Source organism: Polynucleobacter sinensis (assembly GCF_001595985.1).
Classification (GTDB): Bacteria; Pseudomonadota; Gammaproteobacteria; order Burkholderiales; family Burkholderiaceae; genus Polynucleobacter; species Polynucleobacter sinensis.
Genome location: NZ_LOJJ01000002.1, coordinates 1 through 115,343, shown reverse-complemented (window position 1 = coordinate 115,343; position 115,343 = coordinate 1). Strand labels below are relative to the sequence as shown.

Genomic DNA, 115,343 nt, shown 5'->3' with positions numbered 1-115,343 from the left:
GCCGGAGATTCCATGAGCGCCATGGCGGCCGCCATATGACCGCCATAAGCAATATTCAATTGACCTAAGTACTGAGTGGCAGTGATAAAGGTCACTGCACTGACTGAACCGTAGGTTGCGGCAATAGCTGCAGCATCGAATGCGTTGAGTTTGGTCCTCAGAATCCGATAACCAATAAGTGGGATGAGGACGGCTAAGAAGATTGCTAACCCTAGAGAGAATGCAATCTCTGTAGTGAATCCTGATTTATGTAAGGCAAATCCACCCTTGAGGCCAAGAGCCATTAAGAGATAAAGCGAGAGAAATCGTGAGATTGGTTGAGGGATTTCTAGATTCGATTTAACGGCACCGGCAAATACACCGAATATAAAAAAGAGAATTGCGGGATCTAGAAAGTTTGTCATGATGAGTTCAGTAGTTGCTCTGTAACGCCCTGGTGGACTAGCGTTTAATGATGGCCTCTATTAATGGGTGTTGAATTTTCTTTTCAGATCGAATCGCATAAAAGTATTCGTAAATATCCTCACTCTTTCCAATCATTTCAATTTGGTATGTGTCCTTCAAGTCTTTTTCAATAATATCTCCGGCAGGAAAGACGCCAAGGCCGCTTGCTGCGAAAGTTTTCAGCAGGGCGCTATCTTCAAATTCTCCGGCAATATTAGGGTGGATGCCGTTTTGTGCAAACCATTGATCAATAAGATGGCGCACTTTTGAATGCGAGGTGGGTAAAAGAATTGGTAATTCATTGAGGCATTGAGGAAATGGTTTCTTGGATCTTTTAAGTACCTTCTTGGGGCCAAACCAGGCAATCGATGATTTGATGAGTTCCTCGCTGTAGACATGAAGATTTTTATTGCTGGGTGCCGGCCTGTCCGCTAAAACAATATCTAATCTATGTAGGGCTAGGTCAGCTAGAAGATCTTCGAACTCACCTTCATGGGCAATTAATTGAACATCATTTTTCTCGAGAATGGGCTCAAGGAGTTGTCTGGTGACTAACTTGGGTAGGCCATCGGATACCCCAATCGTAATTTTTGTCTTTGGAGAACTGGCAGCTTCTCTAACCGCTTCTGGTAATTTTTCTCCCAGGAGGAAGATTTGATCGGCAATTTCCAGTGCGGCAAAGCCTGGTTCTGTCAGAGCAATTCCACGTCCGGCAGGCTTAAAAAGGAGATATCCCAGCGATTTTTCAAGCTCGTGAACCTGAGCGCTAATGGTCTGAATGGCGATATTGAGGCGCTCAGCGGCCTTTGACATGCTGCCTTCTTTGGCAACAACCCAGAAGTAGTAGAGGTGGCGATAGTTATAGAGCATTTTAATTGTCAGGTTTTTACGAAATTAGTATCAATATATCTCTGCTTTTTGTTTCATGCAGAACCGCCTACATTAACCCCATAGAAATCCATGGAATTCATGGGGTGTTTATTTAATGAGGAGATGAAATTGGAACTATTTAGCCCGGAATTTTTTTCGGCATTACTAGCGATTATTGTGATTGACTTGGTTTTGGCAGGGGATAACGCGATCGTGATTGCGATGGCCGCTAGAAACCTCCCGGCGTATTTGCAAAAGAAAGCCATTGTTTGGGGCGCTGTCGGCGCTATCGCAGTCAGAAGTGCGATGACTTTGCTGGTTGTCTACCTGCTCAAGATCCCTGGCTTGATGTTGATCGGTGGTTTGCTACTGGTTTGGATCGCTTACCGTTTGCTAAACCCTGCGCAAGACGGTGAAGAGCATGGTCAGGCCTCTACTACCTTTTGGGGTGCTATGAAAACCATTGTGATTGCTGATGCGGTGATGGGTCTGGATAACGTCCTTGCAGTCGCTGGCGCATCACATGGAAGTTATGTATTGGTTGTTCTGGGTCTGTTAATTAGCATCCCAGTTGTCATTTGGGGATCTACGCAAATACTCAAGCTCGTTGAGCGCTTCCCTTCAGTGACTTACTTGGGTGCTGGCGTATTGGCATGGACAGCAGCAAAAATGATGACTTCAGAGCCTATTTCCCAGGAATGGCTTGCATCTCAAAGTCCTGCTTTGGAGTACATCATTCAGGTGGCAGTTGTATTGGGTGTTTTGTCTGGCGGTTTTGTTAAAAGTAGGCGCGCGCTTGAGGGGGTCATTGCTCCTGCGGTTGTCACTCCTGAGCTCGCAAGTGTAGTTTCACCACAGCAGTCTCACAATCTTGGAGAGAACAAAATGAATAAAATTCTGATTCCCGTTGATGATTCAAAAAATTCAGATATGGCAGTAAAGCATGCCGTCAGAACTTACGGTCAAGATCCAAATGCTCATTTCTATTTATGCAATGTGCAGCCTACTCTGTATACGCACATTAGTAAGTTCTTAACTAAGCAAACTATTCACGAGTGGCAAGCTGATAGGGCTAAACTGGCTGCAGCCTCCGCATCCGCTCTCTTGGAAAAGCAAGGACTCAATTTTTCGTTTAGCTATGTCACTGGGGATAAAGGGGAGGCAATTTACGATGAGGCTATCCGTCTTGGATGCAACCGCATTGTCATTGGCACCTCAAAGAAAAATTCTTTAAGTAGATTATTTGAAAACTCTACAACGGCCAAGTTACTGGAGATAAGTGATATTCCAGTTGAGGTGGTTACTGGAAACTCCTTGCCTGTTCTCGAGCGTTGGGGTATCCCAGCTCTTGGTGCCGGCGCCGCTACAGCCTTAATGGCTGTGGTAATCGATTAATTTTCATCCTGCTGTTCTCTTTATGCCCTCCTTACGAGGGCATTTTTTTTGTTCACAAAATATTCAGTTAAATACTGAATTAAAATCAAATAAATTCTGCTTTATTAAGAATAAATTACACACTATTCTGAAGCTGTCTTCACTATAGGAGGGGTTTATATGAATGTGATTTTAGAAACGAAGGAAGTGGTAGAGCCAGAATTAAAAACATTCACTGAGAATCGGGTGAAGTTTTCCTTAAAGCGTCTTTTTTGGATGGTGCGAAAAATTAAGGTGCGATATTCCTTGATTCCTCAATCCAAAACTGCTTGTAATCAAAATTGCCAGATTAGTTTGGAGACATTTGATCATCAACAAATTGAAGTCAGTATTACAGCGCGAGATAAGCATACTGCCCTGAATATGGGTTTGAAGAAAATCTATAAGCATGTGCAAAAGGCGTTTCACAAGAGTCAAAAATACGGGCGCATGTCTAAGCATGTATATGTTTAGACAGATCGCCTATATTTAAGCGTCCCTCTGTAAATATGATCTAATGAAGCGTATGGGGAGTAGCCTGCCCAGTAATGGGTCTTGTATGCCGTCAATTCGACCATTTGGTCCGGTGTACAAGTGAATTCAGTTCAGGGCAAGACCATTTCAATTTTAATGAATGGTTATCTCTTGATTTTATTGCCCCCATTGCAGCGTAATCTGATCAAAACAGTGTCTACAGCCCTGATTTGGGGAATTTGTCCGACCCGCAAGTCAAGTCAGCGAGATAATGATGAATCTTATTTATTTTCTAAAATCGACTTGATGAATCACCTAAAAACCTGCTTAATTTTTGCCATTTGCGCTTTTTTGGCAACTGGAGTGCAGGCACAAGGTCAAAAGCCCTTCAGTGTTAATGAGTTAATTACTCTAGCGCTCGAGACAAGCCCACAGGTTTTGGCTGCAAGGGATCAATCAAAGGCGGTGAGGGGGCAACTCTCCACTGCACGCGCAATTCCAAACCCTGAGTTTGAGATCAATACGGGCCAGCAAAAATCGGTATCTGGCCCTTTGACGACTGGCAACGTTTCATCTTGGGCGGTTACACAGCCCTTAGACATGCCTTACACGAGATTTCCTAGGGTAAATGCTGCGCAAGCGAACGTTCGTGCGGCTGAGGCGGGTCGTATTGCTTTTGAGATTGAGCTTATTTCTAGGGTGCAGCAACGGTTTTATGAACTGATGCGTCGTGAGGCTGAGTTAAAGGCGGCTGATGAGGATATGAGCCTGACAAAACAAATTCGAGATCGCATGCAGGTTCGTTACGATGTTGGTGAAACAGCCCGTTTTGAATTGATTCGTGCTCAAACTGAATTTTTAAATGCTCAAATTAATTCTGAATCAAGCAGACTCAGGGTCGAGCAAGCTAAAGGTCAGCTGCGCCAAGTGGTTGGACATCAACTACCCGCAGACTTTGAAGTGGTTTCTCAAACGCCAAAAATAGAGCCTCTACCACCGTTGCCAGTGTTATTGAGTGAGCTACAAGCCCAGAGTCCCGAGCTTCAAAGAGCGAAAGCAGAGGTTGAGGCTACGGAGTCTAAATTGAGTTTTGAACAAAATTCACGCTTGCCTAAACTCTCCTTTAAGGCTCAGCAATATAACGATCCAAACTTCACGGATCGACTTTATGGATTAGTCGTGAGTATTCCAATTTGGGATTTCAAGGGCGGTCAAATTGCGGAGGCCGAGGCTAATGCTTCTAGGGCAAAGAATCAGCTCAATGCGCAGAGTCAAAGTTTGGAGCAACAGCTTGAGACTGCTTATAAGCTTTATCAGATGACGAGTTATCAAGTAAAAATATTAGATCAAGAGGTTGTGCAGTTGGCTTCGAGTGCAAGGCGCATTGCAGAGGTCTCCTATCGCTATGGAGAGCGTGGCATGTTGGAATACTTGGATGCACAAAGAACATTCAGAGTGGCTCGTAATGATTTGATTAAGGCTCGATTTGATTTGGCTTCAGTAGTAACAGAGATACAGCGTTTGAGAGCAACCCCAGAATGGATTGCAAAGATAGAGAGCGGAAAGCAATGAAGCAAAAATGGATGGCAGTTGTCGATAAGACAAAGGTTCTATATAGCCACTATATGGCAATGGCGAAAGTCTACTTAAAAGACTGCATCGCCTTCACTCTGAAGGCTCAGAATGATTTATACAACTATACCCATGAATGGTTTGTTTCTCATGCACCTGCTGTAGCGCGGCAATATGACAAAAGTCCGCAGTGGGCGCAAAAAGGTTTGTTCTATTTGCCATGGCTATGCTTATTCTTAATTGTCCTGAATTACTTCAATGTGTTTGATCGTAGTCCATCGATTAAGTCCGTTCAAGATCCTAACGTCGTGATTGTGAATGATGATTTGCGTAATATGATCACTGATGGGCGCATCTATACCGGCTCTTTTGTTGAGGAGTTGCGTGCATCAGGGCGTATTGATTTCAATGAGCAGTTCTTATCGCGCATTGGTGCCAATGTGACCGGTCGCGTTTCTGAAATCTTGGCTATCCCTGGCCAGCTTGTAAAGCAGGGTGATGTTTTAGCTAAGATTACTTCGACTGAGTTAACGCAATCTCAGCTCTCTTACTTAAAAGCAAAGAGCGCAAGTCAGCTGGCGGATCAGGCTGCTAATCGCGCAAGAATTTTGTATAAGGAAGATGTGATTGCCTTGGCAGAATTGCAAAAGCGTGAGGCGGAGGCCAGTAGTGCTAAGGCTGAATTTCGGGCTGCAAATGATCAGCTTCGAGTGCAGGGAATGGATCAGCCCAGTATTGATCGCCTGGCAAAGTCTGGCGTAATTGAATCGATTAACAACGTTATTGCCACAATCCCTGGTGAAATTGTTGAGAGAAAAATTAATAAAGGGCAGGTGGTTCAGCCTGCTGATGCCCTCTTTACAGTAGCTGACTTAGATTCTTTATGGGCTGTTTCAGAAATTCCAGAAAGTAATGCCTATTTGATACATAAGGGCCAGAAAATTAATTTGATTATTCCAGCCTTGAGGAATGCTGAAATTGAAGGGGTTGTCGCTCACGTATCTTCTATTGTGAATCCGCAAACACGCACGGTGGTTGTGCGCATGGACGTGCCTAATAAGGATGGCTTAATTAAGCCTGGGATGTTGGCCACCATGTTGATTGAGAGTCAGCCCACCGAAAGACTATTAGTCCCTGTGAGTGCCGTGATTCGTGAAGATAACCATGATCATGTATTTATCCGCGAAGATGGTGATACCTATCGCATGGTTGCCGTCAAGCTGGGACCCGAAGGGAAGGGGTATCGCCCGGTGATCTCTGGCCTTAAAGAGGACCAAGAAATTGCAGTCAATGGCGCATTTCATTTGAATGCGGAACGTAAACGACAGTTGAGCGGTGGATAGAGCTCATGATTGAGAAGATAGTTCGCCTCTCGCTGCAGCAGCGATTGCTAGTCGTCATCATTGCTCTTGTTTTGATGGTGGCGGGTTTGCTCGCAACAAAACGTTTATCTGTTGATGCGTTTCCTGATGTGACTAACGTTCAAGTGCAGATTGCATCGGAAGCGCCAGGAAGATCTCCTGAAGAGGTAGAGCGTTTTGTGACGGTACCGATTGAATTGGCGATGACGGGTTTGCCAGGGCTCACCGAGATGCGTTCACTGAATCGCAATGGTATTTCTATTATCACTTTAGTATTTACAGATAAAACAGAACTGTATTTTGCGAGACAGTTAGTGACCGAGCGTCTGATTGAGGTTGCTTCCAAAATGCCTATTGGTATTACTCCAGTCTTGGCACCGCCTTCAACAGGCCTGGGTGAAATTTATCAATACACCTTGGATCATCCTTCAGATGGCAATAAACAACTTACGGTTGAAGAGCTTGAGGATCGACGTGCTATTCAAGATTGGATTGTGCGACCTATGTTGCGCTCTATCCCAGGTGTGGCAGAAATTAACACTCAAGGGGGTTATGCGCGTGAGTATCAAGTGCTTGTCAACCCTGAACGCTTACGCCACTATCAAATCAGTTTGCGTGAAGTTTATGAAGCGCTAGCAAGAAATAATGCCAACTCGGGCGGCGGACAGTTGCCAACCTATTCTGAGCGTTATTTAATTAGAGGCGTAGGATTGATTACAAAGCCGGAAGATATTGAAAAAATTATTCTCAAAGAAGTAAAGGGGATTCCGGTTTATGTGAAGAATGTGGCTGAAGTCACTATCGGCAGTGAGATTAGACAAGGTGCTGCGATTAAAAACGGTTATACCGAGAGTGTGGCCGGCATCATTCAAATGATTCGTGGCGGTAATGCCCGCGAAGTTGTCAATCGAATTAAGCTCAAAGTTGCTGAAATTAACGAGGGCAAGCTACTCCCAGACGGCTTACAAATTGTCCCTTTCTATGATCGAACTGATCTCGTGAATGCCGCCATGTTTAATGTGGCCAAGGTATTAATCGAGGGTGTCATCTTAGTAGTCATTTTGCTTTTCCTATTCCTAGGTGATGTACGCTCATCACTCATTGTTGTCGCTACCTTAATTCTGACGCCGCTTCTCACTTTCCTGGTAATGAATCGTTATGGAATTTCTGCGAACTTAATGTCGTTGGGTGGTCTTGCGATTGCAATTGGCATTATGGTGGATGGATCAGTGGTGGTAGTCGAGAATACCTTTGCAAAGTTGGGCGAAAGACTAAAGTCTGGTGAATCCAAAAACCGGATTATTTTGGAGGCAGCTTCGGAAGTCGGTAAGCCAGTGCTATTTGGTGTTGGCATCATTATTTTGGTTTTCATGCCCCTGTTATCGCTTGAGGGTATGGAAGGGAAAATGTTCGCCCCAATGGCAATTACTATTGCGATTGCTCTGACGATTTCTCTAATACTTTCTTTTACTCTATCGCCGGTACTCTGCTCTTACATCCTCAAAGGCGGGAGTGAGGATGACACCAAGGTAGTGGCGCGTATGCGTGCCCCTTATGAGCGTTGGCTCAATTGGAGCTTGGCCAATCCTAAATTGGTAGTAAAAAGATCGCTTATAGCCTTGGTTGTGAGTTTGCTTGGGTTCGCACTATTGGGTAAAGCCTTTATTCCTGTGATGCAAGAAGGATCCATTACGCCGGTGATTGTGCGCGCTCCAAATATCTCATTAGATGAGTCTATTAAGCTAGAGTTTGAGGCAATTCGGCGCATTATGACGATTCCTGGCGTGCAGATGGCCGTCTCCCGCTTAGGCAAGGGGGAATCTCCTGCAGATCCTGGGCAGCCTAATGAGTCCGACCCAATCGTCACTCTCAAGCCTTTGGGTGATCGTAAATTTAGCCAGGAAGAGATTGCTCAAGAGATTCGGGATAAATTAAAAACCCTGCCTGGTATTGAGTTATCGATTTCCCAGCCAATCGCAGCACGCGTTGATGAAATGGTTTCAGGGGTTCGTTCTCAAGTGGCGATTAAGATTTTTGGAGATGACCTCGTTGTTTTGCAAAAACTTGGTGCACAGATCAGTCAGATTTTGACCAAGATGAAGGGCAGCAACGACTTGCGAATTGAGCAGGCCTCAGGACAGAACTATCTCAATATCAAAATTAATCGAGATGCCATCGCTCGTTATGGAATTAATGTTGCCGATGTGAATGAGGTCATTGAGACGGCTATTGGTGGCAAGCAGGCTAGCACGATTTATGAGGGAGAAAGACGTTTCCCGCTGGTTCTTCGATACCCTGCCTCTTATAGAAATAAGATTGACGCGATTGAAAATATCATTCTGCATTCACCAGATGGTGCGCAAGTATTGATGCGTGATTTGGCGGAAATTTCTTTAGTCGATGGTCCGGCACAGATTTCTCGAGAATCCGGTAAGCGCCGCTTAGTGGTAGGCGTTAATGTGGAGGGTCGAGACTTGGGCGGTTTTGTGAAGGAGGCTCAAACTCTAATCGCTAAGCAGGCTGAATTACCTCAAGGTTACACGTTGCAGTGGGGCGGTCAGTTTGAGAATATGGAAAGAGCGATGGCGCGCTTGATGATCATTATTCCTTTGACTATCTTGGCAATTTATTTCTTGTTATTCATGCTTTTTAGGTCAATGAAGCTAGCGGGACTCATTATTTTGGTCTTACCTTTTGCTTCGATTGGTGGTGTATTTGGTTTATTTCTAACAGGTGAATATCTATCCGTTCCTGCAGCGGTTGGTTTTATTAATCTTTGGGGAATCGCGGTATTAAATGGAGTGGTACTGATTTCCTTTATCAAGCAATTGCGTGAGGATGGGTACTCCATGGAGGATGCTTTATTGCATGGATGTGGTCATCGTTTTAGGCCTGTGATGATGACTGCTTCGGTAGCGATGTTGGCTCTAGTGCCGATGCTATTTTCTGGCGGTCCAGGGTCTGAAGTGACTAGACCGCTGGCGGCGGTTGTCATTGCTGGTTTGGTGACATCAACCGCATTAACGTTATTAGTACTCCCAATCCTATATAGATGGTTTGAAGATAAAGAGGTGGAAGCATGATGGAAGTGAAGGCGGTGATTCGCCCTAATAAGTTGGCCGCATTAAGAGCGGCCTTACTGGAGACTCCCGGGTTTCCTGGAATGACTGTTACTAAAGTCGAAGGCTGTAGCGCTCCAAGCCGTTCCGGCAAATCAAATATCAAGGATGAATTAACGGACTATTCCGCTAAGGTCAAGATAGAGATTGTCTGCAACGACGAGATCGCCGGGGTTTTTATGGACCGTATCGTTGCCATTTGCCAGACGGGTCAAGTGGGCGATGGTGTCGTTTGGTGCACTGAAGTACCCAAAGCCTTCTTTATTTCGAAGACGACAGCCTAAGCTCGATCTGAAGTCCTAGAAATCACAAAAGTCCATAAATTGTTAGAATGCTTAATGCCCTATTTGGGTAATCGCATATAGCAAGGATGAAATCATGGGCGGTATTTCTCAGTGGGAACAACTCAATATTGAATTAACGGCTGCTTTAGGTAGTTCCGTTCATTTTGATACTGCTCATCAAGCGGTTTATGCCTCAGAGGCCTCAAATTACCGCCAAATTCCAATTGGAGTCGTCACACCCAGAAACACTGAAGAATTTGTAAAGGGTATTGAGATCTGTCATCGCAATAAGGCGCCGGTATTAATGCGTGGCGCCGGCACCTCAATGAATGGTCAAACAGTCAATAACGCAGTGGTGTTTGATATTTCCAAGTATTGCAATCACATTCTCTCATTAGATCCAGCCGCTGGGGCTGCGATTGTCGAGCCAGGTGTTATTTGCGACTCACTGCGCGATGCTGCAGAGCTTCATGGTCTTACGTTCGCTCCAGACCCCTCGACTCATAGCCGTTGCACTTTGGGTGGTATGGTGGCAAATAATTCTTGTGGCGCGCATTCAGTGATGGCAGGTAAGACGCTTGAGAACACGGAAGCACTTGAAATCTTGACTTATGATGGCGAGCGTTTTTGGGTTGGTCCAACCTCGGATAACGAGTTAGAAAAAATCATTGCCGCTGGTGGTCGTAAGGGTCAGATTTATCAAGATTTATTGAATCTGCGTAACCGCTATGCCGATCTGATTAGAGCTAAATTCCCCAATATTAAGAGACGGGTTTCTGGATACAACCTTGACCAGCTCTTGCCGGAGAACGGTTTTAATGTTGCCCGTGCTTTGGTAGGAACCGAGGGAACTTGCGCCTTAACGCTTGCCGCAAAAGTTCGCTTGGTGAAGAGTCCGGCTAAGCGGGTTGTTTTAGTCTTAGGCTTTGAAGATATATATGTTGCCGGTGATGCCGTTCCTGAGTATCAGGCTTTTAATCCGATTGCGATTGAGGGTTTGGACTACAAAATTATTCGTGGCTTGCAAGCGCGCAATTTAGCAAAAGCGGAAATTGATTTATTGCCCCAAGGTAATGCATGGGTAGTCGTGGAATTTGGTGATGACACTATCGAGGGTGCTATTGCACAAGCAGAAAAGGCTGAGCAGTATTTCAAGACAAGAACTAAAGGCCCTCAACCTTCCACTTGGTTGGTGTCAGACTCGCAACTGCAAAAACGTATTTGGTCTATTCGTGAGAATGGCGCATCAGCAACCCACTTATCTATAGATCCAAATTCACCAGATCCTGTGGTGGGCTGGGAAGATGCTGCTGTTGATCCTACGCGTTTAGGTGAATACCTCCGCGCTTTCCAAGCTTTAGTCGATTCTTATGGCTATGAGACTTCTCTTTATGGTCACTTTGGCGATGGTTGTATTCATGCGCGGATTACATTTAATCTGCGAACGGCAGAAGGCGTTGCAACTTTTAGATCCTTTATTCGCGATGCCGCGGTTCTAGTTGTCGAGTTTGGTGGATCGCTCACTGGTGAACATGGTGACGGTCAAGCTAGAGCAGAGTTCTTACCAATCATGTTTGGTGAAGAGTTGATGGAGGCCATGCATGAGTTCAAGCGCATTTGGGATCCGCAAAATAAACTCAATCCTGGAAAGATTGTTCACCCTTATCGCGTTGATGAAAATCTGCGCATGGGTCCAGAATATAAAGTCGTCAATATTAAGACGCGACTCAATTTCTTAAGCCAAGAGGGTGATGGTTTTCAGAGGGCAGTAGAGCGTTGTGTTGGTATGGGCAAGTGCCGAAGCGAAAAGCTTGGAACAATGTGCCCAAGTTATCGCGCTACTAAAGAAGAGCGTTTTTCCACGCGCGGACGCTCAAGACTTTTTTGGGAAATGCTGCAAGGCGAGGTTATTACTGATGGTTGGGAGAGCAAAGAACTCAAGGATGCACTTGATACCTGCTTATCCTGCAAAGGTTGCAAGAGCGATTGTCCTGCTCACGTCGATATGGCTTCCTATAAAGCAGAATTCTTATCTCACTATCACGAGAAAAATAGCAGACCACGTCAGGCTTTAACAATGGGTCGCATTAGTGATTGGGCTCCATTAGCAAGCAAAATGTCTTGGCTAGTCAATGGCGTGATGCAAACTCCAATTCTGTCTACCATTGCAAAGTGGGTTGGTGGTGTTGCTCAAGAGCGTAGCCTGCCAAAATTTGCCAATCAGTCGTTTAGAAGTCAGTTTAAAAAAGCTAGCTCTGATGTTGGGCAAAAGAAAGTAATCCTCTGGGTAGATACCTTCTGTGAACACTTCCATCCAGAAGTTGCTAATGCTGCAGTAGAGGTTCTAGGACACGCTGGTTTTGAGGCGACTTTACCTAAGACGCCATTGTGCTGTGGCCGTCCTTTGTATGACTTTGGGTATCTTGATCTTGCCAAGCAAAAGCTAGAGAAAATTCTTGATGCCATTGGCGATCAGATTAATGCTGGAGATGGCGCACCTATTGCTGTAGTGGGTCTTGAGCCTGGCTGTATGTCAGTGTTTAAAGATGAGTTACTCAAATTCTTCCCGAATGATCCAAGAGCTCAATTACTTTCAGAGCGCACTTATTTGCTTGGCGACTTTTTGCATGATCATGGTTACAAACCTCCGCCACTAGATCGCAATATTTTGGTTCACTCCCATTGCCATCAGAAATCTTTATTTGGCACAAAAGGAGATGTAGCCCTGTTGAATGCTCTAGGAGCTAAAGCGAATTTCATTGATAGTGGTTGTTGCGGCATGGCAGGCTCTTTTGGATTTAATCCTGAGCATGTGGAAATATCCAAAGCGGTTGGTGAGTTGGTATTGTTGCCAGCGATTCGCTCCGCTAATGAGGACACCATCATTCTGACTAACGGGTTTAGTTGTCGAGAGCAGATTGAGCAAGAGACCGGCCGTAAGGTAAAGCACTTAGCGGAGATTTTGCAGATGGCGCATCAAGCTCAGTAGAAACCCTTATTACAACAGAGGCACCAGACCTTCGGATGAAAATTCGGAGGTCTTTTTTTATGAGTATCTAATTTTGTACTAATATCCTGAAAGCCCCTTTTTTAAGAAAGGGCAAGTGACAGTTAAAAACTATAAATAAGTGCCCATCTTTTTAGGGTGGGCGATGCAATTGGAGACAATGTGGAAAAAATTACCCTGCAGGTGAATGGCACGCTAAAGACCGTTGAGGTCGATCCGGAAACCCCTTTGCTGTATGTATTGCGAGATAACCTTGAGCTAAAGGGGCCTAAATTTGGCTGTGGAAAAGGTCAGTGCGGTACTTGCACCGTTTTAATTGGAGGGGAGGCATCTCGCTCTTGCCAAATTCCGATTGGTAGACTTTCTGGTGCCAATATTGTCACCTTGGAAGGCTTGGGAACGTCCGCTAAACCAAGTCCAGTTCAAGAGGCATTCATTATTGAGCAGGCCGCTCAATGTGGCTATTGTATTAACGGGATGGTGGTGACTGCTACTGCATTTCTCAAGCAAAACAAAAATCCTACTGATGAGCAAATTAAGGCGGCCTTGGCAGAGAATCTTTGCCGTTGTGGAACCCACTCACGCATTGTGAGTGCTGTAAAGCGTGCTGCAAAGATGATGGCTTAAGGGGGATAAGAAAATGCAAAGAAGAGATTTTTTAAAGAAAAGTTCAGCCCTCATTGTTGGTTTTAACTTTATGTCCTATGCCGGTTCTGGATTCGCATCACCAGATTCTATGAATAAAAAAGATGTCAACGCTTGGCTGCAGTTAGATAGCGATGGCTTTATTACTATCTATAGCGGTAAGGTAGATTTGGGCACGGGCGTAAAGACTGCCTTAATTCAAATGACTGCCGATGAGTTAGACGTCCCCATGAACAAAATCAATATGGTCATGGGTGATACCGGCACTACGATTGACCAGGGTCAAACCGCAGGTAGTCTGTCGATTAAAGATGGCGGCGTGCAAATTCGCGCGGCATGCGCAACTGCACGTAATGCTTTGATTGCCCAGGCTGCTCAGTATTGGGGGGTGAGTCCAAGCGAGGTAAGTACTACTGGGGATGGTTCCTTAGTGCTGAAATCTAAGAACATCACCATTACTTATAAGCAGTTACTGAAAGATAATTTTCAATCGCTGCAAGTAGCTGATAAGCCAGCATTGAAGAAGTATTCTGATTATCGTTTTGTTGGTAAGTCTGTACCTCGTGTAGATATTCCCGCAAAAGTCACCGGTGAATTTACTTATGTGCACGATGTCCGGATTCCTGGCATGTTGCACGCGCGGGTCATTTTTCCAAAGAATATCGGCTCTAAATTAATTTCTGTAGATGTCAGCTCGGTTTCTTCTTTGCCAGGCTTTGTGAAGATTGTCCGAAAGGATGATTACCTTGCTGTAGTCTCAAAAACAGAGTGGGGCGCGATCCAGGCGGCTAAAAATCTCAAGGTACAGTGGAGCGATTGGCAAGGACTTCCTTCGGATCAAAATGTCTATGCAGTCTGGCGTGGCCTTGAGGTTCTGAAGGTCGAAGAGCGTCAGAAGCGGGGTGATGTAGCTGCAGGTCTGCAGAATTCAGTCAAACAACTCAAAGCAAGCTATCAGTTTCCGATTCATTCGCATGCGTCTATGGGTCCTTCATGTGCTGTGGCAAGTTTCAAGGATGGCAAATGCGAAATCTGGTCACCATCCCAGGCAACGCACTCACTTCAAACTGAAATTTCTAGTGTTCTAGGAATCAATAAAGATAATGTGCGCCTCTACTATGTCGATGGGTCTGGTTGTTATGGCCGTAATGGCCATGAAGATTGTTCTGCTGACGCTGCCTTGATTTCAATGCTCGCTGGTGCGCCAATTCGTGTGCAGTGGATGCGTGAGGATGAGCTTGGTTGGGATCCGAAGAGTCCTCCAACCGTGGTTGATCTAGAAGGTGGCTTGGATAAGGATGGAAATGTCGTTGCCTGGAAATCGAATTTCATTCTGAGTGCGCAAAGTGGCACTTTGGCAGAGTATCCATTGTTGCCAGCTGTGCATTCTGGCCTGAAAAGAACAGGTGTGTATACCGGAAATATTGTTAATAACTCCGATGTAGAGTATGTCTTCCCGAATGCCTATACCAAGGTCAGTCGTGTAAATAATGTGTTCTTGCGGACCTCTCATTTACGCACTCCTGGTCGTATGCAAAATAACTTTGCCAACGAGTGCTTTGTAGATGAGTTAGCTGCAGCGGCCAAGAAGGATCCGATTCAATTTCGTTTGGCATACCTAAAGGATCCCCGTTCGATCGATGTGATTAAAACTGTGGCCAAGAGTGCTAACTGGGAAGATAGACCTTCACCGTCCAAGAAAGCCTCTGGAAATATCGCTAAGGGCAGAGGATTTGCCTATGTGCGCTATCAAAATAATGTCACCTATGTTGCGATGATCGCAGATGTCGAGGTGAATAAAAAGACGGGCCATGTGAAAGTCACGAAGATTTATTGCGCACATGATTGCGGCATGATTGTGAACCCAGATGGAGCAATTAATCAGATCGAGGGCGGCATTAATCAGACGGTCAGCCGTACTTTGATTGAGAACGTGACTTTTGATCGCTCAAAGGTCACTAGCGTTGATTGGAAGAGTTATCCAATCCTCAAGTTCCCTGAAGTTCCGGAGATTAAGACTATCTTGATTGATCGACCAGAAGCTCCGCCTTGGGGTGCTGGTGAGATGTCTGCAACTACGGTACCTGCGGCAATTTCAAATGCGATCTTTGATGCTGTTGGTGTCAGAATGCGCACTGTGCCATTTACCGACAAGAGTGTTTTAGAGGCTTTGAATCAAAAGTCGGCTTAATTGGGTCTACTAGCTCAATCTTCGGAAAATACCCCGGAGATTGAGCGCCGTTCATTGCAATTAATGAATCTCACTTAAACAAGCCACAATATTTTTGGCGGCACCCACGCCCATATTGATATAGGCATCATTAGTAACGCCTCCGATATGCGGAGTCAGAATGATGTTTTGATTGCCATGGAAAATGTGGGGTGTTTTCATTGGCTCTACCGCAAAGCTATCCAAACCAGCCATTGATACAGTCCCTGATGCAATGGCCTCTAGCAATGCAGATTCATCAATTAATCCACCTCTCGCGGTATTGATAATGATGACTCCGCGTTTGCATTTTGCAAAAAAATCCTTGTTGAGCATTTGTGAATTTTCTGGCGTGAGTGGGCAGTGCAATGAAATAACATCAGATTTTTCTTGGATACTCTCTAAATCTACTGAGGTCACGTAACTAGGAATATTTTTTGCGTACGGATCAAATCCCAGAACCTTCATATTCATGGCATCACATATTTTGGCAAAGCGCTGGCCGATAGCGCCTAAGCCCACTAAGCCAATAGTCCTACCGCTTAACTCTTGTGTTTTGAATGTCGCTTTGTCCCAGTGCCCCGCATGGGTTCTTTCGTTGAGGTGAACGATAGATTTTGCGCATGCTGTCATCAGTGCCAGTGCATGTTCTGCGACTGCTGCTGCATTAGCGCCAATCGCCGCCCGTACTGCAATACCTCTTTCAGTGGCGGCAGATTTATCAATCGAGTCAGTCCCACTCCCATGCTTAGAAATCACTCGCAGGTTTGGTGCGACATCCATCATTTCAGCAGTAATGCCACCATAACGAAGGATGATGCCAAGCGGATTGTGTTGCCGGCATAAAGCTAAGACATCAGATTCTTGAGGCGCTTTGCCGGCATAAATAATTTCATAGTTACCGAGAATCTCAATCGCTGCTTGTGCTAAATCAGCACCGGTCACTAGGATGACAGGTTTAGTCACAAGGTTTCACCAGGCTTGATAACGCCAGCATTGACTAAAGCGGAATTGAGCCAAGGAGCTGCAGTATTGCCAGTTTTGATTGAGGCAATACGCTTTTCTTCCGCCTCTACTTTTTCTTTCGCAAGCGGAATTAAAGAAGCAATCTTCTCCCGCTCAACTGCTACAACGCCATCAGCATCTCCGATGATGAAATCTCCGGGGGCAACAGCGACATCACCAACAGATATCGGGTGGCCAATGCGACCGCTAACCTGTTTGGTTGGGCCATTTGGATTGGCGCCGACAGAAAATACTGGAAAGTCGAGAGCTTCTAGTTCTAGGGTGTCACGAATAGCGCCGTCAATAACAACACCAGCGATACCCAGTTTTTTACAGGCATTAATCATGATGGCGCCCATGAGCGCTGCAGTTAAGTCGCCCTTGCCATCAATGACGAGAACGTCACCAGGTTTGGCAAGTGACATCGCGGCATGGATCATTAAATTGTCCCCAGCCCTCACTTCGACAGTTAAGGCGGGACCTGCTACTTTCATGTGTGGGCGAAGCGCTGAGATTCTGCCGTGGAGTGCGCCACGACGATCTGCAACGTCTGCCAAGATGGCAGGTTGAAACTGTGCAGCTTGAGCAATGATTTCTTTGCTAACGCGAGGAAAATCTTTAATGATGTTAGGTGTAGTCATATGGTTTTCGTTTTAAATGTGTAAGTTAATCAATCTTGACGTTAGCATCCTGAATAACGCGAGCCCAGCGAGCAGTGTCTTTATTTAGTAGGGCGGTAAATTGCTCTGGGGTGCCACCAAGAATTTCACCACCTTCGCCCATCAGTTTGGTACGGACTTCTGGCAATTTCAAAATCTGGTTGATGTTGGCATTTAATTCTTTGATGATGGGCGCTGGCGTCTTAGCTGGCGCCACAAATCCAAACCAGGTAATTGCCTCAAAACCAGGCCAGCCAGACTCTGCGATAGTAGGGGTTTCAGGTAGGCTGGCTGAACGTTTGAGTGAAGTCACAGCGATAGCGCGCAAACGGCCATCTTTGATTTGTCCCATCGCAGTTGGTACAGAAGATGCGTAAATTTGAATTTGTCCGCCAACAATATCGGTTAACGCTTGGGCAGATCCTTTGTATGGAATGTGCTGAAGATTGATGCCCGCTGTTTTTTGTAGCAACTCCATACCAAGGTGAGCAACTGTTCCATTGCCGGGAGATCCGTACGTCACTTGGTCGGGCTTCCCTTTAGCTGCCGCAACAATATCTGCAAATGTTTTAAAGGGTGAGTTGGCTGATACAACAATGACGAGAGGGGATGAGGCAACTAAAACAATGGGGCTTAAGTCTTTGGATGGTGCGTAGGGCAACTTAGGGTACAGGCTCGGATTAATCGCCAGGTTGCTGGTTTGTCCTAAGCCAATGGTGTAGCCATCCGGTGCGGAATTGGCAACTGCTTCAATTCCTAGGTTACCGCCAGCGCCAGGCCTATTTTCAGGAACTACAGTCCATTTGAAATTTTCATTTAACTTTTGCCCTACTGTTCTGGCAAAGATATCGGTGCCACCACCTGCTGGAAATGGAACAATCATCTTGATTGCTCTACTGGGGTACTGCTGCGCAAATACTGTACTACTAAGTGCTAACAGGAGTAGGGCGGTAAGAATGCGAAAAATGGATTTCATTGTCTGCCTGTGTTGTTGGGTTGCTTGGTCTTTTAAAACGTATTTAGACTGTATGATGATGTTTCAAATAACACAATATCGTTTCATCAGGTGAAACAAAATGATTGAATCAATGGCAAAAGACCCGGAAATTACTGCAGAAGCTGCTGATGAGTCAACCAATGGGGTTGCTGCTGTTTTGCGGGCACTCCATATTCTTGAGGCGTTTGGAGGTGATGACGTGCACTTATCTCTAGCAGAGCTAAGTAGGCGTACAGCTTTGAATAAAACTACCGTTCTTCGTATCGCAAGAACCTTGGCAAAAAAGCATTATTTAGTTCAACGGGATGACGGAGATTGGCGATTGGGACGAGCCACTGGCTGGTTGGGAGCATGCTACCAAGCGACATTTGATGTGCATGAGATTGTCGAACCAGTTCTTCGTGAGCTCACGATTGAGACAGGTGAGAGTGCGTCCTTTTATGTGCGCGAAGGTAATCAGCGTACATGCTTAGCCCGCGTGGATGGGCCGCAAACCATCCGTCATCATGTGCGAGTAGGGATTGGTTTGCCGCTGGAATTAGGGGCGCCCGGAAGGGTAATTTTGGCGTTTTCTGATGAGGCAGGTGAGCCCTATGAGGAGATACGTAAGCGCGGCTATCATTTATCAATGGGTGAGCGAGAGCCGGAGGTATCGAGTGTATCGGCGCCGATTTTTGGTTTGGATTGGAAGTTATTGGGCTCAATCTGTATCTCAGGGCCCACAGCTCGTTTGCCTAAGACACGCCTATTGGAATTAGCGCAAACCGTTATTCATGCGGCAAATCAACTGTCTTATTCTTTGGCTGGTAATGCGAAGTTAGCTAAAGTGAAATTGCCGGACTCGATTGCAACTTGGCATCCATAAGCCGTCATAAAAAATACGTTTAGTATCAAAATAATAAAAAGAAATTACCTCTTATTGGAGATATATGAGAAGTAAATTATTTGTTCCCGCATCAAGGCCTGAGCTTTTTAGCAAAGCGCTCCATAGTCAAGCGGATGGCCTATCCTTTGATTTGGAGGATTCAGTTCGCGCTGATAAAAAGAGTGAGGCTCGCAATCGGTTAGGGGAGTTTCTTAAAACCGACGAAGTCAGAGCAAGTCAAAAAATCATTATTGTTCGCGTCAATCCAATGGATACGCCGTATTACATGGATGATATGGCCACAGTGATCGCCAGTGGCGTCAAGATTATTAATATCCCAAAAGCCGAAAGTAGTGAGGCAGTAATCGCAGTAGCCAATACTGTTACCAATTTGGAGAAGCAATTTCAATCTAATCTCGATGGTAGCGGCCTCGTTCAACTTCTCATTAATATTGAGACTCCTAAATCACTTCGTTTAGCTTATGAATTAGCATCTGCTGATCCAAGAGTAATGGGGTTGCAATTGGGTCTAGGCGATTTATTTGAGCCTTACGCTATTCAAAGGACTCAGACTGTTGCGGTTGAGCAGGCCATGTTTTTGATGGCCATGGCAGCTCATGAGGCGGGGGTTGCAGCTTTTGATGGAGCTTATGCCAATATTGCTGATACGGCTGGGTACGAGCGAGAGGCTAAACTTTCGCATAGCCTTGGGTATTTGGGGAAAAGTTGCATTCATCCAAGCCAAATTGAAATTGCGAATACTGTATTTCGTCCTAGTGATGAAGAGATTGCTTTCTCTCTAAAGGTAATGGAGGCTGAACGTGAGGCGCAGGCTAACTCCATAGGTGCATTTGTTGTTGATGGAAAGATGATTGACCCTCCCTTTGCGAATCGTGCGAGATCTATTTTAAAAATGGCTCGGCAGTTTGGTTTAATTAAATAAAATATAAGTGAATCTTGATGAAAAAAATTCTTTTATCCATAGCATGTCTCTGCATGAGTGGTGTGCTGTTTGCGCAAACAGCCTATCCCAATAAGCCCATTACATTGGTAGTTCCTTATCCAGTGGGCGGCTCGAATGACGTATTTGCCAGACTGATTGCAAAAAATTTAGGTGATGCTTTGAAGGTCTCGGTAGTTGTCGATAACCGTCCTGGTGCCAGTGGCAGCACAGGTACCGCCCAGGTTTCGAAGGCCGCTCCAGATGGCTATACGCTACTGGCCGTTTCTTCGAGCATGACAACCAATGCGGCGATTCAAACGAAAGCAAGTTTTGATCCCGTTGCAGGATTGACCCCAATTGCCTTGCTAGCAAAGGGCCCATTTATTGTTGCTGTGAATAATGATTTTCCAGCAAAGAATCCTGCAGAGTTAATTGCACTTTTAAAAAAGAATCCAGGTAAATTCAATTACGCCTCTTCTGGCACGGGAAGTAGCAACCAGTTTGCTACCGAGTTGTTGAAGGTAATGTCTGGAACTTTTGCGCTTCATATTCCTTACAGGGGTATGGGTCCAGCGACTACTGACTTGATTGGTGGCCAAACACAAATTCTTTTGGCGAGCGGGCCATCACTATTGCCGCAAGTTCGTAATGGACGCATTCGCGCAATTGGTATTACGAGTCTCAAGCCAAGTCCTATCGCCCCCGAGTTAATTCCGATGGCAACCGTAGTACCAGGTTATGAATTTGAATTGTGGTGGGGTATCTTAGGGCCCGCTGGTATGCCGGCTGATATTGTCAATTTATTAAATCGCGAAATTAATAAGATCCTCAATACGCCAGAGATGAAGGCGGCACTATTGCGTGAGGGTGCGGAAGCTAGCCCAGAGTCTCCTGCGCAATTTGCGACAAGATTAAGTGGAGATATTGCACGCTGGAAGTCGGTGGCTAAACGTCAAAACATTACTGCTGAATAATGACTCACTTTTCTAATCAATCGCAATCTAGCTTAAATCGAGGGCCACTTCAGGGCGTTAAGGTGCTGGATCTGAGTGCTTATATCGCCGGTCCTTATGGGTGCTCTCTTTTGGCAGACCAGGGTGCGGAGGTGATTAAGGTTGAACCCCCGACGGGCGATAACTTGCGCAACTATCCTTCCACTTTGCCATCTGAGAGTAGGGCATTTCTAGGTGTAAATCGCAGTAAATATGGAATTGTCTTAGATCTTAAAACTGCTGAGGGTAAGGATGCCTTGATGAAGTTGATTCGAGAGGCTGATGTCTTAGTTCATAATTTTCGCCCCAATGTTCCGACTAGGCTTGGGATTGCTTATGAGCAATTAGAGCTGGTTAACCCCCGTTTAATTTACTGCGCTATTACTGGATTTGGTGAAAGTGGGCCGCTAAAAGATAAAGCGGGTTACGACCAAGTATTGCAATCTATGACAGGCATGTGTGCTTTACAGGGCAAGAAAGATGGCCCACCTGAAATTTTGTATGGTTCTATTGTCGATTATTACGCTGCATCTTTAATCTCAACTGGCGTAGCTTCTGCGCTATACGAACGAGAGAAAAGCGGCAAAGGTCAGTACGTCGGCGTTTCCTTATTGCGAACTGCATTGACGATGCAGTCTGCTCGTATGATTTGGGCGCAAGACGAACCAAGAGATGTGGGTCGTGATATGCGCTCTGGTGGAATCACCGGCATTCATCCTACTAAGGATGGGTATATTTATATCTCGGCTAATACCCCCCATTTTTGGAGAGCGCTGTGCGAGAAGGTGGGTTTGTTTACTCTAGTGGATGATGAGCGATTTGATTCCGTTAAAAAACGTGCCGCTCAAGAGGGTGTGATTGTTCCGATGTTGCGAGAAGCTCTAAGTAAAAAAGCTGCTTTAGAGTGGGAGCAAATTTTCGGCGAAGAAGTACCTTGTTCTGCGGTACGTCAAGTGGAGGATATGTTTGATTTTCCTCAGGTGCTTGCCGAAGACATGGTCGGTAATTTTGAGCATCCAGTAGCGGGAAGCTACCGGGGATTTAAGCACCCCATCAAATTTGGCCGAACTGCTGCGCCTGAACCTTTTGCTGCTCCAACCTTGGGTCAACATAACAAAGATATTTTGAATGATCGCTAGTTAGAACGGTAATTGCTTTTCAAGTCCAGATTCAATGGCGACTTGCTTGAGGCTTAGCAAGGTATCTTCTGGAAGTAGCAGACCTAATTTGCGATTTTCAGCATCCGCTTGCGCTTCCATTTCACCAGGAAAGTACACCTGCTTGTGCCCTTCCGCAAGGGGTACATCTTTCAAGGAGTGGATGTACTCTTCTATGCGTTTCTCAAATTCTTCCAGCGGTTGAAATGCTGCAACATTGAGGGATATAGCCAAATGGCCTGCGCCACTGCGATTGACGGGATCATAAGGTCCATGAACTTGGTCTAAAAAGGAGCTCCCAGATAGAACACCTGAGAGGATGTCAACCATGACGCCCATAACATACCCTTTGTGGCCTGCCATTGGCAGGATAAAACCTTCAATCGCCGCTTGTGGATCCGTAGTGGGTCTCCCATTGATATCAATTGCCCAGTCATTGGGTATGGGCTGATGACGCTTCTGTGCAAGATAGATCTTCCCTCTTGCTACACCAGAATTCGCCATATCCATGACCACTTCCCCATGCTTCCCTCCGGGTACTGCTATAGACCAAGGATTGGTACCAATTTTCTTTTGACGGCCGCCCCATGGCGCCATGTTCGGCCCTGCATTACTCATCAGGATCGAAATACAGCCATTTCTAGCGCCCATTCTCGTAAAGTACATACAGGTGCCAAAGTGATTTGAGTTTCTGACAGAGACAATCCCAACGCTATGTTGTTTGGCGCGCGCAATAGATTCTTCCAATGCCTTTTTAGCAATCACCTGACCGACACCATCGTGGCCATCTAGTACCGCAATCGCATTAGAGTCAACGGCCAAAGAGGTATTGGTATTAGATTTCATTGCACCAGAGCGTAAGCGTGCGTAGTACCAGGCTAATCGTAATAAACCATGAGACTGGTGGCCCCATAAATCTGCTTGAACTAAGGTATCAGCCGCTAAGTAGGCATCCTTAGTCGGGACTCCAGCACTCTCATAAACAGCTTGAGTAAATTGAATAAGGTCGGAGGCTTGAATGCGTGTTGTTGAGTTGGTCATATTCTGGGGGTAAATAATTACGATTGCATTACAGTATTTTGAGGATTAATTTTCGCTGTTGGTGTTTTTAATTTATAGTAAGCGAACAACAACAATGTTACTTGGCGTCAAGCCATAAGACAAGCAAACGAGACTGCTATGAGAATATTTTTTACAACCTTTTTGTCTTTGATCACCTTGTTCGTTTCGACCGGACAAGCTGCGGAATACCCTCATCGAACTATCAAGATGATTATCCCTTTTGCGCCAGGTGGCGGCTCCGATGTTTTAGGTCGTGTGTTGGCTGAAAAAATGTCTGGTGAGTTGGGTGTGTCTATTATTGTGGAAAACAAGCCTGGGGCCTCAAGCATTATTGGGACTGAAGCTGTGGCTAAGGCTGCGCCCGATGGATACACCATCTTGTTAACAAATAGCGCCATCACTAGTAACCCCACTTTTTTCAAGTTACCGTTTGATACGCAAAATTTAGTCGCTATCACTAAGGTTGCAAATGCCCCGCAACTATTAGTTGCCAATCCTGGAGTGCCTTTTAAAAATCTAAAAGAATTGCTAGCTTATGCCAAGGCAAATCCTGGCAAAGTCACCATTGGTACGGCTGGAGCAGGGCAGATATCGCATTTGGCGGCAGAGTTGCTGGAAAAATCAAGCGGTACTGAAATGACAATGGTCCATTACAAGGGGAGTGGCGGCGCATTGGCGGATCTAATTGGTGGCCAAATTAATATGTCCTTTGGGACGGCGCCTGGACTGATGCAGCATATCCGCAATGGCAAGGTGATTCCTATTGCCGTATCCAGCGCTCAGAGAATGTCTGCCTTGCCTAATACACCCAGTATTTCAGAGGTGCTGCCTGGTTACGACATCAATAATTGGTTTGGAATTTTTGCTCCCCCTCAAACACCAAAGCCAATTGTGGATCGTCTCTATCAATCAATTACTAAAGCATTAGCAAGTCCCGAGTTAAGTAAAAAATTTGGGGATGAAGGTTTTGATATCGTTGCCACTCCACCCGATCGATTTGAAAAATCATTCAAACAAGAAATTATTTATTGGCAAAAATTTGCAAAAGATAACAACTTAAAGATTGATTGATGAGCTCTCAAAAACAAATTTCTATTCGCGCTACCTACATGCGCGGCGGCACTAGCAAGGGCGTTTTCTTTAATCAAAAGGATTTACCCGCTGCTGCACAAGTAGCCGGAGTGGCTCGTGACAAAATCATGTTGCGAGTGATCGGTAGCCCAGATCCCTATGGCAAACAAATTGATGGCATGGGTAATGGCAGCTCAAGTACGAGCAAGGTTGTCATTATTGGTCCAAGCGATCGAGAAGATTGTGATGTTGATTATTTGTTTGGTGCTGTGGCGATTGATGCCCCTGTAGTTGATTGGAGTGGGAACTGCGGAAATCTCTCTTCCGCAGTTGGTCCTTATGCCATTCAAGAGGGCTTGGTGGATGCTGGGCCCGATGGTTTAAGAACGGTACGCATTTGGCAGGCTAACCTAGGAAAGAGGATTATTGCGCATGTGCCCGTAAAAGATGGTCAAGTAGTGGAGCTTGGAGACTTCGAGCTAGATGGTGTGACTTTCCCGGCGGCCGAGGTGCAGCTAGAGTTTTTAGATCCTGGCGCAGATGAAGATTCCGATGGAGGCGCCATGTTTCCGACTGGCAATTTTATCGATACCTTAGATATCCCAGGTTTTGGGGTCTTAGAGGCAACACTGATTAACGCAGGCAATCCTACTATTTTTGTAAATGCCAAAACGCTGGGCTTGTCCGGGGTTGAGCTTCAGGATGATGTGAATGCCAATACCGAATTATTAAAAACCTTAGAAAGTATCCGTGCTCATGCAACAGTAGCGATGGGCTTAGCATCCACCGCTCAAGAGGCTACAGAAAAGCGTCCCCATACCCCTAAACTTGCTTTTATTTCAGGGGCGCAGGCTTATACAGCCTCTAGTGGAAAAGCGCTAGCTAAGGAGGCGATTGATATCACCGCCAGAATCATGTCGATGGGTAAGTTGCACCATGCAATGACGGGTACAGGAGCTATCGCAATCGCGGTTGCGGGAGCGATACCTGGGACAGTTGTGAGTGCGGCGCTTGGTGGAAAATCACAAGCGAAAGTGAAGTTTGGGCATCCCTCGGGCATTCTTGCCGTAGGGGCAGAGGCTAATCAGGACTCTGGTGATTGGGTAATTACAAAAGCCTTAATGAGTAGGACTGCCCGCCGCTTGATGACGGGTGAAGTCTGGGTGCCTGAGCTCTAAGAATTTATTCCGCGGTGATGTTGGCGGTTTTAATCACTTTGGCCCACTTATCGCGCTCAGATTTAATGAATTTCCCAAAAGCCTCAGGAGAACCCCCTGCGGCCTGACTTGCCCCATCCGAAATTGCTTTGACCATATCAGGATCTTGCAAGATTTCATTGATAGCCTTGTTTAGACGCAAGACAATGCTGTTCGGTGTTTTTGCAGGTACAACAATGCCTTGCCAGTTGTATGCTTCAAAACCAGGAAGGCCAGCTTCATTCATTGTTGGCACATTGGGTAGAGCTGTTAAACGTTTTGGTGAGGTGACTGCGATAGGTCGTATCTTGTCAGCTTTAATAGAGGGTAACGCGGCGTAGCCCATCTCAAACATCATTGCTAGGTGGCCTGCCATTAAATCAGTGGCTGCGGGTGCGCCACCTTTATAGGGAACATGCGTTAATTCAATTTTCGCTTCGGCCTCCAGCATTTCTCCAGAGAGGTGATGCGCCCCTCCTTGGCCAGATGATCCATAGGTCAATTTATTTGGATCCTTTTTTGCGAGCGCAATCAATTCTGCTAAATTTTTAACGGGTAATTGAGAAGAGACGCTTAAGATGAGCGGACTAGTCTCCAACAAAATCACTGGCATTAAATCTGTTGCGGCATCGTAAGGGATGCTTTTCATGAGTGTTGGATTAATGGCGAGTGGAGCGAAGCTTCCGCAGCCAATGGTATATCCGTCGGGTGATGCTTTTGCAATGATATTGGTGCCGATAACGCCGCCTGCGCCAGCTTTGTTTTCAACCACCACGGGTTGCCCTAGTTTGTCTGTGAGTTTACGCGCTAGCAGACGCATGCGTGTATCAGAATAGCCCCCAGGAGCATAGGGAACGATTAGGGTAATTGGAGAGGAGGGCCAATTATTTTGAGCCATTGCAGGCACACATAGAATGAAAGAGCTCAAAACAAAAGTCAATATACGAAACATGTAGCGCATTCCTCGAGTGAATTTCTAGTAAAAATTAATAATATTGCCGTAATCATATGTCAAAAATGATGTGTATCAATTAAATGACATGCTCTTTATAAAGTGAGGCTATTTCAGCCTCGCTCAGACCAAGCGCTTTATAAAAAGTTTCATTATCTTCGCCAGTCTTCGGTCCTGTTTTAATGACTTGTTGTGCCACCCCCGGAATGCGTGGGACCACACAAGGTGCTGGAACGCTGCCTAATTCCGCATCACTGAGTTCAATGATTCCATTTCTAGATTGCACTTGAGGATCGGAGATGACATCGCGGATATCGTATACCTTGGTATAAGGTATACCCGCTTCATTAAAGAGTTTTTCAATATTGTCATACGTATTCTTTAGGAACCATGTGGCAATTTCAGCATCAAGTTCATTGACATTCAAACACCTCTTGGGGTTTGAGATAAAACGGCTATCGTCTTGCCACTCTGGTTTATCAATCACCTTACACAGTCTTTTGAAAATCGCATCTGAGGATGCGACCAGTGTGACCCACTTGCCATCTTGGGTTTGATACATATTCGAAGGTGCGGTGTAGCTCGCACGGTTTCCCGCATGAGTTCTATTAACCCCGAGCAGTTGGTATTCAACTGCTAGTGGATCAAGTAATCTGAAGACCGCTTCAGTAGCTGATAAGTCAATTTCAAAGCCACCCTGCTCTGGGTGATTTCGCAGAGAGGTCAAGGCGGATGCGATGCTGAAGGCTCCAAATAAACCAGCAATTAAATCTCCAATAGGTAGATTGGGATGCTGGGGTCCACTACTAGGGGTGCCAATTAAATTGGTAAGCCCGCTCATCGCCTCAAAAATTCTTGCGAATCCAGGACGCCCTGCATAAGGACCTGTTTGGCCAAATCCTGTTAAGCGTAAAACAATTAGATTTGGGTTTGCCTGTAATAGTGTTGGTAAATCCAGCCCCCATTTATCAAGAGTGCCGGTTCTAAAGTTTTCTACTAAGACATCAACCTGGGATAGTGCTTTGAGAAATAGTGCTTTGCCTTTAGGGGTGCGCACATCCAAAGAGACTCCGGCTTTTCCACGATTCACAACTTTCCAATACAAAGCATGTTCTGGAGTAGTTGGGGCGAGACCTCTTAGTGCATCTGACCCATCGGGTAGCTCAACTTTCGTAACCTGCGCTCCGAGATCGGCGCATAAGGTCGCCGCAAAGGGTGCTGCAATTACCGTAGATAAATCAAGGATGCGGACGCCTTGAAGCAAAGGAGGGTGGGTGGTCATATAGATACTCAGGGTAAAAAAGATATTGAATCAAATGCGCAGTTTATTGGGTAACTGTTTCGCTGTGCGAAACAGTGGGTAGAATGAATTGTATGTTTTGCCGGAATATAAGAGGATCTTGTCATGTCAAAAGAAGCTGTTCATCAAGCAGATAGGCAATTTGCCATCAACCTAAGCCGAGGGCTTGAGGTTTTGAGAGCATTTACTCCGGCAGATCAATTGCTGGGTAATCGTGAGTTGTGTGAGAGAACAGCATTACCCAAGGCAACAGTCTCTCGTTTAACGTACACCCTTGAGAAGCTTGGATATTTGTTGCGAATAGAGCGCTTACAAAAGTATCGACTAGGCCCAGGAGTATTGATGTTGGGTTATCCCATGTTGGCGGGGATGGACATACGGCATTTAGCAAGACCGCATTTGGAGAGGCTGGCAGCGAAAACTCAGTGGACTGTAAATTTGGGAATGTTGGGGCGTCTCGAGGTGGTGTATGTTGATGCTATGCGCCTTGATAAAGGTAATTTCTTAAAGCCTGATATTGGTAGCAGTAGACCGCTATTAACAACATCGATGGGGCGCGCATTATTGCTTGCCTCAAGTGCTCAAGAGCAAAAATCCATTCTCAATCGTCTCAAAATCGCTGACCCCGTGCAATACAAAAAAGATCTTCCTCATTTTTATCGTGATCAAGAATTTTATGAGCGCAATGGATATTGTTTGAGTCGTGGCGATTGGGAGGCTGATGTATCTGCGGTTGCCGTACCCTTGCGAGTGGGTAGTAATGATGACCCACTGGTTGCCTTAAATTGCACGATGAGTGGCTTGAAATTAACGCAAGCCGAAATTAGTAAACAGGTGATTCCATCTTTACTTGAAGCAAAGCGTAATATTGAACGTGATGGCGGTACGAGCTATCTTAGTAGAAAGAACTAATGTGATTACAGATAACAAAGAAAACCAAAATCGACTCGCTGCTATCCGTGAGTTTGTGCAAACCATAGCCATTCCCGCAGAGGAGGAGGTTGTGGCAAAAAACCGTATTCCTGAGACCATTGTCGATGTCATGCGGGGCAATGGATATTTTGGTTGGAGTATTCCTAAGGAATACGGTGGTAGCGGACTTAGCACGGAAGAATTAGCCCTGGCAAATATCGAGATTTCTCAAGCGGCAACTGCTTTTAGAGCTCGCGCTGGGACCAATACTGGAATTGGATCGGAGGGATTGATTCAGGATGGGACTCGGGAGCAGAAGGATCGTTGGTTGCCTAAGTTGGCCTCTGGCGAGGTGACGGGTTGCTTAGCTCTGACTGAGCCTGAAGCTGGTTCAGATGCCACTGCTTTGCAAACCCGTGCCCAGTTGAAATTAGAGGAGGGTGAGAAAAAATTTGTGATTGATGGCACAAAACGCTACATTACCAATGCACCTATAGCCGATTTATTTACGGTTTTTGCAAGAACAAATCCGGATGATTTGAGTTACAAGGGCATCACCGCATTTTTGATTCCTAAGGATAGACCCGGCATCAGTGCTGGTCCTGAGCACCGTAAAATGGGTCAGGCAGGCTCTCCCGTTTCAGAGGTATATCTACATAACGTCGTTGCAACGCAAGATGACGTTCTAGGCGGAGAATTGGGAAAAGGATTTTCTACCGCGATGAAGGCTCTGAACAAGCAAAGAATTAATCTTGCAGCGCTATGTATTGGCCCTGCAATTCGTATGCTTGATGAAGCTTTAGCGCATGTAAAAAAACGTGAGCAGTTTGGCAAGCCGATCGCTGAATTTCAGTTGGTTCAGGCAATGCTAGCGGAAAGCAAGGTAGAGATCGAGGCCGCCAAAGCCCTTGTTCTGGAGACTGCGCGAGCGCGTGATCGTGGCGAAGACATCACAACCCAGGCATCCATTTGTAAATATTACGCTTCAGAAATGTGCGGTAGAGTAGCTGATCGCGTGGTTCAAATTTTTGGGGGCGCAGGCTATTGTGCCGATATTGGCGGCCCCATTGAAATGTTGTATCGAGATGTGCGCTTATTTCGTTTGTACGAGGGGACTAGTCAAATTCACTTGCTCAATATCGCTAAGCGGATTTTGAAATAAATTTTTATAAAAGGTAGCTATGAAAAAAATACTATTGAGTTTCATTTGGCTTGCGGCACTGTTTTCAGGACTTGCTCTTGCTCAAGAGTGGCCCAATCGATCCATTCGATTTATTTCGCCCTTCGCGCCAGGAGGTTCAAATGACATCGCCACGCGCGTGATTGCGGAAAAGTTGTCGCCTAAATTGCAGCAAGCCATCATTGTGGAAAATAAGCCGGGTGCCAATATTCGTATTGCATCTGAGATGATTGCCAAGGCAGAGCCCGATGGCTATTCATTCGTCATGGTAGCTGCCCCACATACGACTAATCCGGCTTTGTATGGGCAACTTCCTTATGACACTCTGAAGGATTTCACTCCGGTGGTTCAGGTGGTGAGAGCGCCGTTATTTTTGATGGTGCCAGCAAATTCGCCGATTAAAACGGTCGCTGAGTTATTGGCCGCCTCAGGAAAGCAAAGCGCAGGATTGAATGTTTCAAGCCCTGGTAATGGTACTGCCCCCCATCTGGCTTTGGAGTTATTTAATACTCTAGCTAAAAGTAACTTAAACCATATTCCCTATAAAGGTGATGCGCCTGCGGTGACTGATTTGTTGGGGGAGAGGGTGGATGCTGGTATTCATCCGATTATTGCTCCATTGCCCCACATTAAAAATGGCAAGATTCGTGTATTAGCAGTATTTGGATCTACTCGTTCCAGTCTTTTGCCGGATGTTCCTTCATTAGGTGAATTGGGTTATCCCAATACTGAGGTTTATACGTGGTTTGGCTTGGTGGGTCCGGCCAAGCTGCCTAACAAGATCGTCGATCGTTTAAACAAAGACATTAATGAAATTTTGCTTCAACCTGAAATCAAGCAACGATTTGCGGATATGGGTATGGAGACGGTTGGGGGTAGCCCTGAGCAATTCTCTAAATTCATTAGAGAAGATATTCAGAAGTGGAAAGGCTTAGTTGCCAAGAGAAATATTAAACCTGACTAACTTTGATTGATTACCCACCGCAATAGTCTTGCGGTGGGTTAATTTTAAGAGCGGATTAAATAATCAAAAGCCGAGAGTGAGGCTTTAGCACCTTCCCCCATGGCGATAATGATTTGCTTATAGGGCACTGTTGTGCAATCACCGGCTGCAAATACGCCTGGCATCGATGTCTCTCCCTTTTGGTCTACGATGATTTCACCGCGTGGAGAGAGGTCGATCACGCCTTTGAGCCAATCTGTATTTGGTAGCAGACCAATTTGAACAAAGATGCCTTCTAGCGCGATATCGTGCATTTGATTGCTAGTGCGATCTTCGTATCTCAAGGTTGTCACTTTCCCATCTGCGCCCAAAACCTCTTTGCTTAATGCATTGGTAATTACGGTGACATTCGATAGGCTGAAAAGCTTTTTTTGAAGCACGGCATCAGCGCGTAATTTGGTGTCAAACTCGATCAAAGTAACATGACTAACAATGCCCGCTAAATCAATCGCTGCCTCTACCCCAGAGTTTCCTCCGCCAATCACTGCCACGCGCTTACCTTTGTACAGGGGTCCATCGCAGTGAGGGCAGTAGGCAACGCCTTTGCCGCGGTACTCCTGCTCACCGGGGACATTCATCTCGCGCCAGCGTGCACCGGTACTCAGAATGACAGTCTTACTCTTGAGTGTCGCACCATTTTCGAGGGTGATTTCAATCTCATCCCCGGATTTACTAAGGCTTTTTGCCGTTTGCAGGTTCATGACATCGACGTCATAAGATTTGACGTGCTGTTCTAGTGCTAAAACTAATTTCGGGCCCTCTGTTTCCTTTACCGAGATAAAGTTTTCAATACCTACGGTATCGGCAACTTGACCGCCAAAGCGTTGAGTAACGATACCGGTTCTGATGCCCTTCCTTGCGGAATAAATCGCTGCTGAAGCACCTGCTGGTCCACCACCAATAATCAAAGAATCAAATGGTGCTTTAGCGCTAATTTTTTCTGCATCTCGTGTTGATGCATTGGTATCTAATTTGGCAATAATTTCTTCGGCGCTCATGCGTCCTTGACCAAACACCTCATCGTTAAGGATGACGGTAGGTACGGCCATAATTTGACGCTGATCCACCAACTCTTGAAAGAGGGCGCCATCAATCATTTCATGCTCGATATTGGGATTGAGTGCCGCCATTAAGTTCAATGCTTGTACTACATCAGGGCAGTTATGGCATGATAAGGAGATAAAAGTCTGAAAGCGGAATTTTCCAGTCAAGCCTTGAATGCTTTCAATAATGTCCTGCTCCACCTTAGGCGGGTATCCGCTTGCCTGCAGGATGGCCAGGATGAATGAAGTCATCTCATGGCCCATGGGCAATCCAGAGAACGCGATGCGGGCTACTTCACCTGCTTTACCAACAGTAAAGCTCGGGACATTAGTGCTATTGCCATTGGTATTAACAGTGATCTTGTCAGATTGCTCTGCGACCTCATTCAGTAGTTCCAACATTTGATTGGACGAGTCGCCATCGTTGAGCGTTGCTGTCAAGACGATAGGATTAACTATCTTTTCAAAATAGGCCTTTAATTGGGTTTTGATATTGTTATCTAACATGATATTTCCTAAGTGCTGAATCTTGTGGAGTCCATTGGGCAGGAAGGCGACAGCCACCCTCTCCAATAGACTCTCCGAAGAGAGTCTGATTGGTTACTAGCGGTAATTGACTATGACTTAGATCTTGCCAACCAGATCCAAAGATGGAGTCAATGTTGCAGCGCCTTCTTTCCATTTAGCTGGGCAAACTTCGCCTGGATGAGCGGCTGTGTACTGAGCGGCTTTGAGTTTTCGTAGAGTTTCAGAAACATCACGAGCGATTTCGTTAGAGTGCACTTCTGCAGTCTTGATGATGCCCTCTGGATTGATGATGAATGTGCCACGCAAAGCCAAGCCTTCTTCTTCAATGTGCACGCCAAAACCACGTGTCAAAGTGTGTGTAGGATCGCCAACCAATGGGAACTTAGCTTTACCTACTGCGGGAGAGGTTTCGTGCCAAACTTTGTGTGAGAAGTGTGTATCAGTAGTGATGATGTATACCTCTGCACCCATCTTCTGAAATTCAGCATAGTTTTCTGCTGCGTCTTCAATTTCTGTTGGGCAGTTAAATGTAAATGCTGCTGGCATAAAAATCAAAACAGACCATTTGCCCTTGAGGGTCTCGTCAGAAACTGTGACGAACTTACCATTGTGGAACGCTTGGGTCTTAAATGGCGGTACTGGGGTGTTAATTAGTGACATGGTTTCTCCTGTAAAAAATGAATAATTGGTTCACAACAGGACCCATTCTAGAGATTATTTATTTATTTGCATAATGAATAATTTAGATATGTGTTATCTATTTTTTAGATCATTAAATTGCACCGCACTCCAGGGTCACAATGTCTTGGGCTTAGGTTGAGGGGCGCCCTCTATCGCCGAGCAATTTATCGTTCTGGCGCAGAAGGTTTTCGCCAATCATTTCCACCCGTTGCTGCCAAGCACTTGCTAGTTCTGGGCTGAGGTGTGTATGAGTTACCTCAAAAAATAAGGCTTTCCAATCACTCAAGAGTGTTTGATTAAATCCTGCCAAAAAATGTTTACTTACAGGGTCATAGCTATAGGAAGCGGTGGGTTTTCCGCCAAGGGCGATCCACCAAAATTCTGTAATTCTTTGTTTATGTTCTTGCCAATGCGCAACGATAGAGAAGGGCTTGGCTAAGGTAGGGTGGGTCTGAACGCGGTTATAAAAGTCATCTACGACCAGCGCGACAGATGGCCTACCGATTTTCTCGGCTAGGCTAATGCGATCATGGGGTTTGATGAGATTCACTAGATGTGTATTTTAGGTTATGCAATATCAATATCACTAAAATGGGCGTATGAATGAGCTACGAGAATCTGCTCTCGCAATCCTCCTAATTAAAGATGCTCAGACCAAGGTGCGGCTGGTGGGTCAGCTATATGTTGACTATCAGAATCAACTGATCAAATTAGATGGGTCTCAGAACCTCAACACGCAAAGTCTTGACCTGCCAGGTCGACCAGAAAAACCAGAGCTAGTGCCACCCTTGAATGTTCCCAAAAGAAAAATGGATAGCGCTCAAGGTAGGGCGTCCTTACTTCACTCTCTTGCTCATATCGAATTTAATGCGATTAATTTAGCCTTGGATGCGATCTGGCGCTTCCCAGATATGCCACAGCAATACTATGAGGACTGGTTGAGGGTTGCCAAGGAAGAGGCGTATCACTTCACTCTGGTGGAGGGCTATATTCAATCGCTAGGATTTTCATACGGAGATTTTCCTGCACACAATAGCTTATGGGAGATGGTAGAGCGAACAAGTGATGCGGTGATTGCGCGGATGGCTCTTGTGCCAAGAACCATGGAGGCAAGAGGTCTGGATGCCGTTCCAAAGATTCGTGATCGTTTCAAGCAGGTCAAGGATTTCAAGGCAGTGGAAATCCTGGAGATCATCCTGAGAGATGAGGTTGGTCATGTGGCAATTGGCAATCATTGGTTTAATTTCCTGTGCGATAAAGCCAGCCTATCCCCCATTGCTACCTATAGAGAGCTGGCTAGAAAATATAGCGCTCCAATATTAAAGCCACCATTCAATATGGAGGCGCGTAAACGAGCTGGGTTTACCGAAGAAGAGTTGAATCTTTTGGAGCTAGAAGCGCGTTAGCAAGATACCCCCTGATCTTGATCAAGAAAATAAGGACATTTTGATAAAACAGTTTCATAATGACCCCGTGGCATCCTGAATCAAGTGAATTTGCTATCTGACTTACTCTTTTGAGATAGGGGAGGTGCTTATGCAACATCATCATCTAGATGAAACCACTCATCGTATGCGGACTGATCCCAGTCCAAGGGATTTGTTGATTAGTTTGCTGGAGATGGAGGGTGATGTTTATGGCTGGGAGACTGAGCTCCTCATCTACGAAGCCTCGCTAAGATTAGATGGCTCACCTGAAGAATCTTCAAGAGCGGCCAGAATGGCGCTTCATCGATTGCTAAGAGATGGTGTGGCGGTTCGTAAGGAAGGTCTTGTTCGCCTGAGAGATTAATCTATCGTTAAGTATCTAACCAAGTAATGCGCCCAAGTAGCAGGATAGCCATAAAGTACAGGCCAATGACTACAAGAATCATGAGCAGTGTCACGCTCAATAGTTTTTTCATCAGTCACATTTAACAGCAAACCCCATTAATTGGGTAAGATTTGTATTGTTCAAAATAACAATACAAAAGGTGGATTGAGTGAGTAATAAATTAAGAATTGGCTTTATTGGCCTTGGAATCATGGGTAGCAGCATGGCTGGACATTTGCTTGCGGCAGGTCATCCCTTGAATGTATTTAATCGCTCAAAAGCTAAAACGGATGAGTTAGTGGCTAAAGGTGCCCAATGGTTTGATTCTATCGGTGATTTAGCTGCGCAGTCTGATGTCATCATTACCATGGTTGGTTACCCCTCCGATGTAGAGGAGGTGTATTTCGGTGCTGGAAATATTTTGGATAGAGCGCAAAACGCCTACTTGATTGATATGACTACCTCAAGCCCATCTCTTGCAAAGAAGATTGCAGATGAGGCTGAGAAGCGGGGTTGTCACGCTCTAGATGCGCCAGTATCGGGCGGGGATATTGGTGCTCGCAATGCAAAGCTGGCCATTATGGTCGGTGGAAAACAAGCAGATTTTGATGCCATGCTCCCCATTTTTCAGCTCATGGGCTCTAACGTTGTTCTGCAAGGTGGTCCTGGCGCTGGTCAGCATGCGAAGATGTGCAATCAAATTGTGATTGCTGGAACGATTATGGGTGTGAGCGAAGGGCTGGGCTATGCAAAGTCACTCGGTTTAAATCCTGAGACGGTTATGGAGTCGATTGGTGGCGGTGCAGCTTCTGGATTTCAGCTGGTGAATTTGGGTGCAAAGATGATTGTTGGCGATTTTGCCCCAGGATTTTACGTTGAGCACTTCTTAAAAGACTTGGGGATTGCATTAGAGGAAGCGCAAAAGTCCAACCTAGAATTGCCTGCATTGGCCCTGGCCAAGCGGCTATATGAGGATCTGGTAGCTAAGGGTTGCGGCAGAAATGGTACCCAGGTGCTCTATACGAGGTATGTGCCAGCAAACTGAGGCAGTCTTCGAAAAAATCGAAGGAACTGTTTAGTTAATTCCAATTCCGATTTCTCGGGCAAAGGAAGATGATTCAGTTAGCTTATATCGTACGGAGAATTCAATGAATCACCCTATCCCAAAACCAGATCAATACCAAGATATGCGCGAAGCCTTGCGCGATCTTTGTGGAAGCTTTGACTCAGCCTACTGGCAAAAGATCGACCATGAACGCGACTATCCAGAAGCTTTTGTAGATGCTATGGCACAAGCAGGTTGGCTCGCCGCTTTAATTCCTGAGGAATACGGTGGCTCTGGTTTGGGCTTGGCAGAAGCGTCGGTCATTATGGAGGAGATTAATTTCTCCGGAGGTAATGCCGGTTCTTGTCATGGTCAGATGTACAACATGGGCACTCTATTGCGACATGGTTCTGATGCGCAGAAGAAGCTCTATCTTCCGAGGATTGCGACAGGTGAGCTGCGCCTGCAATCGATGGCAGTTACTGAGCCAACAACTGGTACTGATACGACTAAGCTAAAAACAACTGCGGTTAAAAAAGGCGATAAGTACGTTGTTAATGGCCAAAAGGTCTGGATCTCTCGTATTCAGCACTCAGACCTCATGATTCTGCTGGCTCGCACTACGCCATTATCTGAGGTGGCGAAAAAGTCTGAGGGTATGTCGATCTTTATCGTTGATCTCAAAGAAGCGATTGGTAAGGGAATGGATATTCAGCCCATTGCGAATATGGTCAATCACGAAACCAATGAAGTGTTCTTCGATAATTTGGAAATTCCTGCTGAGAATTTGATTGGTGAAGAGGGTAAGGGCTTTAAGTACATCTTAGATGGCCTTAATGCAGAGCGCACTTTAATCGCAGCAGAGTGTATTGGCGATGCATATTGGTTTGTCGATAAGGCCCGTCGTTATGCAAACGAGCGCGTTGTCTTTGATCGTCCAATTGGCAAGAACCAGGGTATTCAATTTCCGATTGCGGATTCTTATATTGAAACTGAAGCAGCAAACTTAATGCGCTTCAAAGCTTGCGATCTATTTGATGCAAAACAACAATGTGGCGCAGAGGCAAATATGGCCAAATACTTGGCTGCTAAAGCATCATGGGAAGCGGCGAACGTTTGCTTGCAAACACATGGTGGCTTTGGCTTTGCTAATGAATATGACGTTGAGCGGAAGTTCCGCGAGACTCGTCTTTATCAGGTTGCGCCAATCTCAACTAACTTGATTTACTCGTACGTAGCTGAGCATATCCTCGGCCTCCCGCGCTCTTTCTAATGAGGTTGTTATGAGTATTCGTCCATTAGATGGTGTCACCGTTGTATCCCTAGAGCATGCCATTGCCGCCCCCTTCTGTACGCGTCAATTAGCGGATCTTGGCGCTCGTGTGATTAAGGTGGAGCGTCCTGAGGTGGGCGATTTTGCCCGTGCATATGATCAGCGCGTCAAAGGCATGTCCTCCCATTTTGTATGGACCAATCGCTCTAAAGAAAGCTTGACCTTAGATCTCAAGCAGCCAGAGGCATTGGAGATTTTGAAATCCCTTCTCAAGACTGCGGATGTATTTGTGCAGAACTTAGCGCCCGGTGCCACTTCAAGAATGGGTTTATCTGTTGAAGAATTAAAAAAACTCAATCCTCGTTTGATTGTTTGCGATATTTCCGGGTATGGAAATTTTGGTCCGTATACCAATAAGAAGGCGTACGACTTGCTAATCCAAAGTGAGGCAGGGTTCTTATCGGTGACCGGTACTAAAGAGACGCCAAGCAAGTCTGGAAACTCAATTGCTGATATTGCTGCGGGGATGTATGCCTACACCAATATCTTGAGCGCCTTGTTACTCAGAAATAAAACCCATGTTGGATCACATATTGATGTCTCCATGCTTGAGGCTCTGGGTGAGTGGATGGGTTTTCCAATGTATTACGCGTTTGATGGCGCAGAGCCGCCACCAAGAAATGGCGCTTCTCATGCAACTATCTACCCATATGGCCCATTTGGAGTTGGAGGTGGTGATACGGTGATGCTCGGATTGCAAAATGAGCGAGAGTGGAAGTTGTTTTGCGATAAGGTTATATTGCAGCCCGATCTTGCAAGCGATGAGAGATATTCATCGAACTTTAAACGTAATGAAAATCGTGAGTCTCTGAAGAAAATCATTGATGAGTGTTTTACTCAGCTCTCCATTGAAGCAGTGACTCAACGTTTAGAGGATGCGCAGATCGCCAACGCCCAAGTCAATACGATGAAAGATCTGTGGGATCACCCTCAATTAGGTGCAAGACACAGATGGCGTTATGTTGATTCACCGTCTGGCGACCTTCCGGCGTTACTGCCCCCGGGGCTCAATGATCAATATGACTATCGTATGGATCCTATTCCTGCTGTAGGGCAGCATAGCGAGGCAATTCTTGAAGAGCTTGGTTTGAGTAGTGATCAGATTGTTCATCTGAAAAATTCAAAAATAATATAATCCTTATAGCCAAGTAGTCTCTAGTTCGCTAGGGTGCATGAACGGCTCGGATAGGCAATTGACCTATCCTGTTGATTATGCAGTTTAGAGATGGATAGAGAATATGCTTCCTGATGTAGATTCCTTGGCATTATTTGTGAAGGCTGCGGAGTTGGGTAGCCTCACTAAAGCTGCTGAAGAATCGAATATGAGTTTGGCGGCAGCAAGTAGGCGTATTGCGCTTCTCGAACATCGATTTAAAGCCTCCCTTTTTGATCGCTCATCACGCGGTATTGAGTTAACGACAGCGGGCGCGGCTTTAGTTAAGCATGCGAAAGATCTGTTGGTCGATATCAACCAGATGCAGTCTGAGATGGCTGACTACGAAACAGGTAGCAAAGGCGTATTACGAGTGATGGCGTCAACTTCTGTTATGACGCATCGCTTCCCAAAAGATTTAGCTAAATTTTTAAAGAAGTATCCTGACTATCGAGTGGTTGTTCAGGAGCGCTGGAGTGATGAGGTTGTCAAAAGCCTGCTGTCAGCGCAGATTGATGTTGGATTCATCATCAATGGCTCGGTGACTAATGGGCTTGAGTTATATGACTATGGAACAGATCGTTTGTGTGCTGTTTTTCAAAAAGGTCATCCTCTTGGCAAGGTAAAGAATCTCAGGTATTCCCAAATTCTGGATTATGAGATTGTCGGTTTAGAGGCGAGCGCTAATCTCATGCGTCTTCTTGCTATGGAGGCAAGCAAGATCGACAAAGTCATGAGAACGCGGATTGAGGTACGTAGTTTTGAGGCTATTCAAAAGGCAGTGTCCGCTGGCCTAGGCGTTGGTTTCCTACCCTTTGCGACCGAGCAGCCGATCAATCTTCAGGATAACAATTTGATTGCCGTTCCTATTGAAGAAGAGTGGGCAAAACGCCGAATTCTGTTATGCGTCAGAAAAGAAAAATTAAATAACACCATTTTGCAAAAATTTCTTGAAGAGTTTATTCAGCGCTAACTGGGCTAACCCCGTGGGCTAAGAGATTGAATCTTTTTTAGATTTATTTATCATCCGCCCTTTCTTTCTACAGTGCTCCAAGAATCCTTGATTCCATCGGGAAATTACCTTATGTTTATTTTGGATAATGTATAGATTTCTGGTGAGGGGCGGCAATGTGGTTGAAAGCTCTACTAGTCTGCCAAGTGCTAGCAGGTCAGATACAACTGATCGAGATAGGCATGCTATGCCCAGCCCCTCTGCAGCACTTCGTTTAATTGCCTCGGAGTTGCTAAATTCACCAGCTGAATTGAGTTGGTCCATATGATTTTTTAGTAAATTTTCAACGGCCTCGCGTGTTCCAGATTTGGATTCGCGAAGCAGCCATCCAGCGCCAGCGAGATCTTTGCTAGTAACTTTTGATCTGCGACTCTTGATCGCCAGTGGATGATCGTTTGAGCTGACGATAATTAATTCATCTTCAAGCCATTTTTCAACTAAAAGATCGGTTTCGTGACATGGACCTTCGATAAGACCAAACTCTACTTCAAAATTTGCCACTGCTGAAGCTACATTCGAGGTATTGGCAATTTCTATTTGCGGGAGGATTGCGGCTTCTTTGGCATATTCACTTAAGAGGGATGGCAATAAATAATTTCCAATAGTGGTGCTTGCGCCGATATGAAGACTCGATTTTGTGTGCTGTTTATTTGGATTGAACTGATCTTGAATTGAGTTGCTGATATCGATTGCTTGCATGGCATGGGGAAGTATTTGCCTACCATTTTCATTAAGGACGAGTTTTTTTCCAATTCGATCAAATAACTCCGTATTAAGAAGGGATTCAAGCTCATTCAGTGAGGCACTAGTTGCTGATTGGGATAGCGATACAAGTTCCGCAGCAGCAGCTGTGCTCCCAGACCGGCAGATGGCAATAAAGATTTGAAGTTGCCTTAGCGATATTCTCATAATTAACCTATTTTCTAGTTTGATTATAGAGAAATAAGTTGTTTTACAGGTAAATAAATACGCCTACACTCAGAAATATTCGCCACCTATAGGAAGTATCACTCCTCCAAGAATGAACGCAAAATTCAACTCAAAATTCTTTTCGGGGATGCTGTTATGTGTTTGCATTGGCCTCATAGCAATGCAGTTAACGGAACATTTTTACTGGTTATCGAGCAATGGATTGGGTTTATTGACCCTGGCAATTCTGGTGGGGATTGGCTTGGGTAATTTGAAATTTTTTACGCCTGTTGTAAAAGATTTTTCGCCAGGCATTCAGTTCGCAAAGCAACGTATTTTACGAATAGGAATTGTGCTTTATGGTTTTAGATTAACCTTTCAAGATATTGGTGATGTTGGTATCTTGGGAGCCATGATTGATCTTGCAGTGTTTCTTTCAACCTTCGGCTTAGCTATATTTCTTGGGGTTAGGTATTTCAAGTTAGACAAGGATATCGCTATCTTGATTGGAGCGGGTAGCGCAATCTGCGGAGCCGCAGCAATCTTAGCGACCGAGCCTGTTGTTAGGGCCGAAAATGAAAAGGTAACGGTGGCTATTTCTACCGTGGTGATATTCGGAACAATTTCTATATTTGCTTATCCTGCTATATATAACCTAGGGCAAATTTATTTTGCCAATATTGAATTTCCACTTCAGTTTGGTGTTTATATCGGCTCTACAGTTCATGAGGTTGCTCAGGTGCTTGCAGCGGCAAAATCGGTGGGTAGTGATGTTGCTGATACTGCTGTAATTACGAAAATGATGCGCGTGATGATGCTTGGCCCTTTCTTGATAGGGTTATCGATTTATCTTAGCAATTCTTATGAAAAAATATTGGATAGTCAAAGCACGAATAACGTCAGTAAATATGCGAGACTTCGGACTTTGAAATCAGGCACCCCTTGGTTTGCATTTTTATTTTTATTGGTGATCGCATTTAATTCAGCAAATTTATTTTCAGTCGAGTGGGTTCAATATGTGATATTGATCGATAACTTTTTGCTTGCAGCTGCGATGGCTGCATTGGGTCTAACAACTCAATTCTCCGCCATGAAAAATGCCGGAATGAAGCCTTTGTTTTTGGCATCGATTTTATTTTTATGGCTTGTTTTTGGTGGTGGCGCCATTAATCTGGCTGCAACAGCATTATCAAAAATGCAATTTGTAATTTAAAGTGGTAAAACGTTTATTCATTCAGGAGACTCTTATATGGCTAAATTAAAGATCCAAAAACTGGCAAACGCATTGGGTGCAGAGGTTTCTGGAGTTGATATGTCCAAACCCATCTCTCAAGAGGATCTTCAGCAGATATTGGCCGCCTGGAAGGAGCATCTAGTACTGAGATTTAGAGGTCAGGAGCTCACTGATCCTCAATTGCTGGAAATTAGTCGAAACTTTGGCGAGATTGATCCGCCGGGTCCGAATTCTTATGGCAAGCCATTTTTAGCGGATTTTCCTGATATTAATGTGATCTCCAACATTAAGGTGGGCGATCAGCCGGTTGGGGGGCTGGGCGATGGTGAGGCCGTTTGGCACGCAGATATGACCTATATTGAGATGCCTCCAAAGGCCTCATTTCTACACGCGCTTGAGATTCCAGCTACAGGCGGTAATACGGAGTGGGGAAATATGTACTTGGCCTATGAAGCCCTGCCAACCCATCTGAAACAGGCAATCAAAGGGCGCAAGGCTATTCATGATGCTACCTATAACAGTGCCGGCATGATTCGCAAGGGCATGAAAGATGTTACGGATCCAAGAGAGGCTCCTGGAGCCCATCACCCGCTCGTAGCAAAACATCCCGAGTCGGGTTTGCCGTGTCTTTTTTTGGGAAGACGGCGTAATAGCTATATCTTAGGTATGGATTTGGATGCGAGCAACCAGTTATTAGACGAGCTATGGGCTCATATAGATAACCCTGAATTTACTTTTACTCAGGTTTGGCAATTACACGATTTAATTCTTTGGGATAACCGCTGCACGCTACATCGTCGCGATAGCTTTGATCCTCAGTCTAGGCGCTTAATGCATCGCACCCAAATTAAAGGCAGTTCTGTTACCCCATTTGAATAAGGCAATATGAAATCTACTATTTCCAAGGTTGAAGTGTTTGGGGTTGCCGTCCCATTAGTGGGTGGTGGTTTTAAGAATGCCTACGTTACCAAAACCGTGCAAAAAAGTGCAGTTATTCGAATCACTGATGATGAAGGACGCGTGGGTCTTGGCAATATAGATCCTTCGCCAGGCTACTCCGCAGAGTCAATTGAGGATTCCCTTAAGGTACTTAAGGAGGTATTGGCGCCATCGGTGATTGGGCTAGATGCATTTAATATTCACGAGTTATTGATCTCAATGAATCGCAGCGTCGAGCATTTTTATGACGCCAAAGCCGCAATTGAAATGGCCTGTACAGATTTAATTTGTAGAAAATTAGATGTTCCGGTTTACACTTATCTTGGCGGAGAAGTTGTCGATGAGGTATTGTTTAATGCCTGGATAGGAATCTTGCCTCCCGATGAAGCTGCCGCTGAAGCAAAAAAATGGTTTGATAAGGGTTTTAAATCTGCGAAGGTAAAGGTTGGCGGAAACATCCAGGCGGACAAAGATCGTATTGCCGCTATTCGTGAGGCGGTCGGGTCAACAATGAAGTTGCGTGCGGATGCAAATGCGGGTTATCAGGTTGAAGAGGCGATTGCTTTGGGGCGTCTACTAGAGCCGTTTGATCTGCAGTTATTTGAGCAGCCAGTTCATGCGGATGATTTAGTCGGCATGGCAAAGGTAAGACAAGCGGTTGGCATTCCAATCATGGCTGATGAGTCAATCATTGATCATGAAAGTTTAATTGCGGTAATCAAGGAAGATGCTGCAGACATAGTGAAATTAAAGGTGATGAAGCAAGGTGGCTTCTTAAATGCTCGCCGCATGCTTGAAACTGCTAGTGCGGCAGGACTTAAGGTTGTGATTGGGCATGGCTTTGGTCTAGGTATTAATACGGTTGCTGAAATTATGTTTGCTTGCACTAGTCCAGATGTTCTTCCGGGCCTTGAGTGCGTTGGCCCACTAAAAACAGTAGATGATATTGTGACTCAAAAGTTAGATATCTCTAGTGGATCTATACCCTTACCTCACGGCCCCGGGCTTGGGGTGATTCTTGATGATGAAAAAATACGTAAATATACATTCTATAAATGAGCTCAACACACCATACATTACCCGTTAGTTTGGTTCACATTAAAAAATTACTCAGTATTTTTTTAATGTCTTTGGCAGGTCTATCGCTTGCGCAAACCAATAAGACCACTACCATTTTGGTTCCATTTGCACCTGGTGGAACGGTCGATATAGTTGCTAGGCAATTAGCGCCGGATTTGGGTAAGTATTTAGGCGACTCAATTGTTATTGACAATAAGGGTGGAGCTGGCGGGACAATCGCCACCGCAAAGTTAGCCACCTCGAATGCTGATGGCAAAACAATCATGTTTCATCACATGGGCTTTGTTTTTAATCCAGCCCTATATGAGAAGCTGTCATTTGACACCCGTAAAGATATTGTTCCCGTTGCGGATATTGGTATCACCCCCAATGTTTTGGTTGTTACTAACTCTCTTCCCGTAAAAAATATTACAGAATTTCTTGCTTATGCCAAGAAGAATCCTGGCAAGATCAATTACGGATCAGGCGGTATTGGAAGTGCGGGGCATCTTGCGATGGAGATGTTTGAAGAGTCCGCCCACTTTCAGGCAACTCATGTTCCGTATAAGGGCTCTGGCCCCGCTATTACAGATTTGATTAGCGGGCAAATCCAGGCAATGTTTATGACTATTGCAGCAATAAAGCCTTACATAGACTCAGGTCAGGTTAGGGCGCTTGCTACTTCTGGCTTGGCCAGAACGCCTTCTTTGCCATCTCTTCCTACATTGAATGAGAGTGGGTTGAAAGGCTTTAGTTTTGAGCCTTGGTACGGTGTATTTGCTCCTGCCAAGACCCCGCAGAAAACCTTGGAGCAAATCCATTGGGCAGTAAACGAGTCTTTAAAGAATCCTGAAACGCAAACAAAACTTGCTGGGCAGGGCTTGGAGGTAAAGCCAATGACTATGCCTCAGTTTGCCGCTATGGTGGATGCTGATCTTGTTAAATGGGATAAAGTTATTAAGCGTCTTAATATTAAGGCCGAATAATCTCTTACTCAATAAACAGGAAATGGAATGCCAGTTCAATCAGTTGATGCAAAAAAATTAAAGCAATGGCTCCATGACAGAGCAGAGATTGCTCTATTTGATGTGCGCGAGCATGGTCAATATGGAGAGTCACATCTCTTCTTGGCAACTTCAGTTCCATATAGTCGCTTGGAGTTTGATGCGGCTCGCTTGGCTCCGCGCAAGTCGGTACGCCTCGTGGTTTATGACGAGAATGGCCTGGGAGTATCAAAGCAAGCAGCCGAAGCGCTCGTCATGCAAGGTTACCAACAAGTGTTTGTTTTGACCGGTGGCACACAAGCCTGGAAGAATGCCGGGTTTAACCTCTTTGCCGGTGTCAATTTACCTTCAAAAACCTTTGGTGAGCTAGTAGAGCATCAGTGCCATACGCCTCGATTGAGTGCGGATGAGCTCACAAAGATGATGGGCGATGCCGAGGACTTAGTTGTGTTGGATGGTAGACCTCAAAGTGAGTTTGAGAAAATGAGCATTCCAACTGCTCAATGTTGTCCAAATGGTGAGTTGCCTTATCGTATTAAAAGCCATGTCAAGAGCAGGAACACCAAAATTGTGATCAATTGCGCCGGTAGAACGAGAAGCATCATCGGCGCTCAAACACTCATTAATCTGGGAATTAAAAATCCAGTATATGCATTAGAGAATGGTACTCAAGGATGGTATCTTAAAGATTACGTTCTCGATCATGGAAAAGTTGCTCAATACGCTGAGCCTATGGTGGATGAAGACTTGCTGCTTGCTGCTAAGGCGCTGCAAGCTAAGTATGAGATCCCATCGGTTTCTGATGAACAGTTTGCTTTATGGTCAAAGGAGACTGATCGATCTTTATATCTATGTGATGTGAGGACTGCTGAAGAATTTGCAGTAGATGGTCTGCCTGGAGCACAGCATACGCCGGGCGGGCAACTCATTCAGGCTACAGATCAATTTGTTGGGGTGCGGAATGCACGCATCGTGCTTTACGACTCTGATGGCGTAAGGGCAATTACTGTAGCTAGTTGGCTCAAGCAAATGGGCCATGATGTTTCTGTTTTGACAGATGGGATAAATAGTCAAGTTTCTCTGCAAAATCCTCAGCCCGATTATCGAATGGGATCAAAAATCATTAGCACTGCAGAATTGCAGGATATTGCTCAAAATAGCTCTGCAATCCTACTGGATATTCGAGGCAGTATGCAGTTTCGTAAGGCGCATTTACCAAATTCGACATGGGCAATTCGCCCTCGCTTTGTGGATGTTGTATCTAAAGTGGATAAGCCGATTGTGCTGATTTCGGATGATCCGGCTCTTACGTATGGCGCTTTATTAGAGCTGCGGCATTTTAATCTTTCGGCTGCTCTCTATGAATTGAAAGGCAATACATTCCCGACCGAATTAAAGACAATATCTTCTGAGTCGATTCCAAGTGATATGGAGTGTATTGATTTTTTATTCTTTGTACACGATAGGCATGATGGCAATAAAGATGCTGCTCGTCGTTATCTAGAGTGGGAAACGGGCCTGATAGCGCAGTTAGATGCAGATGAAATTAATTTGTATTCCATTCATTAAGCACCCGGTCCGATCATGAACTTAAACAAAATCACAAAACGTTATCTGTATTTATTTGTCGGGATTTTGATTGCCGCTTTCCAGGGTAGTGCTCACGGCAATGAAATCTATCCTTCTAAGCCGGTAAAGATCATTATTCCAGTGTCGGCCGGGGGGAGCACGGATCGCCTGGCAAGATTGGTTGCTGAGAAGTTATCTGTGACTTGGAAGCAGCCGGTGATTGTTGAGAATATGACTGGGGCAGGTGGGGCTATAGGGGCTGCTTATGTTGCCAAATCAAAGCCGGATGGGTATACCTTGTTGTTGCACAGCGATGCAGTTGTTTTGAACCTCGCTTTAATTGCCAAGCCATCTTATTCTCTGAGTGATCTCACTGGTGTCGTCAAGGTCGCAGCAAATCCCCAAATCTTGGTAGTTCGCCCTGGACTAGGTGTTACTACTTTGAAGGAATATGCGGACTTAGTTCGCAGTAAGCCCGGGATTATCTCCGTAGGTCTGCCTACCAATGGAGGCATTGGACATATTTCACACGAAATGCTGCGTAAAGCTTTGCAGCTTAATGTGAATTACATCCCATATCCTGGGGGCGGTCCTGCTGCGCTTGCTGTGATGGGTGATCATGTTGACGCGACGATGATTACTACAGCCGCAGTCACTGAATTTATTAAAGCTAAAAAATTAGTTCCTATTGCAGTGACGACTTCGTATAGATCTTTGGCATTGCCAGATGTTCCCACTATTGCTGAGTCGGGCGTTCCTGGATTTAATGTGGAAAGCTGGCAAGGAATTTTGGCTCCAGCAGGTACGCCTAAAGAGATCGTCAGAAAAATTAATCGCGATACGCTGGCAATTCTTGAGAATCCTGAATTTAAGAAGCAGGTAGAGGCAATGGGTTATGGAGTTTCTTCAGGCAGTCCAGAGCAATTTACGGCTTCATTAAATGATGAGTTAAAGCGTTATACGCAAGTCATTAAGGAAGCAGGAATCACATTGAAGTAGGCTTCATCTCTATTTATAAGTTGTAGGGTAGTCGGCGGCAAATAAACGCATTCAGAATCAAGCAGACTACCCATTCTCCAATAGACTAATATTCGGTATGCATTTTCATTTCCCCCAAGCCAGCACACCTATCCGTTGGGTGTTTTTGGTTTGTCTGAGCATCCTATTTTCTGCACTACTTAATCTGGGTCATTTCCCTGCCGCCGTTCTACTAGGTTGCATGCTTGCTGCAATTTTGATGTCTACTCGGGGATCGGTTTTAACTATTCCCAAATGGTATTTTGGTTTAGCTCAAGGGGTGATTGCTTGTTTGATGGCGCGTAGTTTGGATCCTCAGGCTCTCAATAGCCTGGGAAATCATTGGCTACTTTTTGTGGGCGTATCTTTATCGGTTTTTGCTGCAAGCGTTTTGTTAGGTTGGTTCTTTATGCGGCGGGGCATTTTTCCAGGAAGTACCGCGGTATGGGGATTGGCTCCTGGGGCAGCAGCCGCGATGGTAGTCATGGCTGAGTCTTATGGCGCCGATGTGCGCTTGGTGGCTTTTATGCAGTACTTGCGGGTAGCTATGGTGACAGTAATTGCAGCAGTAATAGCGCATTTTTACGCGTCTACTGGCGTAATTCCTGCTCATGCATCGCCCCAGTGGTTTGTGTTGGACTATACCAATCTGGCGATGACTATGTTCTTGGCGCTCGGAGTTTCTATGGTCGTCTATAGGCTTGCTATTCCTGCAGCCTCAATGCTGATCCCTTTGGTATTGGCTATCGTATTTCAGTATCTTGGCTGGCTAGTCATTGAACTTCCTTTGCCTCTGTTAACTGCAGCTTATGCAATTATTGGCTGGAGTATTGGATTGCGATTTAACCGAGCAATTTTGAAGCATGCATGGGATTCATTACCAAAGGTTCTGATGGCAATTAGTGCGCTGATTATCTTAAGTGGAATAATCGCTGTTGGCTTATGGAAAGTGGCGGATTACGATTTGTTCACCGCATACCTGGCATCTAGCCCCGGTGGCGCTGATTCAGTTGCTGTCATTGCCGCAACTAGCGCTGTAGATGCTGGATTTGTGATGTCAATGCAGCTATCAAGATTTTTATTTGTTTTAATCTTTGGCCCCATTGTTTCTAAATTTGTAGCTACTAGGATGTCTTGAGTAGATCAATGCAAGCTTGGAAGAGAGATTAGACGATCATTCGAAGATCATGCCTGGGTTAACGATAATGATGCCAACTTTATATTCCTATCGAAGATGCCCTTATGCCATGAGGGCTCGGATGGCATTGAGATATGCAGGTATTGAAGTTGAGCATCGGGAAATTTCCTTGCGGGAGAAGCCGCAATCGATGCTGCTGGCATCACCTAAAGGTACTGTTCCAGTGTTGTGTGTGGGTGAGCTCGTTCTAGATCAAAGCTTGGACATCATGCATTGGGCTTTGGGAATATCCGATCCCGAGGGCTGGAAGCAAGTCGATGAGAATGTCGCCCATGCCTGGATTGAAAAGAACGATGGGCCATTTAAAGTTTTGTTGGATCAATATAAATATCCCAATCGATTTCCCCATCTCAAGCAGGAAGAGATTCTGATGGCTGCAGTGGAGTTAATGCTGCAGCCCATGGAGGATGCTCTTTTATCTAGCCAGTATTTGCTGGGTAATAGGCTAAGTTGGGTGGATGTGGCCATTTTTCCGTTTTTGAGGCAGTTTTCAATGGTTAATCTTCAGCAGTTTGACGGTCTGCCTTTCCCTGCAACTCAGAAATGGTTAGAGCGGCACCTTCAGTCCGAGCTATTTCATTCGGTAATGAAAAAATATTCGACTTGGGTGGATTGATTTAGGCCTAGACTTGCAATTCCCAATGAAATAGATATATTGGTACCTATGAGAATTTCAAGCAAAAGCAAAATTGCATTTAATGTACTGTTAGATATTGCGGCACATACCGCCCAGGGATATGCTATTTCTATGCCGCTGATTAGTAAGCGGCAAGGGCTATCACTTTCTTATCTTGAAATTATTTTTGCCGTCCTCAAGTCTGCCGGTATGATTCAGAGTCACCGTGGTCCGGGCGGAGGTTATTCTCTCGCGACTAAACCTGAAAATATTTCCTTAAAAGACATTGTCATCGCCATTGAAGGTGAGCAAGCCCCTAAAGAGGATTTGAGCGCTGATTTGTGGATGAATTTGCAAGTCTTTATGCACGAGCAGATGGCTGACATTACTTTGAAGCATGGGCTGCAACAGTCTGTGATTCAGATTGAAACTAGTACGCGAGGTTTGGCATCCATTCAGGCTAAAGAAAAGACGCGAGCGAGCACCCAAGCTCCTGCGAAGCTTGTAAAAAAATCCCCTTCAAAGAAGGTGAAGCAGATCTTGGGGCCAAATTCTATTTTTTCATTTGGTAAATATCTACGAATGAGAAAAGTTTAGATCCAAACCTCAATGACAAAACCCTTGAATCAAAGTTCAAGGGTTTTTTGTTTTCCAGGAGTGGAAATATTCTGCGCCAATAGGGTTGGCTTAATAGGGAGTTGAGTTTAGGCTTATGGTGTAGTATTTTGTGATACAAAAAACAAGGCCAATCAATGACAGTCACCCTCCCACCCAAACCCCAAAGCTTGCGAGAGTATGTGGAGGCCTATTTAAAGCAGGCAATTGTTGGTGGCAAGTACAAGCCAGGGGATAGGCTGATTGAGCGAGAAATCTGTGAGTTACTGGGAGTGAGTCGCCCACCTGTAAGGGAGGCATTGCGTCAATTAGAGGCGGATAAGTTGATTACCCATGAGCTCCATCGGGGGCCAGTTGTAGCTTCTGTTTCTTGTGAGGAGGCTAGCGAACTTTATGCTTTTCGTGCATTGCTTGAGAGTTTTGCGGTTGCAGAATTTTCTCGCCTAGCATCAGATGCGCAAATTAAGGAGTTGGGGCTTGCAATCCAAAAACTCAATGAAGCGGCGAAAATGGAAGAGAAGCAGATCCTACTCGATGCTAAATCCCATGTGTACAAGATCATCCTCGATGGCTGTGGAAATAAATTAGTGAGTGAAAGTCTAAATAAGTTACTAGATAGGGTAAACATTCTTCGTGGGACTTCGCTTCTCCAGCCAGATCGTTTGAGCAAGAGCCTAAAGGAGATAGATCAAATGTTTAAGGCAATCAAAGATCGGGATTATGAGAAATCCAAAACTCTTGCTTATGAGCATATTCAGGCTGCCTCCAAAATTGCCTTGAGGGTCTTGTCGGAAACTTCCAGCTAATTTCTCATCGGATCTGCGCATCAAGAAAAGAGGGCGCTAAGGCGCCCTTTTCTTATAAGTAAAAACCCTTACCGTATTATTGTAGTTTTGTAATACAAAATAGGGTAAGATTCAATTTATCTGAGGCAGCTTGTTTTGCCCTTCAGTCAATCAAACGACATAAAAATTTAATTAACCGATAGGAATAAATATGAACCGCGAATTATTTGAAAAAGGCCTTAAAACACGTAAAGAAGTTTTGGGTGCCGAATATGTTGAGACATCACTAAAGAATGCAGATGACTTCAATATGCCAATGCAGGAGCTGGTCACTGAGTATTGCTGGAATGAGATCTGGAATCGCCCTGGTTTAGAGCGTAAAACACGTAGCTTCTTGAACTTGGGAATGATTGCTGCGCTTAATCGCCCACATGAATTGAAGTTACATGTTCGTGGCGCAATCAATAATGGGCTGACAAAAAATGAAATCCAGGAAGTATTTTTGCAAGTAGCAATTTACTGTGGCGTGCCAGCGGCAATTGATAGTTTCCGCGTGGCAAAAGAAGTCTTCAAGGAAATGGGAATCTAATGAAGCCATCAGAAACTAAAGTCGCTTTTGTGGGCTTGGGGCTGATGGGTTTACCCATGGCCAAAAATTTGTTGAAGTCGGGTTATGCGGTTGCTGGATTCGACTTGAATAAAGAAGTGGCCACAAAATTTGCTGATGACAAGGCTTTCACATTTGCCGCATCCCCGGCCGAGGCGGTAAAGGGTGCGGACGTGACCATTTTAATGTTGCCTGATAGCAAAATTATTGATGCGTTATTGTGGGGTGCTAATGGTAGCCCAGCACTTGCTGATGGTTTGGCAAAAGGTAGTTTTCTCATTGATATGAGCTCATCAAGCCCTATTTCATCAAAAGAAAACAAGCAAAAGTTGGAGCAGCTTGGCATTCACTTTGTAGATGCACCTGTATCTGGCGGTGTGAAAAAAGCGATTGATGGTTCACTGGCAATTATTGTTGGCGGTAAAAAAGAACATTATGACGAGACCCTATCACTACTCGAATGTATGGGTAAAAACATTACACATGTTGGTGATGCGGGTGCGGCGCATGCAGTCAAGGCTCTGAATAACTATGTATCAGCAGCCGGTTTGATTGCGACATGTGAGGCTTTGAATGCTGCTAAAGCATTTGGTTTAGATCCACACGTCGTGAATCAAGTTTTTAACGCCTCTACCGGTCGAAATAATACAACCGAGAATAAGGTTGAAAATTTCATGCTTAACGATGCGTTTAATTCTGGTTTCGCATTGGCTCTGATGCGCAAAGATATTCAGATTGCCCTAAGCTTCATCGAAGGCATGAATTGCTATGCAAACTTAGCAAAGCAATGCTTTGCAACCGCCAAAGAGGCAGATGAAAAATTGGGTAAGGGCGCAGATCATACTGCTGTCTTTGACTACGTTAGAACCCAAAAGAAATAAGAGAGCACCCTCTAAAACGATTCCATGGAGAAATCATGAAACTCATTAAAAAAACGCTGTTATTGCTTGCTTGTGTATCTGCATCTGCTTCGTTTGCTGCATACCCCGATAAACAAATCACCATGATTGTTCCGTATGCTCCTGCTGGATCAACGGACGTTTTGGGTAGAATTTTGGCTCAGGTACTTTCTAAGGATTTGGGTCAGCCTGTAGTTGTTGATAACACTGGTGGAGCAGGTGGAACAATCGGCGCTGCAAAAGTCGTCAACTCTAAGCCCGATGGCTATACAGTTCTATTCCATAATATGGCTCAAGCTTCAGCCCCAGCGCTATATTCCAAATTGACTTATGACCCATTGAAGGATTTTTCGCCAATTGGTATGGTTGCCGATGTCCCAATGGTATTGGTTGTCAGAAAAGATTTCCCAGCGGAGTCCTTGCATGGCTTTATTGATTATGTGAGGGCGAACCCTGGTAAGTTGAATTTTGCGAATGCTGGATTTGGCGCAACATCTAATTTATGCGAAACCTTGATGAAATCAACCTTGTCTGCGTCTTGGACATCGGTTTCCTACAAAGGTACTGGCCCAGCGCTAAACGATTTGCTAGCAGGACAGGTAGACGCGATTTGCGACCAGCCAGCGAGTACATTGCAGCACATTCGCGCCGGAAATTTAAAAGCAATTGCAGTGGCAACTAAGGAGCGCATTAGCTCATTGCCTACCGTCCCAACTTTCAGTCAATCGGGAATGCCAGGATTTCAGTTGTCAGTTTGGCATGGTTTGTATGCACCAAAAGATACGCCAAAGCCTGTTATTGATCGGTTTGTAAAGGCGTTGAATGTTGCACTCAAGGATCCCGTCTTGACTCGTCGTTTTAGTGAAATGGATGCAGCAGTTGCTACCCCAGCTATGGCTAATCCAGCAGCCTTATCCAAATTCCTAGAGGCCGATATTGAGAGATGGAAGACTGCCATGAAGAATGCCGGAGTTAAACCTCAGTAATATTTAGTAAACATAGAAAATGAAAGATTCAGACTCAATGGCGCCAAAAACATTCGAAGTATTTAATCCTGCAACAGGTGAGGTACTCGAGCGCGTTCAAAACATGGGCGCCATTGAAGCTGAGCTTGCTATTAATAAAGCGAAAGAGGCTTTTCCAGCATGGAGTGCAAAGACTGGCAAGGATCGTGCGATTATTTTGCGACGCTGGTTTGAGTTGATGACTGAAAATTCGAGCTACTTAGCCGAATTAATGTGTAAAGAGCAGGGCAAGCCTTTGCAAGAAGCAAGGGGCGAGGTCTCTTACGCAGCTTCGTTTCTAGAGTGGTTTGCAGAAGAGGCGAAACGCGTCACAGGCGCAATTCCAAGTAGTACTTGGGGTGATAAGCGCATGATGGTATTGAAGCAGCCTATTGGGGTTTGCGCCTCTATTACTCCATGGAATTTTCCATTGGCTATGATTACACGTAAGGTTGCGCCGGCAATTGCCGCAGGCTGTACGATTGTGATTAAGCCTGCCGAACAAACGCCACTTTCTGCCTTGGCTTTAGTAAAGCTAGCTTATGAGGCTGGTGTGCCTGAGGGCGTTATCAATGTGATTACAGCGGATTCAGCGAATTCGATTGAAGTGGGGCGCGTCATTTGTGATTCGCCAATAGTAAGGCACCTTTCCTTTACGGGATCTACACCGGTTGGAAAAATCTTGATGCGCCAGTCCGCATCTACTGTAAAGAAGCTTGGATTGGAGCTGGGAGGTCATGCCCCTTTCATTGTGTTTGAAGATGCCAATCTGGATGCGGCTGTAGAGGGCGCAATGCAATCAAAGTACAGAAATGCAGGACAAACTTGTGTTTGCTCAAATCGGTTTTATGTACATGACAGTCTGTACGATCTCTTTGTCGAAAAGCTTGGTAAGGCTAGTAAGGAATTAGTCGTTGGGAACGGTCTATTGGATGGCGTGCAGCAAGGCCCATTGATTGATGAAGATGCGGTTCAAAAAGTGGAGTTGCATATTGCAGATGCTATTCAAAAAGGAGCAAGACTGATTTCTGGAGGGAGACGTCATCAGTTGGGCGGCTTATTTTTTGAGCCAACCGTTTTAGCTGACGTTAACGAGGATATGCTCATTATGCGGGAGGAGACATTTGGTCCAGTAGTTGCAATCACCCGATTTAAAACAGAACAAGAGGTGATTGCCGCGGCCAATAATAGTGAGTTTGGTTTAGCTTCGTACTTTTATAGCCGCGATATTGGACGAATCTGGCGGGTTGCAGAGGCGCTGGAGTATGGGATTGTCGGCATCAACAGTGGTCTCATTTCAAATGAGGTAGCGCCATTTGGTGGCGTTAAGCAGTCTGGTCTTGGGCGGGAAGGAAGCGCTTGGGGGATAGATGAATATCTTGAGATGAAGTACCTCTGTATTGGACTATAGGCAACGTGTATTAGCTTTATCGAATGTATTTGAATGTGCCGACGCCAGTAGCCAAAAGAATGGAGGAGTCAAGCCACACTTCTCCGCGTGCAAAATAGATCCCCTTGCCCTTACGCTCAATGAAGCCTTTTGCAACCAGAGTACTTCCTTCGGCGGAATTTAAGAAGTTGGTTGTTAATGAAAGCGTGACATTTCTTAATGGCGGTTGATCAGGTGGAACATAAAGGCCGGCATAGCCACAAACAGCGTCGAGTAAGGTGCACATCAGTCCACCCTGAATTCGACCAATTCTATTTTTATGGTTTTCTGAAATATTCAATTGCATCTCCGCGAAATCAGGACGCCATTCTGTCAGCTGCACTCCAAGAGACTCTAGAAAAGGATTCTCAATAGTATTCATAATGTATGTAAGTTTTTTGGTGGGACGGTGCTCTAAAGAGTAATGCCTGTATTATTTTTTGAATGGAAATATATCAACTATCGAATATTCAGTGGATGTAATTTTAGCATTTGCTCATATTCAATAGTCTTTAGAAATTCGATCAAGTAAAAATGTCTGATATAGAAAACACAAATCAAGATAGTGGATTGGCGCCATTATCAAACGTAACGGTCATTGATTTATCAAGACTTGTTTCTGGAAATATGATGACTCATGTATTGGCAGATATGGGTGCTAAAGTGATTAAGGTTGAGTCACCCGGTAAGGGTGATGAATTACGTTCTTGGCAACGTCAAGGTGTCAGTACATATTGGGCGGCTTATGCTCGCAATAAAGATAGTGTGTGTCTCAATCTTAGAGAGCCAGATGGCTTGGATAGCCTTAAAAATTTATTGAGTAATGCTGATATTTTGGTTGAAAATTTTCGTCCAGGTACTCTGGAGAAGATGGGCTTAGGTCGAGATGCGCTGGAGCTGATTAATCCGCGATTGATCGTTGTTCGTATTTCAGGGTGGGGTCAGACTGGGTTATTCGCAGAGAGAGGTGGATTTGGCTCATTAATAGAAGCAATGAGTGGCTTTGCCTCGATGAACGGTTTCGCGGATCGCCCGCCGGTGTTGCCACCTTTTGCGATGGCTGATAGTGTTGCTGGAATTTATGGCGCATCAGTTGCTTTAGCATTACTCCATCAGCAAAAATCCAATCAGAAGCCGTCGGTTAAAGAGGTAGATCTCTCTTTATTTGAGCCGCTTTTCTCCATTCTCGGTCCTCAGGCCGCTGAATATCAACTCACAGGCGCCGTAACGCCGAGATCGGGTAGTCGGTCTCCAACCCATGCGCCACGCAATGTTTATCAGACTAAAGATGAAAAGTGGATTGCGCTCTCTGCAGGTATGGAGGGGACATTAGTCAGATTATTTGAGGGAATTGGCTATCCAGAGGGATTAAAGGATGCGCGGTTTTCAACTCATGAAGCCAGACTCAAAAATATTGATGCCTTAGATGGATTAATTCAGTCCCATATCAGCAAACTCTCTTTGGATGAGGCCTTAGATTTTTTTAAAATACGCGATATTACTGCTGGTCAGGTATGCGATATTGCCGATCTCATCAGTCATCCTTACATGGTGGATAGAGAGATGTTGGTTGAGACGCAAACCGCCGAAGGTCCATCGCTACTTATTCATGCGGTCCCATACAAAATTAATGGGCAGCGTCCAGCCATTAGGCGCGCAGCCCCAACGATTGGGCAAGATAACGATCAATGGATAGCTAAAAAATTAGGAGATGTAAATGAGTAAAAAAATATTGAGATCTTTTCTGTTTGTACCTGCGGACAATGAGAAGTTACTTCTCAGTGCAATCTCAAAGCCATGCGATGTGGTTATCTTGGATTTAGAGGATGGCACTCATCCACAAAGAAAAGCAATTGCAAGGGAGAAGTTGCGAGAATCCATTGCCTTAATAAAGGCTTCTAACAAGCTGGTAGCAGTACGTATTAATGGGGATTTAAATACCGCCGTAACCGATCTTCGTGCTGCAGTCCAGGATGGTCTTGATATCGTAGTTCTGCCCAAGGTTGAATATGCTCGCGACATTCAGCTGTTTTCTCAGTTGGTTGGCGACCTAGAGAAAGCGGGCAATATGCAGAGCGGTGCAGTGAAATTCTTAATTCAAATTGAGAGTGCATTTGCTATGCCGCATTTATTTGACATAGCTGCTGCTGACTCTAGAAATATGGGGATGATGCTAGGTAGCGAGGATTATTCACTTGATCTGGGCGGCATTCCTACGCCAGAAGCCTTATTCGTTCCAAGCATGATGGTTTTGCAAGCTTGTCGCTCTGCCCGTATTCAGCCGATTGGGTTTATTGCTTCGATTGCCAATCTTGGCGAAGTAGATGAATTTAAGGTGGTGCTCAAGCAGGCCAGAGAATTGGGATTTCGTGGCGCTGTAGTGGTCCATCCTAAATTCTTGGAGGCCGTGAATGATTGCTATACGCCAACTCCAGAGGCAATTGCTGAGGCTCAGGAAATTGTAGAAAAATTTCAAGAGGGTTTAAATCAAGGTTTGGGCGCCGTGAAAGTCAATGGAAAGATGATTGATAAACCGGTATACCTTCGCGCAATTGAAATCTTGGAAAGTATTTAAATCCAGTTACTAAGGTTGTTGCCTAAGCCAACTACTGTTAGTCTCGAATGAAACACATCCCCATTAGCAAAGGTGGGGATTTTGTATTTAAGTTAAGCGGTAACTTCTTTACAGGTGCCGAGATTTCAGTAGCTCAATCGTTTTCATAAAATCTTCAACCGTTTGCGCCATGATTGCGCTAAGTTTATCGAAGTCAGATTTACTTAAATTTCGGAAGAGGTGATCATTGATTCCTCGCTGGTCATTTCCGAGGGAAAGGATTTTGCTTTCGGCGGATTGATTGATTTTGACCAGTCTAGCTCTCTTGTCTTCGTGGCTGGTAACCACACTGAGCCACTTCAATTTTTCCAGCTTCTTTACTTCGCTTGTGACATGACTCACTGTCACGTGTAGGTGGTCGGCAACCTCAGTAAATCTTAGGCCATTTGCACCTTGATACTGGGCTATCACCATGAGAATGTTGTATTGCGGAGGAGAGACCCCTAATTTTTTCGCCAAATTTTGCCTGGCAACCTCGAGCAAGCTGCCAGCGACAGAGAGGTCGTAGATGAGCTGTCTGAAGCGCTTGTCTGTATTGCCCGGCTTATCTAGAAGCTCTTTTTTTGAGACTGATATTGGTGATCTAAAAGTTTTTTTCACAATGCCTAATGTTATTTGGGTTTAGGTGAAATTTTACTGCTATGCACAAAATAAAAAATAGATGCTTGTAAGTGTAAATCCCTATTTTTGTTTTGATTTAGATCAAAAAAAAGTAGTAAAGTAAAAAAACTAAAGCTACTTAACTATTATTACCTGGAGGCTATATGATCAAACCGCAATGGAAAAATCGTTTGTTGGCTGCATCCCTTTCAGCAATATTTTGTTGTTCTGGGGCTCAAGCCCAGACAGCTGGGCAACCCGTTAAGATCGGCGTGATGACAGATATGTCATCATTATTTTCCGACATTGGCGGTGATGGATCGGTAGTTGCTGCCAAAATGGCTATTGAAGATTTTGGTGGAAAAGTTCTAGGCAAACCTATTGAGTTGATCTCAGCAGACCATCAAAACAAGCCTGATGTTGCCGCAAATAAAGCCCGGGAATGGTATGACAACGATAAGGTTAGCGCTATTGTCGACCTTCTGCCATCGGGTGTAGCGCTATCAGTTTCAGAAATTGCTCGTCAAAAAAATAAGATTGTCTTGGTATCTGGTGGCGGAACAACACGTTTAACTAACGAAAACTGCTCTCCAACTACAGTGCATTACGTCTATGACACCTATTCATTGGCACGCAATACTGTTACCGCACTTATGGAGAGGGGTAAAAAGACTTGGTATTTCCTTACGGTTGACTATGCACTTGGCGCCTCTCTAGAAAAGGACGCAGCTGATGCGGTTATTGCTGGCGGTGGAAAGGTGTTGGGTCAAGCGAAGCATCCAACAAATACCGCAGATATGTCAGGCTTGATTCTTAAAGCGCAAGCATCTGGCGCGGAGGCAATTGGTCTGGCAAATGCTGGCGGGGATACAGTTCGAGTAGTTAACCAGGCTAGTGAGTTTGGATTGAATACTAGTGGCAAGCAAACTCTTGCTGGATTGCATGTATTCATTACGGATATTCATGCGATTGGTTTGCAAAAAGCACAGGGAATGATCTTGACGACCGGATTTTATTGGGATCTCAATGATGACACTAGGAAGTGGTCTCGTCGCTTCTTTGAGCGCCATAAGCGTATGCCAACAATGGCTCAAGCTGGCGTCTATTCATCCACGATGCATTATTTAAAAGCGGTAAAAGCTGCAGGAACGGATGATACGCAAGCGGTAATGGCAAAAATGAAGAGCATGCCAATTAATGATTTCTTTGCGAAGAATGGCTACATTCGCGAGGATGGTCGGATGATCCATGACATGTACTTGGTTCAAGTTAAGAGTCCTGCTGAGTCGAAGTCACCTTGGGATTACTACAAAGTTTTGACAACGATTCCAGGAAAAGATGCATTTATGCCTCTTTCAAAGAGTGTGTGCTCCTTAGTTAAAAAATAATCGAATTATTAGAGGGTATAGATATGGTTAAGGACGGAAAGCAGCATATACAGAGTCTAAATGATGGTCGGTCAATGTATTTGGATGGAAAATTAATTAAGAATCATGTTAACCATCCAGCATTTTCAGAATCAGTGCAGTCTGTCGGAAAGCTCTATGATTATCAGGCCAATCCGCAGAATCTGGATTTGATGACCTTTGAGTCACCCAAAACGGGGAAAAGGGTTAGTAGAACATGGCAATTGCCAAAAAGCTTGCCAGAGCTGATTCAAAGAAGAAAAGCCTTAGAAGCCTGGGCTGAGTTGTCGTGTGGTTTTCTTGGCAGATCTCCAGATCATGTAGGTTCTGCATTAAGTGGAATGTATATGGGCTTGGATGTCTTTAAGAAATCTGGCGATCGCTATGCGCAATCGCTGTCTGATTATTACGAATATGCCCGTGATAACGATATCTATTTAACTTATGTCATTATTAATCCACAGGCCGACAAGAGTAAGTCGGCTGGAGAGCAGGCAGAGAGTCTCGTGGCGTCGATTGTTGATGAGGATGCTGAGGGAATTACTATCAAGGGCGCCAAGATGCTTGGTACTGGTTGCCCAATGGCAAATGAAGTCTTTATTTCATCAATTCAGCCCCTGAGACCTGGTGAGGAAAATCTTGCATTTAGCGCGGCAATTCCATTGTCGACTAAGGGTGTGAAGATGCTTTCGCGCAAGTCTTATGAATTTTCGAGTGTATCGACCTTTGACAATCCCTTATCAAGTAGGTTTGATGAAAATGATGCGGTTTTGTACTTCGATGAAGTCAAGATTCCTTGGGAACGGGTATTCGTTAGTAAAAATGTAGAGATGGCGTCAGCGCAATGGCATCAGACTCCGGCTCACGTTTACCAGAACTACCAGTGCCAAATTCGTTTCATGGTGAAGATGCGGTTTTTATTAGGGATTGCTAGAAAGATTGCCGAAACAAATGGAATTATTGGCTTTCCACCTGTAGTAGAAATTTTGGGTCAAATGGCTGCAGAAGTATCTATGGTTGAGGGTTTGGTTGAGGCAATGGAGGCTTCTGGCTCTCAGCGTGGCGAATTCTTTGTTCCAAATCCACAGCGACTGTATGCGGCTAATGTTTTGACACAACAGTTATATCCTAAATTTATTCAAAGCATTAGAGAGCTATCTGGCGGGGGAATGATTATGGTTCCTTCCTCTGTACAAGATTTTGCTAATGAAGAAATTCTAGGAATGATTAATAAGACCCAACAATCACCAGCTGCTAGTAGCGAAGGTCGAGTGAAATTATTCAAGCTTGCTTGGGATGCAGTTGGATCGGAATTTGGATCTAGGCATTTACAGTATGAAATGTTCTATTCCGGAGCAAATATGGTAACTAGAGGCCACTCATACCGAAATTACAACTGGCAAAGAGCTTTAGGTATGGTTGATCAATTTATGGCTGGGTATGATTTGCCGAAAGTTCAGAGTCCAGCGGCAGTATTAATGCCTGCCGCCTAGTAGAGAAAATTGTTCAATAAGTGATTAATGAATGAACTTTAGCCCAAAGGATTTTCGACAAACTCTTGGATGTTATGGAACTGGTGTTGCTGTGATCACCCTTGCTAATGAGGAAGGGGCGGATTCAGGCGTGACGATTAATTCATTTGCTTCGGTCTCATTGGATCCGCCACTGATTTTATTTTCAATGGCTAATACTTCAAACATTACACCTTTGTTTACCGAGTCAAAAAAATTTGTAGTGAATGTGCTTGCTCATGATCAAGAGAAGATTGCCATGAGTTTTGCTCGCCCCTCTTCAGCAAATTGGTCTGAGATTCATTTTTCTCGAGGAGAGAATGGTTGTGCAAAACTTTCCGGTTCTCTGGCTTTTTTAGAATGTACCGTGGAGTCTATTTTCCCGGGTGGGGATCACAGGATTCTGATTGGTAGGGTAGAGCAAATTGATGCAGGTGTAAGTGCTGATCCACTTCTGTTTTATCGAGGGTGCTTTGGCACTCATGTTAAAAATATCAGTATTAATGAGGCTCTATTGAAGGATGAAAGTTTTAATTTTATTGATCATGTTTGGGCGTAAGTTTTTAGGAAAAAAATGGCAAATTTAATTTTTAAATCTGGCGGCAAAGATGTCGCTTGTGAAATCAATCAGTTGGTTATTGCGGGATGGACTGGCCGAAATAAAGAAGCGGTAGAACATCATATTGAAGAGCTGGAGAAGTTGGGAGTAGCAAGGCCCAGAACGGTCCCTTGTTTCTATAGAGGGGCAGAAAATTTACTCTCCACTTCATCAACTTTTCAAGTTGTGGGAAATGACTCCAGTGGTGAGGTTGAGTATGTATTGTTTTCTCTGCCTGATGGGCTTTATGTTGGATTAGGTTCGGATCATACGGATAGAAAAGTCGAAGCATATGGTGTGACTGTTTCAAAGCAAATGTGCCCAAAGCCTGTTGCATCGGAAGTATGGCGCTTTGATGAGGTAGAGAGTCACTGGGATAGTTTGGTAACTCGATCTTGGGTAACCCGAAACGGCAAGAGAGAGCTCTACCAGGAGGGATCCGTTGGCAGAATGCTGCCCCCAAAAGAATTGATAGAGCGCTACATCGGCTCAAAAGAACTGCCTGTTGGTACAGCAATGTTTTGTGGCACCCATTCAGTGATTGGTCAAATTGGTGGCGGTGATCTTTTTGAGATGGAGCTTGAAGATCCTGTTTTGAAAAGAAAAATTACCTGCTCTTACAAAACAAATTCTTTAGAGATCGTAGATTAATTAAGTGAGGAGATGCAAATGGCTTTAGAAAAAGAATGGAAAGAATTCCACACGGTAGATTTGAGCAAAGGTTGGGAGGTTCCACCAGGTTATCCGTCCGGGATTCAGCAACAGATTCTTGCAGGTAAGCTAGATGAAAAAAATAAACGTGGGTCCCGAACAAGGCATTTGCGTTTTGATCCAGGCGTATATACAACTGCGCCATTTGAGCATGACTACTGGGAAGAGGTTTACTTATTGTCAGGCGATTTGATTGTTGGGGTGGATGAAAATGGGAATGGAGGCACATCATTTCAGCCGGGCACTTATGCTTGCCGTCCTCCAGGAACGCCACATGGCCCCTTTAAATCGGTGAACGGATGCATGTTGGTGGAAATTCATTATTACGACCCTGAGGTAAATTAATGTCCCATTCAGGGTTGATGTCAATTGCAGGGTTGCAACGTCGCATTAGATCGCATGAGACTTCTACAGAAGAATACGTTTCAAAATGTATTGAGAATATTCAGAATCCATCAGGTGAGGGTGTAAGAGCCTTCTTGAAGGTTTCTGAAGCGGAAGCGCTTGCTGTTGCCAAAACGCAGGATGTCTTACTGGAAAAGGGGCTGCAGCTTGGGCCCTTGGCAGGTGTTACCGTTTCCATCAAAGATCTTTTTGATATCGCTGGTCAGGTTACAACGTCTGGTTCCAAGGTCTTAAGAAGCAAAGATCCTGCGACAGAAGATTCCGACGTGGTTGCTCGTATTCGGCGTGCGGATGGAATTATTGTTGGAAGAACCAATATGACGGAGTTCGCCTATTCTGGTTTAGGTCTTAATCCCCATTTTGGTACGCCGCAAAATCCTTATGACCGCAGTAATGGAAGGATTCCGGGAGGATCTACTTCGGGCGGGGCTATTAGCGTTACTGACCAAATGGCCACGATTGCCATTGGCTCCGACACCGGTGGATCTTGTCGAATCCCTGCCGCATTATGTGGCTTGGTTGGCTTTAAATCTAGCGCTAACAGGTATTCCATGGAGGGTGTTTTGCCATTATCTAGGTCACTGGACTCGGTTGGTATGCTCGCCCCTTCGGTTGAATGCTGTCAAACAATGGATAGCGTCCTTGTTGATCAGCCGATTAAAAAGAGTCTTGAGATTCCCGCAAGTAGATTGAATATTGGGGTTCTTGAAAATGTTGTTCTCGATGCAATGGATGAGAGCGTCAAAAGGAATTACTTAAGCACTATCGAGAGATTGGCAAAGAGTGGTGCTCATTTGCATCCCATCAACTCAAAAGTAGTCGAAAAGGTTATTCAGATTCAAGGTCAACCTAGGATAGTTTCTGCTGAGGCTAATTCGGAATTTGAAAATATATTGGCCTCAATGGGTGAAGGAGTCGATCCAAGAGTTTCTACAAGGATCGCTAAGGGAAAAGAAGTCACTAGCGCAATTTATGTGCAAACGATGCTGGAGCGTCAATTGCTCATTAAGGCTTGGCGAGAGGAGTTCTTAAATGATGATTTATGGATCATGCCAACAGTTCCAGTAATTGCACCATTGTTAAGTGATTTACGTTCAGATGAAGAGTATTTCAGATTCAATGGGTTGATGTTAAGAAATCCAGGATTGTTCAACTTTCTCGATGGCTGCGCACTATCGCTACCTAATCATCCTTTCAATGAAGCTCCTACCGGCATCATGCTCGTATCGCAAGGCGGGGCGGATGAAGCTCTTATGAGGTGCGGCTTAACAGTCGAGAAAATTCTGTCAGTTTGAGTAATGAATTCCATGAAAGTAATAAAACACATATAAGGGGATGATGATTTTGAGCGCTTCAAATAAGAATAAGGTTGCAATTATTGGCGCAGGTCCTGTGGGCTTATCGCTCGCATATTTGCTTGCCAAAGAAGGGGTATTTGTAGACCTATTTGAGTCCAATGATGATCTATCCATAGACTTGCGTGCCTCAACATTTCATCCATCAACTTTAGATTTACTCGATACATTGGGTGTGAACGAGGAGCTTATTGCGCAAGGAAATATTGTTCCCGCCATTCATTTTAGAGATCGCAAAGATTTTTCACTAATCGCTGAATTTGATTTCTCGGCATTAAGTGCTGACACAAAGTTTCCATATAGATTGCAGTGCGAGCAATGGAAGTTAACAAAAATATTGAGAGCTCGACTGGAGGCTATGGAGAATGTCAATTTACATTTTTCATCGCGAGTAGAAAATGCGGGTCAAACAGAGGCTGGTATTTTTATTGACGTAGTTAATCAAGATGAAAGTAGAATATTTCAGGCGGATTGGTTAATAGCCTGCGACGGTGTTGGTAGTGCCGTCAGGAAGAGTCTCAATATAGATTACGAAGGATTCTTTTTCCCTGAGAAATTCTTTTCTATCAGCACTCCTTTTGAGTATGCCGATCATATTCAAAATCTCTCTCATGTCACTTATATCGCCGATCCAAGCGAATGGTGTTTGATGTTACGTGCCCCAGATTTATGGAGAATTATGTTTCCCGTTCCCCCAGAGGAAAGTGACGAAGAAACAAAGTCAGATCGTGCTGTGCAAAAGCGCTTGCAGGGTTTAATGCATTATTCGTCTGATTACGAGGTGAAGCATAAGACAATTTATAGGGTTCAGCACCGCGTCGCATCTACATATAGACTGGGCCGAGTTCTTCTAGCTGGTGATGCTGCGCACGCTAATAATCCCTTGGGTGGCATGGGTCTAAATAGTGGCGTCCATGATGCATTTAATTTGGCGGATAAATTATTGCAAGTCATTTTGCATGGCGCTAGCGATGAATTGCTGGATCAATATTCACGGCAGCGTCGTTATGTTTCAATGGAGCATGTGAATTCCCAGGCCGCCCAGAACAAGGAGTTGCTCGAGTCCAATGAGCGCTCCGTTCGTCAGGCTAAGTTGGATGATTTGCGTCGACGTGCTGAGGATCCGAAGCTGGCAAGAGAATATATATTGAAAGCATCTTTAATCACCAGCCTTAAAAGCGCACAAGAAGTCCAATAATGAATTTTCCAAAATGATGGAGGTTGTATGAAAAAATTACTAATCGCCTGCTGCACCTTAATTGGTTTTGTCTGCATCTCCAATGGTGCTCTAGCACGAGATCCGCTCCCCCAAACAATTGCTATCACCGTTCCTTTTCCACCTGGAAGCACTAGCGATCTTATTCCTCGTTTAATTGCACCTGAGGCGGGTAAGACGATTGGCAGCACAATAATTGTTGAAAATAGACCCGGTGCAAATGGCTCTCTTGGAGCCGCCAAGGTTGCTAAATCTCCTGCTGATGGATCTTCCCTTCTGCTAGCTACGACAGGGGTATTGGCAATCAATCCCTGGATATACCCCAAGCTTAGCTACAATCCCGAAAAAGATTTTGAACCCGTAATTAATATTGCTTCCACCCCCAATGTTTTAGTAATCAATCCTAAAATCAATGCAAACAATATTCGTGAGTTAGTTGCTTTATCAAAATCCTCTCCTGGAACCTTAACCTATGCCTCGGCTGGTAATGGAAGTACAAGTCACTTATGTGGCGAGAGTCTCAAGCGGTATTCAGGTATAGATATGACGCACATTCCATATCAAGGTCCAGCCCCTGCCATTCAGGATGTTTTGGGCGGGCAAGTTTCAATGATTTGTGACAATTTTTCCAATGTGATTCAATATATTCGCTCTGGACGCCTCAAGGCTATATTCGTTGCAAGTAAAGAGCGACATCCGCAAGCTACGGATATTCCATCTGCTTTGGATGTTGGTTTGCCTGATGTAGAAGCTGGCATTTGGTACGGAATAGTTGCGCCTGCTGGTACGCCAAAAGCAACGGTGACCACGCTAAATGCTGAATTTGCTAAGGCACTCAAAGATCCTGCGATTAGAGCAAAACTAGAATCACTCGGCCTGAAAATTATTGCCGATAAGCCGCAAGATTTTGCTGCGCAAATTGCGCGGGATTCCGCTCGATTTCAGAAGGACGTCAAACTTTCTGGTGTAAGTATCGAGTGATCATAGTGGTCTGCAGTTTGAGCTGTAGTCAAGATGGTCTGGAGAGTGAAGTTGCAAGTAGAGTATCGTAGGTAATCACAAGCAATTGTGTTTACTTGGCTGATACTCATTTAAGGGGTGATTACGTGACCAATCGAATTGACGAGATAGCAGATCGTATTCAAGCCCTTGAGGCCGAGCTGACGCTAGAAATGATTCGCCGTAAAGAAACCTTGGCGCATGACTTTGAAGAAAAGCGTATACAGTTTGAGCGAGAAGTGGCAGAGCAGCAAAAGCGATTCAAAATGGGGCTCTTGAAGTATCTTTGGACCGCGGATTTAAAGTCATTTATTGCTGCTCCATTCATCTATGCACTAATAGCCCCCTTAATTTTTTTAGATATTTTTGTCTCGCTTTATCAGGCAATTTGCTTTCCATTATTTGGAATTCAAAAGGCGAAGCGAGGCGATTACATCGTTTTTGATCGTGCGCACTTAGCTTACTTAAATTTTTTGGAAAAGATTAATTGCGCATATTGCTCTTATGGAAATGGGCTCATAGCTTACACGCGTGAGATTGCGGGAAAGACAGAGCAATATTGGTGTCCTATAAAGCATGCTAAACGTGTATATCTATCCCACCCTTATTACAGTCAATTTGCTGAATATGGAGATGCTGCGCACTATCAGGAGTATTTAAAAAAATTAAGGAAGCAGATAGCCCCCCAGCATTCTAAAAATCAAGACGATTAGCTGGATCGATCACCTCTGAGGGTTATTTATTGTTGCTTATCAAAGACCTGTTTTGATGAAAATCTATATAAATCAGTTGCTTATATATTTTTAGTGGGCACAATATCAGTGAGTAATTGCCTATTGAGCTCAGAATGGGTGAAGGGACGCACACACAGTCATGATGGATATCCATATTTTGTATGTCAATAGTATTGACGGATTGTCTTACATTCCCTAGAGTTGATCTTGTATTAGAAAAGCTCTGTGCTTAAGCTAGAAAACTAGCGCACTCCAGTGAGGCCTTCGTAGATTAATGACCCTGATGCATTCGGATCAATTACACAAAATTCTGAAGGAGGATGCCGCTCTAGAATTTTTGGTGGGGGAGTGCATCCTTATTACGGAGTTGGAAGAAAGCTATCAGTGAATCGAGATTTTTTGAAAGAGATTTTTAAGGAAATGGGAATATGACGGATTCAATTGCTCTAAAGGTAAATGGAGTCAATTACTCTATTAGCGCAGACCCAAATACCCCATTGCTCTACATTTTGCGAAATGATTTGCAATTATTTGGAACCCGCTTTGGGTGCGGTCTTGGATTGTGCGGCGCTTGTAGTGTTCTGATTAACGGGCAAAAAATTCACTCCTGTGATGTGCCTCTATGGGATTGTGTTGGTAAGGAGATTACTACTATCGAGGGCATTGGAACTCCCGATCATCTCCACGCTTTGCAGCAAGCCTTTATTGATGAACAGGCTGCTCAATGTGGTTATTGTGCCAACGGAATTCTCATGACTGCAAAAGCATTGTTAGACAAAAATCCAACCCCTTCTGAGGCGGAAATTCGGGAAGCGCTTGATCGAAATTTATGCCGCTGTGGAACGCACAACAGATTTGTACGCGCGATTCAAAAAGTAGCTGGCTTGAGCGAGGGTAGTAAGAATGACTAATTCAATGGATTCTTTATTGCCGCAGTATTTAATTGCTAATCCAAGATTGAGTCAGCGTGTGAGCTTCAATCCGGATCGTACCGTTACGATTCGCCCAGGTAAGGTTGAGATTGGGCAGGGAATTGTTTCTGCAATCGCGCAAATGGCTGCAGAAGAATTAGATGTTGCTTATTCCAGAATTGATGTACTTCCAGTAGATACTACAGTTAGTCCAAACGAAGCCTCTACTTCGGGTAGTCGGTCGATTCAAGAGGGTGGCGAAAGTATGCGCTATGCCTGTGCAGAAATCCGACATCTTTTTTTGGAGGCGGCTGCGATTAAATTCAGTCTGCCAATAAGTGCCTTAAAGGTGAGTGACGGGATCATTTCCGCTGATAACTCTCCCTTGCAAATATCATATTGGGATCTATTAGATGAAGTAGATTTGGATGTGGCTGCTAATGGCAGGGCCAGCCCAAAAAGTCCCCAGGAGTATGGGGCGGTAGGCCGCTCTTTGCCACGCAAGGATATCTTAAGCAAAATTACTGGCGCAGCATTTTTACATGACATGACATTGCCAGGGATGTTGCATGGTCGCATTGCCCGTCCCCCATCACTTTATGCAAAATTAATTTCATTTGATGAGGCTCCCATTTTAGAGATGGCTGGCGTTAAAAAAGTCGTTCGCGACGGTAGTTTTATTGGCGTTGTGGCGGAAAGAGAAGAGCAAGCAATCAAGGCAATGTTGGCTATCGGGCATAACTGCAAGTGGAGTGAAGAGCCTTTGCTTCCTGATATGAATCAGCTCGAGCAATTTTTATACCAGCAAAAATCTGAAGATGAGGTTTTGAAGGATGTTGGGAATACTTCAGCTAGTCTCGGTACTCAAATTAACGCAACTTTCACTAGACCGTATTTAGCCCACGCCTCGATTGGCCCTTCGTGCGCATTGGCCTGGTGGCACGATAACTGTCTCGAGGTTTGGTCACACAGTCAATCTATCTACGCTCTCAGAGATGAGCTTAGCAAAATTCTGAAATTAGATTACGAGCAAATCATTGTTCGTCATGCTGAAGGTGCTGGGTGTTATGGGCACAATGGGGCTGATGATGTTGCTTTAGATGCTGCATTACTAGCACTGGAGCTTGATGGTGCTCCAGTGCGCGTGCAATGGATGCGTGAGGACGAGTTTGCTTGGGAGCCGTTTGGCCCGGCTATGGCTGTAAAGCTCTCTGGCGCGGTAGATTCAAACGGTCAGATTGTGCAGTGGCATGAAGAGATTTGGGGCAACCGGCATATTGGACGCCCAGGGCGACAGCCCAAGCCTGGATTACTAGCGGCGTGGCATATGGGTGAAGGTATGGAAGCTCCTTTGCCGGTGGATATGCCAATTGCAATGGGTGGGGGTAGTCAGCGCAATGCTATTCCCTACTATGAATTTGCAAACTGTAAAGTAGTTAATCACGCAATACAGTCAATGCCGATTCGTACTTCTGCCTTACGAGCTTTAGGTGCTTATATTAATGTCTTTGCCATTGAGTCCTTTATAGATGAGTTAGCCGCTGTGGCGAAGTTAGACCCAATTGAGTTCCGTCTACGCCACCTAAAGGATGAAAGAGCGATTGCCGTACTCAACGCGGTAAGAGCAAAGGCCAATTGGCAGCCAAACTTCAAGGGCGATGGTACACGTGGGTTTGGTGTCGCATTCGCGCGCTATAAAAATGTGGGAAATTATGCCGCAGTGATAGTGGAAGTTTCTATCGAAGAAAATATTCGAGTTAAGAATGTATATGCAGCCATTGATTGTGGTTTGATCATTAACCCCGATGGCGTCTTAAATCAAATTGAGGGCGGTATTGTTCAGGCTACTAGCTGGACATTAAAAGAGCAATTGCAATTTGATAGAACCAGGATTACCTCGCAAAACTGGGAGGATTACCCAATACTTACTTTTAGTGAGGTGCCGAAGGTTGAGATTGAATTAATCAATCGTCCTGATGAGCCGCCACTTGGGGTGGGTGAGGGTGTGACAGGACCTATACCTGCAGCGATATCAAATGCAGTCTCAAATGCGATGGGTATTCGAATTCGACATTTGCCGATGACCCAGGCAAATGTGATTGCGGCAATGGGTGACTAGATAGCTGAGCTTATTAACTTCATAAAGATAGTAAAAAATAGACGGAGACATGTAATGAAAAAAATATCAACAATTCTGGGGCGCTTAATGCTCATTGGCGCTTTTCTATGCCCTGGTTTAGTGTCCGCGCAAGTGAGCGACTATCCCTCAAAGCCGGTTAGTCTCGTTGTGCCATTTCCTCCGGGTGGAGCTGTTGACCAGGCTGGACGTTCCGTTGCTCAAGCTCTTTATGAGGTATGGAAACAGCCGGTGGTTATTTTAAATAAGGCGGGTGCTGGTGGCGCCATTGGTATGGCCTCGGTAGCAAATTCTCCCCCTAATGGATACACTTTATTGGCTACACATTCTGCAATTATTAGCCTGCCAGCCTCCGAGAAATTATTTGGTCGAACAACTTCTTTTGACAGATCAAATTTCACGCCACTCGCCTTAATTGTTGCTGATCCAGTGGTCTTGGTTGTTCCTGCGGACTCGCCGTGGAAAACTGCGCAAGATCTTGTTGCGGACGCTAAAAAGAGGCCAGATGCAATTACGTACTCTTCGTCGGGCGCTTACAGCGCATTGCATTTACCGATGGAGATGTTTTCAAGTTCGGCTGACATTAAATTACGCCACGTTCCATTCTCAGGTGGCGGACCTGCAATGACTGCTGTATTAAGTGGTGTGGTTAATGTTTCAACTGGGGTGCCAGCTGTTGTAACGCCGCAGATCAAGGCGGGTAAGTTGCGCCCACTTTTGGTGACTGGTGCCAAGCGCCATCCTTTATTGCCAGATGTGCCAACTGCATTAGAGCTTGGATACAAGGATGTGGAGTTCTATCTCTGGGTTGGTTTGTTTGGACCTGCCAAAATGGAAGATGATCTCGTTAAGAAGATTCGACAGGGTATTGCTAAGGCGGTGGCAGAGCCGAAATTTATCGATCATATGAATCAAGCGGGTGCGCTTTTAGATTATCGTGATGCCCCAGCATTTAATGCCTTTTTAACAAAAGATTCAGATCGCATTAATGCTGCTATGAAGCATATTGGCAAGGTTGATTAGATTTGAATGTTTGTTTTTATAATATGGATTTAATACCCGGGGAATAGATTAGTGAGCTACCTAAATACGCGTCTTTTTATTAATGGCCAATGGTGTGATGGTGAAAATGGAAAAACCTTACCCGTTATCAATCCAAGCACTGGCCTTGAAATTGGGCGAGTTTCTTGCATTGATATTGCGGGATTAGAGAAGGCGGTATTAGCTGCTCAATCAGGTTTTGAGATTTGGCGTAACACTCCTGCCGTAGAGCGCTCAAAGATGATGGATATTGCTGCCAAAAATGTCCGTGAGCGAGCTGATCAGATAGTGCTACTCATGACACAGGAGCAGGGTAAGCCACTTGCTGAGGCTAAAGCAGAGCTGATGATGGCCGCTGAGGTGATAGAGTGGTTCTCTGGTGAAGCGCGTAGGGTTTATGGACGCATTGTCCCAGCTCGCAATCAATCTACCCAACAGCAGGTCCTGAAGTTTCCTATTGGACCTGTTGCAGCGTTCACACCTTGGAATTTTCCAGTTAATCAAATAGTGCGCAAGTTATCGGCAGCATTAAGTGCTGGGTGCTCCATGATTGTGAAGGCTCCTGAGGAGACCCCTGCTTCTCCGGCTTCATTGATTCAGGCCTTTGTTGATGCTGGGATTCCCGCCGGCGTTATTGGTTTGGTCTACGGTAATCCGGCAGAAATTTCGGAGTACCTTATTAAGCATCCAATCATTAAAAAAATTACCTTTACCGGATCCACCCCAGTAGGAAAGCAGTTGGCTGCTTTGGCTGGCTTACATATGAAGCGCGCCACGATGGAGTTGGGTGGTCATGCCCCAGTGATTATTGCAGAGGATGCTAATGTTCAATTGGCCGTGAAAGCAGCTGGATCAGCGAAGTTCAGAAATGCTGGGCAGGTATGCATATCGCCGACACGTTTCTTGGTGCATGAAAGCTTGCGCGACGAGTTTATTGAAGCAATGCTCAAGCAGGTTAATGCGCTTAAGGTTGGCAACGGCCTAGATGAAGGTATCAATATGGGCCCGCTTGCAAACGCTCGTCGTCTGACGGCAATGGCAGATTTTACGAATGATGCTGTTGCTAAAGGGGCAAAAATCATCACCGGTGGTGAGCGCATTGGCTCGGCTGGAAATTTCTTTAGCCCAACGATTTTGGCGGACGTTCCTCTAAATGCAAAAGTATTTAATGATGAGCCATTTGGTCCTATGCTGGGCGTTAGAACATTTAAGACTTTAGATGAGGCTATTGCGGAGGCTAACCGATTGCCATTTGGTTTGGCTGGTTACGCGTTTACTCAATCACTTAAAAATGCACATCAGTTATCGCAAGAGTTGCAGGTAGGTATGCTGTGGATCAATCAGCAAGCGCTGGCATGGCCTGAAATGCCATTTGGTGGCATTAAAGAATCTGGATATGGCTCGGAAGGTGGGTATGAGGCAATGGAGGCCTATCTCAATACCAAGTCAGTCTCTATTTTTACTGGATAACTATTGCCCAGATCTTGCTTCTGAGAATGGGCTGGTTAGGTCGAAAATCCATAGAGTTTTGCGGGGTTGATAGTCATCACTTGCTGTCGAATGGATGTCGATGGAAACCATGACTCAATTGAGTCTAGTAGATAAGTGGGCGACAAATCCCTGTAACAACTGACCTCATGCGCTAATTTTCCCGGCTCTCGATTGGTGTGTGGCCAATCGCTGCCCCAGAGTATGCGTTCCGAGTTTGCGGTGATGAATGCTTGAGCTAATTTTTTTGTCGCCACGATGGAGTTATTTTGGGCAATGCGGTATGGGGCAGAGAGCTTGATGTAGGCATTGCCGCTCTCTATTAACGTCAGAATGGACTTGAGGCTCTCGTTATCCATACTGCTATCCGCTGGGATCATTGCAAAATGGTCGAGCACCACGGGTACATCTAAAGTATTAATAGTCTTCGCAATTTGCGCAATCGTTTGATGATCTACATAAATTTGTAGATGCCAATTGAGATGGCTGATGCGACTCGACCAATGGCGCAGTAAATTTTCTAGGGCTTGGGGGTTTCCCTTGCCGGCGCTTTCAACATTAATGCGTATACCCCTGATGCCTGCCTGATGAAACTGCTTTAATGTGTCGGAATCTACGTCGTTATGAAGTACAGCAATACCTCGTCCAGCGCCTTGAAGTCGAGCTAGGCTATCCATCATGCAACGATTATCTGTACCGTAAAAGCTTGGTTGGATAATCACGACCCTTTGCAGGTCATTTCTTTTCATATGCTCTAGTAGCGCATCATGGTTCGCTGGGGCTGGAGTGTAGTGACGCTCATTTACCATGGGGTATTGTTGAGCATCACCCACTACATGGACATGACAATCACAAGCACCAGCAGGAAGCGCTAAAGAAGGCAGACTCATTGACCGAGTATGCGTGTAGCTATGGCTTTACCTGTGGCAGCAGTCCCAAGAGAGCCGCCGATATCACTGGTAGATTCTTTGGCCAGTACGGCTTGTGCGCACGCCAATTCAATAGCTTTTGATGCATCTTCAAACGCAGTTAAGTCTTTGCGATTGCCATGCCAAGCCAACAGTTGGGCGGCGGACAAAATCAGCGAGAATGGATTGGCGATATCCTTGCCGGCAATATCTGGAGCAGAGCCGTGCGCCGCTTGCCCCATAGCGTAATCTCGTCCAGCGTTGAGGGAGCCGCCTAAACCTATGCTGCCTGAAAGTTCAGCCGTTAAATCCGACAATATATCGCCAAACATATTGGTAGTGACAATGACATCAAAGCGATGGGGCGCGCGAACAGCGTGGGCCATCATGGCATCCACAATGAAATCATCCACCTGAATATCTGGGTAATCGCGTGCCACTTCATGACAGATGTCAATGAACATTCCATCACCAATCTTTAGTACATTGGCTTTATGAACAATAGTGACATGCTTGCGGCGCTTCATTGCCAGCTCAAAGGCTGATCGTGCAATCCGTTCGCAGCATTGGCGAGTAATTCTGCGAAGAGAGACCACCACATCTGGAGTGATTAGCATCTCGCTTCCACCGGAAGCAATATTGCGATCCGCATAAAAACCTTCGGTATTTTCTCTCACAACAACTAAGTCAAAATCACCAACTTTATTGGTTAATCCAGGGTATGTGCGTGATGGCCGAATGTTGGCATAAAGATCCAACTCCTTTCTGAAGAACTTTGAAGGATTGATTTCTCCTTTGGATTCATCTTTGAATTCATAAGTCGATGCTGGTCCAAGCATTAAGCCATCCGCTGCTTTTACTTTTTCTAGCAAACCAGGGGCTATGGTTGAGTTATGGCGAATAAGACTTTCATGGCCAACAATGTCGTACTCTAGATTGATGTCAAGCTTATAGCGGTCTGATGCGGCTTGAAGAACGGCAACGGTGGCATTCATGGTTTCTGGGCCAATACCATCACCTGGCAAAATAATAACTTTCATACTTTTAATCCTAAGGGTAATTTAATCTAATTGGGAATTAGTCAGTTTGACTAGGCGTGCATACTTTTCAGTCTCTGCACGAACAAAGCTTTCAAAGCTTGCTGGTGACATAGGTTCAATCATGACGCCATCAGACTCAAGGCGAGCCTTAAGCTCTGGATCGCTTAGCGCTTTACTAATTTCGCTGTTGAGTTGATTGATGATGGCGGGAGGAGTTTCGCGTGGTGCAAAATATCCACCCCAAAGACTAAATTCAAATCCCGGTAGCGCTGCCTCTGCAACGGTTGGCACTTTTGGAAGGGATGGGATACGTTTTTTTGATGACACCGCAAGGGCCTTTAGATTGCCAGATTTAATGTGGCCTGAAACAGCTGATGCGCTAGAAAAAAAGAATTGAACTTGGCCACCAATTAAATCGGTGATTGCTTGTCCCGCACCTTTATATGGAACATGAACCATATCTGTTTTAGTACCTGCAGCTAATGCCGCAGCTGCTAAATGTCCAGGCGTTGCAGTGCCTGAGGATGCATAAGAAATGCTGCCAGGCTTATTGCGTGCCGCTTGAATTAATTCTGACAAAGAATTGTATGGAGAGTTGGCAGGTACTACTAAGACTAGTGGTGAATTTCCAACCAATGCAATTGCCTCAAAATCTTTTAAGTTATCGTAGCCAGGATTTTTCATAGCTGAGCTATTGACTGCCATCTCACCTGTTTGCCCTAAGATCAAGGTGTAACCATCTCCGCGGGCTTTCGATACAAGTCTTGCGCCTAGGGCGCCACTCGCTCCAGGTTTATTGTCTACCAGGACTGTTTGTCCCAGCGATCGGGTTAGGCGTTCCCCCACCGCCCTGGCAAACATATCGCCTTGTCCGCCTGGCGCATAAGGCACGATAACGGTAATGGGTTTGTTTGGGTAATTACTTTGAGCTGCTACGTTGCCAAGCAAAAACGCGCTCATCATTAAAAGGCCGGTAGAAATCATCGTTCTACGAGATAGTGAGGAATTGAATATATTCATTTCGAGAGATCTCTCTGTGAGTGTTGGTATGAATTACTTAGTTGGGAGGTTGGAGCTAGCGGCGATTGAGCGCCACAAATTAATTTCTTGCTGCAATTCTTTTTTAAATCCAGCGGGTGTGGTGCGAATTGCTTCAGCGCTTTCACCTTGTAGGCGAGACTTAATCAGGTTTGAAGCAGCCGCATCATTAATCACTTTATTTAGTTGGTCAACAATTGTTTGAGGTGTTTTTGCTGGAGCCATCACACCCCACCAGGTGTTTACTTCGTAATTTGGAATCCCCGCTTGAGCCATGGTAGGCACATTTGGAAACAGTGGTGACCGTTTGGCTCCGGTGACTGCGAGCACTGACAGTTGCCCATCTTTTGTATGAGACAAGATGGTGGGGACGGTTGCTACAAATACGTCGACACGTCCAGCAAGTAGTTCGATGGTGGCTGGCCCACTTCCTTTAAATGGGATGTGGGTCATGGAAACTCCCGTCTTTTGGCGCAGCAACTCTCCGGCCAGATGGTTAATACTTCCTTCTCCAGCTGAGCAGTAGGTCAAACCTTCTGGACGTGATTTTCCGATCGAAATTAATTCAGATAAGTTCCGTGCGTTTAATTGTCGTGAACTTACCAACAATAGTGGACCGCGACCAATCATTGCAACTGGAGCAAAATCATTCATCGGGTCATAGGGCAATTGCGTTGATATCGCTGCATTCGTTGCGAATGTGGACGTTGCGAATAGCAGGGTGTATCCATCAGGCTTAGCCTTTGCGACCATGTCTGCTCCAAGCGCGCCACCAGCACCACCACGATTTTCAACAATCACGGGTTGACCCAAGCGATCGGACATTAATTTACCCATTTCTCGTGCAATGCTATCGGTGCCGCCACCTGCAGCAAAGGGGACAACCAGAGTGATGGGTCGAGTGGGAAATTCCGCGCCCTGGACTGAATGGGTGAAAAGGGTCAAGAACGCTCCCGCGATAAGACTGGCGAATTTCAGCTTTTGGAATGTATTCATAGTTAGGCTCCTTAGTCAGGATTTTCTACTGTACTATTTATGTTGTATATTGCAAAAAAACTATTAATTTATGTCGGATTTGCATGAATTTTGATCTAGCGGACTTACGCGCCTTTATCGCAGTAGCTGACCATGGTGGCTTTAGTGCTGCTGCTAATGCCCTTCACTTATCTCAGCCTGCGCTATCAAGGCGAATTGAAAAATTAGAAGAAGCTTTAGGTCTAAAGCTGTTTGAACGGACTACCCGCAAGGTGGAGTTAAATGCAATGGGACGTAGCTTTATTCCCAAAGCAAGGCATGTACTCAACGAGCTTGAGAATGCGTTATTGGGTATGGTCGAGCTCTCAGATAGGATTCGAGGACAGGTCACTGTTGCTTGCGTTCCCTCTGCAGTAAGTACTTTTGTATCAAAAGCAATTCTTGCATTTCACCGTAGATACCCAAGAATTAAAGTGCGCATTATTGATGTGAGCGCTGCAGATACTTTGCTCGCGGTAGCGAGATCTGAGGCGGATTTTGGAATCAGCTATCTTGGTACGCAAGAGCCTGATCTAGAGTTTGAGCAATTAATTGAGGAGGACTTTGTTCTAGCATGCCCTGATGATCATGTGCTAGCAAAGAAAAAAAGTGTTACATGGGAATCCATGTCTCAATATGAGTGCGTTACTTTATCCTCGGGTAGCGGCAATAGAATGTTGATTGACCAAGCTCTGGCAAAGCATAAAAAGACGCTTTCTCCTATTACTTGGTCTTGTGAGGTTCGTCATGTACCTGCTTTGGTAAGCCTGATTCAGTCAGGTGTTGGTATTGGCGCCATTCCACGCTTTTCTTTGCCGGTCAATAGTTTTAGTGGCCTCGCCATAATCCCACTCATAGAGCCGAGAGTAGTGCGCATGATTGGCATTATTCGGCATCGCGCTCGACCTCTTTCGCCTGCTGCTCAGGCATTTAAAGAGTTGCTGTCTTCGGATGCACCGATTAACTTTCTGAATGAATAGCTCAATATTGCTTCACTTGGTATCCGGTGTGTTATTACCATTCTCCTAGCGATCCTGTTCGCATGTCAAATAAGCTATGCGAACACTGTTGATACTTTTGGTGCCTGGAGGTTTATGGTTTTCTATTCATGCGGCACCTATTCTCGGGGCTAAATTTGGAAAGATTGTTCTATTAAATATTCTCAGTACAACTTGTAGTGCATTAGGATCGGCTCCTAAGGAGCTTCTTAGAGAGCAGACATCTCATATTGATCCTTATAGGGAATGGTATTGGCTGATTCCCCGCTTTTTGACTTAAATAAGATTTTTAACTAAACATGAATATTGAGAGAAATAGGGTATATCTCAATTAGAAAATGATTCTGAATTTCTAGCGATCGGACCAATTGCCTTTTGCTCGCGTACTAGAGTTTGATTAATCACCTCTAATATGCCGGCAACCACTCGTAAGGTTGGCACTTGAACGCCTGTAATATCGGCGATTTCGATTACCGCATTGACGATGGCATCACATTCAATTGGTCGGCCTGCGCGAATATCTTGAAGCATCGATGGTTGCTGGGTAAAGTGATCTTTTACCCGTTCTAGATCTTTTTCAGGATCGACATAAAGATCCATTCCTAGGCTTGCTAATACTGCATTTCCCTCACTAATCAATTGACGCACCATATCGGCAGCAAACGGGCTGGCTGCAATAAATCCAGGCGCTGATTGAGTAATGGCACAAAGAGGGTTCCAGACCAGATTAATCATGAGCTTTCGCCATTTATCTAGGCGAATATCATTTGATACAAAAGTGGGTAGGCCGGCCTTATTCACTATTGCTGCTATGTTTTCAATGCGGGGTGTAACCACATTATTCAATTCGCCTATCAAGAGTCTTGCAGGGACTGCGTCGCTAATGAGAATTCGACCCGGCGCTAACTGTACGACGGGTTTAAATATGACGGCTCCTACAATTCGCTCAGGTGGGATGAGCTTCTTGAGCTTTCCAGTGCGATCAAGACATTGGAGGTTTGAACCTGAGTATTTTGATGGGACTCCATCGAAATACCACCAAGGTAAACCATTTTGTACCATGACTAGCGCGCCATCATCGGTAAGACGCGCCATGATATCTTCGGCCGCAGCTTCGATTTGCATCGATTTCAGGGTAACAAAAATAATGTCAAATTGACCCTGAATTTCATCAGCGGCAAGCGCATTCACGGGGATTACGCGAGGCGGCTGATTTGCGGCCTCAATCACCAATCCATTGTTACGTAATGCAGCTAATTGGTGGCCGCGAGCTAATAAAGTGACGTCTTCGCCAGATTGAGCGAGTAAGCCGCCGATATTACTGCCAATTGCTCCGGAACCATAGATCAAAATTCTCATGATGTCTCTTGTTTTTTTATTATGTAACTACTGTTGTTAGTTAAATCTACTAAGTGATTGTGAATGGTAGCGCTTATTTTGATTCGTGCATAGGCAACAGCTACTTTAGAGCCCGCGCGCAGTGAGGTAAGCTGATAAATCGTTTTGAGCTGGTGATCCACAGTATTAAAGTGAGTTGAATTAAAAATCATATTGGGTGGTTTTAGTGCTCGAGGTATTATTTATGCTTAACAGGGAGATGGTGCAGATTTTCTGCTGTGATTAGTGGTGAAAAAAAATACATGAGAGACAAATGCCTGTTTTTTTCATGATTGAGAAACGATTGCGATAAGGGAATAGCTATGAAATTAGTACGCTTTGGTTCAGAAGGAAAAGAGAAGCCAGGATTGATTGATCAGACTGGACAGTTAAGAGATTTGTCTCATGTCATACCTGATTTGGATCCGCGCTATTTATCTAAAAGCTCCCTTGCAAAAATTGCCAAAATTAAACCAGAATCGCTTCCTGCAGTTAAAGGGAAAAAGCGATTTGGAGTTCCCGTTAGTGGCGTGACAAAGTTTGTAGCTATTGGGCTTAATTACTCTGATCATGCGAAGGAGGCTGGCATGGCGATTCCTCCTGAGCCGATTATTTTTCTTAAAGCCAACTCAAGTTTGTGTGGTTGCAATGACGATACTATTGCCCCAAGAAAGTCAAAAAAATTAGATTGGGAGATCGAACTTGGGGTTGTAATTGGCGCCAAGGCTCAATATGTCTCTAAAAAAGAGGCGATGAAATATGTCGCTGGATATTGTGTTATCAATGATGTTTCTGAGCGTGAATTTCAGCTAGAGCGGGGCGGCACGTGGGATAAGGGCAAAGGTTGCGATACTTTTGGACCTGTAGGACCATGGCTTGTCACTCCCGACGAAATAAAAAATCCACAGAATTTAAATATGTGGCTAGATGTGAATGGTCAAGCAAGGCAGCGTGGCAATACCAAAACCATGATTTTTGATGTGGCTACTATCGTTAGCCGTGTTAGTGAATATATGACCTTGATGCCTGGAGATATTATTGCGACAGGAACCCCTCCTGGGGTTGGCATGGGTATGAAACCAAAACCAAAGTATTTAAAAATCGGGGACGTGGTGACATGCGGTATTGAGGGTTTAGGTGAGCAGCGGCAAAAGATTATTGCAGCTCGCCCCTCTAAAAAGTGAAGAGCATTCCCACTTCATGATTATTTTTGAGTTGATTTAGATTTCTTCCTCGCTGTAGTTTTTTTGGTAATCAGCATGTCATATAGGACCTGAGCTGCTACGGGTAGTTGTCGCCCTCGACGTGATATCAACCCCAGTTTTCTGCTAACAACGGGGTTTGTAATGGGGATCGCAACCAGACCTTGGTGCCCATCCGGGGGAAGGGCCATGCGTGGAACTACACCTACTCCTAGGCCAGATAACACAAGACTGACTAAAGCGGGGACGTGATTAACTTCATAAAACCACCGTGGCCGCTCTTCTGATTGGGCTAAAGCTTGATCAATCAGAAATCGATTGCCACTACCCTGCGCCAGGGCTATGTAGCCGTGTTGGCCAATATCTTTCCAGGTTACTTTTTTGTGCTTACTCAGTGGATGCGAAGTGGGGCATGCGAGTACAAAAGCCTCCTCAATTAAGGGCTGAAAGTGAATATCAGCTTCCTGTGTACCGATATAAGTTACCCCAAAATCTGCATCACCGCGAGTTACTGCTAACAACACATTGCTAGATGACTCATCAAGCACGCGCACTCTGATTTTGGGATAGAGTTTGCGATATTCATCTAATACAGATGGCAAAAAATAACCAACAGCTGATGGTACGCAGGCCAGAGTAACCTCTCCAGAGAGTTGCTCAGCGACATCCTTAATTCCTATTAGTGCACTTTCTAGCTCTAGTATCACGTTGCGAGCTCTATGAACAAATGTTCGCCCTATAGTTGTCAGTTCTATTTTGCGGGTTGTTCTAGTGAGTAGTTCGACGCCAAGGGCATCTTCTAACTTATCGATTCTTCGTGATAGGGCGGATTCTGAAAGGTGTAAAACTTTGGCGGCAGATCTAAAGCTTCCTAAGTCTGAGGCTGCCAAAAAAGCTCGTAAGTCTCCAAGATCAAAGTTCATCATTTTTGATAGTAGCGTTTTACGCAAGTATTAGTGAGATATTTGCACTTTACACTACTATTAAATTCCTCGAAGATATCCATTGTGGCAATTAGCGTAAAGCGTTATGCCTTATTGATATCAGTGCAATTGAGAGGATCTAATGAAAACCTTGGGGATTTATTTTCGTAATTTCATGCTGAAACTTTTTTGCGTTCACTCTCTAGCGTGGGTCGCTTTAATCGCTCCCTTTTCGAGTGAGGCGCAGGGCTGGTCTCCCGATCGACCAATAAGACTAATCGTGCCATATGGGGTTGGAGGTAGTTCAGATGTGATTGCGCGGTCTCTTGCAGTTGAGTTGGGCAAGAATCTAGGCCAATCTGTGATTGTTGAGAATAAAGCAGGTGGTCAAGGAGTCATTGCGATGCAAGAAGCTGCTCGCGCAACGCCAGATGGTTACACAATCATTTTGGGGCATGTGGGTACATTAGCAGTCAATCCTGCAATGATGCAAAAGTTGCCCTATGACGCACAAAAGGATTTTGCACCAGTGACATTGCTTGCTAAGGTGCCAATGGTGTTTGCAGTCGGACCAAAATCAGATGCCACTTCATTGCTCCAGTTCATTTCACAAGCAAAAGCAGCGCCAGGTAAGTTGAACTATGGTTCGGCTGGCAACGGTAGCGCTGGGCACCTTGCATTTGAGATGCTTAAATCATCTGCCGGCATTGATGTCGTGCATGTTCCCTATAAAGGTACCGGCGCTCAGATGACTGATCTCTTAGCTGGAAATATTGATGCGGCAGCAGCGGGACTTCCTGGGTTTCTTCCACATGTGAAGTCCGGAAAGTTAAAAATCCTGGCGGTAGGATCTGCACAAAGAATGTCTTCAATACCAGATGTTCCTACTGTCGCAGAGTTAGGGTATAAAAACTTTGAGAGCACACAATGGTTTGGTTTATTGGTTCCGGCCAATACTCCTGAGCCTGTGATTGCTCGACTCAATAAAGAGGCTTTAAAGGCCTTGGCTTCTCCGGCAGTGCAGAGACGCTTGATTGAGGACTCCAGCACTCCTGTCGGGGCGGGCCCAAAAGACTTTGCACTGTTCATTGCGTCTGAGCAAAAACGCTGGGGCACCGTAGTGCGTAATGCAAACCTGACTGCTGACTAATTTAATTAATGAATGCGATGAAATCGTTATGACTACCAATAAAAATGAGAATGTATTAATTTCGGAATTAGAGTTGCGTACCTTGGGTAAGCGCGCTTTCCAAAAGCTCGGTTTAGGCGATCAAGATGTTGAAGACTTGATTGACATTTTGGTGATGGCAGACCTTTTTGGCTTGTCGACACATGGTTTGAGTCGCATTGAATCTTATGGCGATCGCTTAAAAATTGGTGGTATTAATCCACGGCCTAATATTCAAGTTGAGCGCTTAGCTCCAGCTATTATCGGGATTGATGGTGACAATGGTGTAGGTCCTGTAGTGGGAATGCGGGCCCTAGAAGCTGCCATGGATGCGGCAAGTGAGTTTGGAATTGCAGTGGCATTTGCCAGAGGTAGCAATCACTTTGGCCCTATCTCGCCTTACTCATTGATTGCCGCAGAAAAAGGCTTTGCAAGCATCATTGGGAGTAACGCAACAACAACGATTGCGCCTTGGGGTGGGTCTGATGCCCGTCTTGGTAATAGCCCTCTGGGATTTGGTGTCCCCAATCCTGATGGAAAACATTTTCTCTTAGATATGGCTATGAGTGTCGTGGCACGAGCAAAAATTCGAAATGCCTTTAAGCGTGGCGAGCAGATTCCCAATACGTGGGGAACAGATGCAAAAGGCAATCCCACTACAGATCCAAAGGCTGCCTTAGATGGATTTCTTTTACCCATTGGCGGACATAAGGGATATGGACTGGCGTTAATGGTCGATTTATTTGCGGGTCTTTTATCAAATGCTGGATATCTAACGCATATTCAGTCGTGGCAAGATGCTCCAGATAAACCTCAAAATCTCGGACACTTTTTTATCCTGATAGATACCAAACGACTTGGATCAAGTCAGTGGTTAAGTGAGCGGATGTTAGATTTTGCAAACATTCTCATGGATAGTCCTCCTGCTGATTCAAGTAAACCCGTTATCGTGCCTGGCATGATAGAGCTAGCTAAGTTAGAGAAGCAGCGGAAAAATGGGATTGAAATGAGCCCGGAAACCTTAAATTTATTAAGACAATATGCTGGAGACTAAAAAATGAATTTTCAACATGTAATGCGGTATGTCGCAATATTATTTTCTGCGGGCGGGTTATTACTTGTTGCCCAAAGTTCTGGCGCCCAATCAAGCTACCCCGAGAGGCCTATTAAAGTCATTGTTCCTTATGTGGCTGGTGGAGCTGCGGATATCACCGCCCGTTTGGTGGCTCAGTCTATGTCTGAGGGTCTAGGTCAGCCTGTGATCGTCGAAAATAGACCAGGTGCTAACGGAAATATTGGCTCTGATATGGTTGCCAAGGCGCCACCAGATGGCTATACGCTACTGCTGACTGCGAGCGGTCCCTTGGTGATTAATCCTGTCTTGTATAAAAAAACACCATTTGATCCAGTCAAAGATTTTTCTCCCATCAGCATGCTAATTACCTATCAATATGCTTTGGTAGTTCCTTACGCATCCCCAATTAAAAATATTAATGAACTGGTTGCAGGGGCAAGATATAAACCAAAAGAATTTAGTTATGGCTCAACCGGTATTGGTGGCGGTGGCCATTTAGCTGGCGAATTATTTGGCCTCTTAGCAAATGTCGAATTTACCCATGTTCCATATAAGGGTGCCGCACCAGCATTAGCAGATTTATTAGGTGGTCAGCTGACATTTACTTTTGAGCCATTGGTAACGGGTATTCCATTGATAAAAGCCAATAAGTTGAGGGGTTTTGCTGTGTCTGGAATTAAGCGTAGCAAGGGCATGCCAAATCTGCCCACGATGAATGAGTTAGGTTATAAAGGTTTTGATATTACTCAGTTTCAAGGTTTGTTAGCTCCCGCTGGAACTGATCCAGCAATTATTCGCCGTCTCAATGCGGAGGCGGTAAAAGCATTGAAGTCGCCTATGGTGGTTCGTCGTCTAGTTGAAGAGGGGGGTAATGAGATAGTTGGCGGTACGCCCGCGGAATTTGCTCAGCAAATTCAATCCGATCTACGTCTTTATGGAAAACTCATTGCAGACTCACGTATTAATGCTGATTAACATCGCTTAACAAGATTGTTTTATAGAGGGCTCATATGCATCGTTATCAAGTTGATGTGCTGATTCAGGGATTTCCTGGTCGCTCAGTTTGTCATGGAGGTTTAGGGTGGAGTACTGTTGCTTTACTTCGTGGTGAAGGGCGTACTATTTTGATTGACGTTGGGGCGTTTGGGATGCGTAAGCCTTTAGAGCGTCGATTAAAGGAGTGCTTAGTTGATCCTAAGGATGTCACTGATGTGGTGTTAACCCATGCTCATTACGACCATGTGGTGAATTTCACACTTTTTCCTAATGCGAGGATTTGGATTGGCCAGGTTGAGATTGATTGGGCTGCTGCACAGCCGCCAGGCTTTGATCCTTTGCCAGAGCTTTATGTTCAAGAATTAGCACAATCTCAGCGGGTCACAAAAGTAATTTCTGGTGAGGAGTTTATTCCCGGCATTCATGCTTATGCAGTCCCCGGGCATACTCCTGGTCACTTACTGTTTGTCCTCGACAATGGTGAGAATGACATTCTGTTTACGGGGGATTCCGCAAAGAATCGCGCCGAACTGTTGTCTAGAAAAGTGATTGATACCGATGACCGCGAACAAAGCGCGCAGTCAATTGAATTGATTTGGAGCTATTGGAAACGCAGGCCGGGGAATCTGCTGATTCCTGGACATGACTTAACGATAGCTTTAGATGCTCAAGGTGAGCCTAGTTACTTGGGTAAACGTGAGGCTGGAATTCGTGTCTGGTTCACTCAGACGGTTGAGCAATCGGATGTCATTGATTTGACCTCACCTTAATACCATTACCCCTTAACTATATATATTTCACTTATGAAACTATCAAAAGAATTCCTCCAGAAAATTGCCCCTACTGGTAAGTTGCGTGCTTCTATTAACTTAGGCAATCCTATTTTGGCTAATAAGGATGCAGTATCAGGTTTGCCGGTTGGCGTCTCGATTGACTTGGCCAATGGCTTTGCTCAGCGCCTAGGCCTTGATATTGAGCTAGTTGTATTTGATTCTGCAGGGAAGTCTGTAGAGGCGGTTACAAACAATCAAGCAGACATTGGATTTTTTGCAATCGATCCTTTGCGTGGAGAAGGAATTTCATTTACAGCGCCCTATGTATTGATTGAGGGTGCTTATTTAGTAAAGGAGAATTCACCACTCCAAAATAATGAGCAAGTAGATGCGAAGTCCAATAGAGTGGTAGTTGGTAAAGGAAGTGCCTATGATTTATATCTGACGAGAGAAATCAAATCTGCTGAAATCGTGCGCGCGCCAACATCACCAACGGTGGTGAAGGTATTCCTGGAGGGAGATTATGAGGTTGCCGCTGGGGTGAGGCAGCAATTGGAGTCTGATGCATCAAAGACTACTGGGCTACGACTTTTGCCGGGACGCTTTATGGTGATTCAGCAGGCAATGGGATTACCCAAATCTTATGGTCCTGAAGCTTTGAGAGCGCTAAAAGAGTATGTCGAGGAAATGAAGTCGAGTGGTTTTGTGGCTCGTTCATTAGAAAGACATGGTATTCAAGGTGCTTCAGTGGCGCCTAGCGAGTAAATTTTTCAGTGTGGTTAATACGAGTATTTCGACGCTTACATGAATTTTTAACAACTAACATTAACGAAAGAGACAAAGTGAGAAATATACTTAGTAAATCATTGTGTTTGGGCGCGAGCTTATTGATGAGCTCTTGTCTTATGGCGCAATCAAAGTTGCCGCCATTGAATGTGGTTGATATGGGGTCTTTTCATGTTGGTGGGCGTCTAGTTGAAATTTCTGGCAGGCCTATCAAAGAGGTGGTCTTCAGTCCAGGAAGTGCTCCAGCAAAAATTGATCCTAATGGCAATTATTTGGTTGAGCAGATGTATGTGCAGTACTTTATTCCGAAGGACGTTAAGGGAAAGTTGCCAATCTTGCTATGGCATGGCGGTGGTCTCACTGGCGTCACTTATGAAACTACCCCTGATGGTAGAGAGGGTTGGCAGAATTACTTTATCCGTAAGGGTTGGAAAACCTATGTGTCTGATGCAGTTGAGCGGGGCCGTTCAGGCTGGGCCTCCCCTGATATTTGGCCGACTGAGCCCCAATTTTTAACGGTTGAGAATCCTTGGGGACGTTTCCGTATGGGTCCGGGCAACTGGAGTGATGATTCCACAAAGCGTACTCAATTTCAAGGAAGCTTATTTCCTGCTGAGGGGTATCTCAATTTCATGAAGCAAGTGGTACCTCGCTGGACAACCACTGATGCTGCAACGATTGCCGCCTATACCGAGCTCGTTGATCGTGTTTGCCCCTGCGTTGTGTTGGTTCACAGTCAGGGAGGCCAATTTGGTCAGAAGGTTGCTCAGGCAAGACCCGATAAAGTCAAGGCGCTAATCCTGGTCGAGCCTGCTGGTTTTGGAGATCCTGCCAAGGCAGCCGCTTTGAAAGATACGCCAATTTTGACGATATATGGGGACTATATTGATCAAGACTCTCGTTGGCCTACTATCCGCAAAACACAACTTGCCTTGAATCAAAAGTACATCGATGCTGGTGGTAGTGTGGATGTGATTAATTTGCCAGATATTGGTATTAAGGGAAATTCACACATGCTCATGATGGATCGAAACAATATTCAAATTGCTGACTTGATCGAAGCCTGGCTTAAGAAAAAAGGTTTTACTAGATAACTCTAGTAAGGAGTATTTAAGGCTAGTTAAGCGAACAAAGGCCACCCTTGGGTGGTCTTTGTTATTGGTTTAACGACTTGAGGATTGGCAAATAAGGTGTCTTTGAAAGAGAAATCACGCCTTGATATGGGCTGCTAAAAGTAAGGGCAATCATACACAGCGGAGTGAGAATGGTCAGCGTGGAAATTAGCATAGCCAATATCAAAGCCTTAGGTTTGGATAGGTGCGTAAAAGCAATTGCAATGAGAACTAAAAAACCTAAAAACAGTAGCGCATACCAGCGAACTGGGTGAAGGTCAATTAAGGCATAAGCTAGCCGGGTCTCTCGAGCATTATTAACGGAAAAAAGGGCATTTAACAAGGCCTTGGATTCAGCCTTGTCGGATTGGATGTTCGCGGCCTTAAATACTTCCGCCCTTAGATCAATGAACTTTGCTTCGGTAGTCCGCGATGGTGATCGACTAGTTGCTAAGGTTTGCCACTCGTCATTCATAATTGACTGCGTATATGACTTGGCTAAAGCAGTGAGATTGGTTTGCTGAAAAAGTGGTACTGAATTAGAAAGGCTGATGATTTCCATAATGCCTTGACTCTCATTTTTAATTGCTTTAATAGCAACGCTATAGTTATCCCACACAGATGAAGCGAGTAGAGCAGCAGTCAACGAAAATAGCACTGCTGGCAAGCTAAAAAATGGCGCAACTATTCCTTCATATTGAATGAGCGCAGGCCTAAAGCGTGAACTGAGAATGAATAATATGAGTATGGCGGAGAGACTCAGAAAGCCGATTGAAAGGGCTAAGATGAGAGAGCCATCCGTTTGAAAAAATAGGTTGTTCAATTTGCACCTTTCAAAATAAATCGAGATGTTTATATAAGATATTCAGAAGTTCTAAGACAAGCCATATTTTGTTTGCTAACTGACAGACTGACTTAGCCTAAGCGCTCCCACCTTATGTGTTATCCAGGAGACTGTTAAAGCATTTTAAAATCTGCCACCTCGCTAATGGATATCGTAGGGTATTAGCCTTAAAACTAAATCAAGTTAGCGAGTTTATCCCTCATAGTACCCTGAAAATGGCCTCTAATAATCACCCCCAAGACAAGACTGGCGGATAAGATTTCGGTAGGGATCTTCGAGTGTCGACACCTTGGGTTTGATGATCGTTTTTTAGGACTCTTTCATCTATTCCGGTCTGGTTGCGTGAACGCAGCGCTTATTTATAAGAATGACTTGCAATAAGTTGGGGATCGTACTAATATAGTACGTATACGTACTAAAATAATAGGAACTAGTTCACTTTCTTGGGCTATAAAAGGAGTTCATCATGTTGCAGGTCAGAAAAGCCGATGAGCGTGGTTTTGCAGACCATGGTTGGTTAAAGAGTTTTCACTCATTCTCTTTTGCCAATTATTACGATCCCAAATTTATGGGCTGGGGAAATTTGCGAGTGATTAATGAAGACCGCATCGAGCCAGGTCGGGGTTTTGGTGATCATGGCCATCGTGATATGGAGATCATTAGCTATGTTCTATCGGGAGAGCTTGCTCATCAAGACAGTATGGGTAATGTCAAAGGCATTCCACCAGGAGATGTTCAGCGCATGAGCGCTGGTACTGGGGTGGTTCATAGCGAATTTAATCACGCTAAAGGCCAACAAACCCATTTCCTCCAAATTTGGATTGAGCCAAAATTTACCGGCGTCCAACCTGGTTACGAGCAAAAGTCTATTCCTTTAATTGAAAAGCAAGGTAAGTTACGCCTAGTAGCATCTTTTGATGGTGAAAATAATTCAGTCAAGATTAATGCTGATGCTAAGCTTTATGCAGGCTTGTTTGATGGTGATCAAAAAGCGGTGCTAGATCTTAATCCTCAACGAAAGGCCTATGTGCATCTGATAAAAGGTGCTCTTGAAGTAAACGGGCACTATCTTAATGCTGGGGATGCCTTAATGCTGGCAGAAGAAGAGCAAATTAGCCTTTCTCACGGAAAGGATGCTGAAGTGCTGGTGTTTGATTTGGCTCCCTAATCTTGGGCCGTAGCCGCCTTAGTTGATTTGATGGTGCTGCTTAGGCTAGGGCTTTATAGATTTACTTAGGTAGTATTGTCTCGCCTTAATTTCGTCACAAATGTATAGCGGTCTGCTGGGTGGGTTGTGACAGTAATTTCAAAGACTTCATTGGCTGTATCCATATAGCTTCGAATAATCTTTAATGCTGGTTCGCCAACTTGAGAATTGAGCTTTACTGCCTGTTCTTCAGATAGCAAAATAGGTATGACCTCTTGTTTGATTTCTGAAATCGCTTTTCCGTATCGCTCTTCTATGATGTTACTCACCAATTGATCAGGGTTCTTGCTGGCAATCTTTTCTACAGCATCGAATTTGCTATCGATGTAAATTTCAGTAATTCCCATCGGCAACTCGGAATCGGGATTGTTGTAACGTAGGCTCGTCAGTTTTAACCACTCCTTGCCAATGCTGCAACCGAGTTCATCTGCTAATTTTTTTGAGCAGGTAATTTTTTCGCTTGCTTGGATCTTACGCGCATGACTCGCCCCAAATGCAGTGAGGTCTTCAATAGATCCTACGGTTTGCTTATACGCGCTAGTGGTGCTAGCTGACTCAACTTTTGTCCCAGATTTTTTCTTTCTAGAGACCAAGCCCATTGCCTGTAACTCAGCGATGGCGGCTCGCACGGTGTAGCGACTAGCCCCATAAGTCTCTGACAACTCCATTTCGGTGGGCAGATGTGCGCCAACAGAAATCTTCCCAGAGGTGATTTCTGCTTTCAAATCTTGCGCTAGTTTCTGATAAAGAGGAGTTTTCATTTATTTCTTGACATTATGTACGGACATGATACACAATTAATATGTCCGTACATAATAATGGAACAGTTTAGTTGAAATTAGGTGAGATATGAGCGTTAGTAATAGTTTTTCAGCGAGCACAGTGATTGACTCCATCCTATTTAGAGATGCATTTGGCACTGCGGCGATGCGTGAGATATTTTCAGATAAAGCGCTAGTACAGCGTTATATCGATATTGAAATTGCATTAGCGGTGGCGGAGGCAAAGTGTGGAGTCATTCCTAAAGAGGCGGCAGAGGAGATCGCCAGGAAATCCACGATCGATTTAATCGATTTCGAATTAATGAGACGCGAAACGGATATTGTGGGTTATCCCATCCTTCCGTTAGTGCATCAGTTGGTCGCGATGTGCGGAGATGCGGGAAAGTACATCCACTGGGGTGCTACCACTCAAGACATTATGGATACTGCAGTGGTGATGCAGGTAAGGTCTGGCCTTGAAATAGTCAAGAACGACATTAATGAATTGCGAAAGATTTTGGCATCCATGTCAGAAAAGTATCGCAACACTGCGATGGCTGGGCGTACCCATCTTCAGCAAGCCTTACCAGTAACCTTTGGATATAAATCCGCAATTTGGTTGGCGATGATGGATCGCCATGCTGAGCGTCTACAACAGCTTGAGCCGCGCGTATTAGTGGGTGAGTTTGCGGGTGCAGCCGGGACAATTGCCTCTCTTGGTGATAAGGGATTAGTCGTTCAGGAGGCTTTAATGAAAGAGTTGAGCCTAGGCATTCCAGTGACGACCTGGCATGTGGCTCGAGATGGGCTTGCCGAAACGATTAACTTTTTGGCTTTGGTTACTGGTTCGCTTGGCAAAATTGCTTACGACATCATGCTAATGGCGTCTACTGAGTTTGCTGAGGTCTATGAGCCATTTGTTAAGGGTCGCGGTGCAAGTAGCACGATGCCTCAGAAACGCAATCCCATTAGTAGTGAATTAATGTTGGCCGCTTCCAAGGGTGTACGTCAGCATTCGGGATTGATGCTAGATGCCATGATTCAAGATTTCGAAAGAGCAACTGGTCCATGGCATGCGGAATGGATGGCCATCCCAGAAAGTTTTGTATTAACTGCGGGAGCTCTACACCAAGCCAAATTTATGCTCTCTGGCCTCATCGTTGACGAGAAAAAAATGCTTGAGAACCTCAACCTCACTAAGGGGTTAATTGTTGCTGAGGCAGTCATGATGGGAATGGCGCCATTTATTGGTCGTCAAGAAGCTCATGATGTGGTTTATGACGCTTGCCGCCAAGTCAATGAAAAGGGCGGTACGTTAGCAGAAGCATTACAAAAAATTCCGGAAGTGACTAAAAATTTCAGTAAAGAAAAGATTGAAGAATTAACTAATCCCATCAATTACCTTGGGATGGCTCCACAAATGGTCGATAAGGCTGTCGCCCATTCTCGTTCATTAAAGTTTTAACTATTCCTCATATTAGGAGATAACGATGTTGAAAAAATTACCGGCCCTAGTGCTTGCTTTGATTTCCACTTGGGCGATTGCTCAGTCAGACTACCCGAATCGTCCTGTCACTTGGGTTGTTCCATTTGCTGCTGGCGGTCCAACAGATGCATTGGCTCGTAGTATTGCTAATGTGACTAGTAAGCAACTGGGGCAATCAATCATTATTGAAAATACGCCGGGCGCTGGTGGCACTATTGGTGCAACTAAAGTAGCAAGGGCGGCGCCAGATGGGTATACCTTCTTAGTAGGTCATATGGGTTATATGGGGGCTGCGCCTGCTTTATATAAGAAGTTGAACTACAACCCTGTGGCTGATTTTGAAGCCACATTCCGCTTCCCCGATACCCCATTAGTCTTAATGGTCCGCAATGACCATCCAGCAAAAAATGTTAAAGAGCTCTATGACTACGCCAAGAAACATCCAGATCAGGTATTCATGGGTAATGCTGGTTTGGGCTCAAGTTCGCACCTGATTGCTGCATTAGTTGCTAATGCCGCGGGTGCGGATGTAAAAAAGTAGCCGATGCTCAGCGTGAGTCTATTGAAGACATGCAAAAACTTGCACAGAAGAAAGGTGGCGCTTGTTTATCTTCTGAGTACATCAATTCTCAACAACACTTACGCTGGACTTGTAGCGAGAGGCATGAATGGAGTGCATTACCCAATACTATAAAGAAAGGGCATTGGTGCCCCATTTGCGCAAATAGTGGAACTGCTGCAAAGAAGTCTATTGAAGAATTTCAGGCAATAGCAAAAGAAAGAGGAGGAGTCTGTTTATCAGATGAGTATCTAGGTATTTTTAAGAAGTTGAAATGGAGATGCGGTGAAGGGCACGAGTGGGAGTCTACCCCTAAGACCATTCAGGCGGGAAATTGGTGCCCAAAATGCGGACGTATTAAGGTGGGGAACCAATTACGCAAATCCATAGATGATATGCAGGTATTAGCCTACAGGAATGGCGGCGTTTGTTTGTCCAATGAGTATTTGAATGCTTGTACAAAACTAAAATGGCGATGCAAAGAAGGTCATGTATGGGAATCAACTCCCGATACTATTCAGCAAGGCAGCTGGTGTCCTAAGTGTCGACGTATCGAAGGGTGGGCTCGGAGAAGAAATGCAGCGCTAAAGTGAGCGTCTAGCAGGACACTTATTTGCGTGTGTATGTGAATGGCTGCTTACTGCGGGATCAACAGCCAATATGGCTCTATATTTTCTGCACCAGAATGACTCTTAGTTTAAGAAAAATACTTATAAATTTTCGTCAGAAATACCTGAAAAAGTGGATGTAAAACACTAAAATCGGGGGTAACGAGTTTTAATTTCACTAGATATAGTGTTTCTCGGCTCGGAGGAGCAAGAAAAAAGCGATATTAGCTCGAACTAACACCGCTTCCCATGATTAAGCATGCTTAACTGGTATGCGTAGTCTATACCAAAATGATTTGGCGAAAAGGGTCTTGTGGTTAATAACCCTTTTTTGGAGTCCATTATGGCCACTAAGAAGACTGTAACTACGGTGAATAAAAGCGCTGTAGATGGGAGATTCGTAAGCGCTAAAACCGCCAAGAGCAATCCATCTACTACTTTTAAGCAAACTGTAGTCAAGCAAACTAAACCCAAGAAGTAATAGGTTGGCAGCCAGAGCAATCTGGCTGTCTTCATTTGGCGCAATATAAAAAGAACCATATTTAGACTTCTTGAAAGACTTTTAAATGATCCAATCATTTACTGATTTTTATCAGATTAACCCAGATGAATTCTCTCGATTAGGGGCATTTGATCCAATTCTAGGTTATGACACTAATTTGTTTATAGACCCCAATTTATTAAAAACATCTACGTGCATTGAATTAAAAAATTCGTTTGATGACCTAAAGAATTATTTTGGAGACGTGTTGCTTGCTCTTCAATCGTCAGATTCAGAGGGCGATATTTTTTGGAAAAAAGCAGACAAGCTGCTTATGTTCCCAGAGCTAAATGAACTTAGCATTGGGTATTCAAAGGGCAATAGTGGTAGCGGTATGGGCCCTGAAATCAGAAGGGATTTGCTGGATACTGCTGGAAAAATAACTAAAAAAGGTGTAGCGAACCCAAGAATATTTGAATTAATAGGCCTGTTTCAGGAAGGTGTTGGTCCCGATAGGATTAGTGATATGACTGCAACAATCATTGTTAGCAGACTAATCGAATTTACTCAAAGGATTTGTCGTGCATTCAACGTTCCTTTAGAGGCTAAATTTAAAAATAAATTAAGTAATTTAGATTTTGGTTTGCCAAAGAATCCCTTTTCAGACAGGGGAATAATTTTGATTCCTAAAGACATACTGAGGGACTTGCCGATTGCTCTTGATAGATCTGACGTTGGTTTGATTGCCTCGCAGAATCAGGAATTGCGAGATCAAATTAATGAGGTAATTGGGACTTCTTGGAAAAACTTGGGTAACAAAAATGAGAAAGCGAAGTTTAGGGATCATCTTTTGCGAGATCCGAAAATGCTTGAAGAGATTTTGGATAGTTATGCCGAGAAGTCTTCCAGGCCATATGACTTTGAAGATGATCCTTTAGGTGAGGTTATTTGGCACGAAGTTTCACGTAGCTACGCTAAATCGCATCCTTTGCAACTTTATCTTTCTAAAAACCCTACGCCCGGTGACATATTTGAGTTGGTTAAAAAGATATGCCATCACTTTAAGGATCTCATTGAGAATAATGGCCTAAATACATTGTTGTATGACGATGGAATGCAACCAAAGCGTGAATCTGCCTCACAAAAACTATTTTTAGGTATTGCGTCTAGCTATTGCATTGCTAATAACCTAGATTTGAGTCCCGAATCAAATGCTGGCAGAGGGCCAGTAGATTTCAAGATTAGCTTGGGTTTAAAAAAGGTGTTAGTTGAAGTTAAATTAACATCAAATCAAAATTTGACTAAAGGCTTTAAAAAGCAATTGCCAACATATCAAAAGGCTGAGAATGCTGGATTAGCTATATATCTGGTGATTGAAAACGGCCGTATCACCAAGGGACGAAAAGATGCATTTTTAAGAGAGGCTAGAAAAGCTAAAGGCAATCCCCATTTAATATGGGTTGATGGGAAGATTTATCCTTCTGCTAGCAAGCTTTAGTTGAAATTCAACAAGAGTCGCTCACGGTCTCCCAGCGCCCGCCATCCCCACCCAATCAACGCCCTCAGACTTAATATTGTGACCAACAGTCACCAACACATTTCATCAACCAAAAGAAAAGGGACCACATTGCTGTGATCCCTTTGTATAACTGGTGGGTCGGGCGAGATTCGAACTCGCGACCAACGGATTAAAAGAAGTCGTGCCTCTTCAAAAACCTATATAGCATATGGCTTTGAGCGACCAAAAAATGAGTGTGCGATTGAGTGTGCGATTGCTTTTTGGTGCAAAGTTCGAATCTGTGGGCCGGATTTCGAACTTTTCACCCCTCGATAGGGCTGGTTCGATTCCGCCCCGGGCCACCAAGAACTCAAACAGTCGCCTTTCGGCGGCTGTTTTCGTTTTCACTCTCCATTCACAGAATTAACGCTATTGAACTTTGTTTGTCGCTAGTTGATTTTATTCGGCCATGCCGATCATCTAGGGTGCGTACTTGTAATGTCGTTTTAAACGACAAAACTATAACAACTGAATCCCAAAGTTTTTCATTAATACGGCAAAGAGCCCAAAGCAAATAACTGTTGCCACTACACACGCACCCATAGTCATCCAAAATCCTAACTTAGGTAGCAAGCATGGGAATAGTAAAAAAATTGGCAGAGTAGGAATCACATACCAAAATGTGTAATAGGCGTGATTAGCTATTTTCTCTTCGGGTTGATTCTCAATGTAGAGCCAAGTTAAAGTAAGCAATGTCATTAAAGGGAGTGCCGCAATAAAGCCGCCTAACTTATCGCTTCGTTTGGCTACTTCGCTAATGAATACAACCATCCCGGCTGTTAGTAAGTATTTGGTGATTAACCAAGTCATCAAGGCCTCCTAATGGTTTAGGGTAAATAATGGCGAAAAATTTAACATTTACCAAGCAAAGAGTTACCTAAACATTAAGTCGAAAAGGGTGCTACACTGATAAATATGTTGAGAAAAATATTTTTAATTTCGCTGGTATTGCTTTTGCCAGTCCAGGCATGGGCGGGATTAGATATGTCATTTAAACATCAAACCAATATGGCTGGTGTGGAGGCAAAAGAAATTTCTCATAATTGCCACCAAGCCTCAGCTTCAAATGAAGAGGGCGCCAAACTAAGCGCTAAGTCCGAGGGTAATGGTTGTAACTCCTGCGCACTTTGTGTTGGATTTGGTTTCATCCCCACTCATTCCAGCTTTAATCAAATCACATTGACTGCGATTTTTAATTCCGGTAAGACTAGTTTTGCTAGTCGTGATCTCTCTGCTCTAATCAAACCACCCATTCTTTAACTCTTCTAGCATAAGTCCGCCCAAAATTTGGGCTAGATTCTTATTGGAGAGTTAAATTGAAAAAAATTGTTATTGCTGTACTAAGCCTTGCTATATCTCAGGCATTTGCTAATCCATCTTCATGGATTGAGCAAAACAAACTTGTTGGTGAAATAGGGGGTTGGAGGGTTTACTCAAAGGAGCAAGTCGTACGCGAGAGCCCTGCCAATCAAAATATATTTACTTTGAATCAGGCAATTGAGAGAGCATTAAATCAACAGCTTGATTGGACTAATTATCTTCGTGGCTCCGAGTCAACATCTGACTACTATCTCTTAACGCCTGCGCAACGCTCAGCATTACAAAAGCGTTCATCAATTATTTACGATACGACTAAGTCATATTATGAGCTGGTAGCACTTAAAGAAAAGCTGATACATATGGAAGATGTTCTTGATGCTGTAGAGGCAGCGTCTGAGCTCAGTGCTCGTATGTATAAGGTTGGGAATATTAATGAGCTGGCGCTTTTAAAGCAGAACAAGGCTTTATACAAAAAACGGCTTGAATACAAAGCATTACAGGGAAAATATCTAGAGGCAAAGGAGCGCTTTATTCAGCGCATGAACTTTGATGATCGCGATGTCAGAGTGGATGTTGATGCTCGTTTACCAGAACCTCCCAAAGAGCAAAGAAAGTTAAGCGCTAAAGAGTTAAAAGCCATTGGACTAGGGGACATCAATAATCCAGAGTCAGTAAAAACTCGCTCAACAGCGCGCCTCTCTTACGAAGGCTATTTAGAAAAATACCAGGGCGTTAAATCATATAAAGAAGAAATCTTACCAACTCAGAAGAAAATTTCTGAAGAGAATTTACTGAGATACAACGGCATGCTCATTGATGTGTTTCATTTGCTAGAAGATGTAGAAACTCAAAGTAAAACTGTGATGGACTATATCGATGTCAAAACAGCTTTTTTAATTCAGTCTGCTCGATTAGACAAAGATCTAATGGATGTCCAGATGGATTTCTCAAATATTAATGTGAGGTAATCAATGAACACACGTAGAAAATTTTTAACTGGGGCGGCAGTGACAATGGCTGCGGCTGGTGTAAGTCGTCATGCTTTAGCGGGTTTGCCTGAGCCAGTAATCCAAAATAGCCCAAATACACAGAAACCATTGATACCGAATAGTGGCCGAGACTACAACCCAGTTGTGACTTTAAATGGATGGACCTTGCCATGGAGAATGAACAATGGCGTTAAAGAATTCCATCTTGTTGCTGAGCCTGTAGTGCGAGAAATGGCGCCAGGGTTTAAAGCACATTTATGGGGATATAACGGACAGTCACCGGGCCCAACAATTGAGGTTGTAGAGGGAGACAAGGTAAGAATATTTGTTACTAATAAACTGCCAGAGCACACATCAATTCATTGGCACGGCCAGCGTTTGCCAAATGGCATGGATGGTGTGGCTGGTTTAAATCAGCCAGCTATTCCATCAGGTAAAACATTCGTTTATGAATTTACTGCTCGTCGCCCTGGGACATTTATGTACCACCCGCATGCCGATGAGATGACTCAAATGGCAATGGGTATGATGGGTTTTTGGGTAACGCATCCAAAAGTTAAGAATCCTGATATTGATGAAGTTAATCGTGATTTCTGTTTTCTGTTGAGCGCTTACGATATCGATCCAGGAAGCTTCACCCCAAAACCAGCAACCATGCTCGACTTTAATATCTGGTCATGGAATAGCAGAGTCTTTCCTGGAATAGATACATTGAATGTTCGATTAAATGACAAGGTTCGGATTCGCGTTGGTAATTTGACAATGACAAACCATCCAATACACCTTCATGGTCATGAATTTCAAATTACGGGCACAGATGGTGGGCCCACTCCAAAAGCAAATCGTTGGTATGAAGTTACGGCTGATGTTGCTGTAGGGCAGATGCGCCAAATTGAATTTTTGGCAGATGAAGAGGGAGATTGGGCATTTCATTGCCATAAAAGCCATCACACTATGAATGCGATGGGACACGATTTGGCAAATTTAATCGGGGTTGACCACCGTGGATTGGCTGGAAAGATAAAGAAGATTATTCCAGGCTACATGGCTATGGGTGAGAGAGGTATGGCTGATATGACGGAGATGGAGATGCCATTGCCTGTTAATACTATTCCAATGATGACGGGTGATGGCCCTTATGGCTCGCTTGAAATGGGTGGCATGTTTACTGTATTAAAGGTTCGAAAAGATCAAGCGCCCAATGACTATAAAAATTCTGGTTGGTTTAAACAGCCAGCAGGTACAAGGGCGTATGAGTGGAAGGGCGCCATGCCCGCAGTCAAGCGCAGTAATAATGCTGGCGAATCAGCGATGAATCGCGTTCAATCCAAACCCGAGGTAGAAGTACAGGTTAAAAAGCCAGGCACTACTAATCACAAACACTAGGAGCAAGCAATGAAAATAATTTTTTTAATGATTAGCTTAGCAATCTCTCAGCTTAGCTTTGCGCATGGGGATCAGCATAAGAAAATGAATCAACAGGCATCCTTTCAACAAGAGGAGTGGGGTATTGGCGGCACAAAGGATGAAGTGAATCGAACCATCGCTATATCAATGGGCGATGATATGAAATTTAAGCCAGAAAAAATCAATATCAAGGTTGGTGAAACCATACGCTTTGAGATTAAAAATAACGGAAAGCTGTTGCACGAAATGGTAATTGGCACAAAGCAAATGCTTGATAAGCATGCCGAGATGATGGTAAAGCATCCCAATATGGAGCATGATGAACCCTACATGGCACATATCTCACCTGGTAAAAAAGGTGAAATTATTTGGAAATTTAATCGTGCTGGAAGTTTTGATTTTGCTTGCTTGATTGCCGGGCACTATCAGGCTGGAATGGTTGGAAAGATTGAGGTGCAGCAATGAAAAAAATAATAACCGTAATGATGTGTTTGGCTAGTTTTGCCGTCGGAGCTACCGAGTGGACTAAGGGCGAAATTCGTCGTGTTGATGCTGAAAATAAGAGGGTCACCATCAAGCATGAGGAAATTAAAAGCCTTGATATGGCGCCGATGTCCATGGTTTTTAATGTTGAGACTACAGAAGTTTTAAAGGGGGTTAACCCTGGGGATCAAGTTGAATTTGTAGCGGAGCAAAAAGGGAGCAAGTTATTCGCAAAGCAGTTTAGAAAAGTTCAGTAGGAGGTTTAATTGAGCTCATTTAGAGAAGAGATAATGAATATCACTGAGGCAGTAAATGAACAAAGAAGGCTGATTACTTTTGGATTGGCTTTATTGCCAACCTTGAGTTTTGCCGCAACACAAAAGCCTGTCATTACGATGTGGAAGAGCCCTACCTGTGGTTGTTGTAAAGACTGGGCTGACCATGTAGAAAAGAATGGCTTTGCTGTTAAGACTTATACAGATGGAAATGATGAAATTCGTAAGAAGTTAGGTATGCCTATTCAGTTTGGGTCTTGTCACACAGCCTTAATTGATGGTTATGCCATTGAAGGCCATGTTCCTGCTAAAGAAATCAAGCGACTGCTAGTTGAAAAACCCAAAGCAATTGGATTAACAGTTCCTGCTATGCCAGTTGGCTCCCCTGGTATGGATGGGCCTGAGTACAAGGGCAGAAAAGACTCCTACGATGTTTTGTTAATTGGATTAAATGGTAAGCCCAGCGTTTATCAATCCTACAGATAAAGGAATTTGAGATGAGCGAAATCAATTTAGATGTAAGTGGTATGACTTGTGGCTCTTGCGTTAAACATGTCACTAACACACTTAAACCATTGGAGGGTGTACAGGATGTATCTGTGGACTTAGCTACTGGAAAAGTTAAGGTGACAAGGGCTACTGATAAGGCGGATGACTTAATTGCGGCCTTAATAGAGGACGGTTACCCAGCTCAACTGGATACTGGTGGCACTACTCAGGCCAAGCAAGGTGGCGGCTGTGGTGGTGGGTGTAAGTGTTCATGATGTCGTTTTAAAAGACATTTTTTTATATCGGTTGTCCAAATAAAATAGTGAAAATAAACTTGCTGTATGAGTTCAAAACTTTTACAGCAAGTCCATGCCTAAGGGCGTAGTCACCAAACTTACAAACTTAGAAGTTTTACCCTCATCTCCGCAGTATCTCCAGCCCAAGCTATCAACACTTCATTTCGCAGAGCCACAATCACTATTTTTACGTGATGGCGAAGTTGTTATCTTCCATGGCTCGTGTTGCGACAAGATAAGTCTGCTTGGCTACTTCTTCCTGCCATTGCTTCATTGGTTTTATTTGCGTGGTTACTCACTCTCCATTCATTTGCTGCTGGGCGTACCTATGCCTCATACGGGGGTTTGTATATTTCTGTTGCGCTTATATGGCTTAGACTTGTTGAGGGAATTGAGTTAACTAGGTGGGACTTCATAGGAGCGATAGTAGCTCTTATTGGTATGGCAATCATCGTCCTTCAACCTGTCATCAAAACTTAAGTTGATATGTCGTTTTAAACTACAAAATTATGAGTTAAGTTTTAATCTAGGGACCGAATGTTACTACGTGGTCTGCTACCAATTGAATGCCTATCATTTCACCTGCGGCATGATCATGATGACTGGGGACAAAGGCAAGCACTTCAACGCCTGAAGCAAGCCTTAGCGTGTATAAAAAGTCTGCACCTCTGAAGACTTTACGGACAACTTCAGCCTGCATGGGGCTGTGATCATCATGTTGAATATCATCCGCACGCAATAGCACATCAATTTCTTTACCAACATCCTTTGAATAATCTTTGTCTAGCTCGAGTTCACCTAACTCAATTTTGACTTTGTTGTTGGTCTGCACAACACCTTTAATAAATACTCCGCGACCTATAAAGTCTGCTACATAGCGATTGGCGGGCTTGTGATAAAGCTCATAAGGGGTATCCCATTGAACTACTTTACCTTCAGTCATAACGCCGATCTTATCGGCAATAGCAAAAGCCTCATATTGATCATGCGTCACGAGTAGGGCGGTGATCTTATTTGCCTTGAGGATTTCGCGCATTTCACCTGCAAGGCGCTCCCTTAATTCGATATCAAGGCTTGAGAAAGGTTCGTCGAGCAAAATTAAATCGGGCTCTGGTGCCATCGCTCTAGCAAGTGCAACGCGTTGTTGTTGGCCGCCACTCAGTTCATGAGGATAAGCATTAGCCTTGTCTGCGAGCGAAACTCTTTTGAGCCACTCCATGGCAAGGTTAGTTCTTAGTTGACTTGGAAAATGCTGTAAGCCAAACGCAATATTTTCTAGAGCGTTCAAATGAGGAAAGAGGGCGAAGTCTTGAAAGACCATGCCAACTCGTCTTTGATTGGGTGGTAGGTGGAATGACAGCGAACTCACTACCTTGTCTCGCAGCACAATTTCCCCCGTCTTAATCGGCTCGAATCCGCAAATCGCTCTTAGAACGGTCGACTTTCCGCAGCCTGAGGACCCTAAGAGACATCCAATTTCACCTTGCCCAAGAGCTAAATTGAGTCCTTTGACTGCGGTAACGCGGCCATGACCATCCCGACTGGGGTAGTCGATCTCTAGGTTCTTAATTGACAGCAGCGGGCGCACAGAGTTCATCCCTATAATTTTCTCATTAATGCTAATGGTTTAATGCATAGCTAGAGTCTAAACGGATTACTGATTTCATGAATCGTATTGTGGTGCCACTTGCCTTATTGTTATTTTTGCCGCTCTTCGGCTTAGCGGCGCCATTTCTATTTCCGGGCTTGGGGGGCGGTGATGCTCCGGCAGTGGGTACGTTGAATCACTTATGGAATTTTGTTTTGAGCGGTTACATTGCTTCAACCATAATGCTTATAGCTGGTGTTGGCGTGGGGGTTTTTATACTGGGCGTAGGTAATGCTTGGATTATTGCGAGCTACGATTTCCCTGGCAAGAAGGTATTTGAGTGGGCCTTGATTCTGCCTTTGGCTGTGCCCACATATGTAATGGCCTATCTTTTTGTAGATCTTCTGCAGTTTTCTGGGCCCATTCAGTCGGCATTGCGTACTTTTTTGGGTCTAGATTCACTATGGTTTTTCCCTGACCCAAGGTCATTGAGTGGTGCGATTTGGTCTTTCTCTTTCTGCCTTTTTCCTTACGTCTATCTCATCACTCGTACCGCTTTTTTAGAGCGCAGTGATCGATTGATCGAAGTCTCTGAGACTTTGGGTTACAGCCCTTTACAGGGCTTTATGAAATTAGTATTGCCAATGGCGCGACCAGCTATCTTTGCGGGTATGGCTTTGGCATTGATGGAGGTATTGGCTGATTTTGGAGCTGTTTCTTATTTTGGGGTCCAAACGTTTGCCACAGGTATTTTCAAGGCTTGGCTCTCTTTTGGTGACCGCTTAGCTGCAGTCCAGCTGGCTCTAGGCTTGCTCAGCTTTGTATTGCTAATCTTTTTTATTGAACAAAGTAGTCGCTCTAAATTACGCTATTCAAGCTCATCCCAAGGCAGGCCAACTACCAAGCGTTTACATGGCAGACATTCTCTTTTTGCATTTTTATTTTGTGGTTTCACATTGCTTTTTGGCTTCTTGTTGCCAGCCTTCGCACTATTACAATTGCTTTACAAGCAAGGCCTCAGTGTTGATATACGCTATCTAGATTGGTTAAGTAATTCGCTTTCGGTGTCGTTTGCGACCGCTTTGATTTCAGTTGCTCTTGCGGTATTTTTTGCTTACGCTGTGAGGGTGAATCCCCGCTTGGCTTGGGTAAATCGATTGCTTGGATTTGGTTATGCATTACCGGGCGCAGTATTGGCTATTGGCATTCTTTCATTCTTAGAGATTTTTCATTTAGCTTGGTGGATGTCAGCCAGTATTTTGGTGCTGGTGTATGCCTACTTGGTGCGCTTTTTGTCTTCTAGTTTGCAAAGCATAGAAGCGGGTCTTTTGCGCATTACGCCATCCATGGATGGTTCGGCTGCTTTATTGGGACTCTCTAAGATTCAAATTCTGAGAAGAGTGCATGTGCCACTACTCAAGCGTAGCCTGATTACTGCAGGCTTATTTGTATTTGTAGATGTAATGAAAGAATTACCAGCCACCTTGTTGTTACGTCCATTTAACTTTGATACCTTAGCTGTAGCTACTTATCAATTAGCCGCAGATGAGCGATTATCTGAGCTAGCCCTGCCTTCCTTAACCATTGTTTTAGTGGGGCTTTTTCCAGTTCTTGTACTTTCAAAGGCAATTGCAAGGCCTTAAGTTGTCGTCTATTAATTCTAATTGATAATCATTCTTATTTATGATAAAATGAATCAACCTCAATTTCATCGTAAATACAGAAATGACAACTCAAATATTCCCAAAAATCTCCGGTCTTTTATTGGCGCTATTGTCTTGCTGTATCGTTGGCTCAGCTCAAGCTCAATCGAGCGACAAAGAGTTGAATTTATATTCTGCGCGGCATTATCAGACGGATGAGGCGCTCTATAGTGACTTCACTAAAAAGACTGGCATCAAAATTAATCGTATTGAGGCGGACGACAATGCCTTGGGGGAGAGATTGAAAAGCGAGGGTGCCAATAGTCCTGCTGACGTTATATTGATGGTCGATGCCGCTAGACTATGGCGTGCACAGATTGATGGTTTTTTTAAGCCCATTCATTCAAAATATTTAGAGAGTCGCATCCCGGAAAACTTGCGCTCTAAGCCAGATCTAGAAGGGTCAACTTGGTTCGGTTTCTCAACTAGGGCTCGCTTGGTGGTTTACAACAAGGCAAAAGTTAATCCGCAGGATGTAGATACCTATGAAAAGCTGGTAGAGCCAATGAATAAAGGCAAAGTATGCACCCGCTCAGGAGCCCATCCTTATATGCTCTCATTAATTGGCGCAATGATTGAGCGACGTGGCGAAGCGGCTACCGAAGAATGGGCTAAGGGAATGGTGGCGAACATGGCTCGCCCCCCAAGAGGTGGGGATACTGACCAAATTAAGGCGGTAGCCTCGGGCGAGTGTGGCGTTGCCCTAACGAACTCTTATTACTTAGTGAGGCTTTTGCGCTCAACTAAACCGGAGGACCAAGACATTGTTTCGAAAATTGGATTTATCTGGCCCAATCAAAAAACGAGTGGAACGCATATTAATATTGCTGGTGGTGGTGTGGCAAAGAATGCACCTCACCCACAAGCAGCAATTCAGTTTTTAGAGTATCTAGCTAGTGATTCCGCCCAAGAATATTTTGCGAATGGCAATAATGAATGGCCGGTCGTTAAATCTGTTAAGATCGAAAATGAAGGGCTCAAAATGCTAGGGTCATTCAAAGCGGAAAATATTTCTATTGCGGCTATTGGCAAGAATCAGATTGCCGCCCAAAGATTGCTTGACCGAGTTGGCTATAAATAAACTTTAATGCATGAAACTCAACTCAACAATCACTTGCCCCAAGTGTGGCGCCCAGAAGATAGAGCAAATGCCAACAGACAGTTGCCAATTCTTTTATGAATGCTCTAGTTGTAAGGCAATTCTTAAGCCCAAATCTGGCGATTGTTGCGTTTACTGTAGTTATGGTGATGTTCCTTGTCCGCCAATACAAGAAAATAATGGGTGTTGCGGGTAAATGTCCCGGAACTAGATTCTTTAGTATGAATAAGATAAGCTAAATCCATGGAAAATAGTGCTAATCAACCAATCCAGAATCTCTCAGAAGAAGAAAAACAAGCTCAAGCCGAGAGAGCTTTGGAGTTGGAGCAACTTGAAAGTCGTGAGTTTCAAGGAACTTATCGCAACGATTAAGCGCTGATTAATCAAGTCTTATTTAAGGTCAGTACCTATGATGTTTTTTAAAAGGACATTTCCTAAAGTAATTCAGTTGAAGCAAATTCAATCTCTGTTGACTGCCGTTTCTTCAAAATGGGGGCAAAAATTTGTTGATTACGATAGACAGCAGCCACTTATAGGCATAGGATGAATCTAGTAGTTCATCAACAAGGAGGTCAATATGTATGGCGGTCATATGATGGATAACATGTGTGGTTCAACTGGCGGCGGCGTAGGAATAATTGGCATCTTGGTTTCAGTTACCTTGGTTCTAGCTATAGCCGCCTTAGTCAAACATCTTTTCTTTAATAAGAAATAATCAAACTATGGGCGAGCAGTCGCCTGATAGTGATTTCATGGGTTGCGACAATTCATTGAGAATTCCGCAATGGGCTGAGTCTTGATTGGCTTGGCATAACTCACGAAGCCCCTTCAGTTGCTTTTCAAGCTGTCGCAAATCCTTAATGCGGTTAGTGACGGTCTGTATATGAGCATCTAGCAAGTTATTAACAGAGCCGCAGTTTTCATTGGGTAAGTCTTTAAAGCGGAGCAGTTGCCTTATTTCATTTAAAGCCATATCCAATGAGCGGCAGTGACGAATAAAGATGAGACGCTCTAGGTGCTGATTCTCATAAATCCGAAAGTTACCATCTGTTCTCGCAGGTTTCGCTAATAAACCCTCTTGCTCATAGAAGCGAATGGTTTCTACTTGAGTATCTGTGGCTTTGGCTAATTCACCGATTTTCATTTGGCTCACCTCAACAGCATTTGATTTAACTATTTTAATTTCTTGACTCTATAGCTACTATAGGCTTTTTAATAGACAAATGTTAAAAATAGTTAGGTTATTGAAATGAGTCAGTGCCAATCCTCTTGCGGTTGCTCTTCGCCTGCCGCACCACAACCATCAGCGACATCTTTCGGTGGGAATAAAGCCGTCTTTCATATTGAGAATATGGATTGCCCAACGGAAGAGGCGTTAATCCGAAAGAGGCTAGCTACGGTTGAAGGCATTGCGGGGTTAGATTTCAACTTGATTCAACGAAAACTTTCGATAAGTCATAACTTAGATTCGCTTGAGACAATTCAATCTGCTTTAGTGAGTGTTGGCATGAAAGCGTTTCTTGAAGAGGGTTCGCCCACTAAAAGCTCCAGACATCAACAGCCAGCCAAAACAAATTGGTGGCCTCTAGCTATCGCTGGTGTGACGGCCGCTTTGGCTGAGTTAATTGAGTTCTTCCCATTTGAGGTAAACCAACTTAGTAGTCAGTATCTTGTGATTGCCTTGGTTATATTCTCTATTGCTAGTGGTGGCCTAACAACGTATAAAAAGGGTTGGATTGCCCTAAAGAATGGCAATCTAAATATCAATGCCCTTATGTCGGTTGCGGTGACCGGTGGGATGGCAATCGGTAGTTGGCCTGAAGCCGCTATGGTGATGTTCTTATTTTCAATGGCTGAAGTAATTGAGGCTAAGTCCCTTGACCGTGCTCGTAATGCGATTAGTGGCTTATTAGATTTAACGCCAGAGATAGCTACTGTGCTTCAAGTTGATGGCAGTTGGTTGCCAACTCCAGTCAAATCCATTACCTTAGGCTCAATCGTTCAAGTTCGCCCAGGGGAGCGTATCGCGTTAGATGGCGTACTCACAAGCGGGAATTCAACAGTCAATCAAGCGCCTATAACGGGTGAGAGTTTGCCAATTGATAAGGTGCAAGGCGATACTGTTTTTGCGGGAACCATTAATCAAACAGGTTCTTTTCAGTTTAAGGTGACAGCAACCTCAACAGGCTCTACGCTTGCCCGTATTATTCATGCGGTAGAGGCGGCTCAGGGCAGTCGTGCCCCAACACAGAGATTTGTTGACCAGTTTGCGAAGATTTATACGCCAACTGTTTTCTTAATTGCGGTATTGGTGGCTTTCATTCCTCCGTTGGCTCTAGGTATGTCGTGGCATGACTGGATTTATAAAGCGTTAGTGATGTTAGTCATTGCTTGCCCATGTGCTTTGGTCATTTCCACGCCAGTGACGATTGTTAGTGGATTGGCTGCTGCCGCACGTAAAGGCATCTTAGTAAAGGGCGGCGTCTTTCTTGAGATGGGACGCCATATGAAAGTTTTGGCACTGGATAAGACAGGAACGATTACCTATGGCAAACCTAAGCAAACCGATTTAATTATTTTGGGCGGTGAGGCCAAGCATACGCATCAAGTTGCTGCCAGCTTAGCGGCTCGTTCAGACCATCCCGTATCTTTAGCGATTGCCGATAGTGCTGCGGAAAACAATCTTTCATTAATTGAAGTGGATAAGTTTGAGGCCATCTTGGGCAGAGGAGTTCGAGGCACTCTTGAAGGGGTTACTTATCAACTGGGTAATCACCGCCTGATTGAGGAGCTAGGCTTATGCTCGCCTGAAATTGAAGCTCAACTACTTCCGTTAGAGCAACAAGGTAAAACCGTAGTGATGCTTACTAACTCATCACAAGTATTAGCATTGATAGCAGTCGCTGATACAGTGAGGGATACCAGCAAGCAAGCCATTAAAGACCTTCATCATTTGAGCATCAGAACGATGATGCTTACTGGTGATAATGTCTATACGGCAGAAGCTATTGGCCAGGAAGTGGGTGTTGACGTAATTAAGGGCAATTTATTACCTGAAGACAAACTTAAAATTATTGATGAAATACTAAACAAAAATCCTGATGGCAAGGTTGGTATGGTGGGTGATGGCATTAATGATGCGCCAGCTTTAGCAAAGGCAAGTATTGGATTTGCCATGGGAAGCGCAGGAACTGATACAGCTATTGAGGCAGCAGATGTGGCATTAATGGATGATGATTTAAGAAAGATACCTAGCTTTGTTAGGTTATCCCAAACAACGGCCAATATTTTGTATCAAAACATTACCTTGGCGCTTGGCATTAAGGCGATATTTTTGGTGCTGACTTTTACAGGACAGGCAACTATGTGGATGGCAGTTTTTGCTGACATGGGAGCTAGCTTGTTGGTAGTGGCTAACGGATTGCGGCTATTGCGTAATTAGAGTGTTTTAAGCAACGGTTAAGGGTTAGTGGAAATGCTCAATCCTGGCGATCCCAGATCAATTTATTGAAAAAATCAAGCTAATTGTGATTTTTATCAACTTGCGTGATTGACAGACGCCAAAAATAAGATCTCAATGGAATATGCAGACATGATTGTTTTTGAAAATTAAGCATTCAACAGAAGGAGCGCTATGATGAAAAAACTAGGATGGATTGCTGGTTTAAGTTTAGGTGTTTTATTGAGTACGCACGTCATAGCGCAACCAGCAGGGGCGGGTACTAGGACTACGCAGACCCAACAAAAAAATGTTGATGTTGCAGAGTTTGACAAGCAGGCGGCTCAAATCCAGGAGAACTTTAAAAAGATGCAAGAGCAGATGGATAAGATTCGTGCCACTAAAGATCCTCAAGAAAGACAAAAGCTCATGCAAAATCACTGGAACACAATGCAAGGCAATATGAATATGATGCAAGGCATGTGGAACTCGGGAATGATGGGGTGTTGTGGTGGCAATGGGGGCATGATGGGCGGCCATATGATGGGCCCAATGATGGGTTGGAATGGAATGGGGCCTTATTACTCAAAATTAACTTCCGAGCAGTTAAAGCAACGCCAATACATGATGGATCAATACATGGGCATGCAGCAAAACATGATGAATCAAATGATGCAACAAAATTACATGTGGATGGATCAGCCCAAATAGTAAATAGTGGGAGGCTAGGCTCTTGTACTTATCGTGAAATGATTGCCTAGTATCATATTAAGAAATATTCGGATCAGCAGATGAATTGTCCGTTGGTCCGCTTAACCCAATAAAGCCAATTATCAGCCTATTTTTATGCATTTTGGAGGGTGTGCACGAATTAAAGAAGTGTGCTAAATTAAGATTGTGAAAAAATTAATAGTTCTCGCTGCTGTGTTTTTTATTGGGCTGCAAACGTCGTTTGCAGCAGTTGCGAGCTATTGCCTTCATGAGCAGTCCACCATTTCTCACCCGGGGCACCATGAGCATGACCATAAATGGCCCACAGAAAAGGCCGGGTCAAATTTAGTGAATGATTCTGATTGCGGAACATGTCATTTAACCCACTCGTCCTTTTTCACCGAATCCAGCGTAAGTTATCTTGTTCTAAATAAGCTTCACTTTGTAATAGCTATCGATCTGCATTTCCCCGATCTTAGTATCCCTCCGCCATATAAGCCCAATTGGATTCCTCTCGCTTAAGTTGGCGAGAACCATCCCTAAACTCAACTAAAAAATTCTCGTCAACTCTCAATTGTTAAATCAAATGGAGTTGTTATGTTTCGAGAGAAAATGCCGTTGTGGCGAAATTTTTCTGTTTGGATGCTCTGCATTCCATCGATATTCTGGTCAATATTTGCCTATGCCGATGATGTAAAGCTGAATAAGAACGAATTAAAGTCCCTGTATGAAATAGCTTGGGAGCGTCAGCCTGAGTCAAAATCGTATCAATTCAGAGTGGATGCTGCATTAGCGAAGCAAAAGATTGCAAGTAGCTTCTTGGCTAGCCCTGCATCTATTGAGATCGCTCAAAAAACTGATAGAGCGAATAGCAATCAAGGTGCAAGCGAGACCATTGCGGGGCTGGGCATCCCGCTTTGGTTGTGGGGTGAGCGCGCCAATTCTATTGGGTTAGCGGATGCTGAATATAAGAGATTGCTTTCTCAGTATCTTCTAATTCAACTGAAAGTGGCCGCTGAAGTTCGCGATGCTTACTGGTCATATAAACGATCTAACGTAGAGTTAGATTTGGCTAATGGTAGATTTCAAAACGCAAAGGCACTAAGTTTTGATGTAGAAAAAAGATTTAGGGCTGGAGACTTATCGCGTGCAGATTTGCATCAAGCTAATGGCGCATTAGCCAATGCAGAAGCAAGTCTAGCTGAAGCTCAAGCCAACTTTATCAATGCAGAGCAAAAAGTTCGCTCATTGTTGGGTGTTGGTATGGTGGAAAAATCTATCAAGACCGGATTATTAAATCAGCTTGCTGAGCCAATCCCAAAGGTTCCGGATAATTTATCGAGTCTAGATTTCAATTTACCAGTAGTAGCAGCATTACTTGATCAGCTTGAGGTAGCTAAGAAAGCAGTTTCACTAGCTAAAGCGCAAACGCGATCAACACCGGAATTGCAACTTCTGACAACAAGAGGGCGGGATGTTTATGGTGTTCCATTTCAACAATCCATTACTCTAGGAATACGCATTCCGTTTGGTTCGGATTCTCGCTATCAAAATAAATTAGCAACAACAACTGCTGAAATGGTAGAAGCTGAATCGCAGTTGGCGCTTGAAAGGGAGAGGGCTCTCTCGAATATTGAGTCAAGTGCTTTGCTGGTAAAGACTGCTCGACTAAAAGCCGACTCATCTGAAAAAAGAGCCGTATTGGCTAATGAAACACGATCTTTTTTTGAAAAGTCGTTTCGATTTGGTGAGACGGATTTACCTACAAGATTGCGTATTGAGTTAGAGGCATCGGATGCAAGCCGACAAGCTGCTGTTGCAAAAATTAATTACGCAGTGGCCATTTCAAATTTACGCCAAGCCCTTGGGCTGTTACCGGAATAAGGATTTATCGATGAATTATTTAAAACACAAACTCATTCTACTTTCCGCAGTTTTTTTTCTGTCAGCTGCGTCTGTAAACTTAGTTATTGCTGGTCCGGGCCACGATCATGATGCAGGTCAAGCAGTTAATTCCGTTGGGGTAGCATTGCCCCGTTTTTATGCAGAATCTGATATGTATGAGGTTGTTGGTGTTTTCGATGAAAAGCTGATTCGACTCTACATAGATCATTTTTTAACCAACAAACCTGTGAAAGCTGCACAAGTCAATATTGACCTAGACGGCCAAAAAATTGAGCTCAAAGAAGCGCCTGGCAATGTCTATGAAGGCCCTCTTGCTAAAAACTTAGAGGGTGATCTCGTGCCTGTAACTATCACCATTAATGATGGTGATGTAAGCGACATTATTGCAACTACGTTTGTCAATCAACACACCAACTCTACAAAATTTAGCTGGTGGTTGGTTGCTAAGTTGGCGATCGGTGTATTGGTTCTGCTTGCGATTTCCTGGCGCTTTTACTCTAAACGCCGACAAATCATCTCGAAAATACAAAAAATACTTATGCAAATTAAGGATCGCAAATGATTATCTTTATCACATTATTTAAACCTATTTTGATTGCGGCCGTACTATTTTTTTTCAGTTTGTCCTACGCAGGATCTGATCACGGGGATGAAAAGAATTCAAGTGGCGCACTGAGTGTTGACACTCCCAAAAGGCAAGCCAATGGTAATCTTTTTATACCCAAGTTAGCGCAAAGGCAATTGAAGGTTGAGACTGAATTGACTCAAGAGGGCGATTTTCCTAAAACACTCGATTTGGCAGGCAAGGTCATTATGGATCCAAACTATGGCGGCAAGGTTCAAGCGATTGTTGCCGGAAGAATCACACCAGGACCTAAAGGATTTCCATTGCCCGGGCAAAGTGTGACGAAAGGTGATGTGCTTGCTTACGTAACGCCAGAGGCTGGCCCTAGCGGTACTCGTTCTTTAGCTGAAAGCCGTTTAAAACGATTGCGGGAGTTAAGTGATACCGTACCTCGCAAAACGATTGAGGAGGCTCAGGCCGCGGTTGCCAATGAAGAATTGAGGGCGCCTGTTTCGGGGATTATCTCGACGATGGGCATTCTTTCAGGGCAGGTGGTCGAGGCAAGGCAATTAATTTTCGAGGTAGTAAATCCAAGTCGGTTATTGGTTGAGGCATTAGCTTATGACGGCACTATGCTCAAAAATATATCTGGTGGATTCATTGAATATTCTGGAAAAACTATTGAACTTCAGTATTTGGGCGGAGGTCAATCTATGAGAGAGCTCGCACTTCCCATTACTTTTTCTGGGAAAAATGATGATTTGCTAGGAATTCCTATTGGTCAACCGCTTAGAGTGTTTGTTAGTACTGAGACTAAATATAAAGGCTTCAAAATTCCATCCTCGGCAATTGTTAAAAATGGCGCTAATCAAAACATTGTCTGGATTAAGAAGTCGCCAGAAGAGTTTGATCCAAAAGTAGTCTTATATGAGCCGCTCGATGGAAAGTATGTCGTTGTCACTTCAGGATTGTCTGCGCAAGATAGAGTTGTAAGTAGCGCAGCTTCCTTAATTAATCAAATTCGCTAAGGGCTACTATGTTTACCTGGCTATTAAACTTTAGCTTAAAAAATCGTCTGATTGTCATCTTGATTGGATTAATCATCATGGCATACGGAGCATTTACGCTCCAGAGCATGCCGGTAGATGTTTTTCCAGACCTCAATAAGCCAACCGTAACTGTAATGACTGAAGCTGGTGGAATGGCCTCTGAGGAGGTTGAGCAATTAATTACATTTCCATTGGAAACGGTAATGAATGGTCTTCCGGGTGTCGAGTCAGTGAGATCAATTTCGAGTGCCGGACTCTCTTTTATCTACATCACCTTTAATTGGAGCACGGATATATATCGAGCCCGTCAAATGGTGAGTGAGCGGTTAAACACAATGGAAAATACGTTGCCCGATAAGGTCATGCCTAGAATGGGTCCAATCAGCTCCATCATGGGTGAAATCATGCAAATTGCAATCCCAATTGATGAAGCCAAAATCTCCCCAATGCAAGTTCGGGAATATGCGGACTGGGTTTTAAGACCTCGATTAATGGCGATTCCTGGAGTTGCTCAGGTTATTCCAATCGGAGGTCAGGTCCGTCAATTTCAAGTCCAGCCTAATACGCGGCGAATGTCCGAGCTAGGAGTGACGGTATCGCAGCTGGAGGGGGTTCTCAGGGGACATTCATCGAATACTTCTGGGGGCTTCATTGAGGTTAATAGCAAGGAATACCTGATTCGTAACATTGGCAGAACTTCTAGCTTGGATGATTTGAGAAACTTGGCAGTCACAACAAAGGGTGGTCAGCCAATTTTGTTAAAGCAAATAGCTGAGGTTACATTTGCGCCAGCAGTTAAGCGAGGTGATGCTGGTTACGAAGGGGGTCCCGCAGTTATCTTGGGAATTCAAAAGCAACCATCGGCCGACACAATCGATTTAAGTTTAAAAATTGAAAATGCGCTGAATCAATTAAAGCAAGGCCTTCCTGAAGGGATGAATGCGCCCAGAATGACGTTTAGGCAGGCTACATTTATAGAGGCATCTATCAATACACTTGAGGGAAAACTGATTGGTGCTTCAATCTTTGTAGCAATTATTTTGTATCTGTTTTTGGGTACATTTAGGCCAGTTTTTATTTCATTGACTGCAATTCCAATATCGATATTAATCACTGCGTTAGTTTTTAAATACTTTGGTCTTTCCATTAACACTATGACCTTAGGAGGGCTTGCTATTGCTATTGGTGGACTAGTGGATGATGCGGTTGTTGATGTTGAAAATATCATTCGCAGACTGAAAATCAATGCCGATAAGCCAGAAGGTGAGCGTGTCAGCGTTATTGAGGTAGTGCGGATGGCATCACTTGAAGTGAGAACCGGGATTATCTACGCAACTGCCATCATAGTATTGGTTTTTATTCCCTTATTTGCACTTTCGGGAATTGAAGGTAAATTGTTTACCCCTCTTGGGATAGCGTTTATAGTTTCTACGCTGGCCTCTTTGATCGTGTCGGTAACGGTTACGCCAGTATTGAGTTATTACCTATTGCCAGCCATGAAACAGGCTAGCCATGGAGATACCAAAATCCTAGTTTGGCTTAAATCGCATTACCAAATAATGCTCAATCGATTTTTGGTGGCGCCAAAAAGATATATTGTTTACGCCGCTTCCTTGGTTCTCGTTTCTGGGCTCAGCATTTTTGTAATGCCAACTGCTTTTTTGCCTCCGTTTAATGAAGGGACATTATTGGTAGGTTTGAGACTCAATCCGGGGGTTGCCTTAACCGAATCTTCAGCGATTGCGCGGCAAGCTGAAGTACTTATTCGTCAAATCCCTGAGGTGACCTATGTTGGCAGAAGGAGTGGTCGCGCTGAGCTTGATGAGCACGCGGAAGGCGTGCATGTGAGTGAGCTTGATGTGGGACTTAAGCCTGCAAAAAAATTAACAAGATCGATGGCTGATATTCAAGATGACATTCGAAAGAGATTGGTGAACTTACCTGCTGCGATTGCGATAGGGCAACCTATCTCACACAGAATCGACCACATGCTATCAGGAGTGCGTTCACAAATTGCCATCAAGATTTTTGGTGATGACTTGGATATTTTGCGCAGTCAAGCAGATTTATTACGCTCAAAATTATCTGGAGTTTCAGGTCTCGTAGACTTAGAGATTGAAAAGCAAGTATTAGCTCCGCAAATTAAAGTACGAATTAATTATGACCTTGCATCGCAATATGGAGTCTCCACATCTCAAGTCATGGAGGTATTGCAGTCAATAGTAGAAGGGGAGCGCCTTTCTCAAATCATCGAGGGAAGTAAACGTTTTGGGCTTGTGCTGAAATTGCCAGAGACTTCTCGAACGCTTGATGGGTTGTCTGATGTTTTAATTGATACTCCGCTTGGAAGAATACCGCTTTCAAAGATTGCTTCCTTGGAGGATAGCGATGGTCCCAATCAAATTAGCAGGGATGATGGGAAAAGGCGAATTGTCATTTCTGCAAATACATCAAATAGGGCGTTATCTGACGTAGTAAAAGATATTAGGGTTGTAGTCGATAATTTCCGTATGCCCGAAGGTTATTTCGTTACGTTAGGAGGACAATTTGTCGCTCAAGAAATGGCCTCTAAGTTGATTGGATTTTTATCAATTGGCTCATTGCTAATGATGTTTGCTGTACTCTATACAAAGTACAAATCAACCCTTTTGTCTCTCATGATTATGTCCAACATCCCATTGGCAATGATTGGCGCAATCATTGGTTTATGGCTATCTGGTCAGCCACTGTCAATTGCCGCCCTCATCGGATTTATCACGCTAGCTGGTATCTCGGTGCGAAATGGGATATTGAAAATAAGCCACTACCTAAATCTGATGAGGCTAGAGGGTGAGTCCTTCAGTAAGGCAATGATAGTAAGAGGCTCAATTGAGAGATTGTCCCCAGTTTTGATGACTGCGTTAGTTACGGCATTTGCTTTAGCGCCCCTGCTGTTTGAGGCAGAGCGCCCAGGTACAGAGATACTGCATCCAGTGGCGGTTGTAATCTTTTCTGGGCTTATCAGCTCAACCTTATTAGATACCTTTCTAACGCCGGCTATGTTTTGGCTCTATGGAAAGAAAGACGCTGAAAAATCATTATTAATTACAAATGCACAAGAGGGATATTAAAAATGAAAATTCGTTCACTTTTATTAATGTTGGTAATTTTTCTATCGACTGCAACTATTGCAAATGCTGACGGGGCGCACGATCATGCCCCTCTATTTGGAGGAAAAATATTTGTAGTCAAGGATATTGATGTTGAGCTTGTCGCAAAAAACGATTTGGTGCAAATTTATGTGCGAGATCATGGAAAGCCTATTGACATTAATGGGGGAAGCGCAAAGCTAACATTATTAAATGGAGCGGGCAAGAAAGAATATGAGCTTGCTGCAAATAAGGAAAATTTTGAGATAAGAGGAAAATTTAATATAGAAAAGGGTACTAAGGTAATTACAATTATTAAATTGAAAAATCAAGTCATTACGGCTAGATATGTTTACTGAGACACCACTTTTTTGATCTAGGTTTTAAGACGGTAGATAGCTAGAATGATTATATGGGGTTCGGGTTCATGGGAGAGTAATTTATTCAGGATGAATAAATTACCATCTTAGCGCCATCCTCAACCCTCACCACAATAGCACCAGCTTTTTTCTTTCTTAAGGCTGCTGCTAGTGCGTCATTAAAATTCCTGTAAGTCCCAGCCGTCATCCATGATGAGTAGGGGTTATTCATTTTGTATTGTGCTTTAAAGCTATTTGAAGTCATCTTCTTTGTGCTTTCTACTTTAGTAAGTTCTCTCTGTCCAGCTTGAATCTTCTGCCTTGCTCGTTCCGCTTTAACTGCAGCTTGTGCTCGTTTGGCTTGATCCTTGAGGCTTTTGATTCTTGCTTGAGCGGGTGTTAGAGGCTTTTGGGGCTTGAGAGAGTTAAATTCATAAAATCGCATCAAGTATTTAGCGATCTAACTCTTAGTACTCGCTGGGCAGCATGATGATCCAGCGTTCTTCGCCCCAGCAGGCGTAAAGCCGTATGCTATCTAGCGGAAAGTCCGTGTAACGTATGTTTTGTTTTGCAAGTACGTTGCCGTTGCCATCATCAATGACTAGCTCAGCACCTTGTTTGGCTTTAACCAGCTTACAACCCGCAAAAGTCTCTTTCTTGGATAAGTGCAATACATGGCTAGCGATTGCATCCATAAGCCAATAACAGCCCACAG

At 44.4% G+C, this 115,343-nt stretch carries 113 protein-coding genes and 2 pseudogenes (1 of these 115 running past the window's edge); 88 read left to right on the top strand and 27 right to left on the bottom strand.

Annotated elements, in window-relative coordinates; translation table 11 throughout:
* On the bottom strand, positions 1-404 hold the start of the coding sequence (locus AOB49_RS02630; RefSeq protein ID WP_062307590.1) for a sodium-dependent bicarbonate transport family permease. Its footprint begins 565 nt before the window's first position; 404 of the gene's 969 nt are visible here — the first part of the coding sequence; the start codon lies at positions 402-404; the stop codon falls past the left edge of the window.
* Positions 405-441: 37 nt separating this feature from the next.
* Entirely contained in the window at positions 442-1,314 is an 873-nt protein-coding gene (locus AOB49_RS02625; protein ID WP_062307588.1) for a LysR family transcriptional regulator, read from the bottom strand.
* 123 nt (positions 1,315-1,437) lie between these two features.
* On the opposite strand from AOB49_RS02625, the pseudogene AOB49_RS12250 reads away from it, so the two are divergent.
* From AOB49_RS12250 to AOB49_RS02580, 10 genes and pseudogenes are all read left to right on the top strand, one after another.
* Positions 1,438-2,106, top strand: a pseudogene (locus tag AOB49_RS12250) (TerC family protein); the annotation flags it as partial.
* Positions 2,107-2,199: 93 nt separating this feature from the next.
* A complete protein-coding gene (locus AOB49_RS12245) occupies positions 2,200-2,709 on the top strand; it encodes a universal stress protein (protein ID WP_281177802.1) in 510 nt (169 codons plus the stop codon).
* Positions 2,710-2,868: 159 nt separating this feature from the next.
* The gene (locus AOB49_RS02615; protein WP_062307585.1) at positions 2,869-3,201 is read left to right on the top strand and encodes a hypothetical protein; all 333 of its coding nucleotides are present in this window, start codon (positions 2,869-2,871) and stop codon (positions 3,199-3,201) included.
* A gap of 306 nt (positions 3,202-3,507) precedes the next feature.
* A complete protein-coding gene (locus tag AOB49_RS02610) occupies positions 3,508-4,773 on the top strand; it encodes a TolC family protein (RefSeq protein ID WP_172793387.1) in 1,266 nt (421 codons plus the stop codon).
* Positions 4,770-6,116 carry an efflux RND transporter periplasmic adaptor subunit gene (locus tag AOB49_RS02605; protein ID WP_062307580.1) on the top strand — a complete coding sequence of 449 codons (1,347 nt, stop codon included), beginning with the start codon at positions 4,770-4,772 and terminating at the stop codon, positions 6,114-6,116. Before AOB49_RS02610 ends, AOB49_RS02605 begins: the two co-directional genes overlap by 4 nt.
* Before the next feature lie 5 nt (positions 6,117-6,121).
* Positions 6,122-9,217 (top strand): efflux RND transporter permease subunit, encoded by a 3,096-nt coding sequence (locus AOB49_RS02600; RefSeq protein ID WP_062307576.1) that lies wholly within the window; start codon positions 6,122-6,124, stop codon positions 9,215-9,217.
* On the top strand, positions 9,214-9,537 hold the full coding sequence (locus AOB49_RS02595) for a P-II family nitrogen regulator (RefSeq protein ID WP_062307574.1): 324 nt from the start codon (positions 9,214-9,216) through the stop codon (positions 9,535-9,537). The genes AOB49_RS02600 and AOB49_RS02595 overlap by 4 nt, the downstream gene beginning before the upstream one ends.
* Before the next feature lie 94 nt (positions 9,538-9,631).
* Positions 9,632-12,526, top strand: coding sequence for an FAD-binding and (Fe-S)-binding domain-containing protein (locus AOB49_RS02590; RefSeq protein WP_062307571.1), 2,895 nt, complete (start codon positions 9,632-9,634; stop codon positions 12,524-12,526).
* Positions 12,527-12,706: 180 nt separating this feature from the next.
* Positions 12,707-13,171, top strand: a complete 465-nt coding sequence (locus tag AOB49_RS02585) for a (2Fe-2S)-binding protein (protein ID WP_062307569.1) — start codon at positions 12,707-12,709, stop codon at positions 13,169-13,171.
* A 13-nt stretch (positions 13,172-13,184) separates the two neighbouring features.
* Positions 13,185-15,380 carry a xanthine dehydrogenase family protein molybdopterin-binding subunit gene (locus AOB49_RS02580; RefSeq protein WP_062307566.1) on the top strand — a complete coding sequence of 732 codons (2,196 nt, stop codon included), beginning with the start codon at positions 13,185-13,187 and terminating at the stop codon, positions 15,378-15,380.
* A gap of 60 nt (positions 15,381-15,440) precedes the next feature.
* Here the strand turns inward: AOB49_RS02580 and AOB49_RS02575 are convergent, their stop codons facing one another.
* The 3 genes from AOB49_RS02575 to AOB49_RS02565 are packed head-to-tail and all read right to left on the bottom strand — an operon-like array spanning position 15,441 to position 18,038.
* Entirely contained in the window at positions 15,441-16,364 is a 924-nt protein-coding gene (locus AOB49_RS02575; protein WP_062307563.1) for an NAD(P)-dependent oxidoreductase, read from the bottom strand.
* Entirely contained in the window at positions 16,361-17,044 is a 684-nt protein-coding gene (locus AOB49_RS02570; protein ID WP_062307560.1) for an RraA family protein, read from the bottom strand. The genes AOB49_RS02575 and AOB49_RS02570 overlap by 4 nt, the downstream gene beginning before the upstream one ends.
* A gap of 25 nt (positions 17,045-17,069) precedes the next feature.
* Positions 17,070-18,038 (bottom strand): tripartite tricarboxylate transporter substrate binding protein, encoded by a 969-nt coding sequence (locus tag AOB49_RS02565; RefSeq protein WP_062307558.1) that lies wholly within the window; start codon positions 18,036-18,038, stop codon positions 17,070-17,072.
* A gap of 100 nt (positions 18,039-18,138) precedes the next feature.
* Between AOB49_RS02565 and AOB49_RS02560 the strand changes: the two genes are divergently transcribed.
* The 4 genes from AOB49_RS02560 (at position 18,139) to AOB49_RS02545 (ending at position 21,998) form a co-directional block, all read left to right on the top strand.
* Positions 18,139-18,924 carry an IclR family transcriptional regulator gene (locus tag AOB49_RS02560; RefSeq protein WP_082784028.1) on the top strand — a complete coding sequence of 262 codons (786 nt, stop codon included), beginning with the start codon at positions 18,139-18,141 and terminating at the stop codon, positions 18,922-18,924.
* 64 nt (positions 18,925-18,988) lie between these two features.
* On the top strand, positions 18,989-19,867 hold the full coding sequence (locus AOB49_RS02555; RefSeq protein ID WP_062307553.1) for an HpcH/HpaI aldolase/citrate lyase family protein: 879 nt from the start codon (positions 18,989-18,991) through the stop codon (positions 19,865-19,867).
* A gap of 17 nt (positions 19,868-19,884) precedes the next feature.
* Entirely contained in the window at positions 19,885-20,841 is a 957-nt protein-coding gene (locus AOB49_RS02550; protein ID WP_062307551.1) for a tripartite tricarboxylate transporter substrate binding protein, read from the top strand.
* Entirely contained in the window at positions 20,841-21,998 is a 1,158-nt protein-coding gene (locus AOB49_RS02545) for a CaiB/BaiF CoA transferase family protein (RefSeq protein WP_062307548.1), read from the top strand. Before AOB49_RS02550 ends, AOB49_RS02545 begins: the two co-directional genes overlap by 1 nt.
* On the opposite strand, the gene AOB49_RS02540 is transcribed toward AOB49_RS02545, so the two are convergent.
* A complete protein-coding gene (locus AOB49_RS02540; RefSeq protein WP_062307546.1) occupies positions 21,999-23,057 on the bottom strand; it encodes an Ldh family oxidoreductase in 1,059 nt (352 codons plus the stop codon). It lies immediately after the preceding gene.
* 138 nt (positions 23,058-23,195) lie between these two features.
* Here AOB49_RS02540 and AOB49_RS02535 point away from each other — a divergent pair, with 138 nt between their 5' ends.
* Complete coding sequence (locus tag AOB49_RS02535; protein WP_062307543.1) at positions 23,196-24,149, top strand: Bug family tripartite tricarboxylate transporter substrate binding protein; 954 nt, start codon at positions 23,196-23,198, stop codon at positions 24,147-24,149.
* Positions 24,149-25,327 (top strand): 2-methylaconitate cis-trans isomerase PrpF, encoded by a 1,179-nt coding sequence (prpF, locus tag AOB49_RS02530; RefSeq protein WP_062307541.1) that lies wholly within the window; start codon positions 24,149-24,151, stop codon positions 25,325-25,327. Before AOB49_RS02535 ends, prpF begins: the two co-directional genes overlap by 1 nt.
* A 4-nt stretch (positions 25,328-25,331) precedes the next feature.
* On the opposite strand, the gene AOB49_RS02525 is transcribed toward prpF, so the two are convergent.
* On the bottom strand, positions 25,332-26,297 hold the full coding sequence (locus AOB49_RS02525; RefSeq protein WP_407070225.1) for a Bug family tripartite tricarboxylate transporter substrate binding protein: 966 nt from the start codon (positions 26,295-26,297) through the stop codon (positions 25,332-25,334).
* A 79-nt stretch (positions 26,298-26,376) separates the two neighbouring features.
* Entirely contained in the window at positions 26,377-27,579 is a 1,203-nt protein-coding gene (locus tag AOB49_RS02520; RefSeq protein WP_062307535.1) for a CaiB/BaiF CoA transferase family protein, read from the bottom strand.
* 123 nt (positions 27,580-27,702) lie between these two features.
* On the opposite strand from AOB49_RS02520, the gene AOB49_RS02515 reads away from it, so the two are divergent.
* Genes AOB49_RS02515 through AOB49_RS02505 form a run of 3 tightly spaced genes read left to right on the top strand, consistent with a single transcriptional unit; the run spans position 27,703 to position 30,653 of the window.
* Positions 27,703-28,509: an IclR family transcriptional regulator gene (locus AOB49_RS02515; protein WP_062307532.1), complete on the top strand. Its 807-nt coding sequence runs from the start codon at positions 27,703-27,705 to the stop codon at positions 28,507-28,509.
* Between the two features lies 1 nt (position 28,510).
* A complete protein-coding gene (locus tag AOB49_RS02510; RefSeq protein ID WP_062308097.1) occupies positions 28,511-29,671 on the top strand; it encodes an acyl-CoA dehydrogenase family protein in 1,161 nt (386 codons plus the stop codon).
* A gap of 19 nt (positions 29,672-29,690) precedes the next feature.
* Positions 29,691-30,653: a Bug family tripartite tricarboxylate transporter substrate binding protein gene (locus AOB49_RS02505; RefSeq protein WP_062307529.1), complete on the top strand. Its 963-nt coding sequence runs from the start codon at positions 29,691-29,693 to the stop codon at positions 30,651-30,653.
* Positions 30,654-30,697: 44 nt separating this feature from the next.
* Here the strand turns inward: AOB49_RS02505 and ahpF are convergent, their stop codons facing one another.
* The 3 genes from ahpF to AOB49_RS02490 all read right to left on the bottom strand — a co-directional run bounded on the left by ahpF (position 30,698) and on the right by AOB49_RS02490 (position 33,494).
* Positions 30,698-32,242, bottom strand: a complete 1,545-nt coding sequence (gene ahpF / locus AOB49_RS02500; RefSeq protein WP_062307527.1) for an alkyl hydroperoxide reductase subunit F — start codon at positions 32,240-32,242, stop codon at positions 30,698-30,700.
* A gap of 117 nt (positions 32,243-32,359) precedes the next feature.
* Positions 32,360-32,923 (bottom strand): alkyl hydroperoxide reductase subunit C, encoded by a 564-nt coding sequence (ahpC, locus tag AOB49_RS02495; RefSeq protein WP_062307523.1) that lies wholly within the window; start codon positions 32,921-32,923, stop codon positions 32,360-32,362.
* 151 nt (positions 32,924-33,074) lie between these two features.
* Entirely contained in the window at positions 33,075-33,494 is a 420-nt protein-coding gene (locus AOB49_RS02490; protein WP_062307521.1) for a group III truncated hemoglobin, read from the bottom strand.
* A 49-nt stretch (positions 33,495-33,543) separates the two neighbouring features.
* Between AOB49_RS02490 and AOB49_RS02485 the strand changes: the two genes are divergently transcribed.
* The 6 genes from AOB49_RS02485 (at position 33,544) to AOB49_RS02460 (ending at position 39,260) form a co-directional block, all read left to right on the top strand.
* Entirely contained in the window at positions 33,544-34,350 is an 807-nt protein-coding gene (locus AOB49_RS02485; RefSeq protein WP_062307519.1) for a ferritin-like domain-containing protein, read from the top strand.
* A 130-nt stretch (positions 34,351-34,480) separates the two neighbouring features.
* Positions 34,481-34,735 carry a hypothetical protein gene (locus AOB49_RS02480; RefSeq protein ID WP_062307516.1) on the top strand — a complete coding sequence of 85 codons (255 nt, stop codon included), beginning with the start codon at positions 34,481-34,483 and terminating at the stop codon, positions 34,733-34,735.
* Between the two features lie 190 nt (positions 34,736-34,925).
* The gene (locus tag AOB49_RS02475) at positions 34,926-35,801 is read left to right on the top strand and encodes an NAD(P)-dependent oxidoreductase (protein WP_245640591.1); all 876 of its coding nucleotides are present in this window, start codon (positions 34,926-34,928) and stop codon (positions 35,799-35,801) included.
* Between the two features lie 103 nt (positions 35,802-35,904).
* Complete coding sequence (locus tag AOB49_RS02470; RefSeq protein WP_062307513.1) at positions 35,905-37,074, top strand: acyl-CoA dehydrogenase family protein; 1,170 nt, start codon at positions 35,905-35,907, stop codon at positions 37,072-37,074.
* Positions 37,075-37,084: 10 nt separating this feature from the next.
* Positions 37,085-38,269, top strand: coding sequence for a CaiB/BaiF CoA transferase family protein (locus AOB49_RS02465; RefSeq protein ID WP_062307509.1), 1,185 nt, complete (start codon positions 37,085-37,087; stop codon positions 38,267-38,269).
* 103 nt (positions 38,270-38,372) lie between these two features.
* On the top strand, positions 38,373-39,260 hold the full coding sequence (locus AOB49_RS02460; RefSeq protein WP_062307507.1) for a LysR family transcriptional regulator: 888 nt from the start codon (positions 38,373-38,375) through the stop codon (positions 39,258-39,260).
* A gap of 18 nt (positions 39,261-39,278) precedes the next feature.
* Here AOB49_RS02460 and AOB49_RS02455 read toward each other — a convergent pair whose 3' ends face one another.
* Positions 39,279-40,208: a LysR family transcriptional regulator gene (locus AOB49_RS02455; RefSeq protein ID WP_062307503.1), complete on the bottom strand. Its 930-nt coding sequence runs from the start codon at positions 40,206-40,208 to the stop codon at positions 39,279-39,281.
* A gap of 112 nt (positions 40,209-40,320) precedes the next feature.
* Between AOB49_RS02455 and AOB49_RS02450 the strand changes: the two genes are divergently transcribed.
* From AOB49_RS02450 to AOB49_RS02385, 14 genes are all read left to right on the top strand, one after another.
* The gene (locus tag AOB49_RS02450; RefSeq protein ID WP_062307501.1) at positions 40,321-41,421 is read left to right on the top strand and encodes a YeiH family protein; all 1,101 of its coding nucleotides are present in this window, start codon (positions 40,321-40,323) and stop codon (positions 41,419-41,421) included.
* Positions 41,422-41,457: 36 nt separating this feature from the next.
* The gene (locus AOB49_RS02445; protein ID WP_062307498.1) at positions 41,458-42,321 is read left to right on the top strand and encodes a TauD/TfdA dioxygenase family protein; all 864 of its coding nucleotides are present in this window, start codon (positions 41,458-41,460) and stop codon (positions 42,319-42,321) included.
* Between the two features lie 6 nt (positions 42,322-42,327).
* Positions 42,328-43,440 carry a mandelate racemase/muconate lactonizing enzyme family protein gene (locus AOB49_RS02440; RefSeq protein ID WP_062307495.1) on the top strand — a complete coding sequence of 371 codons (1,113 nt, stop codon included), beginning with the start codon at positions 42,328-42,330 and terminating at the stop codon, positions 43,438-43,440.
* A complete protein-coding gene (locus tag AOB49_RS02435) occupies positions 43,437-44,426 on the top strand; it encodes a Bug family tripartite tricarboxylate transporter substrate binding protein (protein ID WP_082784026.1) in 990 nt (329 codons plus the stop codon). Before AOB49_RS02440 ends, AOB49_RS02435 begins: the two co-directional genes overlap by 4 nt.
* Positions 44,427-44,453: 27 nt before the next feature.
* Complete coding sequence (locus tag AOB49_RS02430; protein ID WP_062307490.1) at positions 44,454-46,013, top strand: rhodanese-like domain-containing protein; 1,560 nt, start codon at positions 44,454-44,456, stop codon at positions 46,011-46,013.
* A gap of 15 nt (positions 46,014-46,028) precedes the next feature.
* Positions 46,029-47,012 carry a Bug family tripartite tricarboxylate transporter substrate binding protein gene (locus AOB49_RS02425; protein ID WP_082784025.1) on the top strand — a complete coding sequence of 328 codons (984 nt, stop codon included), beginning with the start codon at positions 46,029-46,031 and terminating at the stop codon, positions 47,010-47,012.
* A gap of 97 nt (positions 47,013-47,109) precedes the next feature.
* Positions 47,110-48,168, top strand: a complete 1,059-nt coding sequence (locus AOB49_RS02420) for an AbrB family transcriptional regulator (protein WP_062307486.1) — start codon at positions 47,110-47,112, stop codon at positions 48,166-48,168.
* Positions 48,169-48,235: 67 nt separating this feature from the next.
* Entirely contained in the window at positions 48,236-48,844 is a 609-nt protein-coding gene (locus AOB49_RS02415; protein WP_082784043.1) for a glutathione S-transferase, read from the top strand.
* Positions 48,845-48,892: 48 nt separating this feature from the next.
* Entirely contained in the window at positions 48,893-49,441 is a 549-nt protein-coding gene (locus tag AOB49_RS02410; RefSeq protein ID WP_062307481.1) for an RrF2 family transcriptional regulator, read from the top strand.
* Between the two features lie 155 nt (positions 49,442-49,596).
* A complete protein-coding gene (locus tag AOB49_RS02405) occupies positions 49,597-50,265 on the top strand; it encodes a GntR family transcriptional regulator (RefSeq protein ID WP_062307480.1) in 669 nt (222 codons plus the stop codon).
* 190 nt (positions 50,266-50,455) lie between these two features.
* Positions 50,456-50,833, top strand: a complete 378-nt coding sequence (locus tag AOB49_RS02400; protein ID WP_062307478.1) for a carboxymuconolactone decarboxylase family protein — start codon at positions 50,456-50,458, stop codon at positions 50,831-50,833.
* Positions 50,833-51,732 (top strand): NAD(P)-dependent oxidoreductase, encoded by a 900-nt coding sequence (locus tag AOB49_RS02395; RefSeq protein ID WP_062307475.1) that lies wholly within the window; start codon positions 50,833-50,835, stop codon positions 51,730-51,732. Before AOB49_RS02400 ends, AOB49_RS02395 begins: the two co-directional genes overlap by 1 nt.
* A 35-nt stretch (positions 51,733-51,767) precedes the next feature.
* The gene (locus tag AOB49_RS02390) at positions 51,768-52,736 is read left to right on the top strand and encodes a tripartite tricarboxylate transporter substrate-binding protein (RefSeq protein ID WP_062307473.1); all 969 of its coding nucleotides are present in this window, start codon (positions 51,768-51,770) and stop codon (positions 52,734-52,736) included.
* A gap of 19 nt (positions 52,737-52,755) precedes the next feature.
* Positions 52,756-54,165 carry an NAD-dependent succinate-semialdehyde dehydrogenase gene (locus AOB49_RS02385; RefSeq protein WP_062307469.1) on the top strand — a complete coding sequence of 470 codons (1,410 nt, stop codon included), beginning with the start codon at positions 52,756-52,758 and terminating at the stop codon, positions 54,163-54,165.
* A 16-nt stretch (positions 54,166-54,181) separates the two neighbouring features.
* Here AOB49_RS02385 and AOB49_RS02380 read toward each other — a convergent pair whose 3' ends face one another.
* A complete protein-coding gene (locus AOB49_RS02380; protein ID WP_062307466.1) occupies positions 54,182-54,565 on the bottom strand; it encodes a PaaI family thioesterase in 384 nt (127 codons plus the stop codon).
* A 152-nt stretch (positions 54,566-54,717) separates the two neighbouring features.
* Between AOB49_RS02380 and AOB49_RS02375 the strand changes: the two genes are divergently transcribed.
* Both AOB49_RS02375 and AOB49_RS02370 read left to right on the top strand, forming a co-directional pair.
* Positions 54,718-55,908 (top strand): CaiB/BaiF CoA transferase family protein, encoded by a 1,191-nt coding sequence (locus AOB49_RS02375; RefSeq protein WP_082784024.1) that lies wholly within the window; start codon positions 54,718-54,720, stop codon positions 55,906-55,908.
* A complete protein-coding gene (locus AOB49_RS02370; RefSeq protein WP_062307463.1) occupies positions 55,901-56,758 on the top strand; it encodes an HpcH/HpaI aldolase/citrate lyase family protein in 858 nt (285 codons plus the stop codon). Before AOB49_RS02375 ends, AOB49_RS02370 begins: the two co-directional genes overlap by 8 nt.
* Before the next feature lie 108 nt (positions 56,759-56,866).
* Here the strand turns inward: AOB49_RS02370 and AOB49_RS02365 are convergent, their stop codons facing one another.
* Complete coding sequence (locus AOB49_RS02365; RefSeq protein WP_062307461.1) at positions 56,867-57,397, bottom strand: MarR family winged helix-turn-helix transcriptional regulator; 531 nt, start codon at positions 57,395-57,397, stop codon at positions 56,867-56,869.
* Between the two features lie 164 nt (positions 57,398-57,561).
* On the opposite strand from AOB49_RS02365, the gene AOB49_RS02360 reads away from it, so the two are divergent.
* The 13 genes from AOB49_RS02360 (at position 57,562) to AOB49_RS02300 (ending at position 71,891) form a co-directional block, all read left to right on the top strand.
* Positions 57,562-58,785, top strand: coding sequence for an ABC transporter substrate-binding protein (locus AOB49_RS02360; RefSeq protein ID WP_062307459.1), 1,224 nt, complete (start codon positions 57,562-57,564; stop codon positions 58,783-58,785).
* A gap of 23 nt (positions 58,786-58,808) precedes the next feature.
* On the top strand, positions 58,809-60,296 hold the full coding sequence (locus AOB49_RS02355) for a 4-hydroxyphenylacetate 3-hydroxylase family protein (protein ID WP_062307457.1): 1,488 nt from the start codon (positions 58,809-58,811) through the stop codon (positions 60,294-60,296).
* A gap of 31 nt (positions 60,297-60,327) precedes the next feature.
* Positions 60,328-60,873 (top strand): flavin reductase family protein, encoded by a 546-nt coding sequence (locus tag AOB49_RS02350; protein ID WP_062307454.1) that lies wholly within the window; start codon positions 60,328-60,330, stop codon positions 60,871-60,873.
* A gap of 15 nt (positions 60,874-60,888) precedes the next feature.
* On the top strand, positions 60,889-61,563 hold the full coding sequence (locus AOB49_RS02345) for a DUF2848 domain-containing protein (RefSeq protein ID WP_062307452.1): 675 nt from the start codon (positions 60,889-60,891) through the stop codon (positions 61,561-61,563).
* 18 nt (positions 61,564-61,581) lie between these two features.
* Positions 61,582-61,968, top strand: coding sequence for a cupin domain-containing protein (locus tag AOB49_RS02340; RefSeq protein ID WP_062308087.1), 387 nt, complete (start codon positions 61,582-61,584; stop codon positions 61,966-61,968).
* Positions 61,968-63,323, top strand: coding sequence for an amidase (locus AOB49_RS02335; RefSeq protein ID WP_062307449.1), 1,356 nt, complete (start codon positions 61,968-61,970; stop codon positions 63,321-63,323). The genes AOB49_RS02340 and AOB49_RS02335 overlap by 1 nt, the downstream gene beginning before the upstream one ends.
* Before the next feature lie 40 nt (positions 63,324-63,363).
* Positions 63,364-64,581, top strand: coding sequence for an FAD-dependent oxidoreductase (locus tag AOB49_RS02330; RefSeq protein ID WP_062307447.1), 1,218 nt, complete (start codon positions 63,364-63,366; stop codon positions 64,579-64,581).
* Between the two features lie 27 nt (positions 64,582-64,608).
* Positions 64,609-65,580, top strand: a complete 972-nt coding sequence (locus tag AOB49_RS02325) for a Bug family tripartite tricarboxylate transporter substrate binding protein (protein ID WP_062307443.1) — start codon at positions 64,609-64,611, stop codon at positions 65,578-65,580.
* A gap of 125 nt (positions 65,581-65,705) precedes the next feature.
* Positions 65,706-66,311 (top strand): hypothetical protein, encoded by a 606-nt coding sequence (locus AOB49_RS02320; protein ID WP_062307440.1) that lies wholly within the window; start codon positions 65,706-65,708, stop codon positions 66,309-66,311.
* A 449-nt stretch (positions 66,312-66,760) separates the two neighbouring features.
* Complete coding sequence (locus tag AOB49_RS02315; protein WP_062307438.1) at positions 66,761-67,243, top strand: (2Fe-2S)-binding protein; 483 nt, start codon at positions 66,761-66,763, stop codon at positions 67,241-67,243.
* Positions 67,236-69,362, top strand: a complete 2,127-nt coding sequence (locus AOB49_RS02310; RefSeq protein ID WP_062307435.1) for a xanthine dehydrogenase family protein molybdopterin-binding subunit — start codon at positions 67,236-67,238, stop codon at positions 69,360-69,362. The genes AOB49_RS02315 and AOB49_RS02310 overlap by 8 nt, the downstream gene beginning before the upstream one ends.
* Positions 69,363-69,416: 54 nt before the next feature.
* A complete protein-coding gene (locus tag AOB49_RS02305; RefSeq protein ID WP_062307433.1) occupies positions 69,417-70,403 on the top strand; it encodes a tripartite tricarboxylate transporter substrate binding protein in 987 nt (328 codons plus the stop codon).
* Positions 70,404-70,454: 51 nt separating this feature from the next.
* Complete coding sequence (locus AOB49_RS02300) at positions 70,455-71,891, top strand: NAD-dependent succinate-semialdehyde dehydrogenase (protein ID WP_062307432.1); 1,437 nt, start codon at positions 70,455-70,457, stop codon at positions 71,889-71,891.
* Positions 71,892-71,926: 35 nt separating this feature from the next.
* Here AOB49_RS02300 and AOB49_RS02295 read toward each other — a convergent pair whose 3' ends face one another.
* From AOB49_RS02295 to AOB49_RS02280, 4 genes are read right to left on the bottom strand one after another with little or no spacing between them, the layout of a single operon-like run.
* Positions 71,927-72,799, bottom strand: coding sequence for an amidohydrolase family protein (locus AOB49_RS02295; protein ID WP_062307430.1), 873 nt, complete (start codon positions 72,797-72,799; stop codon positions 71,927-71,929).
* On the bottom strand, positions 72,796-73,857 hold the full coding sequence (locus AOB49_RS02290) for an isocitrate/isopropylmalate dehydrogenase family protein (protein ID WP_062307427.1): 1,062 nt from the start codon (positions 73,855-73,857) through the stop codon (positions 72,796-72,798). Before AOB49_RS02290 ends, AOB49_RS02295 begins: the two co-directional genes overlap by 4 nt.
* A 21-nt stretch (positions 73,858-73,878) precedes the next feature.
* Positions 73,879-74,877 carry a Bug family tripartite tricarboxylate transporter substrate binding protein gene (locus tag AOB49_RS02285; protein WP_062307425.1) on the bottom strand — a complete coding sequence of 333 codons (999 nt, stop codon included), beginning with the start codon at positions 74,875-74,877 and terminating at the stop codon, positions 73,879-73,881.
* Between the two features lie 33 nt (positions 74,878-74,910).
* Positions 74,911-75,891, bottom strand: a complete 981-nt coding sequence (locus AOB49_RS02280; protein ID WP_062307422.1) for a tripartite tricarboxylate transporter substrate binding protein — start codon at positions 75,889-75,891, stop codon at positions 74,911-74,913.
* 83 nt (positions 75,892-75,974) lie between these two features.
* Here AOB49_RS02280 and AOB49_RS02275 point away from each other — a divergent pair, with 83 nt between their 5' ends.
* The gene (locus AOB49_RS02275) at positions 75,975-76,889 is read left to right on the top strand and encodes a LysR family transcriptional regulator (protein WP_062307420.1); all 915 of its coding nucleotides are present in this window, start codon (positions 75,975-75,977) and stop codon (positions 76,887-76,889) included.
* 345 nt (positions 76,890-77,234) lie between these two features.
* Here AOB49_RS02275 and AOB49_RS02270 read toward each other — a convergent pair whose 3' ends face one another.
* Positions 77,235-78,266, bottom strand: a complete 1,032-nt coding sequence (locus tag AOB49_RS02270) for a ketopantoate reductase family protein (RefSeq protein WP_062307418.1) — start codon at positions 78,264-78,266, stop codon at positions 77,235-77,237.
* A gap of 341 nt (positions 78,267-78,607) precedes the next feature.
* On the opposite strand from AOB49_RS02270, the gene AOB49_RS02260 reads away from it, so the two are divergent.
* Positions 78,608-79,468, top strand: a complete 861-nt coding sequence (locus AOB49_RS02260) for a fumarylacetoacetate hydrolase family protein (protein WP_062307412.1) — start codon at positions 78,608-78,610, stop codon at positions 79,466-79,468.
* Positions 79,469-79,488: 20 nt separating this feature from the next.
* Here the strand turns inward: AOB49_RS02260 and AOB49_RS02255 are convergent, their stop codons facing one another.
* A complete protein-coding gene (locus tag AOB49_RS02255; protein WP_062308085.1) occupies positions 79,489-80,409 on the bottom strand; it encodes a LysR family transcriptional regulator in 921 nt (306 codons plus the stop codon).
* A 175-nt stretch (positions 80,410-80,584) separates the two neighbouring features.
* Here AOB49_RS02255 and AOB49_RS02250 point away from each other — a divergent pair, with 175 nt between their 5' ends.
* From AOB49_RS02250 to AOB49_RS02225, 6 genes are all read left to right on the top strand, one after another.
* Positions 80,585-81,559: a Bug family tripartite tricarboxylate transporter substrate binding protein gene (locus AOB49_RS02250; protein ID WP_156471310.1), complete on the top strand. Its 975-nt coding sequence runs from the start codon at positions 80,585-80,587 to the stop codon at positions 81,557-81,559.
* 28 nt (positions 81,560-81,587) lie between these two features.
* Positions 81,588-82,631, top strand: coding sequence for an Ldh family oxidoreductase (locus tag AOB49_RS02245; RefSeq protein ID WP_062307408.1), 1,044 nt, complete (start codon positions 81,588-81,590; stop codon positions 82,629-82,631).
* A gap of 3 nt (positions 82,632-82,634) precedes the next feature.
* Positions 82,635-83,627 carry a Bug family tripartite tricarboxylate transporter substrate binding protein gene (locus tag AOB49_RS02240; protein ID WP_245640590.1) on the top strand — a complete coding sequence of 331 codons (993 nt, stop codon included), beginning with the start codon at positions 82,635-82,637 and terminating at the stop codon, positions 83,625-83,627.
* Between the two features lie 35 nt (positions 83,628-83,662).
* Positions 83,663-84,418 carry an MBL fold metallo-hydrolase gene (locus AOB49_RS02235; RefSeq protein ID WP_062307405.1) on the top strand — a complete coding sequence of 252 codons (756 nt, stop codon included), beginning with the start codon at positions 83,663-83,665 and terminating at the stop codon, positions 84,416-84,418.
* Between the two features lie 33 nt (positions 84,419-84,451).
* Entirely contained in the window at positions 84,452-85,186 is a 735-nt protein-coding gene (locus AOB49_RS02230) for an ABC transporter substrate-binding protein (protein ID WP_062307404.1), read from the top strand.
* 125 nt (positions 85,187-85,311) lie between these two features.
* Positions 85,312-86,301, top strand: coding sequence for an alpha/beta hydrolase family protein (locus AOB49_RS02225; RefSeq protein ID WP_062308078.1), 990 nt, complete (start codon positions 85,312-85,314; stop codon positions 86,299-86,301).
* Positions 86,302-86,362: 61 nt separating this feature from the next.
* Here AOB49_RS02225 and AOB49_RS02220 read toward each other — a convergent pair whose 3' ends face one another.
* Positions 86,363-87,142, bottom strand: coding sequence for a bestrophin-like domain (locus tag AOB49_RS02220; RefSeq protein ID WP_062307402.1), 780 nt, complete (start codon positions 87,140-87,142; stop codon positions 86,363-86,365).
* 487 nt (positions 87,143-87,629) lie between these two features.
* Between AOB49_RS02220 and AOB49_RS02215 the strand changes: the two genes are divergently transcribed.
* On the top strand, positions 87,630-88,331 hold the full coding sequence (locus AOB49_RS02215) for a pirin family protein (RefSeq protein ID WP_062307400.1): 702 nt from the start codon (positions 87,630-87,632) through the stop codon (positions 88,329-88,331).
* A gap of 65 nt (positions 88,332-88,396) precedes the next feature.
* Here AOB49_RS02215 and AOB49_RS02210 read toward each other — a convergent pair whose 3' ends face one another.
* Positions 88,397-89,131, bottom strand: a complete 735-nt coding sequence (locus tag AOB49_RS02210) for a GntR family transcriptional regulator (protein ID WP_062307399.1) — start codon at positions 89,129-89,131, stop codon at positions 88,397-88,399.
* An 88-nt stretch (positions 89,132-89,219) separates the two neighbouring features.
* Here AOB49_RS02210 and AOB49_RS02205 point away from each other — a divergent pair, with 88 nt between their 5' ends.
* The 5 genes from AOB49_RS02205 (at position 89,220) to AOB49_RS02190 (ending at position 93,763) form a co-directional block, all read left to right on the top strand.
* On the top strand, positions 89,220-90,596 hold the full coding sequence (locus tag AOB49_RS02205; RefSeq protein WP_062307397.1) for a class-II fumarase/aspartase family protein: 1,377 nt from the start codon (positions 89,220-89,222) through the stop codon (positions 90,594-90,596).
* Positions 90,597-90,621: 25 nt separating this feature from the next.
* Positions 90,622-91,158, top strand: a complete 537-nt coding sequence (locus tag AOB49_RS02200) for a tripartite tricarboxylate transporter substrate-binding protein (protein ID WP_062307395.1) — start codon at positions 90,622-90,624, stop codon at positions 91,156-91,158.
* 29 nt (positions 91,159-91,187) lie between these two features.
* Positions 91,188-91,769 carry a zinc-ribbon domain-containing protein gene (locus tag AOB49_RS02195; RefSeq protein ID WP_062307393.1) on the top strand — a complete coding sequence of 194 codons (582 nt, stop codon included), beginning with the start codon at positions 91,188-91,190 and terminating at the stop codon, positions 91,767-91,769.
* Between the two features lie 358 nt (positions 91,770-92,127).
* Positions 92,128-92,265, top strand: coding sequence for a hypothetical protein (locus tag AOB49_RS11965; protein ID WP_156471309.1), 138 nt, complete (start codon positions 92,128-92,130; stop codon positions 92,263-92,265).
* Between the two features lie 85 nt (positions 92,266-92,350).
* Positions 92,351-93,763: a hypothetical protein gene (locus AOB49_RS02190; RefSeq protein WP_062307391.1), complete on the top strand. Its 1,413-nt coding sequence runs from the start codon at positions 92,351-92,353 to the stop codon at positions 93,761-93,763.
* 519 nt (positions 93,764-94,282) lie between these two features.
* On the opposite strand, the gene AOB49_RS02185 is transcribed toward AOB49_RS02190, so the two are convergent.
* Positions 94,283-94,633, bottom strand: coding sequence for a DUF3147 family protein (locus AOB49_RS02185; protein WP_062307389.1), 351 nt, complete (start codon positions 94,631-94,633; stop codon positions 94,283-94,285).
* 105 nt (positions 94,634-94,738) lie between these two features.
* On the opposite strand from AOB49_RS02185, the gene AOB49_RS02180 reads away from it, so the two are divergent.
* The 8 genes and pseudogenes from AOB49_RS02180 to AOB49_RS02145 all read left to right on the top strand — a co-directional run.
* Entirely contained in the window at positions 94,739-95,083 is a 345-nt protein-coding gene (locus tag AOB49_RS02180) for a hypothetical protein (RefSeq protein ID WP_062307387.1), read from the top strand.
* A gap of 56 nt (positions 95,084-95,139) precedes the next feature.
* Positions 95,140-96,111 carry a TolC family protein gene (locus AOB49_RS02175; protein ID WP_062307385.1) on the top strand — a complete coding sequence of 324 codons (972 nt, stop codon included), beginning with the start codon at positions 95,140-95,142 and terminating at the stop codon, positions 96,109-96,111.
* A gap of 3 nt (positions 96,112-96,114) precedes the next feature.
* Positions 96,115-97,518, top strand: coding sequence for a multicopper oxidase family protein (locus tag AOB49_RS02170; RefSeq protein WP_062307382.1), 1,404 nt, complete (start codon positions 96,115-96,117; stop codon positions 97,516-97,518).
* Between the two features lie 9 nt (positions 97,519-97,527).
* Positions 97,528-98,004: a cupredoxin domain-containing protein gene (locus AOB49_RS02165; RefSeq protein ID WP_062307380.1), complete on the top strand. Its 477-nt coding sequence runs from the start codon at positions 97,528-97,530 to the stop codon at positions 98,002-98,004.
* Positions 98,001-98,279, top strand: coding sequence for a copper-binding protein (locus tag AOB49_RS02160; RefSeq protein ID WP_062307379.1), 279 nt, complete (start codon positions 98,001-98,003; stop codon positions 98,277-98,279). The genes AOB49_RS02165 and AOB49_RS02160 overlap by 4 nt, the downstream gene beginning before the upstream one ends.
* A gap of 33 nt (positions 98,280-98,312) precedes the next feature.
* Positions 98,313-98,783, top strand: a complete 471-nt coding sequence (locus tag AOB49_RS02155) for a DUF411 domain-containing protein (RefSeq protein ID WP_062307376.1) — start codon at positions 98,313-98,315, stop codon at positions 98,781-98,783.
* A gap of 11 nt (positions 98,784-98,794) precedes the next feature.
* Positions 98,795-99,061: a heavy-metal-associated domain-containing protein gene (locus tag AOB49_RS02150; protein ID WP_062307374.1), complete on the top strand. Its 267-nt coding sequence runs from the start codon at positions 98,795-98,797 to the stop codon at positions 99,059-99,061.
* Positions 99,062-99,286: 225 nt separating this feature from the next.
* Positions 99,287-99,562 (top strand): annotated as a pseudogene (locus tag AOB49_RS02145) (YnfA family protein); the annotation flags it as partial.
* Between the two features lie 46 nt (positions 99,563-99,608).
* Here the strand turns inward: AOB49_RS02145 and AOB49_RS02140 are convergent.
* Positions 99,609-100,679: an ABC transporter ATP-binding protein gene (locus tag AOB49_RS02140; protein ID WP_082784021.1), complete on the bottom strand. Its 1,071-nt coding sequence runs from the start codon at positions 100,677-100,679 to the stop codon at positions 99,609-99,611.
* Between the two features lie 68 nt (positions 100,680-100,747).
* Here AOB49_RS02140 and AOB49_RS02135 point away from each other — a divergent pair, with 68 nt between their 5' ends.
* From AOB49_RS02135 to AOB49_RS11960, 5 genes are all read left to right on the top strand, one after another.
* The gene (locus AOB49_RS02135) at positions 100,748-102,313 is read left to right on the top strand and encodes an ABC transporter permease (RefSeq protein ID WP_062307372.1); all 1,566 of its coding nucleotides are present in this window, start codon (positions 100,748-100,750) and stop codon (positions 102,311-102,313) included.
* An 82-nt stretch (positions 102,314-102,395) separates the two neighbouring features.
* Positions 102,396-103,454 carry an extracellular solute-binding protein gene (locus AOB49_RS02130; protein WP_216634611.1) on the top strand — a complete coding sequence of 353 codons (1,059 nt, stop codon included), beginning with the start codon at positions 102,396-102,398 and terminating at the stop codon, positions 103,452-103,454.
* Positions 103,455-103,464: 10 nt separating this feature from the next.
* On the top strand, positions 103,465-103,668 hold the full coding sequence (locus AOB49_RS12240; RefSeq protein WP_082784020.1) for a GDCCVxC domain-containing (seleno)protein: 204 nt from the start codon (positions 103,465-103,467) through the stop codon (positions 103,666-103,668).
* Between the two features lie 47 nt (positions 103,669-103,715).
* Positions 103,716-103,844: a hypothetical protein gene (locus AOB49_RS12345; RefSeq protein WP_276203356.1), complete on the top strand. Its 129-nt coding sequence runs from the start codon at positions 103,716-103,718 to the stop codon at positions 103,842-103,844.
* Positions 103,845-104,049: 205 nt separating this feature from the next.
* Positions 104,050-104,187 (top strand): hypothetical protein, encoded by a 138-nt coding sequence (locus tag AOB49_RS11960; protein WP_156471308.1) that lies wholly within the window; start codon positions 104,050-104,052, stop codon positions 104,185-104,187.
* Here AOB49_RS11960 and cadR read toward each other — a convergent pair whose 3' ends face one another.
* The gene (gene cadR / locus AOB49_RS02125; protein WP_062307369.1) at positions 104,188-104,616 is read right to left on the bottom strand and encodes a Cd(II)/Pb(II)-responsive transcriptional regulator; all 429 of its coding nucleotides are present in this window, start codon (positions 104,614-104,616) and stop codon (positions 104,188-104,190) included.
* 105 nt (positions 104,617-104,721) lie between these two features.
* Here cadR and AOB49_RS02120 point away from each other — a divergent pair, with 105 nt between their 5' ends.
* The 7 genes from AOB49_RS02120 to AOB49_RS02090 all read left to right on the top strand — a co-directional run bounded on the left by AOB49_RS02120 (position 104,722) and on the right by AOB49_RS02090 (position 114,628).
* Positions 104,722-106,914 (top strand): heavy metal translocating P-type ATPase, encoded by a 2,193-nt coding sequence (locus AOB49_RS02120; protein WP_062307367.1) that lies wholly within the window; start codon positions 104,722-104,724, stop codon positions 106,912-106,914.
* A 195-nt stretch (positions 106,915-107,109) separates the two neighbouring features.
* On the top strand, positions 107,110-107,622 hold the full coding sequence (locus AOB49_RS02115) for a hypothetical protein (protein WP_062307365.1): 513 nt from the start codon (positions 107,110-107,112) through the stop codon (positions 107,620-107,622).
* A 597-nt stretch (positions 107,623-108,219) separates the two neighbouring features.
* A complete protein-coding gene (locus AOB49_RS02110) occupies positions 108,220-109,506 on the top strand; it encodes a TolC family protein (RefSeq protein ID WP_062307362.1) in 1,287 nt (428 codons plus the stop codon).
* Between the two features lie 10 nt (positions 109,507-109,516).
* A complete protein-coding gene (locus AOB49_RS02105; RefSeq protein WP_062307360.1) occupies positions 109,517-110,089 on the top strand; it encodes a hypothetical protein in 573 nt (190 codons plus the stop codon).
* Positions 110,086-111,120 carry an efflux RND transporter periplasmic adaptor subunit gene (locus AOB49_RS02100; protein ID WP_062307358.1) on the top strand — a complete coding sequence of 345 codons (1,035 nt, stop codon included), beginning with the start codon at positions 110,086-110,088 and terminating at the stop codon, positions 111,118-111,120. The genes AOB49_RS02105 and AOB49_RS02100 overlap by 4 nt, the downstream gene beginning before the upstream one ends.
* Positions 111,121-111,128: 8 nt before the next feature.
* Positions 111,129-114,251, top strand: a complete 3,123-nt coding sequence (locus AOB49_RS02095; protein ID WP_062307355.1) for an efflux RND transporter permease subunit — start codon at positions 111,129-111,131, stop codon at positions 114,249-114,251.
* 2 nt (positions 114,252-114,253) lie between these two features.
* Positions 114,254-114,628: a hypothetical protein gene (locus AOB49_RS02090; protein WP_062307352.1), complete on the top strand. Its 375-nt coding sequence runs from the start codon at positions 114,254-114,256 to the stop codon at positions 114,626-114,628.
* Positions 114,629-114,713: 85 nt separating this feature from the next.
* Here the strand turns inward: AOB49_RS02090 and AOB49_RS02085 are convergent, their stop codons facing one another.
* Both AOB49_RS02085 and AOB49_RS12130 read right to left on the bottom strand, forming a co-directional pair.
* The gene (locus AOB49_RS02085; protein WP_062307349.1) at positions 114,714-115,073 is read right to left on the bottom strand and encodes a hypothetical protein; all 360 of its coding nucleotides are present in this window, start codon (positions 115,071-115,073) and stop codon (positions 114,714-114,716) included.
* 22 nt (positions 115,074-115,095) lie between these two features.
* Positions 115,096-115,343: DUF6876 family protein (locus AOB49_RS12130; RefSeq protein ID WP_062307347.1), on the bottom strand; the 248-nt coding region annotated here is incomplete at its 5' end.

Coding starts and splice junctions, on each gene's coding strand:
- AOB49_RS02420 (WP_062307486.1), top strand. CDS start 47,110: ATGCATTTTCATTTCCCCCAAGCCAGCACACCTATCCGTTGGGTGTTT.
- AOB49_RS02370 (WP_062307463.1), top strand. CDS start 55,901: ATGAGTAAAAAAATATTGAGATCTTTTCTGTTTGTACCTGCGGACAAT.
- AOB49_RS02435 (WP_082784026.1), top strand. CDS start 43,437: ATGAGCTCAACACACCATACATTACCCGTTAGTTTGGTTCACATTAAA.
- AOB49_RS02210 (WP_062307399.1), bottom strand. CDS start 89,131: ATGAAAACTCCTCTTTATCAGAAACTAGCGCAAGATTTGAAAGCAGAA.
- AOB49_RS12345 (WP_276203356.1), top strand. CDS start 103,716: ATGGAAAATAGTGCTAATCAACCAATCCAGAATCTCTCAGAAGAAGAA.
- AOB49_RS02445 (WP_062307498.1), top strand. CDS start 41,458: ATGGCTAAATTAAAGATCCAAAAACTGGCAAACGCATTGGGTGCAGAG.
- ahpF (WP_062307527.1), bottom strand. CDS start 32,242: ATGTTAGATAACAATATCAAAACCCAATTAAAGGCCTATTTTGAAAAG.
- AOB49_RS02395 (WP_062307475.1), top strand. CDS start 50,833: ATGAAGCCATCAGAAACTAAAGTCGCTTTTGTGGGCTTGGGGCTGATG.
- AOB49_RS02135 (WP_062307372.1), top strand. CDS start 100,748: ATGAATCGTATTGTGGTGCCACTTGCCTTATTGTTATTTTTGCCGCTC.
- AOB49_RS12245 (WP_281177802.1), top strand. CDS start 2,200: ATGAATAAAATTCTGATTCCCGTTGATGATTCAAAAAATTCAGATATG.
- AOB49_RS02340 (WP_062308087.1), top strand. CDS start 61,582: ATGGCTTTAGAAAAAGAATGGAAAGAATTCCACACGGTAGATTTGAGC.
- ahpC (WP_062307523.1), bottom strand. CDS start 32,923: ATGTCACTAATTAACACCCCAGTACCGCCATTTAAGACCCAAGCGTTC.
- AOB49_RS02480 (WP_062307516.1), top strand. CDS start 34,481: ATGCAACATCATCATCTAGATGAAACCACTCATCGTATGCGGACTGAT.
- AOB49_RS02560 (WP_082784028.1), top strand. CDS start 18,139: ATGATTGAATCAATGGCAAAAGACCCGGAAATTACTGCAGAAGCTGCT.
- AOB49_RS02525 (WP_407070225.1), bottom strand. CDS start 26,297: ATGTTTCGTATATTGACTTTTGTTTTGAGCTCTTTCATTCTATGTGTG.
- AOB49_RS02360 (WP_062307459.1), top strand. CDS start 57,562: ATGATCAAACCGCAATGGAAAAATCGTTTGTTGGCTGCATCCCTTTCA.
- AOB49_RS02235 (WP_062307405.1), top strand. CDS start 83,663: ATGCATCGTTATCAAGTTGATGTGCTGATTCAGGGATTTCCTGGTCGC.
- AOB49_RS02155 (WP_062307376.1), top strand. CDS start 98,313: ATGAATATCACTGAGGCAGTAAATGAACAAAGAAGGCTGATTACTTTT.
- AOB49_RS02180 (WP_062307387.1), top strand. CDS start 94,739: ATGTTGAGAAAAATATTTTTAATTTCGCTGGTATTGCTTTTGCCAGTC.
- AOB49_RS02100 (WP_062307358.1), top strand. CDS start 110,086: ATGATTATCTTTATCACATTATTTAAACCTATTTTGATTGCGGCCGTA.
- AOB49_RS02325 (WP_062307443.1), top strand. CDS start 64,609: ATGAAAAAATTACTAATCGCCTGCTGCACCTTAATTGGTTTTGTCTGC.
- AOB49_RS02565 (WP_062307558.1), bottom strand. CDS start 18,038: ATGAAATCCATTTTTCGCATTCTTACCGCCCTACTCCTGTTAGCACTT.
- AOB49_RS02425 (WP_082784025.1), top strand. CDS start 46,029: ATGAACTTAAACAAAATCACAAAACGTTATCTGTATTTATTTGTCGGG.
- prpF (WP_062307541.1), top strand. CDS start 24,149: ATGAGCTCTCAAAAACAAATTTCTATTCGCGCTACCTACATGCGCGGC.
- AOB49_RS02540 (WP_062307546.1), bottom strand. CDS start 23,057: ATGACCAACTCAACAACACGCATTCAAGCCTCCGACCTTATTCAATTT.
- AOB49_RS02440 (WP_062307495.1), top strand. CDS start 42,328: ATGAAATCTACTATTTCCAAGGTTGAAGTGTTTGGGGTTGCCGTCCCA.
- AOB49_RS02535 (WP_062307543.1), top strand. CDS start 23,196: ATGAGAATATTTTTTACAACCTTTTTGTCTTTGATCACCTTGTTCGTT.
- AOB49_RS02290 (WP_062307427.1), bottom strand. CDS start 73,857: ATGAAAGTTATTATTTTGCCAGGTGATGGTATTGGCCCAGAAACCATG.
- AOB49_RS02110 (WP_062307362.1), top strand. CDS start 108,220: ATGTTTCGAGAGAAAATGCCGTTGTGGCGAAATTTTTCTGTTTGGATG.
- AOB49_RS02375 (WP_082784024.1), top strand. CDS start 54,718: ATGTCTGATATAGAAAACACAAATCAAGATAGTGGATTGGCGCCATTA.
- AOB49_RS02595 (WP_062307574.1), top strand. CDS start 9,214: ATGATGGAAGTGAAGGCGGTGATTCGCCCTAATAAGTTGGCCGCATTA.
- AOB49_RS02625 (WP_062307588.1), bottom strand. CDS start 1,314: ATGCTCTATAACTATCGCCACCTCTACTACTTCTGGGTTGTTGCCAAA.
- AOB49_RS02150 (WP_062307374.1), top strand. CDS start 98,795: ATGAGCGAAATCAATTTAGATGTAAGTGGTATGACTTGTGGCTCTTGC.
- AOB49_RS02270 (WP_062307418.1), bottom strand. CDS start 78,266: ATGAGAATTTTGATCTATGGTTCCGGAGCAATTGGCAGTAATATCGGC.
- AOB49_RS02185 (WP_062307389.1), bottom strand. CDS start 94,633: ATGACTTGGTTAATCACCAAATACTTACTAACAGCCGGGATGGTTGTA.
- AOB49_RS02115 (WP_062307365.1), top strand. CDS start 107,110: ATGAAAAAACTAGGATGGATTGCTGGTTTAAGTTTAGGTGTTTTATTG.
- AOB49_RS02205 (WP_062307397.1), top strand. CDS start 89,220: ATGAGCGTTAGTAATAGTTTTTCAGCGAGCACAGTGATTGACTCCATC.
- AOB49_RS02590 (WP_062307571.1), top strand. CDS start 9,632: ATGGGCGGTATTTCTCAGTGGGAACAACTCAATATTGAATTAACGGCT.
- AOB49_RS02280 (WP_062307422.1), bottom strand. CDS start 75,891: ATGAATACATTCCAAAAGCTGAAATTCGCCAGTCTTATCGCGGGAGCG.
- AOB49_RS02090 (WP_062307352.1), top strand. CDS start 114,254: ATGAAAATTCGTTCACTTTTATTAATGTTGGTAATTTTTCTATCGACT.
- AOB49_RS02240 (WP_245640590.1), top strand. CDS start 82,635: ATGAATTTTCAACATGTAATGCGGTATGTCGCAATATTATTTTCTGCG.
- AOB49_RS02310 (WP_062307435.1), top strand. CDS start 67,236: ATGACTAATTCAATGGATTCTTTATTGCCGCAGTATTTAATTGCTAAT.
- AOB49_RS12240 (WP_082784020.1), top strand. CDS start 103,465: ATGAAACTCAACTCAACAATCACTTGCCCCAAGTGTGGCGCCCAGAAG.
- AOB49_RS02380 (WP_062307466.1), bottom strand. CDS start 54,565: ATGAATACTATTGAGAATCCTTTTCTAGAGTCTCTTGGAGTGCAGCTG.
- AOB49_RS02305 (WP_062307433.1), top strand. CDS start 69,417: ATGAAAAAAATATCAACAATTCTGGGGCGCTTAATGCTCATTGGCGCT.
- AOB49_RS02275 (WP_062307420.1), top strand. CDS start 75,975: ATGAATTTTGATCTAGCGGACTTACGCGCCTTTATCGCAGTAGCTGAC.
- AOB49_RS02545 (WP_062307548.1), top strand. CDS start 20,841: ATGACTCACTTTTCTAATCAATCGCAATCTAGCTTAAATCGAGGGCCA.
- AOB49_RS02430 (WP_062307490.1), top strand. CDS start 44,454: ATGCCAGTTCAATCAGTTGATGCAAAAAAATTAAAGCAATGGCTCCAT.
- AOB49_RS02295 (WP_062307430.1), bottom strand. CDS start 72,799: ATGAGTCTGCCTTCTTTAGCGCTTCCTGCTGGTGCTTGTGATTGTCAT.
- AOB49_RS02215 (WP_062307400.1), top strand. CDS start 87,630: ATGTTGCAGGTCAGAAAAGCCGATGAGCGTGGTTTTGCAGACCATGGT.
- AOB49_RS02615 (WP_062307585.1), top strand. CDS start 2,869: ATGAATGTGATTTTAGAAACGAAGGAAGTGGTAGAGCCAGAATTAAAA.
- AOB49_RS02195 (WP_062307393.1), top strand. CDS start 91,188: ATGCAAAAACTTGCACAGAAGAAAGGTGGCGCTTGTTTATCTTCTGAG.
- AOB49_RS02105 (WP_062307360.1), top strand. CDS start 109,517: ATGAATTATTTAAAACACAAACTCATTCTACTTTCCGCAGTTTTTTTT.
- AOB49_RS02350 (WP_062307454.1), top strand. CDS start 60,328: ATGAACTTTAGCCCAAAGGATTTTCGACAAACTCTTGGATGTTATGGA.
- AOB49_RS02405 (WP_062307480.1), top strand. CDS start 49,597: ATGACAGTCACCCTCCCACCCAAACCCCAAAGCTTGCGAGAGTATGTG.
- AOB49_RS02250 (WP_156471310.1), top strand. CDS start 80,585: ATGCTGAAACTTTTTTGCGTTCACTCTCTAGCGTGGGTCGCTTTAATC.
- AOB49_RS02470 (WP_062307513.1), top strand. CDS start 35,905: ATGAATCACCCTATCCCAAAACCAGATCAATACCAAGATATGCGCGAA.
- AOB49_RS02605 (WP_062307580.1), top strand. CDS start 4,770: ATGAAGCAAAAATGGATGGCAGTTGTCGATAAGACAAAGGTTCTATAT.
- AOB49_RS02485 (WP_062307519.1), top strand. CDS start 33,544: ATGAATGAGCTACGAGAATCTGCTCTCGCAATCCTCCTAATTAAAGAT.
- AOB49_RS11960 (WP_156471308.1), top strand. CDS start 104,050: ATGTATGGCGGTCATATGATGGATAACATGTGTGGTTCAACTGGCGGC.
- AOB49_RS02450 (WP_062307501.1), top strand. CDS start 40,321: ATGAACGCAAAATTCAACTCAAAATTCTTTTCGGGGATGCTGTTATGT.
- AOB49_RS02570 (WP_062307560.1), bottom strand. CDS start 17,044: ATGACTACACCTAACATCATTAAAGATTTTCCTCGCGTTAGCAAAGAA.
- AOB49_RS02465 (WP_062307509.1), top strand. CDS start 37,085: ATGAGTATTCGTCCATTAGATGGTGTCACCGTTGTATCCCTAGAGCAT.
- AOB49_RS02200 (WP_062307395.1), top strand. CDS start 90,622: ATGTTGAAAAAATTACCGGCCCTAGTGCTTGCTTTGATTTCCACTTGG.
- AOB49_RS02230 (WP_062307404.1), top strand. CDS start 84,452: ATGAAACTATCAAAAGAATTCCTCCAGAAAATTGCCCCTACTGGTAAG.
- AOB49_RS02260 (WP_062307412.1), top strand. CDS start 78,608: ATGAAATTAGTACGCTTTGGTTCAGAAGGAAAAGAGAAGCCAGGATTG.
- AOB49_RS02580 (WP_062307566.1), top strand. CDS start 13,185: ATGCAAAGAAGAGATTTTTTAAAGAAAAGTTCAGCCCTCATTGTTGGT.
- AOB49_RS02385 (WP_062307469.1), top strand. CDS start 52,756: ATGAAAGATTCAGACTCAATGGCGCCAAAAACATTCGAAGTATTTAAT.
- AOB49_RS02515 (WP_062307532.1), top strand. CDS start 27,703: ATGTCAAAAGAAGCTGTTCATCAAGCAGATAGGCAATTTGCCATCAAC.
- AOB49_RS02170 (WP_062307382.1), top strand. CDS start 96,115: ATGAACACACGTAGAAAATTTTTAACTGGGGCGGCAGTGACAATGGCT.
- AOB49_RS02610 (WP_172793387.1), top strand. CDS start 3,508: ATGAATCACCTAAAAACCTGCTTAATTTTTGCCATTTGCGCTTTTTTG.
- AOB49_RS02555 (WP_062307553.1), top strand. CDS start 18,989: ATGAGAAGTAAATTATTTGTTCCCGCATCAAGGCCTGAGCTTTTTAGC.
- AOB49_RS02225 (WP_062308078.1), top strand. CDS start 85,312: ATGAGCTCTTGTCTTATGGCGCAATCAAAGTTGCCGCCATTGAATGTG.
- AOB49_RS02400 (WP_062307478.1), top strand. CDS start 50,456: ATGAACCGCGAATTATTTGAAAAAGGCCTTAAAACACGTAAAGAAGTT.
- AOB49_RS02520 (WP_062307535.1), bottom strand. CDS start 27,579: ATGACCACCCACCCTCCTTTGCTTCAAGGCGTCCGCATCCTTGATTTA.
- AOB49_RS02550 (WP_062307551.1), top strand. CDS start 19,885: ATGAAAAAAATTCTTTTATCCATAGCATGTCTCTGCATGAGTGGTGTG.
- AOB49_RS02140 (WP_082784021.1), bottom strand. CDS start 100,679: ATGAACTCTGTGCGCCCGCTGCTGTCAATTAAGAACCTAGAGATCGAC.
- AOB49_RS02190 (WP_062307391.1), top strand. CDS start 92,351: ATGATCCAATCATTTACTGATTTTTATCAGATTAACCCAGATGAATTC.
- AOB49_RS02355 (WP_062307457.1), top strand. CDS start 58,809: ATGGTTAAGGACGGAAAGCAGCATATACAGAGTCTAAATGATGGTCGG.
- AOB49_RS02130 (WP_216634611.1), top strand. CDS start 102,396: ATGACAACTCAAATATTCCCAAAAATCTCCGGTCTTTTATTGGCGCTA.
- AOB49_RS02095 (WP_062307355.1), top strand. CDS start 111,129: ATGTTTACCTGGCTATTAAACTTTAGCTTAAAAAATCGTCTGATTGTC.
- AOB49_RS02390 (WP_062307473.1), top strand. CDS start 51,768: ATGAAACTCATTAAAAAAACGCTGTTATTGCTTGCTTGTGTATCTGCA.
- AOB49_RS02085 (WP_062307349.1), bottom strand. CDS start 115,073: ATGCGATTTTATGAATTTAACTCTCTCAAGCCCCAAAAGCCTCTAACA.
- AOB49_RS02345 (WP_062307452.1), top strand. CDS start 60,889: ATGGCAAATTTAATTTTTAAATCTGGCGGCAAAGATGTCGCTTGTGAA.
- AOB49_RS02460 (WP_062307507.1), top strand. CDS start 38,373: ATGCTTCCTGATGTAGATTCCTTGGCATTATTTGTGAAGGCTGCGGAG.
- AOB49_RS02160 (WP_062307379.1), top strand. CDS start 98,001: ATGAAAAAAATAATAACCGTAATGATGTGTTTGGCTAGTTTTGCCGTC.
- AOB49_RS11965 (WP_156471309.1), top strand. CDS start 92,128: ATGGCCACTAAGAAGACTGTAACTACGGTGAATAAAAGCGCTGTAGAT.
- AOB49_RS02455 (WP_062307503.1), bottom strand. CDS start 40,208: ATGAGAATATCGCTAAGGCAACTTCAAATCTTTATTGCCATCTGCCGG.
- AOB49_RS02415 (WP_082784043.1), top strand. CDS start 48,236: ATGATGCCAACTTTATATTCCTATCGAAGATGCCCTTATGCCATGAGG.
- AOB49_RS02315 (WP_062307438.1), top strand. CDS start 66,761: ATGACGGATTCAATTGCTCTAAAGGTAAATGGAGTCAATTACTCTATT.
- AOB49_RS02255 (WP_062308085.1), bottom strand. CDS start 80,409: ATGAACTTTGATCTTGGAGACTTACGAGCTTTTTTGGCAGCCTCAGAC.
- AOB49_RS02335 (WP_062307449.1), top strand. CDS start 61,968: ATGTCCCATTCAGGGTTGATGTCAATTGCAGGGTTGCAACGTCGCATT.
- cadR (WP_062307369.1), bottom strand. CDS start 104,616: ATGAAAATCGGTGAATTAGCCAAAGCCACAGATACTCAAGTAGAAACC.
- AOB49_RS02600 (WP_062307576.1), top strand. CDS start 6,122: ATGATTGAGAAGATAGTTCGCCTCTCGCTGCAGCAGCGATTGCTAGTC.
- AOB49_RS02505 (WP_062307529.1), top strand. CDS start 29,691: ATGAAAAAAATACTATTGAGTTTCATTTGGCTTGCGGCACTGTTTTCA.
- AOB49_RS02120 (WP_062307367.1), top strand. CDS start 104,722: ATGAGTCAGTGCCAATCCTCTTGCGGTTGCTCTTCGCCTGCCGCACCA.
- AOB49_RS02410 (WP_062307481.1), top strand. CDS start 48,893: ATGAGAATTTCAAGCAAAAGCAAAATTGCATTTAATGTACTGTTAGAT.
- AOB49_RS02330 (WP_062307447.1), top strand. CDS start 63,364: ATGATGATTTTGAGCGCTTCAAATAAGAATAAGGTTGCAATTATTGGC.
- AOB49_RS02165 (WP_062307380.1), top strand. CDS start 97,528: ATGAAAATAATTTTTTTAATGATTAGCTTAGCAATCTCTCAGCTTAGC.
- AOB49_RS02245 (WP_062307408.1), top strand. CDS start 81,588: ATGACTACCAATAAAAATGAGAATGTATTAATTTCGGAATTAGAGTTG.
- AOB49_RS02285 (WP_062307425.1), bottom strand. CDS start 74,877: ATGAATATATTCAATTCCTCACTATCTCGTAGAACGATGATTTCTACC.